Source organism: Kribbella swartbergensis (assembly GCF_054784135.1).
In genome coordinates, this window is record NZ_BAAGPM010000027.1 from 337307 (window position 1) to 448526 (window position 111220).

Annotated in this window: 114 protein-coding genes, 1 tRNA gene and 1 pseudogene (2 of these 116 cut by a window edge); 56 read left to right on the forward strand and 60 right to left on the reverse strand. The window is 68.8% G+C overall.

Translation table 11 applies throughout. The features are described 5' to 3' along the window. The 5 genes from ACYVOK_RS27750 to ACYVOK_RS27770 all read left to right on the forward strand — a co-directional run. Window positions 1-385, forward strand: partial view of a hypothetical protein gene (locus ACYVOK_RS27750; RefSeq protein ID WP_460665489.1) — the 3' portion only. Its footprint begins 365 nt before the window's first position; the window shows 385 of its 750 coding nt (coding positions 366-750); the start codon falls outside the window, past its left edge; its stop codon occupies window positions 383-385. Between the two features lie 19 nt (window positions 386-404). Beyond that, entirely contained in the window at window positions 405-2282 is a 1878-nt protein-coding gene (locus ACYVOK_RS27755; protein ID WP_460665490.1) for a fumarate reductase/succinate dehydrogenase flavoprotein subunit, read from the forward strand. Next, complete coding sequence (locus tag ACYVOK_RS27760; RefSeq protein WP_460665491.1) at window positions 2279-3031, forward strand: succinate dehydrogenase/fumarate reductase iron-sulfur subunit; 753 nt, start codon at window positions 2279-2281, stop codon at window positions 3029-3031. Before ACYVOK_RS27755 ends, ACYVOK_RS27760 begins: the two co-directional genes overlap by 4 nt. A gap of 214 nt (window positions 3032-3245) precedes the next feature. Further along, the gene (locus ACYVOK_RS27765; protein WP_460665492.1) at window positions 3246-5222 is read left to right on the forward strand and encodes an ABC1 kinase family protein; all 1977 of its coding nucleotides are present in this window, start codon (window positions 3246-3248) and stop codon (window positions 5220-5222) included. 34 nt (window positions 5223-5256) lie between these two features. After that, a complete protein-coding gene (locus ACYVOK_RS27770; RefSeq protein ID WP_460665493.1) occupies window positions 5257-6660 on the forward strand; it encodes an MFS transporter in 1404 nt (467 codons plus the stop codon). Window positions 6661-6667: 7 nt separating this feature from the next. On the opposite strand, the gene ACYVOK_RS27775 is transcribed toward ACYVOK_RS27770, so the two are convergent. Then, window positions 6668-7165, reverse strand: coding sequence for a methyltransferase family protein (locus tag ACYVOK_RS27775; RefSeq protein ID WP_460665494.1), 498 nt, complete (start codon window positions 7163-7165; stop codon window positions 6668-6670). A 196-nt stretch (window positions 7166-7361) separates the two neighbouring features. On the opposite strand from ACYVOK_RS27775, the gene ACYVOK_RS27780 reads away from it, so the two are divergent. The 3 genes from ACYVOK_RS27780 to ACYVOK_RS27790 all read left to right on the forward strand — a co-directional run bounded on the left by ACYVOK_RS27780 (window position 7362) and on the right by ACYVOK_RS27790 (window position 9297). Then, window positions 7362-7649, forward strand: a complete 288-nt coding sequence (locus ACYVOK_RS27780) for a 4a-hydroxytetrahydrobiopterin dehydratase (protein ID WP_460665495.1) — start codon at window positions 7362-7364, stop codon at window positions 7647-7649. Window positions 7650-7742: 93 nt separating this feature from the next. After that, window positions 7743-8567, forward strand: a complete 825-nt coding sequence (locus ACYVOK_RS27785; RefSeq protein ID WP_460665496.1) for an acyltransferase domain-containing protein — start codon at window positions 7743-7745, stop codon at window positions 8565-8567. 34 nt (window positions 8568-8601) lie between these two features. Beyond that, window positions 8602-9297 (forward strand): SDR family oxidoreductase, encoded by a 696-nt coding sequence (locus tag ACYVOK_RS27790; protein WP_460665497.1) that lies wholly within the window; start codon window positions 8602-8604, stop codon window positions 9295-9297. Window positions 9298-9343: 46 nt separating this feature from the next. Here ACYVOK_RS27790 and ACYVOK_RS27795 read toward each other — a convergent pair whose 3' ends face one another. Further along, window positions 9344-9982: a DedA family protein gene (locus tag ACYVOK_RS27795; RefSeq protein ID WP_460665498.1), complete on the reverse strand. Its 639-nt coding sequence runs from the start codon at window positions 9980-9982 to the stop codon at window positions 9344-9346. A 53-nt stretch (window positions 9983-10035) separates the two neighbouring features. After that, window positions 10036-12774 carry a helix-turn-helix transcriptional regulator gene (locus tag ACYVOK_RS27800; RefSeq protein WP_460665499.1) on the reverse strand — a complete coding sequence of 913 codons (2739 nt, stop codon included), beginning with the start codon at window positions 12772-12774 and terminating at the stop codon, window positions 10036-10038. Window positions 12775-12864: 90 nt separating this feature from the next. On the opposite strand from ACYVOK_RS27800, the gene ACYVOK_RS27805 reads away from it, so the two are divergent. The 3 genes from ACYVOK_RS27805 to ACYVOK_RS27815 are packed head-to-tail and all read left to right on the forward strand — an operon-like array spanning window position 12865 to window position 14707. Next, window positions 12865-13929: a class I SAM-dependent methyltransferase gene (locus ACYVOK_RS27805; protein ID WP_460665500.1), complete on the forward strand. Its 1065-nt coding sequence runs from the start codon at window positions 12865-12867 to the stop codon at window positions 13927-13929. Window positions 13930-13971: 42 nt separating this feature from the next. Further along, window positions 13972-14289 carry an ArsR/SmtB family transcription factor gene (locus ACYVOK_RS27810; protein ID WP_460665501.1) on the forward strand — a complete coding sequence of 106 codons (318 nt, stop codon included), beginning with the start codon at window positions 13972-13974 and terminating at the stop codon, window positions 14287-14289. Next, a complete protein-coding gene (locus ACYVOK_RS27815) occupies window positions 14279-14707 on the forward strand; it encodes an SRPBCC family protein (protein ID WP_460665502.1) in 429 nt (142 codons plus the stop codon). The genes ACYVOK_RS27810 and ACYVOK_RS27815 overlap by 11 nt, the downstream gene beginning before the upstream one ends. A 67-nt stretch (window positions 14708-14774) precedes the next feature. Here the strand turns inward: ACYVOK_RS27815 and ACYVOK_RS27820 are convergent, their stop codons facing one another. The 3 genes from ACYVOK_RS27820 to ACYVOK_RS27830 form a co-directional block, all read right to left on the reverse strand. Next, window positions 14775-14951 carry a DUF5302 domain-containing protein gene (locus ACYVOK_RS27820; protein ID WP_460665503.1) on the reverse strand — a complete coding sequence of 59 codons (177 nt, stop codon included), beginning with the start codon at window positions 14949-14951 and terminating at the stop codon, window positions 14775-14777. A gap of 90 nt (window positions 14952-15041) precedes the next feature. Next, window positions 15042-15809 (reverse strand): MFS transporter, encoded by a 768-nt coding sequence (locus ACYVOK_RS27825; RefSeq protein ID WP_460665504.1) that lies wholly within the window; start codon window positions 15807-15809, stop codon window positions 15042-15044. Beyond that, window positions 15728-16267 carry an MFS transporter gene (locus ACYVOK_RS27830; RefSeq protein ID WP_460665505.1) on the reverse strand — a complete coding sequence of 180 codons (540 nt, stop codon included), beginning with the start codon at window positions 16265-16267 and terminating at the stop codon, window positions 15728-15730. Before ACYVOK_RS27830 ends, ACYVOK_RS27825 begins: the two co-directional genes overlap by 82 nt. Before the next feature lie 152 nt (window positions 16268-16419). Between ACYVOK_RS27830 and ACYVOK_RS27835 the strand changes: the two genes are divergently transcribed. Both ACYVOK_RS27835 and ACYVOK_RS27840 read left to right on the forward strand, forming a co-directional pair. After that, entirely contained in the window at window positions 16420-17070 is a 651-nt protein-coding gene (locus tag ACYVOK_RS27835; protein ID WP_460665506.1) for a LysE family translocator, read from the forward strand. Window positions 17071-17098: 28 nt separating this feature from the next. Continuing rightward, window positions 17099-17986, forward strand: coding sequence for an aminoglycoside phosphotransferase family protein (locus ACYVOK_RS27840; RefSeq protein ID WP_460665746.1), 888 nt, complete (start codon window positions 17099-17101; stop codon window positions 17984-17986). Here ACYVOK_RS27840 and ACYVOK_RS27845 read toward each other — a convergent pair. The 4 genes from ACYVOK_RS27845 to ACYVOK_RS27860 form a co-directional block, all read right to left on the reverse strand. Continuing rightward, entirely contained in the window at window positions 17973-18698 is a 726-nt protein-coding gene (locus tag ACYVOK_RS27845) for a class I SAM-dependent methyltransferase (protein ID WP_460665507.1), read from the reverse strand. The two genes, ACYVOK_RS27840 and ACYVOK_RS27845, sit on opposite strands and share 14 nt — an antisense overlap. 41 nt (window positions 18699-18739) lie before the next feature. Continuing rightward, on the reverse strand, window positions 18740-19903 hold the full coding sequence (locus ACYVOK_RS27850; RefSeq protein ID WP_460665508.1) for a phosphotransferase: 1164 nt from the start codon (window positions 19901-19903) through the stop codon (window positions 18740-18742). A 143-nt stretch (window positions 19904-20046) separates the two neighbouring features. Continuing rightward, a complete protein-coding gene (ychF, locus tag ACYVOK_RS27855) occupies window positions 20047-21123 on the reverse strand; it encodes a redox-regulated ATPase YchF (protein WP_460665509.1) in 1077 nt (358 codons plus the stop codon). A 123-nt stretch (window positions 21124-21246) separates the two neighbouring features. Then, on the reverse strand, window positions 21247-21777 hold the full coding sequence (locus ACYVOK_RS27860) for a GNAT family N-acetyltransferase (protein ID WP_460665510.1): 531 nt from the start codon (window positions 21775-21777) through the stop codon (window positions 21247-21249). Window positions 21778-21892: 115 nt separating this feature from the next. Between ACYVOK_RS27860 and ACYVOK_RS27865 the strand changes: the two genes are divergently transcribed. From ACYVOK_RS27865 to ACYVOK_RS27890, 6 genes are all read left to right on the forward strand, one after another. Continuing rightward, the gene (locus ACYVOK_RS27865; protein ID WP_460665511.1) at window positions 21893-22747 is read left to right on the forward strand and encodes a DUF817 domain-containing protein; all 855 of its coding nucleotides are present in this window, start codon (window positions 21893-21895) and stop codon (window positions 22745-22747) included. 106 nt (window positions 22748-22853) lie between these two features. After that, window positions 22854-23621, forward strand: a complete 768-nt coding sequence (locus ACYVOK_RS27870; RefSeq protein ID WP_460665512.1) for a polysaccharide deacetylase family protein — start codon at window positions 22854-22856, stop codon at window positions 23619-23621. Between the two features lie 122 nt (window positions 23622-23743). After that, window positions 23744-24913 (forward strand): DNA recombination protein RmuC, encoded by a 1170-nt coding sequence (locus ACYVOK_RS27875; RefSeq protein ID WP_460665513.1) that lies wholly within the window; start codon window positions 23744-23746, stop codon window positions 24911-24913. 214 nt (window positions 24914-25127) lie between these two features. Further along, a complete protein-coding gene (locus tag ACYVOK_RS27880; protein ID WP_460665514.1) occupies window positions 25128-26318 on the forward strand; it encodes a glycoside hydrolase family 64 protein in 1191 nt (396 codons plus the stop codon). Between the two features lie 126 nt (window positions 26319-26444). Beyond that, a complete protein-coding gene (locus ACYVOK_RS27885) occupies window positions 26445-26813 on the forward strand; it encodes an ArsR/SmtB family transcription factor (RefSeq protein WP_460665515.1) in 369 nt (122 codons plus the stop codon). Then, on the forward strand, window positions 26810-27262 hold the full coding sequence (locus ACYVOK_RS27890; protein WP_460665516.1) for an SRPBCC domain-containing protein: 453 nt from the start codon (window positions 26810-26812) through the stop codon (window positions 27260-27262). Before ACYVOK_RS27885 ends, ACYVOK_RS27890 begins: the two co-directional genes overlap by 4 nt. Before the next feature lie 47 nt (window positions 27263-27309). Here ACYVOK_RS27890 and ACYVOK_RS27895 read toward each other — a convergent pair whose 3' ends face one another. The 3 genes and pseudogenes from ACYVOK_RS27895 to ACYVOK_RS27905 form a co-directional block, all read right to left on the reverse strand. Further along, window positions 27310-28341 carry a 4-hydroxy-3-methylbut-2-enyl diphosphate reductase gene (locus ACYVOK_RS27895; RefSeq protein WP_460665517.1) on the reverse strand — a complete coding sequence of 344 codons (1032 nt, stop codon included), beginning with the start codon at window positions 28339-28341 and terminating at the stop codon, window positions 27310-27312. 100 nt (window positions 28342-28441) lie between these two features. Then, a tRNA-Met gene (locus tag ACYVOK_RS27900) sits at window positions 28442-28515 on the reverse strand. 166 nt (window positions 28516-28681) lie between these two features. Beyond that, window positions 28682-29143 (reverse strand): annotated as a pseudogene (locus ACYVOK_RS27905) (HAD domain-containing protein); the annotation flags it as partial. Between the two features lie 107 nt (window positions 29144-29250). Here ACYVOK_RS27905 and xseA point away from each other — a divergent pair. Then, a complete protein-coding gene (gene xseA / locus ACYVOK_RS27910) occupies window positions 29251-30471 on the forward strand; it encodes an exodeoxyribonuclease VII large subunit (protein WP_460665518.1) in 1221 nt (406 codons plus the stop codon). A gap of 17 nt (window positions 30472-30488) precedes the next feature. Then, on the forward strand, window positions 30489-30683 hold the full coding sequence (locus tag ACYVOK_RS27915) for an exodeoxyribonuclease VII small subunit (RefSeq protein WP_460665747.1): 195 nt from the start codon (window positions 30489-30491) through the stop codon (window positions 30681-30683). A 12-nt stretch (window positions 30684-30695) separates the two neighbouring features. Here ACYVOK_RS27915 and ACYVOK_RS27920 read toward each other — a convergent pair whose 3' ends face one another. Genes ACYVOK_RS27920 through ACYVOK_RS27940 form a run of 5 tightly spaced genes read right to left on the reverse strand, consistent with a single transcriptional unit; the run spans window position 30696 to window position 35683 of the window. Continuing rightward, complete coding sequence (locus ACYVOK_RS27920; RefSeq protein WP_460665519.1) at window positions 30696-31574, reverse strand: carbohydrate ABC transporter permease; 879 nt, start codon at window positions 31572-31574, stop codon at window positions 30696-30698. Further along, complete coding sequence (locus ACYVOK_RS27925) at window positions 31571-32509, reverse strand: carbohydrate ABC transporter permease (protein WP_460665520.1); 939 nt, start codon at window positions 32507-32509, stop codon at window positions 31571-31573. Before ACYVOK_RS27925 ends, ACYVOK_RS27920 begins: the two co-directional genes overlap by 4 nt. Further along, window positions 32506-33579, reverse strand: a complete 1074-nt coding sequence (locus ACYVOK_RS27930) for an ABC transporter ATP-binding protein (RefSeq protein ID WP_460665521.1) — start codon at window positions 33577-33579, stop codon at window positions 32506-32508. Before ACYVOK_RS27930 ends, ACYVOK_RS27925 begins: the two co-directional genes overlap by 4 nt. Window positions 33580-33589: 10 nt before the next feature. After that, a complete protein-coding gene (locus ACYVOK_RS27935) occupies window positions 33590-34990 on the reverse strand; it encodes an ABC transporter substrate-binding protein (protein WP_460665522.1) in 1401 nt (466 codons plus the stop codon). Between the two features lie 57 nt (window positions 34991-35047). Beyond that, window positions 35048-35683 carry a TetR/AcrR family transcriptional regulator gene (locus ACYVOK_RS27940; protein ID WP_460665523.1) on the reverse strand — a complete coding sequence of 212 codons (636 nt, stop codon included), beginning with the start codon at window positions 35681-35683 and terminating at the stop codon, window positions 35048-35050. Window positions 35684-35721: 38 nt separating this feature from the next. Here ACYVOK_RS27940 and ACYVOK_RS27945 point away from each other — a divergent pair, with 38 nt between their 5' ends. After that, complete coding sequence (locus ACYVOK_RS27945) at window positions 35722-36321, forward strand: flavodoxin family protein (protein ID WP_460665524.1); 600 nt, start codon at window positions 35722-35724, stop codon at window positions 36319-36321. A gap of 62 nt (window positions 36322-36383) precedes the next feature. Here ACYVOK_RS27945 and ACYVOK_RS27950 read toward each other — a convergent pair whose 3' ends face one another. Further along, the gene (locus ACYVOK_RS27950; RefSeq protein ID WP_460665525.1) at window positions 36384-37067 is read right to left on the reverse strand and encodes a nucleotidyltransferase family protein; all 684 of its coding nucleotides are present in this window, start codon (window positions 37065-37067) and stop codon (window positions 36384-36386) included. A gap of 151 nt (window positions 37068-37218) precedes the next feature. Next, window positions 37219-37854 (reverse strand): DUF4245 domain-containing protein, encoded by a 636-nt coding sequence (locus ACYVOK_RS27955; protein WP_460665526.1) that lies wholly within the window; start codon window positions 37852-37854, stop codon window positions 37219-37221. 60 nt (window positions 37855-37914) lie between these two features. On the opposite strand from ACYVOK_RS27955, the gene glpX reads away from it, so the two are divergent. The 3 genes from glpX to ACYVOK_RS27970 all read left to right on the forward strand — a co-directional run bounded on the left by glpX (window position 37915) and on the right by ACYVOK_RS27970 (window position 40608). Further along, the gene (glpX, locus tag ACYVOK_RS27960; RefSeq protein ID WP_460665527.1) at window positions 37915-38949 is read left to right on the forward strand and encodes a class II fructose-bisphosphatase; all 1035 of its coding nucleotides are present in this window, start codon (window positions 37915-37917) and stop codon (window positions 38947-38949) included. A 238-nt stretch (window positions 38950-39187) separates the two neighbouring features. Next, window positions 39188-40138 carry a carbohydrate kinase family protein gene (locus tag ACYVOK_RS27965; protein ID WP_460665528.1) on the forward strand — a complete coding sequence of 317 codons (951 nt, stop codon included), beginning with the start codon at window positions 39188-39190 and terminating at the stop codon, window positions 40136-40138. Beyond that, on the forward strand, window positions 40138-40608 hold the full coding sequence (locus tag ACYVOK_RS27970; protein ID WP_460665529.1) for a hypothetical protein: 471 nt from the start codon (window positions 40138-40140) through the stop codon (window positions 40606-40608). The genes ACYVOK_RS27965 and ACYVOK_RS27970 overlap by 1 nt, the downstream gene beginning before the upstream one ends. On the opposite strand, the gene ACYVOK_RS27975 is transcribed toward ACYVOK_RS27970, so the two are convergent. After that, window positions 40605-41273, reverse strand: a complete 669-nt coding sequence (locus ACYVOK_RS27975; protein ID WP_460665530.1) for a FadR/GntR family transcriptional regulator — start codon at window positions 41271-41273, stop codon at window positions 40605-40607. The genes ACYVOK_RS27970 and ACYVOK_RS27975 overlap by 4 nt on opposite strands. Before the next feature lie 187 nt (window positions 41274-41460). Between ACYVOK_RS27975 and ACYVOK_RS27980 the strand changes: the two genes are divergently transcribed. The 4 genes from ACYVOK_RS27980 (at window position 41461) to ACYVOK_RS27995 (ending at window position 44796) form a co-directional block, all read left to right on the forward strand. Then, window positions 41461-42801, forward strand: a complete 1341-nt coding sequence (locus tag ACYVOK_RS27980) for a 2-isopropylmalate synthase (protein ID WP_460665531.1) — start codon at window positions 41461-41463, stop codon at window positions 42799-42801. Continuing rightward, entirely contained in the window at window positions 42789-43577 is a 789-nt protein-coding gene (locus tag ACYVOK_RS27985; protein ID WP_460665532.1) for an ABC transporter ATP-binding protein, read from the forward strand. Before ACYVOK_RS27980 ends, ACYVOK_RS27985 begins: the two co-directional genes overlap by 13 nt. Before the next feature lie 55 nt (window positions 43578-43632). After that, window positions 43633-44145 carry a hypothetical protein gene (locus ACYVOK_RS27990; RefSeq protein WP_460665533.1) on the forward strand — a complete coding sequence of 171 codons (513 nt, stop codon included), beginning with the start codon at window positions 43633-43635 and terminating at the stop codon, window positions 44143-44145. Between the two features lie 126 nt (window positions 44146-44271). Beyond that, entirely contained in the window at window positions 44272-44796 is a 525-nt protein-coding gene (locus ACYVOK_RS27995; protein WP_460665534.1) for a hypothetical protein, read from the forward strand. A gap of 4 nt (window positions 44797-44800) precedes the next feature. On the opposite strand, the gene ACYVOK_RS28000 is transcribed toward ACYVOK_RS27995, so the two are convergent. Continuing rightward, on the reverse strand, window positions 44801-45499 hold the full coding sequence (locus ACYVOK_RS28000; protein WP_460665535.1) for a DUF1707 SHOCT-like domain-containing protein: 699 nt from the start codon (window positions 45497-45499) through the stop codon (window positions 44801-44803). Between the two features lie 98 nt (window positions 45500-45597). Here ACYVOK_RS28000 and ACYVOK_RS28005 point away from each other — a divergent pair, with 98 nt between their 5' ends. Continuing rightward, a complete protein-coding gene (locus tag ACYVOK_RS28005) occupies window positions 45598-45903 on the forward strand; it encodes a hypothetical protein (protein WP_460665536.1) in 306 nt (101 codons plus the stop codon). A gap of 109 nt (window positions 45904-46012) precedes the next feature. Then, a complete protein-coding gene (locus ACYVOK_RS28010) occupies window positions 46013-47677 on the forward strand; it encodes a fumarate hydratase (RefSeq protein ID WP_460665537.1) in 1665 nt (554 codons plus the stop codon). 407 nt (window positions 47678-48084) lie between these two features. On the opposite strand, the gene ACYVOK_RS28015 is transcribed toward ACYVOK_RS28010, so the two are convergent. From ACYVOK_RS28015 to ACYVOK_RS28025, 3 genes are all read right to left on the reverse strand, one after another. Beyond that, window positions 48085-48243, reverse strand: coding sequence for a hypothetical protein (locus ACYVOK_RS28015; protein ID WP_460665538.1), 159 nt, complete (start codon window positions 48241-48243; stop codon window positions 48085-48087). Window positions 48244-48427: 184 nt separating this feature from the next. Further along, entirely contained in the window at window positions 48428-49066 is a 639-nt protein-coding gene (locus ACYVOK_RS28020) for a ribonuclease FAU-1 family protein (protein WP_460665539.1), read from the reverse strand. A 44-nt stretch (window positions 49067-49110) separates the two neighbouring features. Next, complete coding sequence (locus ACYVOK_RS28025; protein WP_460665540.1) at window positions 49111-50514, reverse strand: class II fumarate hydratase; 1404 nt, start codon at window positions 50512-50514, stop codon at window positions 49111-49113. A 98-nt stretch (window positions 50515-50612) separates the two neighbouring features. Here ACYVOK_RS28025 and ACYVOK_RS28030 point away from each other — a divergent pair, with 98 nt between their 5' ends. Next, window positions 50613-50990, forward strand: a complete 378-nt coding sequence (locus ACYVOK_RS28030; RefSeq protein ID WP_460665541.1) for a DUF3224 domain-containing protein — start codon at window positions 50613-50615, stop codon at window positions 50988-50990. Here ACYVOK_RS28030 and ACYVOK_RS28035 read toward each other — a convergent pair. From ACYVOK_RS28035 to ACYVOK_RS28050, 4 genes are all read right to left on the reverse strand, one after another. Then, window positions 50975-51622 (reverse strand): spermine/spermidine synthase domain-containing protein, encoded by a 648-nt coding sequence (locus ACYVOK_RS28035; RefSeq protein WP_460665542.1) that lies wholly within the window; start codon window positions 51620-51622, stop codon window positions 50975-50977. The genes ACYVOK_RS28030 and ACYVOK_RS28035 overlap by 16 nt on opposite strands. A 20-nt stretch (window positions 51623-51642) precedes the next feature. Then, window positions 51643-52347 carry an aggregation-promoting factor C-terminal-like domain-containing protein gene (locus ACYVOK_RS28040; protein ID WP_460665543.1) on the reverse strand — a complete coding sequence of 235 codons (705 nt, stop codon included), beginning with the start codon at window positions 52345-52347 and terminating at the stop codon, window positions 51643-51645. 207 nt (window positions 52348-52554) lie between these two features. Continuing rightward, on the reverse strand, window positions 52555-53886 hold the full coding sequence (locus ACYVOK_RS28045; protein ID WP_460665544.1) for a PhoH family protein: 1332 nt from the start codon (window positions 53884-53886) through the stop codon (window positions 52555-52557). Window positions 53887-55313: 1427 nt separating this feature from the next. Continuing rightward, on the reverse strand, window positions 55314-56093 hold the full coding sequence (locus ACYVOK_RS28050; protein WP_460665545.1) for an isoprenyl transferase: 780 nt from the start codon (window positions 56091-56093) through the stop codon (window positions 55314-55316). Window positions 56094-56350: 257 nt separating this feature from the next. Here ACYVOK_RS28050 and trhA point away from each other — a divergent pair, with 257 nt between their 5' ends. The 3 genes from trhA (at window position 56351) to ACYVOK_RS28065 (ending at window position 58913) form a co-directional block, all read left to right on the forward strand. Further along, the gene (gene trhA / locus ACYVOK_RS28055; RefSeq protein WP_460665546.1) at window positions 56351-57046 is read left to right on the forward strand and encodes a PAQR family membrane homeostasis protein TrhA; all 696 of its coding nucleotides are present in this window, start codon (window positions 56351-56353) and stop codon (window positions 57044-57046) included. Between the two features lie 89 nt (window positions 57047-57135). After that, on the forward strand, window positions 57136-58323 hold the full coding sequence (locus ACYVOK_RS28060; protein ID WP_460665547.1) for a phosphotransferase: 1188 nt from the start codon (window positions 57136-57138) through the stop codon (window positions 58321-58323). A gap of 62 nt (window positions 58324-58385) precedes the next feature. Further along, entirely contained in the window at window positions 58386-58913 is a 528-nt protein-coding gene (locus ACYVOK_RS28065) for a hypothetical protein (protein ID WP_460665548.1), read from the forward strand. 4 nt (window positions 58914-58917) lie between these two features. Here ACYVOK_RS28065 and ACYVOK_RS28070 read toward each other — a convergent pair whose 3' ends face one another. From ACYVOK_RS28070 to mca, 6 genes are all read right to left on the reverse strand, one after another. Next, a complete protein-coding gene (locus ACYVOK_RS28070) occupies window positions 58918-60333 on the reverse strand; it encodes a M28 family metallopeptidase (RefSeq protein WP_460665549.1) in 1416 nt (471 codons plus the stop codon). Window positions 60334-60428: 95 nt separating this feature from the next. Further along, complete coding sequence (locus ACYVOK_RS28075) at window positions 60429-62477, reverse strand: M4 family metallopeptidase (protein ID WP_460665550.1); 2049 nt, start codon at window positions 62475-62477, stop codon at window positions 60429-60431. Window positions 62478-62728: 251 nt separating this feature from the next. Beyond that, on the reverse strand, window positions 62729-64705 hold the full coding sequence (locus ACYVOK_RS28080; RefSeq protein ID WP_460665551.1) for a thioredoxin domain-containing protein: 1977 nt from the start codon (window positions 64703-64705) through the stop codon (window positions 62729-62731). A 9-nt stretch (window positions 64706-64714) separates the two neighbouring features. Then, window positions 64715-65740, reverse strand: coding sequence for a CopD family protein (locus tag ACYVOK_RS28085; protein ID WP_460665552.1), 1026 nt, complete (start codon window positions 65738-65740; stop codon window positions 64715-64717). Between the two features lie 102 nt (window positions 65741-65842). Further along, window positions 65843-66178, reverse strand: a complete 336-nt coding sequence (locus ACYVOK_RS28090; RefSeq protein ID WP_460665553.1) for a hypothetical protein — start codon at window positions 66176-66178, stop codon at window positions 65843-65845. Window positions 66179-66218: 40 nt separating this feature from the next. Then, window positions 66219-67082, reverse strand: a complete 864-nt coding sequence (mca, locus tag ACYVOK_RS28095; RefSeq protein ID WP_460665554.1) for a mycothiol conjugate amidase Mca — start codon at window positions 67080-67082, stop codon at window positions 66219-66221. Window positions 67083-67140: 58 nt separating this feature from the next. Here mca and ACYVOK_RS28100 point away from each other — a divergent pair, with 58 nt between their 5' ends. Both ACYVOK_RS28100 and greA read left to right on the forward strand, forming a co-directional pair. After that, window positions 67141-67569 carry a DUF4307 domain-containing protein gene (locus ACYVOK_RS28100; protein ID WP_460665555.1) on the forward strand — a complete coding sequence of 143 codons (429 nt, stop codon included), beginning with the start codon at window positions 67141-67143 and terminating at the stop codon, window positions 67567-67569. 409 nt (window positions 67570-67978) lie between these two features. Next, entirely contained in the window at window positions 67979-68491 is a 513-nt protein-coding gene (gene greA, locus ACYVOK_RS28105; protein WP_460665556.1) for a transcription elongation factor GreA, read from the forward strand. Between the two features lie 64 nt (window positions 68492-68555). On the opposite strand, the gene ACYVOK_RS28110 is transcribed toward greA, so the two are convergent. The 4 genes from ACYVOK_RS28110 to ACYVOK_RS28125 form a co-directional block, all read right to left on the reverse strand. Next, window positions 68556-68990, reverse strand: a complete 435-nt coding sequence (locus tag ACYVOK_RS28110; protein ID WP_460665557.1) for a VOC family protein — start codon at window positions 68988-68990, stop codon at window positions 68556-68558. Continuing rightward, window positions 68987-69601 carry a TetR/AcrR family transcriptional regulator gene (locus tag ACYVOK_RS28115; RefSeq protein ID WP_460665558.1) on the reverse strand — a complete coding sequence of 205 codons (615 nt, stop codon included), beginning with the start codon at window positions 69599-69601 and terminating at the stop codon, window positions 68987-68989. The genes ACYVOK_RS28110 and ACYVOK_RS28115 overlap by 4 nt, the downstream gene beginning before the upstream one ends. A gap of 95 nt (window positions 69602-69696) precedes the next feature. Next, window positions 69697-70551, reverse strand: coding sequence for an ABC transporter permease (locus ACYVOK_RS28120; RefSeq protein WP_460665559.1), 855 nt, complete (start codon window positions 70549-70551; stop codon window positions 69697-69699). Between the two features lie 55 nt (window positions 70552-70606). Continuing rightward, a complete protein-coding gene (locus tag ACYVOK_RS28125) occupies window positions 70607-71584 on the reverse strand; it encodes an ATP-binding cassette domain-containing protein (RefSeq protein WP_460665560.1) in 978 nt (325 codons plus the stop codon). A 172-nt stretch (window positions 71585-71756) separates the two neighbouring features. On the opposite strand from ACYVOK_RS28125, the gene ACYVOK_RS28130 reads away from it, so the two are divergent. Then, window positions 71757-73037, forward strand: coding sequence for an MFS transporter (locus ACYVOK_RS28130; RefSeq protein WP_460665561.1), 1281 nt, complete (start codon window positions 71757-71759; stop codon window positions 73035-73037). Between the two features lie 10 nt (window positions 73038-73047). Here the strand turns inward: ACYVOK_RS28130 and ACYVOK_RS28135 are convergent, their stop codons facing one another. Together ACYVOK_RS28135 and ACYVOK_RS28140 are read right to left on the reverse strand one after the other, a co-directional pair. Next, a complete protein-coding gene (locus ACYVOK_RS28135; RefSeq protein ID WP_460665562.1) occupies window positions 73048-74157 on the reverse strand; it encodes a hypothetical protein in 1110 nt (369 codons plus the stop codon). Window positions 74158-74308: 151 nt separating this feature from the next. After that, a complete protein-coding gene (locus ACYVOK_RS28140; protein WP_460665563.1) occupies window positions 74309-75808 on the reverse strand; it encodes an MFS transporter in 1500 nt (499 codons plus the stop codon). A gap of 88 nt (window positions 75809-75896) precedes the next feature. On the opposite strand from ACYVOK_RS28140, the gene ACYVOK_RS28145 reads away from it, so the two are divergent. Then, window positions 75897-76340 carry a MarR family winged helix-turn-helix transcriptional regulator gene (locus tag ACYVOK_RS28145; RefSeq protein ID WP_460665564.1) on the forward strand — a complete coding sequence of 148 codons (444 nt, stop codon included), beginning with the start codon at window positions 75897-75899 and terminating at the stop codon, window positions 76338-76340. Then, entirely contained in the window at window positions 76333-77367 is a 1035-nt protein-coding gene (locus tag ACYVOK_RS28150; RefSeq protein WP_460665565.1) for an alpha/beta fold hydrolase, read from the forward strand. Before ACYVOK_RS28145 ends, ACYVOK_RS28150 begins: the two co-directional genes overlap by 8 nt. Here the strand turns inward: ACYVOK_RS28150 and ACYVOK_RS28155 are convergent, their stop codons facing one another. The 9 genes from ACYVOK_RS28155 to ACYVOK_RS28195 form a co-directional block, all read right to left on the reverse strand. After that, complete coding sequence (locus ACYVOK_RS28155; protein ID WP_460665566.1) at window positions 77368-78174, reverse strand: carbohydrate ABC transporter permease; 807 nt, start codon at window positions 78172-78174, stop codon at window positions 77368-77370. After that, on the reverse strand, window positions 78171-79010 hold the full coding sequence (locus tag ACYVOK_RS28160; protein WP_460665567.1) for a carbohydrate ABC transporter permease: 840 nt from the start codon (window positions 79008-79010) through the stop codon (window positions 78171-78173). The genes ACYVOK_RS28155 and ACYVOK_RS28160 overlap by 4 nt, the downstream gene beginning before the upstream one ends. Window positions 79011-79045: 35 nt before the next feature. Next, window positions 79046-80389, reverse strand: coding sequence for an extracellular solute-binding protein (locus ACYVOK_RS28165; RefSeq protein ID WP_460665568.1), 1344 nt, complete (start codon window positions 80387-80389; stop codon window positions 79046-79048). A gap of 10 nt (window positions 80390-80399) precedes the next feature. Beyond that, a complete protein-coding gene (gene ilvA / locus ACYVOK_RS28170; protein ID WP_460665569.1) occupies window positions 80400-81602 on the reverse strand; it encodes a threonine ammonia-lyase in 1203 nt (400 codons plus the stop codon). Between the two features lie 36 nt (window positions 81603-81638). After that, window positions 81639-82391, reverse strand: coding sequence for a hypothetical protein (locus tag ACYVOK_RS28175; protein ID WP_460665570.1), 753 nt, complete (start codon window positions 82389-82391; stop codon window positions 81639-81641). A gap of 65 nt (window positions 82392-82456) precedes the next feature. After that, on the reverse strand, window positions 82457-83260 hold the full coding sequence (locus tag ACYVOK_RS28180) for an ABC transporter permease (RefSeq protein ID WP_460665571.1): 804 nt from the start codon (window positions 83258-83260) through the stop codon (window positions 82457-82459). Further along, on the reverse strand, window positions 83260-84042 hold the full coding sequence (locus ACYVOK_RS28185) for an ABC transporter permease (RefSeq protein ID WP_460665572.1): 783 nt from the start codon (window positions 84040-84042) through the stop codon (window positions 83260-83262). Before ACYVOK_RS28185 ends, ACYVOK_RS28180 begins: the two co-directional genes overlap by 1 nt. Then, the gene (locus tag ACYVOK_RS28190; RefSeq protein ID WP_460665573.1) at window positions 84042-84989 is read right to left on the reverse strand and encodes an ABC transporter ATP-binding protein; all 948 of its coding nucleotides are present in this window, start codon (window positions 84987-84989) and stop codon (window positions 84042-84044) included. Before ACYVOK_RS28190 ends, ACYVOK_RS28185 begins: the two co-directional genes overlap by 1 nt. A gap of 53 nt (window positions 84990-85042) precedes the next feature. Continuing rightward, on the reverse strand, window positions 85043-85822 hold the full coding sequence (locus ACYVOK_RS28195; RefSeq protein ID WP_460665574.1) for an SDR family oxidoreductase: 780 nt from the start codon (window positions 85820-85822) through the stop codon (window positions 85043-85045). A 153-nt stretch (window positions 85823-85975) separates the two neighbouring features. Here ACYVOK_RS28195 and ACYVOK_RS28200 point away from each other — a divergent pair, with 153 nt between their 5' ends. Together ACYVOK_RS28200 and ACYVOK_RS28205 are read left to right on the forward strand one after the other, a co-directional pair. After that, on the forward strand, window positions 85976-86584 hold the full coding sequence (locus tag ACYVOK_RS28200; protein ID WP_460665575.1) for a MarR family winged helix-turn-helix transcriptional regulator: 609 nt from the start codon (window positions 85976-85978) through the stop codon (window positions 86582-86584). After that, on the forward strand, window positions 86581-88191 hold the full coding sequence (locus ACYVOK_RS28205) for an MDR family MFS transporter (RefSeq protein ID WP_460665576.1): 1611 nt from the start codon (window positions 86581-86583) through the stop codon (window positions 88189-88191). The genes ACYVOK_RS28200 and ACYVOK_RS28205 overlap by 4 nt, the downstream gene beginning before the upstream one ends. Window positions 88192-88247: 56 nt before the next feature. Here the strand turns inward: ACYVOK_RS28205 and ACYVOK_RS28210 are convergent, their stop codons facing one another. The 3 genes from ACYVOK_RS28210 to ACYVOK_RS28220 form a co-directional block, all read right to left on the reverse strand. Then, the gene (locus ACYVOK_RS28210) at window positions 88248-89522 is read right to left on the reverse strand and encodes an AI-2E family transporter (RefSeq protein ID WP_460665577.1); all 1275 of its coding nucleotides are present in this window, start codon (window positions 89520-89522) and stop codon (window positions 88248-88250) included. A gap of 30 nt (window positions 89523-89552) precedes the next feature. Further along, window positions 89553-90923: a glutamate mutase L gene (locus ACYVOK_RS28215; protein ID WP_460665578.1), complete on the reverse strand. Its 1371-nt coding sequence runs from the start codon at window positions 90921-90923 to the stop codon at window positions 89553-89555. A gap of 88 nt (window positions 90924-91011) precedes the next feature. Further along, complete coding sequence (locus ACYVOK_RS28220) at window positions 91012-92166, reverse strand: cystathionine gamma-synthase (RefSeq protein WP_460665579.1); 1155 nt, start codon at window positions 92164-92166, stop codon at window positions 91012-91014. Between the two features lie 243 nt (window positions 92167-92409). On the opposite strand from ACYVOK_RS28220, the gene ACYVOK_RS28225 reads away from it, so the two are divergent. The 7 genes from ACYVOK_RS28225 to ACYVOK_RS28255 all read left to right on the forward strand — a co-directional run bounded on the left by ACYVOK_RS28225 (window position 92410) and on the right by ACYVOK_RS28255 (window position 98038). After that, complete coding sequence (locus ACYVOK_RS28225; protein ID WP_460665580.1) at window positions 92410-92991, forward strand: hypothetical protein; 582 nt, start codon at window positions 92410-92412, stop codon at window positions 92989-92991. Window positions 92992-93001: 10 nt separating this feature from the next. Beyond that, on the forward strand, window positions 93002-94417 hold the full coding sequence (locus ACYVOK_RS28230; RefSeq protein WP_460665581.1) for a hypothetical protein: 1416 nt from the start codon (window positions 93002-93004) through the stop codon (window positions 94415-94417). 132 nt (window positions 94418-94549) lie between these two features. Beyond that, window positions 94550-95131, forward strand: coding sequence for a hypothetical protein (locus ACYVOK_RS28235; protein ID WP_460665582.1), 582 nt, complete (start codon window positions 94550-94552; stop codon window positions 95129-95131). 11 nt (window positions 95132-95142) lie between these two features. After that, window positions 95143-96234: a hypothetical protein gene (locus ACYVOK_RS28240; RefSeq protein WP_460665583.1), complete on the forward strand. Its 1092-nt coding sequence runs from the start codon at window positions 95143-95145 to the stop codon at window positions 96232-96234. 326 nt (window positions 96235-96560) lie between these two features. Next, window positions 96561-96992 carry an SRPBCC domain-containing protein gene (locus ACYVOK_RS28245; RefSeq protein WP_460665584.1) on the forward strand — a complete coding sequence of 144 codons (432 nt, stop codon included), beginning with the start codon at window positions 96561-96563 and terminating at the stop codon, window positions 96990-96992. Further along, window positions 96982-97377 (forward strand): ArsR/SmtB family transcription factor, encoded by a 396-nt coding sequence (locus ACYVOK_RS28250; protein WP_460665585.1) that lies wholly within the window; start codon window positions 96982-96984, stop codon window positions 97375-97377. Before ACYVOK_RS28245 ends, ACYVOK_RS28250 begins: the two co-directional genes overlap by 11 nt. Window positions 97378-97555: 178 nt before the next feature. Next, a complete protein-coding gene (locus ACYVOK_RS28255; RefSeq protein WP_460665586.1) occupies window positions 97556-98038 on the forward strand; it encodes an SRPBCC family protein in 483 nt (160 codons plus the stop codon). A gap of 43 nt (window positions 98039-98081) precedes the next feature. On the opposite strand, the gene ACYVOK_RS28260 is transcribed toward ACYVOK_RS28255, so the two are convergent. The 3 genes from ACYVOK_RS28260 to ACYVOK_RS28270 form a co-directional block, all read right to left on the reverse strand. Beyond that, window positions 98082-99299, reverse strand: a complete 1218-nt coding sequence (locus ACYVOK_RS28260) for an endonuclease/exonuclease/phosphatase family protein (RefSeq protein WP_460665587.1) — start codon at window positions 99297-99299, stop codon at window positions 98082-98084. Between the two features lie 96 nt (window positions 99300-99395). After that, complete coding sequence (locus tag ACYVOK_RS28265) at window positions 99396-99692, reverse strand: DUF1905 domain-containing protein (protein WP_460665588.1); 297 nt, start codon at window positions 99690-99692, stop codon at window positions 99396-99398. A gap of 32 nt (window positions 99693-99724) precedes the next feature. Further along, window positions 99725-100315 (reverse strand): TetR/AcrR family transcriptional regulator, encoded by a 591-nt coding sequence (locus tag ACYVOK_RS28270; RefSeq protein ID WP_460665589.1) that lies wholly within the window; start codon window positions 100313-100315, stop codon window positions 99725-99727. Window positions 100316-100403: 88 nt separating this feature from the next. Here ACYVOK_RS28270 and ACYVOK_RS28275 point away from each other — a divergent pair, with 88 nt between their 5' ends. Next, window positions 100404-102563 (forward strand): MMPL family transporter, encoded by a 2160-nt coding sequence (locus ACYVOK_RS28275; RefSeq protein WP_460665590.1) that lies wholly within the window; start codon window positions 100404-100406, stop codon window positions 102561-102563. A 66-nt stretch (window positions 102564-102629) separates the two neighbouring features. Here ACYVOK_RS28275 and yczE read toward each other — a convergent pair whose 3' ends face one another. Continuing rightward, on the reverse strand, window positions 102630-103289 hold the full coding sequence (gene yczE / locus ACYVOK_RS28280; RefSeq protein ID WP_460665591.1) for a membrane protein YczE: 660 nt from the start codon (window positions 103287-103289) through the stop codon (window positions 102630-102632). 62 nt (window positions 103290-103351) lie between these two features. Here yczE and yczR point away from each other — a divergent pair, with 62 nt between their 5' ends. Then, window positions 103352-104791: a MocR-like transcription factor YczR gene (gene yczR / locus ACYVOK_RS28285; RefSeq protein ID WP_460665592.1), complete on the forward strand. Its 1440-nt coding sequence runs from the start codon at window positions 103352-103354 to the stop codon at window positions 104789-104791. 87 nt (window positions 104792-104878) lie between these two features. Beyond that, entirely contained in the window at window positions 104879-105523 is a 645-nt protein-coding gene (gene msrA / locus ACYVOK_RS28290) for a peptide-methionine (S)-S-oxide reductase MsrA (protein WP_460665593.1), read from the forward strand. A 74-nt stretch (window positions 105524-105597) separates the two neighbouring features. Here msrA and ACYVOK_RS28295 read toward each other — a convergent pair whose 3' ends face one another. Continuing rightward, entirely contained in the window at window positions 105598-106377 is a 780-nt protein-coding gene (locus ACYVOK_RS28295) for a class I SAM-dependent methyltransferase (protein WP_460665594.1), read from the reverse strand. 185 nt (window positions 106378-106562) lie between these two features. Here ACYVOK_RS28295 and ACYVOK_RS28300 point away from each other — a divergent pair, with 185 nt between their 5' ends. After that, window positions 106563-107519 carry a cyclase family protein gene (locus ACYVOK_RS28300; protein ID WP_460665595.1) on the forward strand — a complete coding sequence of 319 codons (957 nt, stop codon included), beginning with the start codon at window positions 106563-106565 and terminating at the stop codon, window positions 107517-107519. A 141-nt stretch (window positions 107520-107660) separates the two neighbouring features. Beyond that, entirely contained in the window at window positions 107661-108248 is a 588-nt protein-coding gene (locus tag ACYVOK_RS28305) for a hypothetical protein (RefSeq protein ID WP_460665596.1), read from the forward strand. Window positions 108249-108281: 33 nt separating this feature from the next. Here the strand turns inward: ACYVOK_RS28305 and ACYVOK_RS28310 are convergent, their stop codons facing one another. Next, complete coding sequence (locus ACYVOK_RS28310) at window positions 108282-108830, reverse strand: hypothetical protein (protein ID WP_460665597.1); 549 nt, start codon at window positions 108828-108830, stop codon at window positions 108282-108284. Between the two features lie 210 nt (window positions 108831-109040). Between ACYVOK_RS28310 and ACYVOK_RS28315 the strand changes: the two genes are divergently transcribed. After that, complete coding sequence (locus tag ACYVOK_RS28315; protein WP_460665598.1) at window positions 109041-110027, forward strand: hypothetical protein; 987 nt, start codon at window positions 109041-109043, stop codon at window positions 110025-110027. A 101-nt stretch (window positions 110028-110128) separates the two neighbouring features. Here the strand turns inward: ACYVOK_RS28315 and ACYVOK_RS28320 are convergent, their stop codons facing one another. Continuing rightward, window positions 110129-110662: a DinB family protein gene (locus ACYVOK_RS28320; RefSeq protein WP_460665599.1), complete on the reverse strand. Its 534-nt coding sequence runs from the start codon at window positions 110660-110662 to the stop codon at window positions 110129-110131. Window positions 110663-110869: 207 nt separating this feature from the next. Here ACYVOK_RS28320 and ACYVOK_RS28325 point away from each other — a divergent pair, with 207 nt between their 5' ends. Further along, window positions 110870-111220, forward strand: partial view of a S1 family peptidase gene (locus tag ACYVOK_RS28325; RefSeq protein ID WP_460665600.1) — the 5' portion only. It continues 600 nt past the right edge of the window; only the first 351 of its 951 coding nucleotides appear in the window; the start codon lies at window positions 110870-110872; its stop codon lies beyond the right edge, outside the window.

Below are 111220 nucleotides of genomic sequence, written 5' to 3' on the forward strand. Positions count from 1 at the left end.
CCCCCTGGTGGCACTGAACCTGCACCGCTACTTCTTCTACGGCGCGCTGGTCTTCGGTGTGCTCAACGTGTACGACGGCATCCTCGCCTTCCACGGCAAGGACGGCGGCTTCGGCATCGGCCTGGGCACCGTGATCATGTGGGTCAACCTGGTGATGCTCTGGCTGTACACGTTGTCGTGCCACGCCTGCCGGCACATCGTCGGCGGCCGGCTGAAGAACTTCTCCAAGCACCCGCTGCGCTACCGGTACTGGACCTTCGTGTCCAAGCTGAACCCCAAGCACGGCACGTTCGCGATGACGTCGCTGTTCACCGTGATCCTGACCGACGCCTACATCATGGCGCTCTCGGCCGGCTGGTTCTCCGACCTGCGCTTCTTCAACTGACACAGGACTCTTCTTAGACATGACTGAGCTCGAACGACACACCTACGACGTCGTCGTGATCGGGGCCGGCGGGGCCGGCCTGCGCGCGGCGATCGAGGCCCGCGAACAGGGCAAGCGCACGGCGATCGTGTGCAAGTCGCTGTTCGGCAAGGCCCACACCGTGATGGCCGAGGGCGGCTGCGCGGCCGCGATGGGCAACGCGAACTCGAACGACAACTGGCAGGTCCACTTCCGCGACACGATGCGCGGCGGCAAGTTCCTGAACAACTGGCGGATGGCCGAGCTGCACGCGCAGGAGGCGCCGGACCGGGTCTGGGAGCTGGAGACGTACGGCGCGCTGTTCGACCGGACCGAGGACGGCCGGATCAGCCAGCGCAACTTCGGCGGTCACACCTACCCGCGGCTCGCGCACGTCGGCGACCGGACCGGGCTGGAGCTGATCCGCACCCTGCAGCAGAAGATCGTCTCGCTGCAGCAGGAGGACTTCCGCGAGACCGGTGACTACGAGGCGAACCTCAAGGTGTTCGCGGAGTGCACGGTCACCGAGTTGCTGAAGGACGGGGACGCGATCTCCGGCGCCTTCGGGTACTGGCGCGAGTCCGGCCGGTTCATCCTGTTCGACGCGCCGGCCGTCGTACTCGCCACCGGCGGGGTGGGCAAGTCCTTCAAGGTCACCTCGAACTCCTGGGAGTACACCGGTGACGGGCACGCGCTGGCGATGCGGGCCGGCGCGACGCTGATCAACATGGAGTTCATCCAGTTCCACCCGACCGGCATGGTCTGGCCGCCGTCGGTGAAGGGCATCCTGGTCACCGAGTCGGTGCGCGGTGACGGCGGCGTCCTGAAGAACTCCGAGGGCAAGCGGTTCATGTTCGAGTACGTGCCGGACGTGTTCCGGGCGCAGTACGCGGAGACCGAGGAGGAGGCGGACCGCTGGTACAAGGACCCGGACAACAACCGGCGGCCACCGGAGCTGCTGCCGCGGGACGAGGTGGCCCGGGCGATCAACTCCGAGGTGAAGGCCGGCCGGGGTACGCCGCACGGCGGTGTCTTCCTGGACGTGTCGTCCCGGCTCCCGGCCGAGGAGATCACCCGGCGGCTGCCGTCGATGCACCACCAGTTCAAGGAACTGGCCGACGTCGACATCACCGCCGAGCCGATGGAGGTCGGCCCGACCTGTCACTACGTGATGGGCGGCGTCGAGGTCGACCCGGACACCGCGCAGTCCGTCGTACCGGGCCTGTTCGCGGCCGGTGAGGTCGCCGGCGGGATGCACGGGTCGAACCGGCTGGGCGGCAACTCGCTGTCCGACCTGCTGGTGTTCGGCCGGCGCGCCGGCATGGGTGCCGCGATGTACGTCGACTCGCTCGAGGGCCGGCCGAAGATCGACGAGGCCGACATCGACGCCGCCGCGGCCGAGGCGCTGGCGCCGTTCGAGCTCGAGGGCGGTGAGAACCCGTACTCCATCCACCAGGAACTGCAGCAGTCGATGAACGACCTGGTCGGCATCATCCGCAAGGAAGAGGAGATGGAGCAGGCGCTGGTCAAGCTCGCCGAGTTCCGCGGCCGGATCGCGAAGATGACGGTGGAGGGTCACCGGCAGTTCAACCCCGGCTGGCACCTCGCGCTCGACCTGCGGAACATGCTGACCGTGTCGGAGTGTGTGGCGAAGGCGGCGCTGCGGCGGCAGGAGTCGCGCGGCGGTCACACCCGCGACGACTACCCGGCGATGTCGGCCGAGTGGCGGCGCAGGCTGCTGGTCTGCGCCCTCGACGCGGACGGCGGCGTGACGGTGACCGAGAAGGAGCAGACCCCGATGCGGGACGACCTGCTCGAGCTGTTCGAACTCGACGAGCTGAAGAAGTACCTGACAGATGAGGAGCTGCCGGTTTCATGACCTACAAGGGCAAATTCCGCGTCTGGCGGGGCGACTCCGAGGGCGGTGAGCTCAAGGACTACGAGGTCGAGGTGAACGAGGGCGAGGTCGTGCTCGACGTCATCCACCGGCTGCAGGCGACGCAGGCGCCGGATCTCGCGGTCCGGTGGAACTGCAAGGCCGGCAAGTGCGGCTCGTGCAGCGCCGAGATCAACGGCATGCCGAAGCTGATGTGCATGTGCCGGATGAACACGTTCGCCGAGGACGAGGTCGTCACGGTGACGCCGATGCGCACGTTCCCGGTGATGCGGGATCTGGTCACCGACGTCTCGTACAACTACACGAAGGCGCGTGAGGTGCCGGCGTTCAGCCCGCCGGCGGACCTGAAGCCGGGCGAGTACCGGATGAAGCAGGTCGATGTCGAGCGCTCGCAGGAGTTCCGCAAGTGCATCGAGTGCTTCCTGTGCCAGAACACCTGCCACGTGATCCGGGACCACGAGGAGAACAAGGAGAACTTCTCCGGTCCCCGGTTCCTGATGCGGATCGCCGAGCTCGACATGCACCCGCTCGACGCCGCCGACCGGCAGCACGAGGCCCAGGAGCAGCACGGCCTGGGGTACTGCAACATCACCAAGTGCTGCACCGAGGTGTGCCCGGAGCACATCAAGATCACCGACAACGCACTCATCCCGATGAAGGAACGCGTCGTCGACCGCAAGTACGACCCCCTGGTCTGGCTGGGCAACAAAATCCGCCGCCGCCCGTCCTGATCCGGGCCAACGGGCCCCTGTCGCACCCCACCGCGGCAGGGGCCCGCTCCATGTGAGGGGTCAACCCCTCAGCTTATGGGTTGGCACCCTGCATGCACCGGCCAAACCCACCACCTGAGGGGCCGACCCCTGAGGCGGGCGTCCCCAAGGGTGGGGGTGGGTTCACCCGTGCGGGTGAGCCGGATGGGGGTGGGCGGCATCTAGGGTTCCGCGTATGGACGTGCTGCTGATCGGGCTGATCAACCTGGCCATCTTCATGCTGATCTTCGTACCGGTCTCCCAGCGGCTGCTCGGCGTACGGTTCGGCCTGGCCCGGCTGGCCCTCGGCGCGCTCCTCACGCTGGCGGTCTTCAGCCCGCTGATGCAGACCCTGACCGGCCCCGCACCGTGGACCGGTTCGACCGGCGCCGCGATCGCGTTCCTGGCGCTGACCGCGGTCTGCTCGATGCTGTCCGGCCTGATCTTCCTGGTGCTGTCCGAGGCCCTCGTCCCGACCGGTTCGTTGCCGCGGGCCCGCGATCTGCGCCGCGACCTGACCGGCCGGATCGCCCGCACCCGGAGGTACCTGCAGATCCTCCGGATCGCGATCCGGCACGGTCTCGGCCCGTACCTGCGCGGCCGTCGCCGGCCCGGCCGGGAGAACGCCGCCGGCCAGGCCGAGCTCGCCCGGTCCCTCCGCCTCGCGCTCGACGAGGCCGGTGTCACCTTCGTGAAACTCGGCCAGGTGCTGTCCACCCGCAGCGACGTCATCCCCGTCTCGGTGGCGAACGAACTGAGCCGCCTGCAGGACCAGGTCTCTCCCGCGCCCTGGCCCGGGATCGAGGCCGTCCTCACCGAGGAACTCGGCGCACCACCCCACCAGGTGTACGCCGCCTTCGACACCGAGCCACTCGCCGCCGCTTCGGTCGCCCAGGTCTACACCGCCCGGCTGCCGGAGGGCACGGACGTCGTGGTCAAGGTCCAGCGGCCCGGCATCGCGGCGGTCGTCGAGCGGGATCTCGACATCGTCCGGCGCCTCGCCCGGTTGCTGGAGCGGAACACCGACTGGGGCCGGTCGATGGGCGTCCGGGCGCTGGCCGACGGGTTCGCCGACGCGATGCGCGAGGAGCTCGACTTCACGGTCGAAGCCGGAAACATGACCACCGTCGCGGCCGGCCGGTCCGTTGCCTTGAACAACGACATGGTCGTACCCGAGCTGCACCCGCGGCTCTCCACCGCCCGGGTGCTGACGATGCAGCGGCTGGACGGCATCGGCCTCGGCAACGCCGCGCCGGCCATCGCCGAGCGTGGCCTGGACGGGACCCGGCTCGGTCGCGTGCTGTTCGAGTGCCTGCTCGGCCAGGTGGCGATCGACGGTGTCTTCCACGCCGACCCGCACCCTGGCAACTTCCTGCTGCTGGCGGACAGCCGGATCGGCATGCTCGACCTCGGTTCGGTCGGCCGGCTCGACCCGGCCACCCGCGAGGCCCTGCAGCGGTTCCTGCTCGCGGTCGACCACGGCGATCCGGTCGCCGCCACCGACGCGCTGCTGGAGATCGTCTACCGCCCCGACGTCATCGACGAGCGCGGTCTGGAGCGCGCGGTCGGCCAGTTCATGACCCGCCACCTGTCGGCCGGCGCCGCGCTGGGTCCGGCGATGTTCAACGACCTGTTCAAGATCATCACCTCGCACGATCTCGGCGTACCGCCGGAGGTGGCCGCGGTGTTCCGCGCCCTGGCCACGATCGAGGGCACGATCTCGCGCATCTCTCCCGGCTTCGACCTGGTCGCCGCGTCGCGCCGGTTCGCGTCGGCGCATGTCACCGACCGGCTCGCCCCGGAGGCGTTGCTCCGTACGGCGACCGAGGAACTCGCGACGTTGTTGCCGATGTTGCGGCGGCTGCCGCGCCGGATCGACCGGATCGCCGCCGCGGCCGAGAGCGGGCGGCTGGGTCTGAACGTCCGGCTGCTCGCCGACGACCGGGATCGCCGGCACATCACGTCCCTGCTGCATCAGGTCCTGCTCGCCGTCCTCGGTGCCACCGCAGGACTGATGGCGGTGCTGCTGCTCGGTACGCCGGGCGGCCCGCAGGTCACCGAGACGATGAGCCTGTTCCAGCTGTTCGGCTACAACCTACTGGTGATCTGCGCGGTCCTGGTCCTCCGCGTCCTGGTCCTGGTGTTCCGGCTGCCCGACAGCAGCCGCACTTGACTTGAAGCCGACTTGAACTTCGAGGATGTCCGGCATGTCCTCGACCACCGCACCTGTCGGCCCACCACCACGCCTGTTCAGCGGGCGGCACCTACCGCTCGTGCTGGGCGTGATCGGCCTCGTCACGCTCGGCGCGTTCGAGAACCGAGCGGTCGGTACGGCGTTGCCGACGATGGTGCGGGAGTTCGACGCCCTCGGCAGCTTCGGACTGGCCAACGCGGCGCCGAACGCGAGCTACCTGATCTCGCTGGCGATCGCCGGCCTCTGGTCGGACCGTCGTGGCCCGATCCCCACGCTGCGGGCCGGCGCGATCGCGTTCACCCTGGCCCAGTTGCTGGTCGGTACGGCGACCGCGATGCCGATGGTGATCGCCGGGCGGCTGCTCAGCGGGTTCGCGGAAGGGCTGCTCGACGTCTCGCTGATGGTGCTGGTCGCCCGCGCGCTGCCCGCCGTACTGCGGCCGAAGATGTTCTCGCTGTTCGCCGCGATGTGGATCCTGCCGTCGGTGGTCGGTCCGGTGCTGACCGGTCTGGTCACCGAGCAGTTCGGCTGGCGCTGGGTCTTCCTGGGTGCGGTGCTGCTGATCGTGCCGAGCTGGATGCTGCTCGGTCCGGCGATGCGGCAGTCGGCGAACGCCCCGGCACCCGAGCGCAGCGCCGAGGACGCGGCCGAACTGGAGGCCTGGCGGGCCGCGCTTCCCTGGGCGCTCGCCGCCTCGGTCGCGCTGTTCTCGATGACGCTGGCCGGTGATCACCTGGAGGCGCATCCGCTGATCGCCGGCCTCGCGATCCCGGTGTCGCTGGTGGTGCTGGGGCTGGCCGCCGTACGGGTGATGCCGAAGGGAACCTTCGTGGCGCAGCGCGGGTTCCCGGCGGTTGTTGCGGTTCGCGGGCTGGGTGGGGCCGCGTTCGCCGGGGCCGGCGCCTACCTGCCGCTGTTGCTCACGCTTCAGCATCAGTTCAGCCCGTCGCGGGCAGGGGTGACGCTGTCGATCACCGGCGTGAGCTGGGCGTTCGGGTCTTGGCTGCAAGGCCGGAACCACGGCATCGCGCGGGTCAACGTACTGCGTTCCGGTCTCGCGCTGATGAGCGGTGGTCTTGCGATCACGTCGTTGCTGGCTTGGACGGATGCGACGACCTGGTTCGGCCTGATCGGCTGGGCGTTCGCCGGGGTCGGGATGGGTCTCAGCTCGTCGAGCCTGTCCGTCCTCACGCTGGACCTGTCCGACGCCTCCAACTCCGGCCGCAACAGCAGCGCCGCCCAGATGGCCGGAACCATGAGCATCGCCACCGCGATGGCCGCCTCGGGCACGCTGCTCGCGCTCAACTCCTCCAACCCGCAGCCGTGGGTCTTCGGCACCATCATCACCGCCAGCGCCGCCCTGGCCTTCCTGGGCACCCTCACGGCCGGCCGCGTACGACGCCCGGCGGCGATCTGATGTGATCTCAGGTGGTCCAGGGGCGGAGACGCGGCCACCAGGCCGGGACCGCTCGGCGGTAGGCCTCGTACTCCGGGCCGAACTGGCCTGCCAGCGTCGGCTCCTCGTACCAGTGCACGAACGTCGCCGTCACGGCCCAGATGACCGCGGCATACAGCAGCAGGCTCAGCTGTCCGAACAACAGCGCCTGCCCGAGAATGACGAGCAGCAGGCCGACGTACATGGGATTGCGGACGTAGCGGTTGAAGCCGCTCACCACCAGCCGCTCAGGCGGCGCGGTCGGCGCAGGCGTCCCGCCCGCCTTGGCGAACTCGGCGAACGCGTGCACCGCGGGGATCAGTCCGGCGCCGATCAGAACCACGCCGAGCACTTGGGCGACGACCCAGGCGGGCAGCGGCTCTCGGAACTCCCACCGCGTGATGAGCCACGGGATCAGGCCGACCACCGTGCCCGGCGCAACCACGAAGAAGACCGCACTCCCGACCGCTGCCCGTGACCTCTGCATGACCTGCCACCTCCGCCGCGTCATGAATTCATCAGATGATGAATCTATTCCTCAGCGTAGCCAGTTGCCCGGAGGCTGTCGAGTCTGCTTGCGTTCCGGCGTGGAACTGGTTGCCTGCAGCAACTGCGTCCCGTTGACTACGCCGAGGAGCACCGGCCGGCTTTCTGGGAGCCAGTCGGGGTCTAGAGTGTGGACCATGGCTGAGCTGCTGACGGACGACCAGATCGACGCGGCGATCCGCGACCACCTGCCGGAGTGGAAGTTCGCGGACAACGCGCTGGTCCGCAGCGTGAAGCGGGAGAGTTTCATGGACGGCATCCGCCTGGTCGCGACGGTCGCCCAGCTGGCCGAGTCGATGAACCACCACCCGGACATCGACATCCGCTACACCACGATCACCTTCCGGGTGAGCAGCCACGAAGCCGGCGGCATCACCAACGACGACCTCGTCCTGGCCCGCCACATCGACACCGCGGCCGGCTGACCTCTCCACGCACGGGGTTCTCGGCATCTTGTACCTCGGTCCGGCCGCGGAGCGGTAAGTCTCTGCCTGGTCTTGATCGGATACCGTTGGCGAGTGACGACTGCCGAGGAGTACCGCCTGCTGGGGTTCAGCGACGAGGACCGTGAAGCGACCGAGGCCTTCGAGGCCGACCCGGCCGTCGTCAAGGACCTGGCCGACCAGCTGCGGGCTGCGATCGGCAAGCTCGGCAGCGAGCCGCAGCTGCGGATGCCGGTGGACCCACGCAACTCGGTCCAGGCGTTCCTGGACACCCTGCCGGACATCCGGCGGTACCACGCCGAGCGCGGGATCCCGGACGACATCAGCTGGGCGACCCTCGCCGACCTCGGGCAGCAGCTGAAGGTGCACCGCCGGACGTTCGGCGACTACGGCCTCCACACGCACTGGTGGATGACGGTCCACTGGACCGGCCAGATCTACGCCCTCGGCCGGTTGCAGTTCCTGCTCCACCAGGTGCCGGCCGACAAGCCCGTGCCGGGGACCGAGCCGGGCGAGTGGGTGATCGGCGTCCACATCCCGGAGACCGGGCCGTTGACGCCCGAGGCGGTCGACGACAGCTTCGATCGGGCGCGGGAGTTCTTCCCGCGGTACTTCCCGGAGTACCCGGTGAAGACCGCCACGCTGTGGTCGTGGCTGATCGATCCGTACCTGCTCGACAACCTGCCGCCGGAGTCGAACATGGTCCGGTTCGGCCGCCGCTTCACGCCGTACGGCGAACCGAACGACAGCCAGGACAGCGCGGTCTTCTTCACCTTCCGGACGCACGATCTCGACCGGCTGGACGAGTTGCCGCAGGACACCACGCTGCAGCGGCTGGTGGTCGGCCGGATCAAGGCCGGCGGCACCTGGCAGAGCGCGTACGGCTACCTGCGCCTTTGACCTAGAGCCTGGTCGAGGACCTAGCGTCGGTCGTATGACCGTCACGCTGATCACCGGAGGGTCGAGCGGCATCGGCGCCGCCGCGGCCCGGCAACTGCTCGAACTCGGCCATCAGGTCACCGTGACCGGCCGGGACAAGAACCGGCTCGACGCTTTCGCGGCAAGTGCCGGAAGCCCGTCGGACCTGCTCACCGTCCCCGGGGACGCGGCCGAACCCGCGGCGGCGGAGGACGCTGTCAAGCGGACCGTCGAGGCGTTCGGGCAGCTGGACAACATCGTCGCGAACGCCGGGTACGCAACCCACGACTCGATCGGCGACGGTGATCCCGAGGGCTGGCGGCACATGATCCTGACGAACGTGCTCGGTCCGGCCGCCCTGATCCACTACAGCCTGCCGGCCCTCCGCAAGACCCGCGGACGGATCGTGCTGGTCGGCAGTCTGGCCGGGCACGTGAACACACCGGGCAACATCTACGGCGCGACGAAGTTCGCCGTCACCGGGCTCGCCGAGAACGTCCGCCAACTCGTCACCGGCGACGGCATCGGGGTCACGCTCGTCTCGCCGGGCGCGGTCGAGACCGCGTTCTCGGATCCGGTCGGCGGGCTGGAGCCGGGCCGGCCGCGGATCAGCGCGAACCAGCTCGCGGCGACGATCGTGTTCGCGCTGACCCAACCGGCCGAGGTCGACCTGAGCACGCTCGTCGTCCGCCCGATCGGCTCCGCTCGCTAGGTACGCCGTACTTCGTGAGCGAACTGCCGAACCGGATCGGTGATCGTCAGCCGGCCGAAGCCTTCGCGGCGCGGCGCTTGACCACGATCCGGCGGGAGGTCTCGAGGACCAGGCCGATGACGAACGCCAGGCTGAGGCTGAAGCCGAGGGCCTTCAGCGAGTCGTGCGCGAACGCGTCCCCGCCGAGGTAGCCGAGCAGAGCGACGTACGTGTAGGCGACCGTCACGCCGGCGAAGGTGAAGAGGAAGAACTTCTTGAACGAGTACCGGGTCGCGCCGGCGGTCAGCGTGGCGACCATCCGCGCGCCGGGAACGTAGCGGACCGTCATCAGGATCAGCCCGCCGCGGGAATGCAGGGCGGCCGACACCTTCTCGTAGATCGCCTGTCTGCGCTCGCGGCGCTTCATCCAGCGGTGCAACGCCGGCCCGGAACCGCGGCCCATGAGATAGCAGACGGACTCGCCGATGACGGAGCCGAGCATCGCCAGCACGATCACCAGCAACAGATTCTGGTGTCCCGCGGCGGCGGCCATCCCGGCCGTGACGACGAGGCCTTCGCTCGGGATCACCGGGAACACGGCGTCGATCGCGGCGGCGAGGAACAGGACGAGGAGCAACCAGTGGGAGGCCATCGCCACACTGAGCAACTGTCGCGCGGCCTCGGCCAACTCCGTCAATTCCGTCACCCGGAAAAGCATGCCATCCGCTGTCAAACGGCCGGCAATCCCAGCGCTGTGATTCAGCGGGGTTTCACCGGATGTTCAGCGCCGCTCGGCTGCGTGTGCCGCGACGGCGGCGCCACGTGCTGGGCGAGCTCGGTTCGCGAGTGGATGCCGAGCTTCGCGTACACCTTCCGGAGGTGGTACTCGACGGTCTTCGGGCTCAGAAACAGCCTGGCCGCGGCCTCACGGATGCTCTGCCCGTCGGCGAGCAGCAGAGCGATCTGCCGCTCCTGAGGGGTCAAGTCGTCCGCCGTACTCGGCACTCTGCGCCGTGCGGTCTCTCCCGTCGCCTTCAGCTCTGTCGCAGCCTGGTCAGCCCAGCCCGCGGCTCCCAGCTCGTCAAACGCCGCAACCGCCAGTCGTAGCTGTGCGCGCGCGTCCACCCGCCTCCGGGCTCGTCTCAGCCAGGCGCCGTACGCCAACCGCGTCCGAGCCTGCTCGAACACGTCCAGGGTCTGCGCGTGCCACCCGAGGGCCCGCTCGAACTCCTCCTCGCTCTCGTCCACGACCGCCATCACCCGAGCCGCCCGCGCCAGCGACCACGGCTGCCCCTTGGCGTTTGCCAGTACGACGTACTCGCGTCCCATCGCCTGAGCATCGGCGGACCGGCCCAACCGCAGGTACGCCTCCACGAGCTCCGGCACCGGCGACAGGTCTGGGTCCTTGAGCCCGTTCGAAGCCAGTACGTCGACCAACCGCTCGTACTGCGGCAGCGCTGCCGCCGGATCACCCCGGCCCAACTCGTAGTCGCCGAGCGCGAACAACGACCACACAGTGCCCAGGTGGATCGTCCGCTCGGTGCAGATCCGTAGAGCCTCGGCTGCAAGCTCCTGACACTCGGCACGGCCTTGGTGCGCTGCCAGCCAGGCATGACCGGCCAGATTCATCGCCAGCTCGGTCGTCTGACCGGTTTCCCGCGCTAGCCGGATGCCCTCGTCGTACGACGTGGCAGCGTCGGCCCACCGGTCAGTGGTGGCGTCGTCACGGGCCAGCACGAACAGCAAGCCGGGCAGTGTGCCCAGGGCGACCTGCTCACGTCGCTCGAGCATTGCCTGCTGCAGGAGGGCCCTCCCAGTGCTGCTCTCGCGCAGGAAGAGTGGTGCGATCACCATCCACACCTGCCGCCGGCGATCATGTTCGAGCTCTTCCGACGGGGCCAGAGCAACTGCCTGGCGGATCTGGTCGGTCCCGCCTTGCCCGGCGAGGATCTTCGCCACTCCGCTGGCCATCATGCCGATGATGCGTGGGCCTGGACGCTGGACGGCCGGTAGCAGCCGGTCGATGCCTTCCGCAGCTTGGAGTGCTGACGTGGTGTCACACAGGCGAAAGCACGCGTTGACCGTGTCGGCGAGCAGTCCGGTCGCCACGGCTGCGTCGTCGCACTCCGCGGCCGCTGAGATCAGGATGTCGCGCGCCTCGGTCGGTGAGCCGCATTTCACGGCCAGATCGCCGCGTACCTCCTGTGCTCGGATCTTGGTGGTCAGTGGCGGCCGCAGCGCCAATGCCTCGTTCATCAGGGCGTCTGCCCAGTCCGCCAGTCCGGCTGACCAGGCTGCCTCTCCTGCCGCGACCAGTCTGAGTGCCCGGTCCCTCGGTGCTTCGGTCAGTCGAGCAGCGCGTTCGTACGCAGTCGCCGCGACGGCGTGCGCTCCCCGACCGGCTGCATGCCTCGCCGTGACATCCAGCCCGGCCGCCATTTCGTCGTCGCAGCCGAGCACTGTCTCGGACAGATGCCACGCACGCCTGTCCTCGTCCTGCGTGGCCCCGGCCACCGCTTGGTGAACGGTACGACGCTCGGCCGCATGAGCACTCGTGTACACCGCCGAGCGGATCAACGGATGGCGGAACTCGACTCGACCATCGCGAAGGGCCACCAGACCAGCCGTCTCCGCCTCGGACAGGGCTCGGACGTCGACGCCCAGCTCCTTGCACGCTCTGGCCACCACACTCAGCTCACCGTCGTCCACAGCCGCAACGAGCAACGCGGTGTGTGCAGCTGAGCTGAGCCGGTTTGCCCTTGCAGTAAAGGCTTCCGCGAGCAGTGCGGGCACTGGCACCGGTGCACCAGGCGCAAGCCGGTGGAGCTGGTCAGGTTCGCCGGCCAACTCCAGCAGCGCCAACGGGTTCCCGGCGACCGTCCGGTGTAGCCGGGCAACCAGATCAGCCGGTAGCCCAGGAACGAGCTGCTGTGCTGCCTCGAACGGCACGCCCGCGAGTTCCAGGGACGGCAGGTCTGCCTCGGCGAGCGGATGAGACTCGTGCTGCCGGGCAGCGATCAGCAGCATGATCGGGTCGGCGAGGAACCGCCGAGCGGCGAACAGCAACGCTTCCGCCGACGGGCGGTCGAGCAGGTGCGCGTCATCGACGATCACCCCGACCGGCGCCTCCTCGGCGTACCGGCAGATCAGGCTGAGGGTGGCGGCCCCGACGGCAAACCTGTTGGCCGTGCTCTCGTCCGGGCTGAGTGCCAATGCGGCGGCAAGGGCCGCCTGTTGCGGCTTCGGTATGCGATCGAGCTCGGCCAACGCAGGGCGGAGAAGCTGGTGGAGAGCACCGAAGGGCACGTCTCGTTCGGCTTCCGTGCCACGTGCTCGAAGCAGCCGCAGACCGGTGGCCAGGCCGGCCACTTCGTCGAGCAGAGCGGTCTTGCCGATGCCGGGCTCGCCGGTCACCAGCAGCACGCCCGCCACCCCCACCCGAGCCCCCGCGACCAGCTGCTCGATCGCCCGGCGTTCGGCCTCCCGCCCGATCAGCATGTCTCGCAGTGTGCACCAGGTGGGGCACCTGATGCGACGGCCGAGCTGCATTACCTACGTTCGCCGTACCGATCCAACAAGGGGGATGACATGACAGTCGCGATCAACGGCGACAAGCTGATGGGGCTGGTGTACCAGGCTGTGGACGAGGTGGGGGCGACGCTGAACGCGGCCCTGGTCGTGATGGGTGACCGACTCGGCTACTACCAGGCACTCGCGGACGATGGGCCTGCCACGCCGGGTGAGCTGGCCGAGCGGACCAGCACCAGCGAGCACTACACGCGTGAGTGGCTGAACGCTCAGGCGGCAGGCGGGTACGTCGAGTACGACCCGAGTACCGGTCTCTACACTCTGCCGCCGGAGCAGGCCGTGGCGCTGACCGACCCGAGCAGTCCGGCGTACCTGCCGGGCTTCTTCCAGCTCGCGCTCGGGACAGTGCAGCACACCACGCAGACGATCGAGGCGGCGCGCAGCGGCGCTGGGATCGGCTGGCACGAGCACACGTCCGACGTCCACGTCGGATGCGAGCGGTTCTTCCGGCCGTCGTACAACGCGAACCTGCTCTCCAGTTGGCTGCCCGCGCTCGAAGGAGTGGTGGAGAAGCTGGAGCGCGGTGCGACGGTGGCAGACATCGGGTGCGGGCACGGCGCCTCCACGATCCTGATGGCGCAAGCCTTCCCGCGGTCGGAGTTCGTCGGTTCGGACTACCACCAGGAGTCCATCGAGACCGCCCAACAGCGCGCGGCCGAGGCGGGACTTGATGACCGCATCCGCTTCGAGGTCGCGCCGGCGACCGGCTACAGCGGGTTGGGGTTCGATCTAGTGACGACGTTCGACGCCCTGCACGACATGGGCGACCCGGTCGGCGCCGCCCGCCACGTCCGTGAGTCGCTGGCGCCGAACGGCACCTGGATGCTGGTGGAGCCCATGGCCGGCGATCGCGTCGAGGACAACCTGAACCCGGTGGGCCGCGCTTACTACGGCTTCTCCACCCTGCTCTGTACGCCGGCTTCCCTCTCCCAGCCGGTCGGGCTGGCACTGGGGACACAGGCCGGGCCGGCACGCATCCGGGACGTCACCACGGCAGCCGGCTTCACCAGGTTCCGGACAGTCGCGCAGACGCCGTTCAACCTGGTCTTCGAGGTCCGGCCCTGACGAGCTCTTGACAGACATTTAACCAGCTGGTGAAGTGTTTGCGTGCTGACGACGACCTTCGGGGCGCTGGCGGACCCGACCCGGCTGGCGATCGTGACCAGGCTGAGCCGGGGCGACGCGACCATGGGTGAGCTCGCCGCGCCGCACCGGATCACGTTGCCGGCGATGACGAAACATGTCGGCGTCCTGGTCGAGGCCGGGCTGGTGAGCCGCCGCAAGGTCGGCCGGACCGTGGTGTGCACGATCCGGCCGGAGGCGTTCACCGAGGTCCAGGAGTGGCTCGGCGACCTCACGACGTACTGGAACAGCACGGTCGACCGACTGGAAGAGCTGCTACGAGGAGGCGGGGATGGGACCTGACATCCGGATCGAAAGGGTGCTACCGGCAACCATTGGACAGGTGTACGACGCCTGGACCCGGGTGGAGCTGCTGACCCGGTGGTACTGCCCCAACCCCGACCTCGACCTGAAGGTCGCCGCCGACGTCCGCGTCGGCGGCGACTACGTGGTCGAGATGGGGCCCCACGTCGTCCGCGGCACCTACCTCGAGGTCGACCCGCCGCACCGGCTCGCCTTCAGCTGGCACTGGGACGGCACCCCCGACCGGCCCACCCGGGTCGACGTCCACCTCACCGAGGTCCCCGACGGCACCCGGATGCTCCTCACCCACACCGGCTTCGAGACCGAGGAAGACGCCACCAACCACCACCAGGGCTGGATCCCCGAACTCGACCGCCTGGCCGCCCTCCTCACCACCTCCCAGCCCACGACTCCCTGACCCCGACATGAGTCGAGCCCCGGGCGGTGACCCGGGGCTCAGGCGGATGGATGGACAGTTGGCGGAATCAGCTGCCGGACTTGCGCCGGAACTGGCGCTTCTGCTTGTCGTTGTGCGCTTCGCCGACACCCTCACGCCGCAGCCCGGATCCGGGGTGCGCGTTGTGATGTGCGTTCTTCTTCTCGAGCGCTTCACGGAACTTCTTCTGCAGATCGTCCGCCGGCTTGCTGGACTTGTCGCTCATACCGTCTCCTTCACAAACCGTCAGGCGTACACCCCCACGCTAACCAATCCCCACCCGGCCCGCGACCGCATTACGTCATCCGGACCTCGATCACGCGGCCCCGCGGGTCGGCTCCAGCCCGGTCTGCTCATCGGTTCGCCCACTCACCGGTGACCTCAGGCGGCTGGTGGCCACAGCGACCGGTACGGCGATCGCCGCGATGACCAGGCCGGTGACCAGCGCGGCCGAGGTGGAGTAGCGGCCGACCGCGACCCCACCGGCGAAGGAACCGGCCGCGATCCCGACGTTCGCCGCGGACGCCGGCAGCGACTGCGCCAGCGCGCCGCCGGGACCGGCCAGGCTCACCACGCGGTACTGGAGCGAGGGCAGCATGCCCATACCGAACAGTCCCAGGGCCATCAGCGCCGGCGCCACGAGGACCGCGATCGCGCCGGCGAGGTAGAGCGCCAGCAGGGAGATCGCGACGCCGACGGTCGCCACGATCAGGGTCCGCGCAGCGTTGCGGTCGGCGAACCGGCCGCCGTTGAACGATCCCACGGCCGTGGCCACGCCGTACGCCAACAGGAACACGCTGATCATCGAGCCGGAGATCCCGGTCACGCTCTCGAGGAACGGCACGAGGTACGTCAGTCCGGCGAACAGCGACGCGAACAGCAGGAACGTCAGAAACAGAACGGCGAGCACCCGCGGCGCGAACGCGTATCTGGCCTGGTTGCCCGCGGCGCCACCTGTACTGGGCACGGACGGGACAAGCACCAGTGTGGCGATCAGCGCGATCACACTGAGCACCACGATCGCGGCGAACGAACCGCGCCAACTGAGCGTCTGGCCGGCCAGTGTTCCCAGCGGGACCCCCAACGCGGCCGAGACGCGACCCCGGAGATCACCACCGAGATCGCCCGGCCCATTCGCTCCGGCGGGACGACGGAAACGGCGACCGCGAGTGCGGTGGCGATGAACAGGCCCTGGAGCGCTCCGGTGAGGACACGCACCGCGAGGAACAGGCCGTAGCTGACGGTCAGCACCGCAAGCAGGTTGCCGAGGACGAAGAGGACAAGGGTGCCGATCAGGACGATCCGCTTGTTCAGTCTGATCGTCAGAGCGGCCAGCAGCGGACCACCGAGGGCGAGGCCGAGCGCGTAGGCGGTCACCAGTGAGCCGGCTGCGGGAATGGACACCCGGAGGTCGGCGGCGATCAGGTTCAGTACGCCGACGACCAGCAGTTCGGCACTGCCCAGCACGAACATGCCCAGAAACAGCGTGGCCAGCGCGAGGTTCGTCCGCGCCGGCCTCGGCACCCTTTGCCCGATACTCATCTGCACCCGTCCTCGTGTTCGCGGTCTCGACTGTGCAGACCACCTGACGGGCCCGAACTCATCGCCGCGCCGTCGTCTCAGCCAGGGAAAACCTCGGCGCGGGCAGCGTTCGCACTGTTAGGTTCGAGGCGAATCGAGGGAAGGGGACGCGGGTGCTGGTGAGTGGTGAGGCGTTGCTGGGGATCGCCCTGGTCGAACTCGGCCTGGTGATCGTGCCGGGACCCAACATGATCTATCTGGTCTCCCGATCCGTCGCGCAGGGCCGGCGCGCCGGGCTGATCTCGTTGGCGGGCGTCGGCATCGGGTTCCTCGTGTACTTGCTCGCGGCAAGCGCCGGTCTCGCGACGTTGTTCGCGCTCGTGCCGGAGATCTACGTCACGCTGAAGCTGGCCGGCGCGGCGTACCTGCTCTGGCTCGCCTGGAACGCGTTCCGCCCCGGCGGCAACTCCGTCTTCGCCACCCAGGAACTCGAGCCCGACCGTCCGCGCAAGCTGTTCGGCATGGGCCTGCTCACCTGCCTGCTGAACCCGAAGATCGCCATCCTCTACATCTCCCTGCTGCCCCAGTTCCTCGACCCGTCACGCGGCCACCTCGGCACCCAGAGCCTGATCCTCGGCCTGGTCCAACTCGCCGTCGGCGTCGCCGTGAACGCGGTCTTCGTCATCACCGCCGGCTCCGTCGCCGTCTTCCTCGCCCGCCGCCCGACCTGGATGCGCATCCACCGCTACCTGACCGGCACCGCCCTGGCCGTCTTCGCCATCCGCCTGGCGACCGACCGCGCCAGGCCGTTGGCCACTCATTAGCCCGCTCCGGATACTGCTGGACGTGCCGATGCATCCTGGACAACTGGACGTGACGACGGACCTCGTGACCCGGCTGGTCCGATCACAGTTCCCGGCGTGGAGCGGCCTCGCCATCCGCCCCGTCACCTCGTACGGCACCGTGAACGCGTTGTTCCGGATCGGAGACGACCTGGTCGCTCGGTTCCCCATCCAGCCCGGTGACCCGATCACCGTCCGCAAGGACCTCGAAGAGGAGGCCGACGCTGCCCTTCGGCTCCACCGCATCTCGCCGTACCCGACGCCTGAACCCGTCGACATCGGCGAGCCCGGTGACGGCTACCTGCTCCCCTGGGCCGTCTACACCTGGCTGCCGGGCACCATCGCGTACGACGCCGACGTCGCGCGTTCGATCGATTTCGCTGGGGACTTGGCGACGTTCGTCCGCGCACTCCGCGCCGTGCCGACCGAAGGCCGGGTGTTCACCGGCTCGTGGCGCGGCGGCGTACTCGCAACGCACGACGACTACGTCGCCGACAGCCTTGAACGCAGCCGCGGCATGATCGACGTCGACGCCCTCGCCCGGCTCTGGGCGGACCTGCGGACGACGCCGCGGACCGAACCGGACGTCTGGGCCCACCGCGACCTCATGCCCGGCAACCTGCTCGCCGGCAACGGCCGCCTCGTCGGCGTGATCGACGTCGGCACCTTCACCGTCGCCGATCCCGCCATCGATCTCGCACCCGCCTGGAACCTGCTCCACGCCGACGCCCGCGCCGCCTTCCGGACCGCCGTCGGCAGCAACGACGACGAATGGCGCCGAGGCATGGGCTGGTCCTTCGCCCAAGCCATCGGCTGCCTCTGGTACTACGCGGAAACCAACCCCGTGATGTCCCGGACCGCCCACCACACTCTGACGGCCCTTCTCACCGCCGCATAGTCACGAAGACGAACTCCTTTCCGGGCCGATCCGGGGCCTCGCGTACGTCGTCGACCGTGAAACCGGCCGCAGTCAGCGACTCCTCGACCTCGTTGCGCTCCCGGAACCGCAACGTCGAGTCCGACGTGAGTACGGCGCCGTCGGACGCGAAGACGTACGTGCCCCGGAACGAGACGAAGGGCAGCTCGACAGCAAGCAGATCGGACCAACTCTCCACCGTGTCGCCGCCCGCCACCCGCTTCACCTGATGCGTGTGCTCACGGGTCCACTCCTCCCAGGCCCGCCGCGCTGGATCCCGGGTCTCGAACACGAACCGCCCACCGGGTTTCAGGGCTTGGCGTACGCCGGTCAGCGTCGCCGCCCACTCCTCGTCGGTGAGGAACACCTGGGCCACGTTCCCGGTCATCACCGCGAGGTCGACCTCGAGCGGCGGCAACGTGGTCGCATCGCCGTGGATCCACCGCACCCGATCGGCGAACTCCTTGCCCTTGGCAACCTCCAGCGACGCCTCCGCCGGATCCACGCCGACGACCTCGACCCCGAGCCTTGCCAGCCAGGTCGCCAACTCGCCCGTCCCACAGCCGACGTCCAGCACCCGCCGCGCGCCGAACTCCTCCACCATCGCGACGTAGTGCTCCAGATCGCCCCGATCCGCGTCCAGCTCGTCATAGATCGCCGCCAACCGACGTACTCCGAACAACGCATCAACCATGCCGCCGACCCTAGGCCGCCTCGGTCAGGCCGACCAGGCAATTACGGGCCGGTGGCCGCGAGCAGCTGGTGGAGAGAGACGCGAGTCATCGGATGGTTGAGGAGATCGGCGGACTCGCGTTCGGCGAAGTCGGCTCGGTCGGGATCGGACGGGCTGATGGCCTCGCAGATCGCGTTGTAGGTCCAGTTCAGCCAGCCCGTGACCGCTGTGGCGAAGGACGACAACGTCAGCTCGGGCCATCGGCCGGCCGTGTCGACGTACCCATCGCGGAGCGCTGCGATCGCGATCGGGTTGATGGCCGGCCGCAGCGTCCAATGGGTGAGAGCCCAGGAGATCTCGAGCTCCGGGGTTTGCGAACCGGCGAAATCCCATTCGGTGACCACGAGCTCGTCGTTGTGGCCGAGGCGGGTGTTCTCGGGGTTGAGCACCTGGTTGCAGAGGATGAACTCCGCTCCGTCGAAGTCGGCGTCGATCGCGTTCAGGTCGAGGATCGCCGGGAGGGTGTCCGCGAGTTGCCCGGCCCACGGCTTGCCGGCCGCGCGGGCCCGGTCCAGGAGTTTCTCCCATTCGGACTCCGGCCGCCGGTAGGTGACGTACGGGTTCATGGGCACGTCGCTGGGAATCGCCAGCGAGTGCAACGTTCCGAGGATCTCGCCGACCCGGCGCGCCACGGCGGCCGGCGTCGGTGTCACCGGCGACGGCCCGACCTCGATCCATTCGTGGACTCGCCAGTTGTCTCCCTGCACGCGTTCGACCAGCCCGCCTTCGGGGCTGCGCACCGGAGTCGGCGCCGTGACCCCGGCGGCAACCGCCGCGTCGCGAAGCCGGGCGCCGACCTCGGCCTGGTCCGCGGTGATCCACGGATAGACCGACACGGCCAGCCAGCGCCCGCGGTCCGTCGTGATCGACCAGGATCGCCCCATCAAGCTGAACGCAACCGGCGACGCACTCCCGACGACACGACCGAGCCCGAACGCGGACGCCAGCGCCTCGGCCAGCCCATCAGGTACGACGGGTGCCTGAGCGGCCCGCCGTTCCACTTCGGACTTCAGCGCGGCCCAGTCGCGGACGCCGTACTCGACGGCCAGCATCCGTTGCGCCGAGGCCAGCGAAGCACCCGGATCGGACTCCCGCAACGCCACCAACAGATCCTTGGCCTGCTTCCGCAGGAACCCAAGGCTCGGACTGTCAGGCAGATGTCTCACGACGCGTCCTCTCGGGCCCGGACTCGCACAGGCCACAAGGGGAACGCCTCATCCACAGGGGTGGCTTCCAGCCTTCCGGCGAGTCTCGACGCAGCCCCAACCACGCACCCCCGACCCTACCGGACCACCCAAGCTTCTCCAGCTCAGACGTTGAAGCGGAATTCGACGACGTCGCCGTCTTGCATGATGTAGTCCTTGCCTTCCATGCGGACCTTGCCGGCGGCGCGGGCGGCGGCCATGGAGCCGGCCTCGATCAGGTCGTCGTAGGAGACGATCTCGGCCTTGATGAACCCGCGCTGGAAGTCGGTGTGGATGACGCCGGCCGCCTCGGGGGCGGTGGCGCCGCGCTTGATGGTCCAGGCGCGGGCCTCCTTCGGCCCGGCCGTCAGATACGTCTGCAGGCCGAGCGTGTCGAACCCGACCCTCGCCAGCACGTCCAGGCCGGGCTCGTCGATGCCCATCTCGGCGAGCATCTCGCGGGCCTCGTCCTCGTCGCCCAGCTCGACCAGTTCCGCCTCGAACTTCGCGTCCAGGAAGATCGCCTCGGCCGGCGCGACCAGGTCACGCATCTGCTGCTTCAGCGCCTCGTCGGCGAGCTCGTCCGCGTCGCAGTTGAAGACGTACAGGTACGGCTTGGCCGTCATCAGCATCAGCTCGCGGATCGCGTCCCGGTCCACGTCCGTGGCGATGATCGGCGTCCCGGCCTCGAGGTGCTTCTGCGCGGTCCGGACCGCCTCGAGCACGACGCCGCGCTCCTTCTTCAGCCGCGCCTCCTTCTCCAGCCGCGGGATCGCCTTCTCGACGGTCTGCAGGTCGGCCAGGATCAGCTCGGTCTGAATGGTGGAGATGTCATCGGCCGGCGAGACCTTGCCGTCGACGTGCGTGACGTCGTCGTCGCGGAAGACCCGGGTGACCTGGCAGATCGCGTCCGACTCGCGGATGTGGCTGAGGAACTTGTTGCCCAGGCCCTCACCCTCCGACGCGCCGCGGACGATGCCGGCGATGTCGACGAACTGCACCGTGGCGGGGATCACCTTGGCGGAGTCGAACAGCTCGGCCAGCTTGCCCAGCCGCGCGTCCGGTACGCCGACCACGCCGACGTTGGGCTCGATGGTCGCGAACGGGTAGTTCGCCGCGAGCACGTTGTTCTTGGTCAGCGCGTTGAACAGGGTGGACTTGCCCGCGTTGGGGAGCCCGACGATTCCGATGGTGAGTGCCACGGGCGTCAAGGGTACGCGGCCTACCCCGCCGTACCCCAATCCGCGGTACGCCGGGCACCCCGCCGTACGGCGCGGAACGGCACGGCGACGCGCGGTGGGACCCGGCTGAGCGTCGTACCGGGATCAGATCAGGAAGGCCTCCAGCTCCGTGCCGTACCAGCGGTTGGTCCGCCCCAGCGGGCGCAGCCCGAGCCGTTGGCAGACGGCCAGCGACGCGGCGTTGTCGGGCCGGACCACCGCGTAGATCTCGGTCAGACCACCGGTGAATCCGTGCGCGATCGCGCCGCGGGCCGCCTCCGTCGCCAGGCCGCGGCCCCAGGCGTCGGGGTGGAAATGCCAGCCCACCTCGACCTCGCCCTTGCTCCCGGTCCCGTCGGACGGATCGGGCAACGGCACGAGGAGGACGGTGCCCGCGACCGTGGCCGTCGACCGCTCCTCCACCGCCCAGACGCCGTACAGCGGGTCCCGATTGCGCTCCTGCCAGCGCTTGATCGTGCGAGCCGCGGCGGCGCGGGCCGTCATCACCCGGGGCTCGGCGCCGAGCCAGCGCGACACCTCCCACCGCCGGTAGATGTCGAACACGCGGTCCTCGTCGGTGTCCACCCAGTCGCGCACCACGAGCCGTTCCGTCTCGTAGACCACCTTCGGATCCATGCCGGCACCTCCCCATCGCTTGCCGTTCATGTATCCGCCCGAACCAGCCGAGAGCAAGCGACGTCTCAAGTCTGTGACCAGTTGGAGAGTGCGCGCACCCCTTCGGACACGTTTGGTGACCGGTTGCCTGCAGTTCCTGCGGTTCGGGTGGCTCGAGGCGGTCTCCTGTCTCTTCCCGGTCTGCTTGTTCGCCGGCCTCGCCGTCTCCAAGTACGTCGACCTGCCACTCCCCCGGTACGACGCCCTGCTCGTGTACTGCCTGGGCCTGACCCTGCTGTTCTGGGTGATCGGCCTGGAGACGTGGCGCGAGGTCGCGGTGATCTTCGGGTTCCACCTGGTCGGGCTCGGCCTGGAGTTGTTCAAGGTGCGGGTCGGGTCGTGGCACTACCCGGGTGAGGCGTACACCAAGGTCGGCGGGGTGCCGCTGTTCGCCGGGTTCATGTACGCCGCGGTCGGCAGCTACATCTGCCAGGCTTGGCGGCGGCTCGACCTGCGGGTGAGCGGCTACAGGCCGGTGCTCACGACCGTGCTCGCGGTGCTGATCTACGCGAACTTCTTCACTCATCATTGGATCGTCGACCTCCGGATCCCGATCGCGATCGGGCTGCTCGTCGTACTGCGTCGCACCTGGGTCTTCTACTCGGTGGGCGAACGGCGGTACCGGATGCCGCTCGCGGTGTCTTTCGGACTGATCGGGTTCTTCCTGTGGGTCGCGGAGAACTTCGGCACCTTCCTGGACGCCTGGAACTACCCGGACCAGGTGGACGTCTGGCGGCTCGTGCATCCGGCGAAGTTCGGCGCGTGGGCGTTGCTGGTGAGCATGAGCTTCGTCCTCGTCGCGAGTGTGAAGTCGCTGGAGGGCAGGCTCTACCACCGCGGCGCACCGGCCAGCGTCGCGACGCCGCGGGCCACCGACGTCACGGCGGTCGAGATCTCACCGCAACACGAGAACGCCAACCAGACCAGGTGACGGCGCGTCTCCTCTGGTGTCCGGCACAGCAACTCGACGGCTGAGCTGCGAGGGGCTCCTGAGGGGGAGCGACCGGGTACATCCGCCTGATCTGCAAGGGAGCATCATGTCCCGTAGGTTCGCCGCGTTCGTCGCGACCGGGACGGCGCTGGCCGTTCTCGTCATCGGTTCACTGATCGCCATCGCGCTGGGGAAGGCGCAGCCACCCAAGCCCACGGTGGCGTCGACATCCACGTCGGCGACGCCGTCGGTGACACCGACGAGGACGCCGACCGTCAACGCTCCCGCGTCGCCGCACCGACCCGTGCCGAACCCCACCGCCGCGCTTGCCGCAGGCAACAAGAAGGTCCTGTTCCTCAGCTTCGACGACGGTCCGGATCCGGTCTGGACGCCGAAGATCCTGCAGGTGCTGGCCAGGCACGGAGCGCACGCGACCTTCTTCGAGCTCGGCAGCATGCAGGCTGCCCACCCAGGTCTGCGTGAACAAGTGCTTGCCGCTGGCAACACCATCGGCAGCCATTCGATCACCCATGCGCAGCTGACCGCGGTGTCCGCCGCCAGGCGGCACCGCGAGATCTTCGACGGACCCCGGTCGACCTGCTTCCGGCCGCCGTACGGCGCCACGAACGCGAAGGTCCGCGCCGACATCACGGCCGCCGGCATGGTGCAGGTCCTCTGGGACGTCGATCCACGCGACTGGGCCCGGCCCGGCACGCAGGCGATCGTTCAGAACATCCTGACCCACGCCCACCGGCGCAACATCATCCTGCTGCACGACGGCGGCGGGGATCGCTCGCAGACGGTCGCCGCTCTGGACAAGGTGCTCCCCCTTCTCAAGGCGCAGGGCTACTCGTTCCCCGCGATGGCCTGCTGACGTCAAGCCTTCCTCGCCACCGCGGAACAGACCCGGAACTCGTCACGCATTCTTCCGGCAAACTTCCGGCACTCTGCCGGATTCACCAGAAACTGTCGGCGGCCTTCGGCACTATCAGTCACATGACCGGTACGACGGTGTTGTTGCTGCTGCTGTTTCTCGTGGTGGGGGTGGTCCTCGGGGTTGTGTTCGGGGTGCTCTGGGTGCGGGGAAGGGATGGTGCGGAGCTTGCGCGGGTGACGGCTGAGCGGGACGCGGCCGAGGATCGGGTCGTCGAGCTCACCCGGGAGCGGACTGCTGTCGGGCAGCAGATGTCGGGCCAGGCCGTGGTGAAGGAGGCGCTGGATCGCCTGCATGCGCAGCTGAATCAGCTGGAGCAGGGACGTGCGGCGTGGCAGAGCCAGCTTCATCAACAGGTCAACGAAGTACGGATGAGCGGTGAGGCGCTGCGGCGGGAGACGGCTTCCTTGTCGACCGCTCTGCGGAAGCCACAGGTGCGCGGACGCTGGGGTGAGCTGCACCTGCGCCGGACCGTCGAGCTTGCCGGCATGGTCGCCCACTGCGACTTCACCGAGCAGACGACGACCGTCGGCGAGGACGGCTTGTTGCGACCGGACCTCGTGGTGCGTCTTGCCGAGGGCAAGAATCTGGTCGTCGACTCGAAGGTTCCGCTGGCCGCCTTCCTGGAGGCGGCCGAGTCGGACGACCCCGCCTTCCGTGAGGAGCGGTTGCGCGCGCATGCCCGGCATCTGCGAACACATGTGGATCAGTTGGCGTCGAAGGCGTACTGGACGCGGCTGTCCCCGTCACCGGAGTTCGTCATCCTGTTCGTGCCGGGCGAGTCCTTCCTGTCGGCGGCGCTCGACGTGGAGCCGAGCCTGCTGGAGTACGCCGCTGAGCGCCGGGTGATCCTGGCGACTCCGACGACACTCATCGCCACCTTGCGCGCGGCGGCGTACGCGTGGAACCAGTCCGCCCTGACCGAGTCCGCGCAGCAGGTCTTCGAGCTCGGTCGCGAACTCTACGACCGGCTCAGCACCATGGGCGACCATCTGAGTCGGGTCGGCCGCTCGCTCACCTCTGCCGTCGAGGCGTACAACGGCACGGTCGGGTCGTTCGAGCGGCGGGTGTTCATCACCGCCCGGAAGCTCAGGGACCTGCACGTCACGGAGGCGGAGTTGACCGCGATGGAGTCGATCGAGGCGTCCGTCCGCCCGCTCACGGCTCCGGAGTTCCTCGCGGTGGAGGATCCCGACCCGACCCGCAAATGGCCTCCGCCCCAAGCCGGCTGACGGCAGGCGTGTCGGAAACCCGACAGGGGTGGGGCATTGACAGGGATGAGCGGGTCGCCAACGATGAGAGCGCTCTCACCTGGTCGTCCGGCGATCCACCGTCCCTCGTCGTTCTGACCTGAGCGCCGGTCGCTGGGCTGGTGTGCCCTGGTAACGCAGCGGCTCGGCCGGCCGGCGCCTCGCCTTCTCGTACGGGACAACGTGAGGAGGAACAGTGCGCGTCAAACATCACCTGCTGGCGATCGCCGTGGCCGCGGCGAGCATCGCCGGCGTACTCACGGCGACCAACGACAGCCCGGCGGCCGCCGTACCCGCGACCATTCCACTGAAGATCACCAACAACTCCGGCCGCTCCGATCCGGTGTACATCTACAACCTCGGGACCAACCTGGCCACCGGCCGGCAGGGCTGGGCCGATGCCGCGGGCAACTTCCACCCCTGGCCGGCCGGCGGCAACCCGCCGACACCCGCGCCGGACGCGTCGATCGCAGGCCCGGCCAACGGGCAGTCGCTGACGATCCGGATGCCGAAGTTCTCCGGCCGGGTCTACTTCTCGTACGGCCAGAAGCTCGTCTTCAAGCTCACCACAGGCGGTCTGGTGCAACCCGCCGTACAGAACCCGAGCGATCCGAACCGGAACATCCTGTTCAACTGGTCCGAGTACACGCTGAACGACTCGGGGCTGTGGATCAACAGCTCCCAGGTCGACATGTTCTCCGCGCCGTACGCCGTCGGGGTGCAACTCGCCAACGGGACCAGCAAGTCCACCGGTCGCCTCAAGCCCGGCGGCTACAACGGGTTCTACAGCGCGCTCCGCGGCCAGCCCGGCGGCTGGGCGAACCTGATCCAGACGGCACCGAACGGGAGCGTGTTGCGAGCGCTGTCACCCCTGTACGGCGTCGAGATCGGTGCGCTGCCCGCCAACGCGATGGACGACTACGTGAACCGGGTGTGGTCGAAGTACAGCTCGCAGACGCTCACGATCACGCCGTTCGCGGACCAGCCGAGCATCAAGTACTACGGTCGCGTCTCCGGCAACGTCATGAACTTCACCAACAGCTCGGGCGCGATCGTCACGTCGTTCCAGAAGCCGGACTCGGCCAGCATCTTCGGCTGCTTCAAGTTGCTCGACGCACCGAACGACCAGGTCCGCGGGCCGATCTCGCGCACCCTGTGCGCCGGCTACAACCGCTCCACCCTGCTGGTGAACCCGAACCAGCCGGACCCGAACAACGCGAACTTCTACCTCGACAACGTCACCAACCACTACGCCCGCAAGATCCACGCCCAGATGGCCGACGGCAAGGCCTACGCGTTCGCCTTCGACGACGTCGGCCACCACGAGTCCCTCGTCCACGACGGCAACCCGCAGCAGGCCTACCTGACCCTCGACCCCTTCAACTGACCCGGTCTCCGCCCCGGCCCACCGCACCCACAGCCCAGCTGTGGGTGCGGTGGACTGTGCCGGCAACCGGATGTGCGCGGCACTGAGGACTTGACGTGGGAATCGGTTAGTGGCAGCTTACCGTTCGTGGGGACTTACGGATTGCCGGGGGCGGCGGGCCCGGTGCTGGATGCGCTGGGAGATCCGACGCGGCGGGCGATTCTCGAGACGTTGCGGCGGGGCGGGCCGAGTTCGGTCGCCGCGCTGGCCGAGCGGATTCCGGTGAGCCGGCCGGCGATCTCACAGCACCTGAAGGTGCTCGGGGCGGTGGGTCTGGTGGATCACGAGTCGCGCGGCACGCGGAACATCTACCGCGTCGACCGCACCGGCCTCGACGAACTCCGGGCCTGGCTGGACCGTTTCTGGGACGACGCCCTCGAGGCGTACGCCGACCACATCCGCCGCACCGAGGATCGCCGGACGACCGAACGACGTACTGAGGAGGAGCGGGGATGAGTGTGGATCAGGGGTTGGCGGCGCTGGTCAAGCGGGTTGTGGTGCCAGTCGGTCCGGAGCGGGCGTTCGAGGCGTTCACGGCGGAGATGTCGGCGTGGTGGCCGTTGAGGACGCACTCCGTGACTGAGGAGAACGCGCGGGAGGTGCGGCTCGACGGCGCCGTGGGTGGGCGGATCGTCGAGTACGACGACGGTGGTGAGGTCGGGTCGTGGGGGACGGTTTCGACGTGGGATCCGCCGACGTCGGTCAGCTTCAGCTGGCATCCCGGCACCGATCCGGAGCAGGCAGGACAGGTGACGGTCACCTTCACGGCGGTGGAGGGCGGCACGGAGGTCCAGTTGGTGCACACCGGGTGGGAGCGGCGTCCGGACGGTCTCCGGGCCCGGGTCAACTACGACACCGGCTGGGAGTTGGTACTCGGCACCTACGCCACAGCCCTCAGCGACTGATCCACCACCCGACCGCAGCCTCTGGAAGCTGACGGCCGCGGGACGGGTCAGACGGTCCAGGCGTGGTCCGACGTACCGGTCGTCGGCAGGCCGGCCGCTTTGAGGTCCGTGCGGAGCTCCCGCGGCAGCGCGAAGGTGAGGCTCTCCTCGGCCGTGGTGACCTCCTGGACCTCGCCGTAGCCACGCTCAGCGAGCCAGCGCAGTACGTCGCGAACCAGCACCTCGGGCACACTCGCGCCGCTGCTGACGCCGACCGAGTCGACACCGTCCAGCCAGGCCTCGTCGATCTCGTCGGCGTAGTCGACCAGGTAGCCGGCCTTGGCGCCGTGCTCGAGGGCGACCTCGACCAGGCGGACCGAGTTCGAGGAGTTGCGGGAGCCGACCACGATCATCAGGTCGGCCTCGGGGGCGAGTTTCTTGACCGCGGCCTGGCGGTTCTGGGTCGCGTAGCAGATGTCGTCACTCGGCGGGTCCTGCAACTTCGGGAACCGCTCGCGCAGCCGCCGTACCGTCTCCATCGTCTCGTCGACGGACAGCGTGGTCTGGGACAGCCAGACGACCTTCTCGGGGTCGCGGACCGTCACGTTCGGCACGTCGCCCGGACCGTCGACGAGGTGGACGTGGTCGGGCGCCTCGCCGCTGGTCCCGATGACCTCCTCGTGGCCCTCGTGACCGATCAGCAGGATGTCGTAGTCGCTGGCGGCGAACCGCTTCGCCTCGTGGTGCACCTTGGTCACCAGCGGGCAGGTCGCGTCGATCGTCTTGAGTTGCCGCGCGGCCGCCTCCTCGTGCACCACCGGGGCGACACCGTGTGCGGAGAAAATCACCGTCTGACCCTCGGGCACCTCGTCGGTCTCGTCGACGAAGATCGCGCCGCGCGCCTGCAGCGTCTGGACGACGTGCTTGTTGTGCACGATCTCCTTGCGCACGTAGACCGGCGGGCCGTACAGGTCGAGCGCCTTCTCCACCGCCACGACCGCCCGGTCCACGCCGGCGCAGTACCCGCGTGGCGCAGCGAGCAGCACCCGCTTGGTCCTCACCGCGGTCGTCGTGGGCGTGTTCTCAGGCTGGGCAGTCACGCCCCCATGGTACGGGCCGGGTTCAGGCCTACCCGAGCCGCGCCGGACCCGGAACAGCGGGGCCTGTGAGCAGCATCACGTCGTACGCACGAAGCAGGAGTACCAGGGGCCGGACTCGAACCGGCGGCCTCACCCTTATGAGGGGCGCGCGCTCACAAACTGCGCCACCCTGGCCAGACGTTGCACAGGGCAACCGATCGCACGTCGAGGAGCCGCCCGCCCTGTCCGGACGGCTCCCCCGGGAGGTGTTTCCAGTCCCTCCATCATCCCGCCGAAACGCCTTACCCGCAAAGGAATTACGGTCCGCCCAGGCCTGGATCGCCACGAAGTCAGCCGCGGTCAGTCCGCGGCTCGCCTCGACCCGGTGCAGCAGGTGCGACGAGTGGAGCTTGGAGAGGAAGAACCGGTCGTGCCGATTCACCTCGTCGTCCACCCAGACGAACGGTCGGTCGCCCACCCATTCCGCGACGTACGGCGTCTTCCACGATCCCCGCCGTACTCGTGCCACCGACTCTCTCGGCGGCCAAGAGATCACCGGCAACTCGGGCAGGCCGAGAAGAGGTGCCAGCAGGCGGTTGGCGCCGTGTTCCCAGCTGGTCGCCCAGACGAGGTCGAAGGTCTCCGCGAGCAGGTTGAGCCTCACCCCGTGCTGCTGGTTGAGCAGCACAATCCAGGTCTTGTCACCCTCGACGATCTCGTGCCGCTGGTAGCCCGGGGGTATCACCTTTGCCCGATAGGGGTTGAGCGGCCCGTCGATGTCGAGGAGCAGGAAAGGGCGATCCGAGGCGTCGTACGGGGGCATGATCACCTCTTCTGTACTCAGGGTAGCTGGGGCAGCACGGTAGCGAGACTCGCGCGAATTGAGGAGCCGTGCGGGGGTTTGTCGGCGGGGGGTCGTAGGGTCTGGGCGTGGCTTTGGAGACCTCGCCGGATGCGCCTGCAGCCGTTCGCACGATCGCGAACGGCATTGCGAGCTGGATCAATCAGCTCGGCGCGGTGTGGGTCGAGGGGCAACTCACGGACGTGTCGATCAACCGCGGTACGACGACCGTCTTCGGCACCCTGCGCGACACCGACGCGGACATCTCACTGCGGTTCACCTGCAACCGCCGGGTGTTCGAGGCGGTCGACCCGCCGGTGACGGACGGCTCGCGCGTGGTGGTGAACGCCAAGCCCAACTTCTTCGCCCGGCGCGGCACGCTGGCGCTCGCGGTCAGCGAGATCCGGCACGTCGGGATCGGTGAACTTCTCGCCCGGATCGAGCGGCTGAAACAACTCCTCGCGGCCGAGGGCCTGTTCGCGTCGTACCGGAAGAAACCGTTGCCGTTCCTGCCGCACACGATCGGCTTGATCTGCGGGCGGGATTCGGCAGCGGAGCGCGACGTACTCGAGAACGCGAAGCGGCGGTGGCCGGCGGTGGCGTTCCGGATCGAGTACGCGTCGGTGCAGGGGCCGGCGGCGGCCGGTGAGGTGATGACCGCGCTGCGGAAGCTCGACGCCGACGAGTCGGTCGAGGTGATCGTGATCGCCCGCGGCGGTGGGTCGCTGGAGGACCTGCTGCCGTTCTCCGACGAGGGTCTGATCCGGGCGGTGTCTCAGGCGCGTACGCCGGTGGTCAGCGCGATCGGGCACGAGCCGGACTCCCCCTTGCTGGACCTGGTGGCCGACCTGCGCGCGTCGACGCCGACGGACGCCGCGAAGCGGATCGTGCCGGATGTTCGCGAGGAGCTGGACGGCGTACGGCTGCTGCGGGAGCGCGGTCTGCGCGCGATCACCGGCTGGCTGGACCGGGAGATGCACGCGCTGGCGGCGATCCGGAGCCGGCCGTCGCTCGCCGCGCCGGTGACCGATCTGCAGCGGCGGTCCGACGAGGTCGCCGCGCTGGTCGAGCGCAGCCGGCGGACGCTGACGCATCGGCTGGACCGGGCGAGTGACGACATCGCGCACCGGCTGGCGAGCGTACGGGCGTTGTCCCCGAAGGCGACGCTGGAGCGCGGGTACTCGGTGCTCCAGTTGCCCGACGGCACCGCCGTCCGGGAAGTGGCGCAGGTGGCGCCCGGCGATCTGCTGCAGGCGCGGGTGAGCGACGGCCGATTCGCCGTCGAAGTCAAGTCCGAGGAGAACACGTGAGCGGCGACCGTCCGGAGATGTCCTACGAGCAGGCCCGGGAGGAACTGGTCGAGGTGGTCCGCAAACTCGAAGCCGGCGGCACCACTCTCGAGGAGTCCCTGGCCCTGTGGGAACGCGGCGAGGAACTCGCCGCCACCTGCCAACGCTGGCTCGACGGCGCCCGCGAACGCCTGGCCAAGGCCCAGGCCACCCACCAGGAAAAGCCCAACTGATCCGACTCGGCGTCAGCCCTTGACGGCGCCGAGGGTGAAGCCGGTGATGAAGCGTTCGAGGAAGAGGTTGAAGATCAGGGCGATGGGGACGGCGACCAGGATCGTGGCGGCTTGCAGGGACTGCCAGAAGAAGACGTCGCCGCGGACCAGGGCGGTCGGTACGCCGGTGCTGATCGGCTTCTCGCCGGACGGTGAGACGAAGGCCAGGGCGTAGATGAACTCGCTCGCGGTCAGGGTGAACGCGAAGACGACGACCGCCACCACACCGGGGAAGACCAGTGGTACGACGGTCCGGACGAAGGCGCCGAGCCGGCTGTAGCCGTCGACCATCGCCTGTTCCTCGATGTCCTTCGGGATCGTGCGCAGGAACCCCATCAGCAGCCAGATCGAGACCGGGATCGTGATGGTCGGGTACACGAGGACGAGCGACCAGGTGCGGTCCTGCAGGCCGGCGGCCACGACCATCCGGGACAGCGACAGGAACAGCAGAGTCGGCGGCACCAGGTAGACGAAGAAGATCGCGATCGCCATCGGGCCCGACCACGGACGGTCGAGCCGGGCCAGGCTGTACGCCGCGGGCAGCCCGAGGCCGAGCGTGATCGCGGTGACCAGCAGGCCCACCCACAAGGTGTTCCACACGAACGTCGGGAACTCCGTGCTGTTGAACAGGTAGTCGATGTGCTCGGTGGTGGGCGTCAGGTTGAACAGGAACGGGTTGTTGCTGCGCCGGTACAGGTCCCGGTTCTCCTTGAAGGCGGTGATCCCGGCCCAGATGAACGGCCCGGCCGCACCGAGCGCCGCCAGGATCGCCAGCAGGTACACCGTGACGCGGGACGCCAGGTGATGCCGCCGCGCACGCCGGCGCAACTGCTCGATGTCGGCGGTCGTCATGACACGTCCATTCGCCGTACCGCCCGGAGGATGGCGATCGCCGCGGCCAGCAGCAACGGGAACAGGAACAACGCGATCGCCGCGCCCTGGCCAACGTCCCCGCCCTCGATGCCGCGGAAGAACGCCCAACTGGCCAGCACCTGGGTGGAGTTCGTCGGCCCGCCGCGGGTCAGCACGTAGACGACCGCCATGTCGGTGAAGGTCAGGATCGCCCCGAACAGCGCCGCCACCGCGATGATCGGCATCGTCAGCGGGATGGTGATCTCGAACATCCGCCGCCAGAACCCGGCACCGTCGACCGAGGCCGCCTCCTGGACGTCCTTGGGGATGGCCACCAGCCCGGCCATCATGATCACCGCTGCGAGCGGGACCAGCCGCCACACGTGCACCACGATGACGGAGCCGATCGCGAGGTCCGGCTTGCCGAGCCAGTACATGTTCGCGTCGATCGCGCCCAGTTCCCGCAGGACCCAGTCGATCGGCGAGAACACCGAGTCGAGCAGCCACAGCCAGGCGATCGTCGACAGCGCCACCGGAGTGGTCCAGGGCAGCAGGACCAGGAAGCGGACCAGCCACTTGCCCCGGAAGTCGGCGACCAGGATGTTCGCGAGCACCTTGCCCAGTACGACGATCAGCGCCATCGAGACGACCGTGAACACGACGGTGTTGCGCAGTGACCGCCAGAACACCGGGTCTTCGAAGACGTTCTGGTAGTTGCGCAGCCCGGCCCAGTCGAAACTCGCGTCCCCGGCGGTGACGTCGCTGAAACTGAACGCGATCGCCAGGAAGAACGGGATGGCGACCAGCGCGACGATGTACCCGACGGACGGCAGCAGGAACACCCAGGCCAGCAGGTCGTCGCGGTCGGCGAAGCGCCGCCGTACCGTCAGATCGACCGGTTCGGTGACCCGTGACGGCTCGGCGACCTTCGTCATGATCCGGTCCGCACCGAGACCGGCTCGGTGCGCTCCCCGCTGTCCGCGTCGAAGAACCGCAGTCGTTCCGCGTGCACCGCGAACTCGTGCTCCTGACCCGGCTCGACCGCCGACGTCACCGTCGCCGGAAGCCTGGCGATGACCCGGGTCTCGGCCCCCAGACCGCGCACCGTTCCGTACAGGTGGCGATCACCGGACAGATACTCGACGCGGTCGACCTGGAAGGGCACCACCAGCCGATCGTCACCGTGGACCATCGTCTCCGGCAGCAGATGCTCGGGCCGGAAGCCGACCAGTACGCCGTCGCGCGGCACGAGGTTCATCGGCGGCGACCCGAGGAAGGTCGCGACGAACGTGTCCGCCGGGTCGTCGTACACCTCGACCGGTGGGCCGACCTGGCGGATCCGGCCGGCGTACATGACCGCGATCCGGTCACCCAGCCCCATCGCCTCGACCTGGTCGTGGGTGACGTAGATCGTCGTGGTCCGGACCCGGCGCTGGAACCGCTTGAGTTCGTCCCGCGCACTCGCCCGCAGCTTCGCGTCGAGGTTGGACAGCGGCTCGTCGAGCAGGAACACGCTGGGTTCGCGGACGAGAGCCCGGGCCAGCGCGACCCGTTGCCGCTCGCCGCCGGACAGCTGACGCGGCCGACGGTCGAGCAGCGAACCGATGCCGAGCAGGTCGGCGGCCCACTCGGTCTTCTCCGCCCATTCCGCCTTGTCGATCCCCTGGGCCTTGAGCGGGAAGACGATGTTGGCCCGCACGGTCTTGTGCGGGTACAGCGCGTAGCTCTGGAACACCATCGCGACGCGGCGCGCCCGCGGCGGCAGTTCGTTCACCACGTGCCCGCCGATCCGGACCTCACCGTCGGTCGGTTGCTCGAGGCCCGCGATCGTCCGCAACAGGGTGGTCTTCCCGCAACCCGATGGCCCGAGCAGGACGAGGTACTCGCCCTCGGTGGTGGCCAGGTCCACGCCGTCGACCGCGTTCACCCGGCCATGTGCGCGCCGACGGCGGGCCCGCCCGCCCTCGAACACCTTGCGTAGCCCACGGACCTCGACGACAGCCACGCGACCTCACCTACACTCCGCCGACCAGACCGCGCTGCCGCCACTTGTCGAAGATGGGTTTGATCTGCCGCTCGGCGTCGGCGACCGCCTGCTCGGGGCTCAGCTCCCCGCGCGCCGCCTTGGCGAACATGTTCGGGATGACGAACGTCGCGAACACCTCGCCGATGGCCGTGTTCGCGGGCCCCGGGTGGCCGATGTTCGTGCTCCACTCGATCGCGTTCTTGAGTACACCGAGCTTGTTCTCCGGCTTCGCGCCGAACGGGTCCCGGTCGAGCCAGCCGTTGAGCTGCGGCACCAGCCTCGGGAACGCCGGCAGGTCGTAGAGTTTCGAGTGGTACGTCGCCGACGGCCAGTTGGCGGTGTAGTGCAGCAGGAACTCCTTGGCCGCGTCGACGTTGCGGGCGTGGTTCGGGACGATCCAGTTGTACATCACGTGCTGGGCGGCGAGTGCGGTCTCGGGGCCCTTCAGCGCCCGGGTGAAGTAGATGTCGTCGGCAACTTCCGGGTTGGCCTCCTGGGCGGTCCGCCACGCCGAGATCGAGTTCAGGATGTACGACATCTGGCCGGCGATCAGGCCCTGGTTGTTGGACGCCGGGTTCCAGGAGAAGACCTCGTTCGTCATCGTCTCCTTGAACAGGCGCTGCATGAACTCCACCGCGGCGACCGTCTCGGGCGAGTTGATCACCACCTCCTCGTCCTCGTTCTGGATCGAGGCGCCGTACGACCACATCAGGGCCCGGCCGGCCATGTTGGAGTCGATCTCCTGGGACATTCCCAGGCCCATCTGGATGTTCTTGGTCTTCTTGATCTCCGCACCGCCGCGGAGCAGGTCGTCCCAGGTGGCCGGACCGTCGGGCAGCCCGACCGACTCCCACAGGCTCTTGCGGTAGTCACCGGGGTCGGGGACCCAGCCCGGTGCGTACGCGTAGTGCTTGCCGGTGGCCGGGTTCTGGCTCGACTTGACGCACAGCTTCAGCTGCTCGCCGAACCGGTTGGTCGCTTCCTCGGCGACGTCCTTCAGGTCGACCACACTCGGCTCGAACTGCGAGAGCGGCGCGATGTACTGGATCAGGTCATGGCCCTGCCGCGCCTGGATCTCGGCCGCGGTCCGGGCCACGATCTCGGTGTTGTTGATGTGGTCGACGGTGACGTTGACGCCGACCTCCTTGCCCCAGTTCTTCGCGAACGGGTCGAACCACTGGTCGTGGCTCGGCACGAAGTGGCTCCAGAGCAGGATCCTCAGGTCGCCCGACAACTTCGACGCCGGCGAGGACATGGTCGGGCTCGGCGCCGGAACGGTCGCCTGCGGCGGCCCGGCGTCGTCTCCGGCGTCACCGCAGGCCGCGGCGGTGGTGGCCACGGCGGTCAGCCACAACAGGCTCCGGCGGGAAATACGAGTCTGCTCGTCCATCGCGCACCTCCAGCGCGAGACTCTTCTCCCCAGCCTGTTCTCGGAAAACCTGACTAGTCAACTTTTTGAAAGTCCCAAGAGGGTCTCGGCGGCCGTGCGCAGGCCGGTCTTCAGCCGATCCAGGGCGAAACCCTGCTCGCGGAGGGCGTGGTGGAGGTCGGCCGCGAGCGGAGCCAGGAGCAGGTGGGCGGTGTAGTCGGCATCCAGGTCGGGACGGTCTTCCTCGACGAGGAGGGCCAGGTGGCGGTGCCAGAGGCGGTAGGAGCCGATGCGGTAGCGGGCGCCGTCGGAGGCGTTCTCGCTGTCCATGAACAGTTCGACGTGCCGGTCGAGCAGTTCCAGGTACGCGTCCAGGAACGCCGTGACCCGGTCGGCCGCGGGGGCACCAGGTCCCAGCGGCGGCGGTCCGCTGAGGATTTTCGCCTGGAGTTCCTGTTCACGCTCGTCCAGTAAGGCCACCGCCAGGCCGGCGCGATCGCCGAAGCGGCGAAAGACGGTGCCCTTGCCGACGCCGGCCGCCGCGGCGATCGCATCCAGTGACACGTTCTTCACGCCGTGCTCGGTGAACAGGCGGTCGGCCGCCTCCAGCACCCTGAGCCGGTTGCGGCGGGCATCGGCGCGTTCCGGGCGCGGCTGCCCGACGACCGGAAGATCCCGTTGTGAAGCGGACTGCGGTCCGGTACTGTCGTTCATAAGACGGACTGTAGTCCGCTAAAGACTCTGGAGGAAGCATGAGCAACACCCCCGCCCGGATCGCTGTCGCGTATCACTCCGGGTACGGCCACACCGCCAAGCAGGCCGAAGCCGTCGCGGCCGGCGCCTCGTCGGTGCCAGGCGCCGTGGCCGAACTGGTCCCGCTGGACGAGCTGACCGAGGACGTCTGGGACCGGCTCGCCGCCGCGGACGCGATCGTCTTCGGCGCCCCGACGTACATGGGCAGCCCGAGCGCGGTGTTCAAGAAGTTCGCCGAGGAGAGTGTGCGGGCCTGGGCCGACAACCTGGCCTGGCGGGACAAGATCGCCGCCGGGTTCACCAACTCCAAGGCGATGTCCGGTGACAAGCTGAACAGCCTGGTCGACCTGGCCGTGCTCGCCGCGCAGCACGGGATGATCTGGGTCGGCTTGGACCTCTACCCCGGCTGGGCCGAGAGCACCGCGAGTATCGAGGACCTCAACCGGCTCGGCAGCTGGCTCGGCGCGATGGCACAGTCCGACGCCGACCTGTCGGCGGAGAAGGCGCCGCCGGCCACGGACCTGCGGACCGCGGAGGCGCTCGGCGTCCGGGTCGCGACCGTCACACTGCGGCACCTCAGGGGAGCGCTGGCAGCCTGATGGCGTGGTTCATTCTGCTCGCCGCGGGAGTCGTCGGACTCCGGCTGGTCGGCGCCGAGTAGTCACGGGGCCGTGCGGTGGCGGCGGTGCGGGCCGCGGGTGGGCAGCGGCGCGGGGTGGGGCGAGTCGTCGAACGCGCCCGGAGTGAAAGCGCCGCGGGCCGCGCTGTAGCCGGCCACCAGGTTGCGGTAGTCGTCCCAGGTCTCGACCCGGAGCGGAACGTTGCCTATGGCATCGACCACGGTGACCGGGTGGTGGCCGAGCTCGATCAGCTCCCACAGGTCGGCGTCGCTGCGCAGCTGCCGCAGTTCGCCGAACAGCTCCCGGCCGAACCAGCACGGGTTCCCGCGACCGTCGTCGTACCGGCTGACTCCGATCGGTGTCGCCGGTCCGGCGACCTCGGCGACCAGCGACCACACCGTGGCCGACGTCACGCCCGGCTGGTCGCCGAGCAGCACCACGATCCCGTCGGTACGGCGGTCGACCGCGTCCATCGCGGGCACGATCGACGAGCTGCCGGTGTCCGCGTGCGGCGACTCGACCACGCGGACGCCGCCGAAGTCGATCCGGTCCCGGATCGGCCCGGACGCGGCGCCGAGTGTCACGATCAGCTGGTCGAACCCGCACTGCCGGGCGGTGTCGAGCGTCGCACCGAGCAGCGTCCCGCCGTGGTAGGACAACAGTTGCTTCGGTACGCCGAGGTGCGGAGAACTTTCCGCGGCGAGCAGCAGCCCCGTGACGAACATGCTCGCATCAACCCCTGATCCGGGTCGCCGGAAATCTCACCGCAGGCTCCCTCTGCCGATTTCCCCGAGCGCATCGTCAAGCCGAAGAATCGATGGAACCGCGCCGCTACCGGACGTGTCAACGACCGTCCGGAACGTGGTCGGGAAATGTTCAGCGCAGGACCGAGGCAAGCGTTTCCAGGGCCGGATAGCCGGCGTCTCCGACCACGATCGTGGTGACCCCGGAACCCACCAGCACCAAGGCGTTCTCGCCCTCCCGGTCGAGCAGCACCTTGCGCTGCCAGGTGACGCCCTCGACGGTCGCCGTACCGTCGTCGGCGGTGCGGCCGAGTTCGTCGGACTGGAATTTGTTCCCGGACACGTTGGACTGTTCCAGGCCGACGTACTTCTTCTCGTTCGTGACGATGCCCAGGTGCCAGGTCATCGGGCTCTGTTCAGGGGTGCGGAATTCCACGCTGGTGGCCGTCCAGCCGGCCGGCATCGGGGCCGGGCCGCGGACCCAGGGCGCGACCTTCTTCGCGTCCTCCAGTTGCGCGGTGTACTCGACTGCGCGGATCTTCTCCTCCTTCGGCCGCCAGGTGACGAGCACCAGGAAGGCGACCACGACGAAACAGGCCAGCAGCGCCCAAACCATGTTGGTCAGCGTGCGCGCGTTGGCCCGGTCCCTGCGGTTCTGCTCCCGGTAAGCGATCGCCTCGGCGCGCGCCCGGGCCTTCTCCCGTGCCTCGGCGGCCGCCCGCGGGTCCTCCGTCACCGCGTTCGCACCGTCGTCACCTGTCGAACTCATGCCACGAGTGTCGCATCTCGGCTGAACGGCCCACGAGGGCGTTGGCTACGATCCGGTGGCATGAGCGATCCCAGCACGCCACCTGCCCATCTCGAGGTCGAGGCGGATGCGCCGGACCGGAACCTCGCCCTGGAACTGGTCCGGGTCACCGAGGCGGCGGCGATGGCGGCGGGCCGCTGGGTCGGCCGCGGCGACAAGAACGGCGCCGACGGCGCGGCGGTGAACGCGATGCGCACGCTGATCGGCACCGTCGGGATGAACGGCACCGTGGTGATCGGCGAGGGCGAGAAGGACAACGCCCCGATGCTCTACAACGGCGAGCAGGTCGGGTCCGGCGACGGTCCGGAGTGTGACGTCGCGGTCGACCCGGTCGACGGTACGACGCTGGTCGCGAAGGGCATGAACAACGGCATCGCGGTGATGGCGGTGTCGCCGCGGAACTCGATGTACGACCCGTCCGCGGTCTTCTACATGGAGAAACTGGTGGTCGGCCCGGAGGCGGCCGACGTGGTCGACATCCGGCTCCCGGTCGCGGAGAACATCCGCCGGGTGGCGAAGGCGAAGGGCTCCACGGTCGACGACGTCACCGTCGTCCTGCTGGACCGGCCGCGGCACGAGGACCTCGCGACCCAGATCCGGGCCACCGGGGCGCGGATCAAGTTCATCAGCGACGGCGACGTGGCCGGCGCGGTGGAGGCGGCCCGGCCGGACACCGGTCTGGACATGCTGCTCGGCATCGGCGGTACGCCGGAGGGCATCATCGCGGCCTGTGCGATGAAGTGCCTGGGCGGACTGATCCAGGGCCGGCTCTGGCCGCGTGACGACGAGGAGCGGCAGAAGGCGATCGACGCCGGTCACGACCTCGACAAGGTGCTCAGCACCGACGACCTGGTCAGCGGTGACGACTGCTTCTTCGTCGCCACCGGCATCACCGAGGGCGAGTTGCTGCGTGGCGTCCGGTACGGCCGGTCCACCGCGCGCACCCACTCGCTGGTGATGCGGTCGCGCAGCGGCACGATCCGCAGCATCGAGAGCGTGCACCAACTGTCCAAACTGCGCGCCTACTCCACCATCGACTTCGAGCACGCCCGATGACAGTGCTTTTGGCCGGGCCTTCGGCGCCGGCGTGGTCATGGGGCTCGAACTCCCGGCCTTCCCTCGTCGCTCCAGTCGCTGTGCTGAATGCCGCGCCTCCGGCGCGGCGGGTCATGGGGCTGTTGCTCCCGGCCTTCCCTCGTCGCTCCAGTCGCTTCGCTCCCTCCGCTCCTCAGTCCAGGCCGGAAGGCCCCATGACCGGGCTCCCTCCGCTCCTCAGTCCAGGCCGGGAGGCCCCATGACCGTGCCCGTCCTCGTTGTCGGTGAGGCTTTGGTGGACATTGTCGGCACCGGGGCCCGTTCCACCAGCAGGAACGGCAACGGGAAGGCGAAGGTGACTCCCGGGGGCTCGCCGGCCAACGTGGCGGTCGGGCTCGCGCGGCTCGGCGTACCGACCGAGCTCGTCACCCGGTTCGGGACGGATCCGTACGGCGACCAGCTCGGCGCTCACCTGTTCGGCAACGGTGTCCAGCTCGCGCCCGGCTCGGTCGACCCGGGTTTCCGGACCAGTACGGCGACCGCGACGCTCGACGCCGCCGGGGTCGCGTCGTACCAGTTCGACATCACCTGGGAGCCGCCGGCTTTGTCGCTGTCGCGCGGCTGCCCGGCGATCCACACCGGGTCGATCGCGACCGTGCTGGAGCCCGGCGCGAAGGCGATCCACGCGTTCCTGAAGTCGATGGCCGACCAGCCGGTGACGGTGACGCTCGACCCGAACGCCCGGCCGACGATCACGCCGGATCCGGTGTCGACGTGGGCCGCCGTCCGTGAACTGGCCGCGTTGTCCGACCTGGTGAAGCTGAGCGACGAGGACTGCGAGTTCCTCCGGCCGGGGATGTCGGCCGACGAGATCGCGGCGGAGTTGCTGGGCGTCGAGCGGACGCGGTGCGTGGTGATCACGCGCGGCGGCGACGGTGCGATCGGGATCAGCCGGGACGCACGCGTCGAGGTGACGGCGCCCGCGATCGAGGTCGTCGACACCGTCGGAGCGGGCGATTCGTTCATGTCCGCGCTGATCGCCGGCCTGCACGCACGCGGGCTGCTCGGCGAGACCAGGCTGAGCGGACTGACCGAGTCGCAGCTGCGTGACGTGGTGGACTATGCGGTGAAGGCGGCCGCGATCACCTGCACGCGGGACGGCGCCGACCCGCCGACGGCCGCGGAGCATCTTGCCACCTGGGGTGCTTGATGTCGGCCGATGCCTGGAGCGCCGAGCTCGAAAGCAAGGGCAGCGTCGTCTTCCCGCCGCGGCGCGGGCGGCTGGCGGTCCGGCTGGCCGGCTTCGCACTGCTGATGCTGATGTCGGCGTGGACCAATCTCGACCATCTGCGCAACGACGACATCTCCGGCACCCTCGGCGTACTGCGGCTGACCGCCCTGGCCGCGTTCGTCTACGGGACCGGCCTCACCCTGTGGCAGCTGATCACCAATCGGCCGGTCGTCACGGTCGATGCCGAGGGCATCAGCCGCGGCCGCAGCCTGCGATGGTCCGGCATCGCCGGCATCGACGATCCGGCCGGCTTTCCGCTGAGCCGCACCGTCCAGATCCACCCGGCCGACCGCCGTACCCGGCCGATCCGTATTCCCCAGGACAACGTCGAGGACCTCGACGCCCTCACCCTCTGGCTGCGGTCACTGCACGCCCGGCACCGCGGCTAGTTCACCGCGCTGCGGACGGCGCTGAGGTGTTCACGTGCCCGGGTCGCGGCGAGGTCGGGGTCGCGATCGCGGATGGCCTCGGCGATCGCCTCGTGCGCGGCCTGGTCGTGACGGTGCCGGTGCGTGTGGTCGAGCTTGAGCATGTCGAGCATCGCGCGGCGGATCCGCGGCACGAAGGTGTCGAACAGTTCGGTCAGTACGGCGTTGTGCGCGGCGGTGACCACGGCCCGGTGGAAGGCCAGGTCCGCCTCGACGTACCAGTCGTCGGGTGACTTCTCAGACGCCTTCTGGCGATCCGCGAGCGTGTAACGGAAGGTCCTCAGGTCGGCCGGCGTACGACGTGTCGCGGCCAGCCGGGCCGCCTCGGTCTCGATCGCCAGCCGGCCTTCCAGCACGTCGGTGATGTCGGCCTTGCGGAGAACCTTGTCCCAGTCCTCCGCCGCCTGCTGCGCGATCACGAACACCCCGGCACCCTGACGGCTCTCCAGGACGCGGCGGCCGGCCAGCTCACGAACCGCCTCACGGATCGTCGACCGGCCGACTCCCAGTTGCGCGGCCAGCGTCGTCTCGCCGGGGAGCTTCTGGCCGAGCTGCCACTCGCCGCTGCCGATCCGGCGGAGCAGCTCCTCGGCCGCCTGCTCGGCGAGGGGGTGTCGGCGGATCATGCGGCTCAGTCTAGGGCGTCCGAAGTTCTCAGCTTGTCTGAGGAGTTGGTTTCGGGTTAGCGTGATCGGCATGTCCTGGGGCCTCCTCCTTCTCGGCAGCCACGGCGGGAGCTGAATCGATCGGCGTCCCCACCGTGGAGTGCTGTCGCCTGCCGGTCGCCCGCCGCTTCGAGCCGAAGGACGCACCATGGACTGGAACCGCCAGCAGCCCTCCCCCATGCCCAGCCACCGCTACCGCGACATCTTCGCGAAGGTCCCGGTCGCACCCGTCGAGCGCGAGTGGCCGGACCGCCGGATCACCACCGCCCCGCTGTGGGTGCCGGTCGACCTCCGCGACGGCAACCAGGCACTGGCCGAGCCGATGGACCCACAGCGCAAGCGCCGGTTCTTTGAGTTGATGGTTGCCATGGGCTACAAGGAGATCGAGGTCGGGTACCCGTCCGCCTCGCAGACCGACTTCGACTTCGTCCGGCTGCTGGCCACATCCGATCTGGTGCCCCCGGATGTCACGATCGTGGTCTTCACCCCGGCCCGACCCGAGTTGATCGAGCGGACGATCGAGTCCGTGGCCGGCCTGCGTACGCCGGTCGTCGTCCACATGTACGCCGCCACGGCACCGGTCTGGCGCAACGTCGTACTGCGTCGTACGCGCGACGAACTGGCGTCGCTGATCTACGCCGGGGCGGAACAGATCCTGCGACTGGCCGGGGACTCGGTGCGGTTCCAGTTCTCGCCCGAGGTGTTCAACCTGACCGAGCCGGACTTCGTGCTGGAGTTGAGCGATCAGCTCACCAAACGCTGGGACGCGACACCGGAACGGCCCGTCATCCTCAACCTCCCGGCGACCGTGGAGGTGGCGACGCCGAACGTGTACGCCGACCAGATCGAGTACATGCACAAGAACCTGCCCCGCCGCGACGGCGTGATCCTGTCGGTCCACCCGCACAACGACCGCGGCACCGGGATCGCCTGCGCGGAACTCGCCGTACTCGCCGGTGCGCAGCGGGTCGAGGGCTGCATCTTCGGCAACGGCGAACGCACCGGCAATGTCGACATCGCCACCCTTGCGCTCAACCTGCACGCCCAGGGTGTCGACCCGATGATCGACTTCTCCGACATCGACCGGATCCGGGAGACGGTCGAGTACTGCACCCGGATGCCGATCCACCCGCGGCACCCGTACGTCGGGGACCTCGTCTACACCGCGTTCTCCGGGACGCACCAGGACGCGATCCGGAAGGGGTTCGCCCGGCAGTCGGCCGACGACGAGTTCTGGGATGTGCCCTACCTGCCGATCGATCCGGCCGATGTGGGTCGCGGGTACGAGGCCGTCGTACGCGTGAACAGCCAGTCCGGGAAGGGCGGGATCGCGCATGTGCTGGCGGCGTCGTACGGCGTGCGGATGACGCCGGCGCAGGAGAAGGAGTTCGCTCAGCACGTCCAGCGGCGTACCGACGAGACCGGCCGTGAGGCGACTGCGGCCGAGCTGAAGGAACTGTACGAGGAGGTCTTCGGGTGCTCGAACTGAAGGACGTCGACCTGGTCCGGGACGGCAAACTGCTGCTCGCCGGGGTCACGCTGATGATCGGCGAGGGTGAGCGCTGGGCACTGCTCGGGCCTAACGGTGCCGGAAAGAGCACGCTGCTCGGGTTGTGCGGCGCGATCACCCACCCGACCCGCGGAACCGTCGAGATCCTCGGCCGTCGCCTCGGCACCGTCGACATCCGCACGTTGCGCGAGTCGATCGGCCACGTCAATCCCCGGCATCCGCTGCGCTCGCCGCTTCGCGTGCTCGACGTCGTACTCACCGGTCTGACCGGCACGATCGAACTCATGCCTCGCTGGGAGCCCACTGCCGGTCAACGGGCGCGGGCTTCGGAGTTGATCGAGTTGCTCGGCATCGGTCCACAGGCCGGCGATCCGTGGACCACGCTGTCCCAGGGCGAGCGCGGGCGCGCGCTGATCGCACGGGCGCTGATCTGCGAGCCTCGCCTGCTGTTGCTGGACGAACCCTCCACCGGCTTGGACGTCGCCGCGCGCGAGCAGCTCCTCGAAACCCTTGACCACGTTCACCTGTCACGCCCTCACCTGGGGTCCGTCCTCGTCACCCACCATCTGGAGGAACTCCCCAGCTCCACCACCCACGCCCTTCTCCTCCGCGAAGGGACCGTCGTGGCGGCCGGCCCGGCAGACGACGTACTGACCACTCCCCTGGTCTCCGCGGCCTTCGACCACCCCATCCAGATCACCCGCATCCAAGGCCGCTGGACGGCTCAAGCCACCGCGCGCTCCCGCGTGGGGTAGTTGCCCAGCTAGAGTTGGCGCACTCCGGGGGCGGATACGAGGGCTGGGGGATCGTGTGGCGGTGATGGGGGAACAGCCCGCTGAAGTCTGGGTCGACGAGCTGCGCCGGCGTGGTCGGGTGGTCTTTCCGCTACGGCGGCGTCGGCTGATGGTCATGCCTGGGATCATCGTGCTGCTGTTCGCGTCGAAGTCGGCCGCCTCGTTCGTGAACTCGCACGACGAGGGGGGATGGGGGCCCATCATCGAAGGACTCGCCCTCGCCGGCTGGCTCACCGTCGCGGGGGCCCTCACCTGGATGCTCATCACTCAACGCCCGCAGCTGATCGTCGACCACGAGGGCATCCGCCACGGCCGCAAACGCTTCCTCCCCTGGACCGAAATCGGCACCATCGGCCTACCCCACGGCCCGAGGTTCCACCTGACCCTCCCCATCATCCCGACCAACGTCTGGGCCAAACACCTCACCCTCGGCCAAGAAAACGTCCGCGACCTCCAAGCCTTCGCCCACTGGCTGGAAGACGTCCTGAAGCAACACCGCACCGCCCAGTCAGGTAACCAAGCCCACTGACCAGACTGAGGCCGGCGCAGATACCGGCAAACGTCGGCCCGAATATGGCGTCCGACCTCGCGGGTCGCATTACAGTGCTGGTTCGGGTCGCCGGAGGTGTGAGGACGGGGGGACGAGATGGCGGTCATGGGTGAGCGGCTGCCCGAGGCGTGGATGGTGGAGCTGCATCGGAACGGGCGGGTGGAGTTTCCGCTGCGGAGATGGACGGCTATGCGGTGGCTGCCGTGGCTGCCACTGGTGTACTTGCCGGGCCCGACGCTGGCGTTGCTCGACGGCGAGTGGCGCTTCGTCGGTCATCTGATGATCGTGGTGTCCGTCGGTGTCGTGGTCGCGATGGTTTGGCAGCTCGTCACCCAGCGGCCGGTCGTCATCGTCGACCGCAGGGGGATCCACCGCGGACGCCGGCGGTTCATGGCGTGGAGCGATGTCGGCTCGTTGGGGCCGGTGTCCGGGCCGAAGCTGGCGCGGCAGTTTCCGGTGATGCCCAGGGACGTGCGGGCGAAGAATCTCGTCCTCGGCCAGGAGCACGTGAACGACGTGGCGGCTTTCCGGAGTTGGCTCGACGAGGTGCTGGACGAGCATCGGCGGGCGGCGCAGGACCGGTCGGCCGACGGCGACCGGTCTGACGGCGGGGTGGGCTCACCGCCGTGAGGTGTCAGCTCAGGCCGAGGCGTTTGGTGAGGCGGGGGCCTCGTTTGATTTTGATTTCGCCGAGGATGGCGGTGCCGCGGATGTGGAAGGTTTTGGGGCGGCCGGGGGTGGGGTCGGCGGCGGTGGGGCCGGACTGTTGCTCGGAGACGGAGCCGAGGATCGGGTTGCTGTCGAGGTGGACGATCGCGTTCTGCGGGACGCGGATCTTGACGTCGGCCAGGATCGACTTCACCTCGACATACACCTCGTCGTACGGGAGTTGCGCCTCGGTGTAGTCCAGGGTGACGTCGCCGAGGACGGCGTTGACCTCCTGGTGCTGCGGTGCGAGCCAGTTGCCGGTGCGCTTGGTCTCCGACATGAACGCGTTGATCACCGGACCCGCCTGCACCGTGACGCCGGCGTACTGCTGGTGGCTGACGGCCGGCACACCCGGTGCTCTCGGGCCGTTCGGCAGGTCGGCGGTGAGCTCGACGAGTTCGCCGTACGTCTTGGAGGCGTACAAGGTCTCGAGTCGCTCCTCGAGTTCGGCGTACGACAGCCGCCCCTCGCCCGCGGCCTCCCGCAGTACGTCGGCGACCTCTTCCCGCTCCAGATCCGACACCCGCCGCCGCATCGCCAGCTCGTCCTGAGTCAACGGTGCCGGCGGCTGCGCGGGCACGCCATCCTGCGGTCGGTTGTCCTGGGGAACCTCTTCCTGAGCCACGACAAAACCTTACGCGCGCACCGGGCCCGCGGCAGTCAGGTTTCTTCCCCGAATCAACCCTGAGCACATCCCTGATCCTGGGGCTCATACTGTCCACCATGAACTGGGACGGGTTACCCAACGGAAGGCTCCTGGCGGGCCTGTATCTGCTGGCGTTCGTGAGCATGTACGCCGGAGTCGCCTGGGTCCTGGTCGCCCAATCGACCGGCGAGCCGACGATCGTCGGCGGCATCATGTTCTTCGCGGGCCTGTTCGGCATCATCGGCCTGGCCTGGGGGCTGCGCAATCGGGTCACGGCTGAGCCGGGGAGGTTCATGGGGAAGGCGAGCGGACATCAGCGGGCGTACCAGCGGCTGGCGCTCGGCGTCGAGCTGCCGCGGGCTTGGCAGGCGTTGACGGGCTGAGGACCAGGTCACCAGCGGATGAGACGCAGGTCGCGTGGGGTTGGGCGCCGGGCCGGTTGAGATCGAATTAGGCTTGGGGGGCTCAAACCACATGTGATGGAGGTACGCGGTGTCCGCCGACTTCAGTTACTCCGACTTGCTGCCGCTCGGTGCCGACGAGACGGAGTACCGGCTGCTGACGACCGAGGGCGTGAGCACGTTCACCGTCGGCGACCGGACCTTCCTGCAGGTGCAGCCGGAGGTGCTGCAGGCGCTGACCGCGGAGGCGATGCACGACATCTCGCACTACCTCCGTACGGCGCACCTCGCGCAACTGCGCCGCATCATCGACGACTCTGAGGCGTCCGGCAACGACCGGTTCGTCGCGCTCGACCTGCTGAAGAACGCGAACATCTCGGCCGGCGGCGTGCTGCCGATGTGCCAGGACACCGGTACGGCGATCGTGATGGGCAAGAAGTCCGAGGGCGTCCTCACCGGCGTGGTCGACGAGGAGTGGATCAGCCGCGGTGTGTACGACGCCTACACCAAGCTGAACCTGCGGTACTCGCAGATGGCGCCGCTGACCATGTGGGACGAGAAGAACACCGGCTCGAACCTGCCGGCGCAGATCGAGCTGTACTCGACCCCGGGGACCGGCGATCCGTCGTACAAGTTCCTCTTCATGGCCAAGGGCGGCGGCTCGGCGAACAAGTCGTTCCTGTTCCAGGAGACCAAGGCGGTGCTCAACCCGAGCCGGATGATGGAGTTCCTGGACGAGAAGATCCGATCCCTGGGTACGGCGGCCTGCCCGCCGTACCACCTGGCGGTCGTGGTGGGCGGGACCTCGGCGGAGTACGCGCTGAAGACCGCGAAGTACGCGTCCGCGCACTACCTCGACTCGCTGCCGACGTCGGGTTCGCCGCTGGGGCACGGGTTCCGGGACGTGGAGCTGGAAGAGGAGGTCTTCAAACTCACGCAGCAGTTCGGGATCGGTGCGCAGTTCGGCGGGAAGTACTTCTGCCACGACGTCCGGGTGATCCGGCTGCCGCGGCACGGCGCGTCGTGCCCGGTCGCGATCGCGGTGTCCTGCTCGGCCGACCGGCAGGCGCTGGCGAAGATCACGCCGGAGGGTGTGTTCCTGGAGCAGCTCGAGCGCGACCCGGCCCGGTTCCTGCCGGACACGACCGACGAGCACCTCGCCGATGACGCCGAGGTGGTCCGGATCGACCTCAACCGGCCGATGAGCGAGATCCGCGCCGAGCTGAGCAAGCTGCCGGTGAAGACGCGGCTCTCGTTGAGCGGTCCGCTCGTGGTGGCGCGCGACATCGCGCACGCGAAGATCAAGGAGCGGCTGGACGCGGGTGAGCCGATGCCGCAGTACCTGCGGGACCACGCGGTGTACTACGCCGGCCCGGCGAAGACGCCCGAGGGGTACGCGTCCGGGTCCTTCGGACCGACCACGGCCGGGCGGATGGACGCGTACGTCGACCAGTTCCAGGCGGCGGGTGGATCGTACGTGATGCTTGCGAAGGGCAACCGGTCGGCGAAGGTGACGCAGGCGTGCAAGCAGCACGGCGGGTTCTACCTGGGCTCGATCGGCGGCCCGGCGGCGCGGCTGGCGCAGGACTGCATCAAGTCGGTCGACGTGATCGAGTACCCGGAGCTCGGCATGGAAGCCGTCTGGAAGATCGAGGTCGAGGACTTCCCCGCCTTCATCGTGGTCGACGACAAAGGCAACGACTTCTTCACCGACACCGCGAAACCAGTCCCCCTCACAGTCCGCCCCCGCAGCTGAACCCCCGGGGGCAAGGCGAGCCACCACCCAACCAGTCCCCTCACCCTCCGCCCCCGCAGCTCAACCCCCAGGGGTAAGGCGAGCCACCACCCAACCAGTCCCCTCACCCTCCGCCCCCGCAGCTCAACCCCCGGGGGCAAGCGGCACACCAGTCCCCTCACCTTCCGCCCCGGAGCGGGGGGTGACGGGTGGGTGGGGTGGCAGGAGGCTCGGGGGGGTGGGGCGGTGGAGACGGCAGGCGTGCAGATCCGCGCGAAGCAGTTCATCATGCGTCCGCGTTGGTTGACCGGCCGGGAGCGTCAGGTCGTGTGGGCCGACCTCAGCCTGGCCGGGGATCCGCGCCTCGGGCGCTTGGGACGAAAGTCAAACGCACCTTCCCGGTGGCCGTTCTGGAAACCCGTGGAGAGCTAGCCGGCCTTGGCGTCGACCGGCTCGGGCAGCTTGAGGAGAAGCGTCTTGGCGGCCTTGACGACGTCGGCCTCGTTGTGGCCGAACGCCTGCAGGTACGACCCGAGCGCGGATCGCAGTAGTCGCAGCTCCTCAGGTTGCAGTTCGATCGTGTACATGTTTCCACGGTACGACCGAACCCGGCAGTAAGAACCCGTCCGTGACCCACCCGTTGTCTCACCCTGTCCAGTGGGTGGCCGCCTCAGCCAACGCCGCCTGGAGATCCCACCGCAGGTGGACGCGGAGGAACGGTCGTTTTGCCGACGCCGCCGCCACCGCTCAGTAGGAGGGCTCGGGGCATCGTCAGCTGTGGAGTTCGTCGGCGATGAGGGTGGGCTGGTGGGTGGTGGGAGCCGTCGGGAGGCGCCAGTTGACCGGCGGGGTCCACGACTCCCAGCCGTCCGAGAACGGCGGCCCCCAGGCCTCGATCTCCTGGACCGCGGCATGGGCGTCGGCGACGATCCGCTCGGCCTCGGCGGACGTGAAACGACCCGCGGTCACCGCCCCTTCGAGCTCGTCCTCGTCCTTCCATTCGATCACCCGGTCCGGCCGGATCCACAGATCGAGAACGTGGTCGACCGTGCTGGTACGACGACCCGCAACGTCCCGCTCGTGGGGCGCCTCGAGGTTCACGTACCACCCGCGGAACGTGCCGTCCTCGGCCCAGAAGTGCCACACCGACCACGGCCGGCCCGGCGGCAGCACCTTCAGGATCCCGGTCCCGCGCCAGACGTCGAGTTTCAGCACCCGGTCCTCGGTGAACATCGCGACCGGACCGGCGTACCGGGTCTCCCGGCCGTCGGTGAGCACCGGCTTGATCAACGGCGTGCCGGGCGCGAGCCAGGCGACCAGCCCGTCCTCGTCGTCCCGCACGACCGTCATCGGCCGGACATTCGGTTTGTCCTCGTGCCGCCCGGTCCCCTCGTACACCCATTCGATCACCGTGCCCGGCTCCCAGAAGCGCCCCGGTTCGGACGCCGCCGCCGTCACGATCCCGCCGGCCGGGTCATCGAGAGGACGTCCAGCGCCGCGTCCAGTTGCTCCTCGGTGAGATCTCCCTTCTCGACATGACCGTTCTCGATCACGACCTCGCGGATCGTCTTGCCCTGCTTGAGCGCGCTCTTCGCCACCGCGGCGGCGTTCTCGTAGCCGATGTAGCGGTTCAGCGGCGTCACGATCGACGGTGAGGACTCGGCCAACAGGCGGGCGTGCTCGACGTTGGCGGTGATGCCGTCGACGCAACGCTCGGCCAGCAGGCGGGAGCTGTTCGCCAGCAGGGTGATCGACTCGAGCAGGTTGCGCGCGATCACCGGCAGCATCACGTTCAGCTCGAAGTTGCCCCCGGCCCCGGCCACGGTGATCGTCGTGTCGTTACCCATCACCTGGGCGGCGACCATCAGCGTGGCCTCGCAGATCACCGGGTTCACCTTGCCCGGCATGATGCTCGACCCCGGTTGCAGGTCGGGCAGCTGGATCTCGCCCAGGCCGGCCCGCGGCCCGGACCCCATCCAGCGCAGGTCGTTGCAGATCTTCGTCAGGCTGACCGCGATCGTCTTGAGCTGCCCGGACAGCTCGACCAGCCCGTCCCGCGCCCCCTGCGCCTCGAAGTGGTCCGCCGCCTCACTCAGCTCCAAGCCGGTACGACGGTTCAGCTCCTCGATCACCTTCGCCGCGAACCCGGGCGGCGTGTTGATGCCGGTCCCGACCGCCGTACCGCCCAGCGGCAGCTCGGTCACCCGCGGCAGCGTCGCCCGGACCCGGTCCGCGCCGCGGCGGATCTGCATCGCGTATCCGTCGAACTCCTGCCCGAGCGTCACCGGGGTCGCGTCCATCAGGTGCGTGCGCCCGGACTTCACCACGTCGGCGAACTCCGATCCCTTGTCCGACAGGGACTGCGCCAACTGCTCGAGCGCCGGCAGCAGGTCCCGTACGACGCCTGCCGTGGCGGCGACGTGGATCGCGGACGGGAAGGTGTCGTTGCTGGACTGGGACGCGTTGACGTGGTCGTTCGGGTGCACGTCGGCGCCGAGCTCGCGGGTGGCGAGCGTGGCGAGCACCTCGTTGACGTTCATGTTCGTCGACGTACCCGACCCGGTCTGGAAGACGTCGATCGGGAACTCCGCGTCGTACTCCCCCGCGGCCACCTTGTCCGCGGCGGCCACGATCGCGTCGGCCCGCGCGCGGTCCAGGACGCCGAGCTCGGCGTTCACCAGCGCCGCCGAGGCCTTGATCTGGGCGAGCGCGTGCACGAGCGCGGGCTCCAGCGGCCGGCCGGAGATCGGGAAGTTCTCCACGGCACGCTGGGTCTGCGCCCGCCACAACGCGTCCCGAGGCACCTTGACCTCGCCCATCGTGTCGTGCTCGATCCTGAATTCGACGTTGTCACCCATACCAGCAGAGTACGTCGCTCAGCGCTGTCGGCCCGCCCTGATAGACCTACCTGTGGACAATGCCATGACCATCGCACCGCAGTCGCGCAGGAGGACGGATGCAGTTCACCCAGGCTTTCGAGATCACCCAGTGGGACCAGGCGCAGTACGACGAGAGCGGCAAGATCCAGCTGGGCCGGGCCACCGTGGGCAAGACGTTCACCGGCGGTGATCTCGAGGGCACCAGCTCGGCCGAGTTGCTGATGGTCGGCACCTCGGACGGACCGGCGGCGTACACCGCCGTCGAGCGGTTCACCGGCACCCTGGCGGGCCGGGACGGCTCGTTCGTGATGGTGCACGGGGCAACGGCCGATCACACTTCCTCGCCCGGGAAGATCGTGGCCGCGGACGGAGACCTGGCCGGCCTCACCGGCACCGTCGTCTACGAGCACGACGAGACGGGTCCGCGGATCACGGTGGACTACGCGCTGCCCTGATAGACGTAGTAGGTCTCGGCCCGTCCCTGGAGGTCGACCGGGACGGGCGTCACGTCGCACGCGCCGAAGACCGAGGCGACAGCTTTCTCCAGGTCCGACGACGCGGAGGAGGACCACACGGTCAGCACGCCACCGGGCCGCAGCCGCGCCTTGCACACCGCCAGGAACGACGCCGCGTAGATCGCCGAATTCTCGTCGTACACAAGGAAGTCCGGCCCGTTGTCGACGTCCAACAGGATCGCGTCGAGCGAAGCGTCGTCCTGAGCCACGACCACGTCGCGTACGTCGCCCACCACCACGGCCACCCGTGGATCGTCCAGCACGGACGGCACCAGGCCGGAGCGCATCCACGACACCAGCTCCGGCTCGATCTCGGCCACCACCACCGACTCCAGTCGCGGGTCGGCCAACAACGCTCGCACGGTGTAGCCGAGACCCAGACCGCCCACGAGCACGCGGCCGGGACGTCGTACCGAGGAAAGAGCTGCCGAGGCGAGCAGTTCCTCGCTGGAGGTCTCCACGTCGTCCATCACGAAGACGCCGTTCACCCGAAGCTCGAGCGCTCCGTCGTCGTCGCGCCGCCGCAGGACCAGTTCGCCACGCTCACTGACCGCCCGCGCCACCTCGCCCACGCGGACAACCCTAGGAGAGGTCAGTACCAGCCCTTCGACTGGGAGTGGGCCCAGGCGGAGCAGGGTGAGCCGTAGCGGTTCTCGATGTAGTCGAGTCCCCACTTGATCTGGGTGACGGGGTTGGTGCGCCAGTCGGAGCCGTACGCCGCCATCCGGCTGCCGGGGAGGGCCTGCGGGATGCCGTACGCGGAGGACGTCGGGTTGTCGGCGTCGACGCGCCAGCGGGACTCCTTGTTCCACAACTTCTCCAGGCAGCTGAACTGCCCTTCGCCCCAGCCGTGGTCGGGCAGGAGGTTCTTCGCGACCTCCTTGGGTGTGCCCTCGAGCTTTTTCCGCTCGGCGTCGCGGCTGGCGCGCACCTCGCGAGAGTTCTCGTCGGTCTTCTTCAGTGCCTCGTACCGCTTCAGCGCCGCGTTCTTCGCGGCTTGCTTGATCTCGGCCTGGTCCTGCGCCAGTTTGCGGGCCTGCTCGACGGCCTCGAGCTGGTTGCGCAGGCGGGCGGCCTCCAGGGCCTGCTCCTCGGCGGTGAGCGGCTTGGGCGTCGGGGTCGTGATCTTGGTGGCGCGGGCCCGTTCGCTGTTCAGGACCGCCATCTCGGCACGTCCGGACACCTGCTCCGAAGCAACGCTCCGACCGGGGGAGCTGAAGAGGTCGACACCGGCGACAACGGAGACGACGGCGATCCCAATCACTGAGAGAGCCGCGACGGAGCGCTTCGCTTTCATCTGTCCTTCCGAGAGAACCCGACCCCCGTCGGCTGCAACAGGAACATACTTTGGCCTAAACGGTCCGTGATCACAAGCAGGTCACAGAGTACGGTGCGGCCGCCGGAGTGGCGGCCGCACCGGGTCGAGCGGAAGTCTTACGAGAGCTTTACAGACTCCTATTACCTAAGAGTAGGAACGCTCCTTACCGATACACCACTGCCTCGGTCACAGCTGCAGGTCGTCGAGCATCTCGGTGACCAGGGCGGCGATCGGGGACCGCTCCGAGCGGGTCAGAGTGACGTGGGCGAACAGCGGGTGACCCTTGAGCTGCTCGACCACCGCGACCACGCCGTCGTGCCGGCCGACGCGCAGGTTGTCCCGCTGGGCGACGTCGTGGGTGAGCACGACCCGCGAGTTCGCGCCGACTCGGGACAGCACGGTGAGCAGCACGTTGCGCTCCAGGGACTGGGCCTCGTCCACGATCACGAACGCGTCGTGCAGCGATCGGCCGCGGATGTGGGTCAGCGGCAGCACCTCGAGCATGCCGCGGTCCATCACCTCGTCGATCACGTCACCGCTGGTGAGCGCGCCCAGCGTGTCGAACACGGCCTGGGCCCACGGCTGCATCTTCTCGGACTCGGTACCGGGCAGGTAGCCGAGCTCCTGACCGCCGACCGCGAACAGCGGCCGGAACACCACCACCTTCTTGTGCTGGCGCCGTTCCATTACCGATTCGAGGCCGGCGCACAGCGCGAGGGCGGACTTGCCCGTCCCGGCGCGCCCGCCGAGCGAGATGATCCCGACGTCCGGGTCGAGCAGGAGGTCGAGGGCGACCCGCTGCTCCGCCGAGCGGCCGCGGATCCCGAACGCCTCCCGGTCGCCGCGGACCAGCCGGACCCGCTTGTCCGGCATCACCCGGCCGAGTGCGCTGCCCCGCTCGGACAGCATCACCAGCCCGGTGTGGGTCGGGAACTCACCGGCCTGCGGCATCTCCAGGACGCCGTTCTCGTACAGGTCGTCGACCTCCTGCGTGCCGACCTCGAGCTCGCTCATGCCGGTCCAGCCGGACTCCATGGTCAGCTCGGCGCGGTACTCCTCGGCCATCAGGCCGCAGGCCGACGCCTTGACCCGCAGCGGCAGGTCCTTCGAGACCAGCGTGACGTCCTTGCCCTCGGCCTTGAAGTTGCAGGCCACGGCCAGGATGCGGCTGTCGTTGTCGCCGAGCCGGAAGCCGGCCGGCAAGGTCTCGGGGTCGGTGTGGTTCAGCTCGACCCGGAGGGTTCCACCCTTCTCCCCCACTGGCAGGGGCGCGTCCAGACGTCCGTGCAGGATCCGGAGCTCGTCGAGCAGCCGCAGCGCGGTGCGGGCGAAGTAACCGAGTTCCGGGTGATGCCGTTTGCCCTCCAATTCGGTGACGACGACCACCGGGACGACCACCTCGTGCTCGTCGAACCGCATCAGCGCGTGCGGGTCGGACAGCAGCACGGAGGTGTCCAGCACGAAGGTGCGCTGGGCCGGTGCGGAGGTACTTGACGCCTTGGCGTGGGTGGCAGCCATGTCGCACGTCCTCTCGGGCCGCGACGTGCACCACGCCCGGCCCACCAGTGTTAGGTGATGGACCGGGAGCCGGCCCGGGGATCAGGTGCAGATCCCCTCCGGACCGCCGCACGAGCGGATCCGGGAACCAGTGAGATCGAGACCAGGGGTCTCGGGCACTCCGTTCTGCCCCTCATGGGGCAACCGGCTGGCGAACGACTCTCAAGCTGATCGGGCCTCCCGGACAGCCGGCTTCCCCTCCGACCGTCACTTAGGAGCGTAGATCCGCCGTCCAAACCGCGCAGCCCGACACGCCCGTCCTCGGGGTTAACGGCTCGTTACACCTTGTCCACCTCACGGGGGATCCTGCTCACCCTCCGGAGTGATCCGGTACGGCGCCCGCCCGCGACACGCTGACGCCATGCGAAAACACTGGCCTGAACTGACTGGGTACGCGACGGCCGTCTGGTCCTTCGCGTACGGCGTACTGGGCGTCTACTGGTCGCTGGGCGGAGCCGCTTACCCCTTCGCGAAGGTGCCCGACGACCGGGCGAGCGGATCGATCCTGGAAGGGGCCCCGGTCGGCGTGGTGGCGCCCGTCATGGCCGCGCTCGGCCTCGGCGGCGCCGTCCTCGCGCTCGTGATGACCAGGCGTCGGGCCCGCGGATGGGTCCTGCAGACGATCGCCGGGATCATGGCGGTCGGCCTGGCCCTGGTGATCCCGGACTACACACTGGTCGGGCTCGTGGCGCTGTCTCCCGCCTTGATCGTGTTCGCGTTCACCGGCGTACCGGGGTCACAGGATCTCGGTGACATCCTGTACTGGCACCGCGTGAACCTGGTCATCGTCTTCGTCGGCGGCCTGCTATGGGCCGCGACGGCGATCGCGTACCACCGCCGCAGCCGCGACGCATGCGTCTCGTGCGGCCGCGGCGAACACGGTGAGCGGCCCTGGACGACGCCGGGGTCGGCCCTGCGCTGGGGCCGCTGGGGGGTCGCCGTCTCCGTGGTGGCGAACCTGCCCTACGAGTTCACCCGGGTGGCCTGGTACTTCGGCTGGCCGGTCGGCATCACCGACGAGTTCCACCAGATGATGGTCGACACCCCGGGAATGCTGGAGATGGGTCTGGGCCTGGCCGCGATGGGTGTCGCCGGCGGCATCCTCACCCACGGCCTGGTGCGGCCCTGGGGCGAGGTCTATCCACGCTGGATCTGGTTCAAAGCGGGTCAACGCGTCCCACCGCTGCTCGCGATCGTCCCCGCGTCGCTGGTGGCCGTCGTACTGATCCCTGCGGGGTTGATGAACACCCAACTCCCGACCTCCGCGGACAACTGGGCGGTGAACCTGCCGGGCGTCCTCTGGGTCCTCTGGGGAGCGGCTCTCGGTACGGCGACCTACGCCTACTACCTGCGGCGTCGTACGGCGTGCCGCCGGTGTGGACGCGGTGTCACGTCCCGAACCGGCGCTCCCGCTGTGCGTAGCTCCGAATCGCCCGCAGGAAGTCGACGTGCCGGAAGTCCGGCCAGAGCGCCTCGCAGAAGTAGAACTCGCTCAGCGCGCTCTGCCACAGCAGGAACCCGCCGAGCCGCTGCTCACCCGACGTACGAATGACCAGGTCGGGGTCCGGCTGGCCCTTGGTGTACAGGTGCCGGGCGATGTGCTCGACGTCGACGCGCTCGGCGAGCTCCTCGATCGAGATGCCCTTCGCCGCCTCCTCGAGGAGCAGCGAGCGGACCGCGTCGGCCAGTTCACGGCGGCCGCCGTACCCGACCGCGACGTTGACCAACATGCCCTCGACGCCCTGGGTGGCCGTCTCGGCGGCCTTCAGCGTCTCGGCGGTGGCGGCCGGCAGCAGGTCGAGCGCGCCGACCGGGTGGATCCGCCAGCGGCCGATCGTGGTGAGCTCCTCGACCGTCTGCTCGATGATCCGCAGCAGTGGCTCCAGCTCGTCGGCCGGGCGGCTGAGGTTGTCGGTGGAGAGCATCCAGACGGTGACAACCTTGACGCCGACGTCGTCGCACCACTCGAGGAACTCGGAGATCTTGTTCGCCCCGGCCTCGTGACCGCGCGACACCGGGTCGCCGACCGCGCGGGCCCAGCGCCGGTTGCCGTCGATGATGACGCCGATGTGCCGCGGGATCCGGTCCGGCGACAGGGACCGGCGCACTCGGCGCTCGTACAGGCCGTACACCGCGTCGCGCAGCTTCTGCTTGCCAGGTGTCCGCATGGGCAGGTTGCTCTCCTCGAAGACTCTCGGCAACGAGGCTAGCCCAGAATCACCCGTGGCGAGAGGGCTCCGGCGGGCCCAGAATCGGCTCGGAGGAAGATCGAACTTTCGCCGGTGTTCGCGCGTCGGACACGCGAGGGAAGGTGTGCCGCCGGGCGATCTCGCCTACATTTCATCCTTATGGACCTTGAACCTACGCTTCCGTAGGTTACGGTTGAGTAGGTGAGACCACCGCCCGGTACCTCGAAAGGACGGCGATGACCGCTAGCAGTACCCAGCCACAGGAACTCGGTCACCGGCTCTCCGGACGGCTCGGCCCCCTCAAACCCAAACTCCGCGGCTGGCTGCACGCCGGCACGTTCCCGTTGGCCACCGCCGCCGGCATCGTGCTGATCTGCCTGGCCCCGAGCTCGAGCGCCCGCTGGGCGGCGGCGGTCTACACCCTGGGCGCGATGCTGTTGTTCGGCATCTCCGCGCTGTACCACCGGTTCTACTGGGGCCCGACCGGCGAGGCGATCCTGCGCCGGCTCGACCACAGCAACATCTTCCTGCTGATCGCCGGCACCTACACCCCGCTCGGCATGGTGCTGCTGCACGGCAAGGACCGGGCCGTGATGCTCGGCCTGGTCTGGGGCGGTGCGCTGGCCGGCATCCTGTTCCGGATCTTCTGGGTGAGCGCGCCGCGCTGGCTGTACACCCCGATCTACCTGGCCCTGGGCTGGGTGGCGATCTTCTGGATGGGCGACATCTACCACTACGGCGGCGCCGCGGTGGTCACACTGATCGCCGTCGGCGGCGCGCTGTACTCGATCGGTGCGGTCGTCTACGGCACCAAGCGGCCGAACCCGTCGCCGCGGTGGTTCGGTTTCCACGAGATCTTCCACGCGTTCACCGTCGCCGCGTTCATCTGCCACTACATCGCCGTCAGCATCGCGACGTACCGGGCAGGATGATTTCTCCGGCGCATCCGTGCCAGCCCTGAAGACTGGCTGAAGGTCCTCCCGCACGATGGGCGGTAGACATCGTTTGGGGGGACACAGCCATGATCACCGCCTTGGAACTGCTCGGCCGCGACGCGCTGACCGGGGACGATCTCACCGCCCTGGTCCGAACCATCACCGGGCACCCGGAAGCCGATCCCGGTGCGGTCCGGGTCGAGCCGGTCGACTACCCGATCGGTACGCCGAGCACCGCGGCGCTGCTGCGCGTCTTCGGTACGGCGACCCTGCCGACCGGCAGCCCGGAGACGTACACGGTCGACTGGTCCTGCTTCGTCAAGCAACTGCAGTCGGTGCGGCATTGGCCGCACATCACGATGGTGCCCGAGCCGTTCCGGGAGGCCTTCATCCAGAACATGCCGTGGCAGCTGGACATCGCCGTCCATCAGAGCGGTCTCGGCGACCTGCTCCCCGACGGCATGCGGCTGCCCACGGCGTACCGGATCGACCTGTACGACGACGATCGCGGCACGCTGTGGATGGAGAACGTCACCCAGGAGCCGGGCCCGTGGCCGATGGAGCGGTTCGAACGGGCGGCGTACCTGCTCGGACGGCTGTCCGCGCGCCGCCAGCCGCACCTCGTCGAGCCGCTGCTCCCCCGCGGCGGTGACTGCCACCAGCCCGGATACGCCTTGCGCTACTACACGCACGGGCGGGTGCTGATGAGCGCGGTGCCGGCCCTCGCGGATCCGGAGACCTGGCGTCATCCGTTGCTCGCGACCGCCGTGTACAACGTCGGGGACCACCGGCTGCGGGAAGACCTGCTCGCGCTGGCCGAGCGGGTGCCCGCCGTACTGGATGCTCTCGACGCGCTGCCGCAGTGTTACCAGCATGGGGACGCCAGTCCGCAGAACCTGCTGGTCCCGAAGGGGAAACCGGACGAGTTCGTGGTGATCGACTGGGGGTTCGACTGCCCGCAGGCGGTCGGGTTCGACCTCGGTCAACTGCTCGTCGGGCTCGCCCACGCCGGGGAACTGTCGCCCGACGCGCTGCCGCTCGTACACAAGACGATCCTCAGGGCATTCCTCACCGGACTCGCCGAGGAGGGGATGCAGGTGACCGAGGAGCAGGTGCTCTACGGCTACCTCGGCTCGCTGCTCGCCCGCGCGACCTTCACCGCGCTGCCGCTGGAACAGATCAGCCAGCCCGGTGCCACGGCCACGCTCGAGCTGTTCGAGCACCGGGTGCTGCTCACGCGTGTGCTGGTGGATCTGGTCTCCACAGTGGTCTGACGTGTAGATCTCAGTCGTGTCACAGCTGCAACGAACGCGGCGTCCACGGGTATCCATGGTGCGTGAGGAACCTCAGCAGCTACGCAGCGGTGGCCGCCGCGGTGGGACTCGTCCTGACCGGCTGCGGCAACGAGTCCGAGGGCGGCGCGGGCGGCACCCCGTCCAGCCCGTCCAGCCCGTCCAGCACCCCCACGCCGTCGATGCCGACCGTGACCCAGTCGACACCGGCCGGTTCCGGCCTCCCACTCGTCGTCACCCGGACCGGAGGGATCGCCGGGTTCGACGACAGGGTGGTGATCGACACCGACGGGGTCGCCACGGTGAGCTCGCGCGGCAAGGAAACGGTCCGCTGCAAGCTGGACCGGTCCCTGCTGGCATCACTCACCGCGGCCGCCCGGCAGGTCGACTGGGACGCTCTGCCGGTGACGAAGCCGAGCACCCGGCACCCCGACGACATGATCGTCGCGGTCACCGCGAACGGTAAGACCGCCCGGCTCGAGGAACCGAAGGTGAAGCCGATGACGGCCCCGGTGAGCACCCTGCTCACCGAAGCCGCCATCCCACCGGGCAAGCGGTGCAAGCCGCTCTAGACGGTCAGTTCGTGGTCACCGCGACGTCGTCGATCACGAAGCTGGTCTGCAGCGACGAGTCCTCCTGACCGAGGAACCGGACCGTGACCGTCTTGCCCTTGTAGGCAAGGACGTTCAGGGTCTTCTGGACGTACGACGAGCTCCTGTTCAGATTCGAGTACGTCGCCAGCGTGGTGGTCGTGGCGCCGTCGACGATCTGCACCTTGACCGTGTCGTACACCGTCGAACCGGTCGTCTCGGCGGTGTCGATCCGGATCCACAGCGACAGGGACGCGGCCGTCGCGGTGGCGGGGATCGTCACCGACTGGCCGAGGTTCTCGCTGGTGGTCCGGCCGTTGCCCTGCAGCCACGCCTTCCAGCTGCCGCCGTGCGCCGGCCGGGACGTGCTGTTGGTGATCACGCCGGTGGTCCCGGTCCAGTTCACCGCGCCGGACTCGAAGCCCGGGTTCTGGATCAGATTGCCGCCGGCCGGCGGCGGGCCGGCGTCGTAGTCCTTCTGGGCGTAGGTCCAGATCATGTGGCCGATGGCATCGATCTGCCGGTCCAGCGAGGTGAGGTCGAGGTTGTTGATGTTGTCGCAGGAGCGGTGGTAACACGGGTCGAACGCCTGACCCGCCGTACCGCCCCACTTGGCCGCCTGGGCGGACGTCTTCGTCCCCTCGGCGCCGGAGAACGTCCCCGCGGTCGGGATGCCGAGCGACCGGAAGGCGGCGTGGTCGGAGCGGCCCTGTACGTCGATGAACTCGGTCTGCACGTTCTTGCCGGTGAAGTACGCGACCAGGTCGTCGCGGGCGCCGTTGCCCGCGGGGTTGTCGTTGTACACGAAGTAGCCGGGGTTCGGCGACGCGATCATGTCGAAGTTCAGGTACAGCTCGATCTTGTCGCGCTCGGCGGCCGGCAGGTTGTTGACGTAGTACTTGGAGCCGAGCAGCCCGAGTTCCTCGGCGCCCCAGAAGCCGAACCTCAACCGGTTCCTGGGAGTCTGGCCGCCGGCAGCGTAGGCGAGGGCGGTTTCGAGTACGCCGGCGCTGCCTGAGCCGTTGTCGTTGATCCCCGGACCGGAGCTGACCGAGTCCAGGTGGGCACCGGCCATCACGACGTGGTTCGGGTCGCCGTGCGGCCATTCGGCGATGACGTTGTACGACGTACCGACCGAGGTGGAGAAGGACTGCAGGGTGGTGGTGTAACCGGCCGCGTCGAGTTTGGCCTTCACCCAGTCGGCCGACGCCTTGTAGCCGGGGCGGCCGGTGTAGCGGTTGCCGCCGTTGTTCGTGGCGATCGCCTGGAACTGGTCGAGGTGCGCCTTGGTGTTGGTGACGGAGATGTCCGGTGACTCGACCGCGCCGGCGACGTTGCCTGGGGCAAACAGTGCGCCGGCTACGAGAGCGATGCCGAGACCGGAGTAGACGGACTTGCGCATGGGCGGATCTCCTTTGGCCTCAATCAAAGAAGAATCCGGGGCGCGCGGGCCTGGGCGGAGGCCGCGCGCCCCGGACGGGTGTCACCGCGAGCGGGTCAGCTCACGGCCAGTGAGGTGTCGTCGACCACGAAGCTGGTCTGCAGCGACGAGTCCTCGTTCATCAGGAACCTCACCGAGATCGTCTTGCCCTTGTAGGCCGTCACGTTGAAGGTCTTCTGCGTGTAGGTGGTGTTCTTGTTCAGGTTCGAGTACGTCGCCAGCGTCGTCGTGGTCGCACCGTCGACGATCTGGATCCTGGTCCGGTCGTACACGGTCGAGGTGGTCGTCTCGGCGGTGTCGATGCGGATCCAGAACGACAGCGTCGCACTGGTCGCGGTCGCCGGGATGGTGACCTGCTGGGAGATGGTCTCGGTCGAGGTGGTGCCGTTGCCGCCGAGCCACAGCTTCCAGGTGCCGGTCCGGGCCGGGCGGCCGGTGTCGTTGGTGATCGGGCCGGAGGTGCCGGTCCAGTTCACCGCACCGGACTCGAAGCCCGGGTTCAGCAGTAGGTTGCCACCGGTGGGCGGCGGTTCGGTGCTGCCACCACAGGTCGCCGCGCCGGCCGGGACGGAGATGCCGTTGAACGCGGCCTCGATGCCCTTGCACTGGGTCGAGTCGGCGCCGTACAGCTCCTTGGCCGAGTTGATCGCGCCTTCGCGGGCGTCCTTGTAGGTGCTGCCCGAGGAGAGCTTCGTGCTCAGCGTCCGGTACCAGACCTTGGCGGCCACGTCGCGGCCGACCGGCGTGATGGTGGCGCCGTTGCAGGCGGTGCTGCTGTGCGTCACGCCGCCGATGACCTTACTGCCGGTGCCCTCCGAGGCCAGGTAGAACCAGTGGTTCAGCGGGCCGGACGAGTAGTGCGGGTCCATCCCGCCGGTGCTGGTCGACCAGCAGTCCACGCTGCGTCCGTCCTTCGACGGCTTGTCCATGTAACGCAGCGGCGTGCCGTTCCCGTTGATGTTGATCTTCTCGCCGATCAGGTAGTCACCCGGGTCGGCGGAGTTGTTGGCGGAGAACTCCACGGCCGTACCGAAGATGTCCGAGCTGGCCTCGTTCAGGCCGCCCGCGTCGCCGAAGTAGTTCAGGTTCGCGGTCGCCTCGGTGACGCCGTGGGTCATCTCGTGGGCGGCGACGTCGATCGAGGTCAGCGGCCGCTGGTTGTTGGCGCCGTCGCCGTACGTCATCTGGGTGCCGTCCCAGAACGCGTTGACGTACGCGTTGCCGTAGTGCACCCGGGACCGGGCGCCCTGGCCGTTGTTCCAGATGCCGTTGCGGGAGTGGACGTTCTTGTAGTAGTCCCAGGTCAGCTGGGCACCGAAGTGCGCGTCCACACCGGCGGTCTGCCGGTTCGAGGTGGTGCCGTTGCCCCAGGTGTCGTCCGGGTCGGTGAACGTGGTGCCGGTCCCGGAGGTCGCTCCGTTGAGGTCCGTGGTGTAGTTGCCGCCACGGCTCGGGTCGCTCATCGTGTAACTGCCCGACGTACCGATGCTGACGGTGCCGGAGTACATCGAATTGCCGGTGCCGGTCTTGATCTCGTCGCTCTGGGCCAGCACCGCGCCGGTCTTGGCGTCGATGTAGGAGTGCAGGACGGACGGGGTCTGGTCCGCCTTCACGCCGGTGGTGACGACGTCGTACGCGAGGACGGGCCTGGCCTCGGTGACGAACACGACCAGAGAGCCCTTGTTGCCGGTGGCCTTGAACTTGGCGCTCTTGGCGGCGGTGGCCAACGCGGCCGACTGGGACAGAGTCGGCTTGGTCGGGACACCGACGGACTTTGCGCCGCGGTTGTAGGTGACCTGGTTGATCTTCTCGCCCTTGCGCTTGAGGATCAGGTCGCCGCCGACCACGGGCAGGCCGTTGTAGGTCCGGTCGTAGCGAACGTACTCGGTACCGTCCGGATCCCGCACGACGTCGCGAACCTTGAGCACCTCACCACTCGCGAGTCCGAGAACTGCGGCCGTCCGCGCGGTCAGCGCCTGTTCGGCCTGGACCGCGGCCGGCTGGTTGAAGCCGGATGCCGGGAACGGAGCCGCACGATCAGCGGCTCCCGCGGGCGAGCCGGCGAGCGACGCCCCGGCAAGTCCTGCTGCCGCGACGATGGCCACCGCCCCTGCTGATGTCAGTCGTTTCAAGACAACATCTCCTCACGGTGTGGTCGCTGTTTGGGCGCAGCGACCAATTCAATTTGGGGACGCCGGATGTCTGGCCCAGCAGTGCCACTGCCTCTGTTGTGACACTGTGTGTCAGGACATGCGAGATCTGTTACATCCGACTGAGGGAGGACTCTCGTCCGCGCAGGGGCCGCAGTCAAGAGATTCGCGCGAAACGGCAGGGAAAACCCGCACCGCCGCCGTTGTCAGTTCGCCGCCGTCAACTCCCGGCGAAGGTCTTCCGGCAACACGACCGGCAGCCGGCAGGTGAACTTCTGACAGACGTACGCCGCCGGCTTGTCCCCGACCAGCCCACGGCCTTCCATCAGCGGTACGGCGAGACCCGGCTCCCCCTGGACGATCGCCGTACCCCACGGAGCCTCGGTCATCGCCGTCCTCAGCAGGTCGGGCGACGCGCCGGCGATCGCGATCTCGAGCGGGCCGGAGGCAACGGTCTCGGCCACGGCCAGGGCCCGGCCGGCGAACCGGGGAGCCCGGGCCGCGACGGTCGCGGACGCCTTGAGCGCCTGCTCGGCCGCGGTCTCGTACCGGACCGATCCGGTCAGGCTGGCCAGGGTGGTGAAGGCCTCGGCGGCAAGGCTCACGCCCGACGGGCTGGCGTTGTCGGTCGGATCCTGCGGTCGCCAGACCAGCGCCTCGGCATCGGCGGCCGTGTCGAAGTACGAGCCGTCGGCAACGAACTGGTCGAGGGTCCGATCGAGCAGTTGCCGCGCGGTGTCGTACCACTCGATGTTGCCGGTGACACCCAGCAGGGTCAGACAGGCCTGCGCGTACGCCGTGTAGTCCTCGAGCACACCGTGAGCGGTCCCCTGGACTCCGTCCCGAGAGGTCCGATGCAGCCGCCCGGTGTCGTCGATGTGGACGTCCCGGACCAATCCGGCCGCGGCTTCGGCGGCTTCGACGTACTCGGGCCTGGACAGAATCACGCCGGCCCGGGCGAGGGCGGTGATGGCCAGACCGTTCCAGGCGGCAACAACCTTGTCGTCGCGGCCGGGATAGGTGCGGTGGCTCCTTGCCTCGCGGAGCGTTGCCCGCAGACGCTGCCACCGCTCGGGGTCGTCGGGGTCCTGGCGGAGTTGGAGCACCGAGGCGCCGTGCTCGAAGGTGCCGGTGACGTTGCAGAGTTCGATGACCCACCGGGCGTCGTCCTCGCCCAGCGCTTCGTGGAGCTGCTCCGGCGTCCAGACGTAGTACTTGCCCTCCTCTCCCTCGGTGTCGGCGTCGAGAGCGGAGGCGAAACCGCCTTCCGGGGTGCGGAGCTCGGCGATCAGGAAATCGGCGGTCTCCTCGGCGATCCGGCGAGCCAGCGGGTTCGCGCTGACCGTCCACCAGTGCGTGTAGACGTCGAGCAGCAGGGCGTTGTCGTACAGCATCTTCTCGAAGTGCGGAACGACCCACTGGGCGTCGACCGAGTACCGCGCGAAGCCGCCGGCCAGCTGGTCGTACATTCCACCGCGCGCCATCCGCTCGCACGTCGCCTCGACCATCGCGAGCGCGTCCCCGGACCCGGTACGGCGGCGATGGCGCAGCAGGAAGTCGAGCACCATCGACGGCGGGAACTTCGGTGCGGCGCCGAAACCGGCGTCCACCGGGTCGAAGTCGACCTTCAGCAGCGCGGCCGCCCGGTCGAGATCGATCGTGTCGCCCGGCTGGACCTGCTGGGCACCCAGCTGCTCGACCACCCGCCGGCCGATGCCGTCGATCTGGTCACGCTTGGTGCGCCAGGCGTCGACCAGCGACTCGAGCACCTGCCGGAAGGACGCCATACCGCTGCGCTGCTCGGCCGGGAAGTACGTGCCACAGAAGAACGGTTCGCCGCCCGGGGTGAGGAACACCGACATCGGCCAGCCGCCGTGCCCGGTCATCGCCACCGTCGCCGACATGTAGATCGCGTCCACGTCCGGACGCTCCTCGCGATCCACCTTGACGCAGACGAAGTGCTCGTTCAGGTACGCCGCCGTCGCCTCGTCCTCGAACGACTCGTGCGCCATCACATGACACCAGTGACACGCCGAGTACCCGATCGACAGGAACACCGGCACGTCCCGCTCCCGAGCCTCCTGGAACGCGGCGTCCGACCACTCCCGCCACGCCACCGGATTCTCCGCGTGCTGCCGCAGGTAGGGACTCGTACTCCGGCCTAGCTCGTTGACGGACGTCATACCTCCACGTTAGGGGGTCTGCGAAAGAGCGACCGAGAGGCCCAGGGTCAGGGCCATCGTGACGAGTTCGAAGCCGACGATCTGCCAGAAGCCCCGGCCGTCCGCGATCAGGTCGCCGGTGGCTCTGCGGCGGTGCAGCCAGGTGCCGACGACCAGAAGCACGAAGGCGGCGATCTTGGCCAGCAACAGAGCGCCGTACGAGCCCGCCGTCAACGCGTCCGGGACCGCGTCCCAGCCGCCGCCCTTCGCGGCCAGCCGGCCGGCCGCGCTGATCAGGCCGCTCAGCAGTACGGCGACCGACGAGATCAGCGCGACCTGGTTGAACCGTTCGAGCACGATCGGAAGGCCGCTCCGGCTGGCCCGCCCGTACCGGACCAGGCCCGCGAGGCCGCCGATCCAACTGGTCGCCGCGATGACGTGGAAGACCAGGGCCGTCCCGGCCAGGACGACGTACGACTCGTTGCGCGGGTACGCCGTGACGGCCGTCGGAATGAGCGCGGTGATCGCGACGATCACCCCGAGCCCGGCCGCCGACGACGTCTGGACCCGGCGGATGCCGATCCCCAGGGCGGCCACGAGGATGCCGGTGATCAGCAGCGCCTTCACCTCGGGTACGCCGAGCGCGTCGTCCAGCCGGAGCCGGAGCAGGTCGACCGGAGTGTCGAGCAGAATCGCGGCGGTGACCACGGCGCCGGCGAACGAGCAGACCGCCCAGATGATCGCGGAGTTGCTGGCGTCCCGGACCGCCCGCCGGCCCTGGACGCCGAGCGGTCCGCCCTCGATCCGCAGCAGTACGACGGCCGCCAGCAGAGCGCCCGCGCAGCCGACGGTCGCCAGCACGGCGATCAGCCGGAAGAACGGCAGCAGCCAGCCGACGAACAGGCTGGGTCCGCCGATCACACCGATGTCGCGAGGCTCACTACCCGCTGCGAACAGCGCGATCACCAGCCCCACCGAGGCGACCACCACCGCGCTCGCGCCACCCGCCACCAGCCGTCCGGGCATGCGGTGCCGGGCAGCGCGGGTCGCGGTCACTGAGGGGCCCCGCCCTCGGCACGATTCGACACGCGGCTCACTATAGGGTCAGCCGGAGGTGGGCTGCCCAGTCGACACCAACTCGTGATGAGGGTGTCGCACTCAGTGCTTCGAATGCGCCTTCGGGTCGGTGCCCGACGAGGTGGCTGGCGACGTCGTGGCCGGCCTCGTGGCCGACGAGTCAGTCGCAGTCGGGGTGGCCGTCGCCTTCGGCCCGGCATCGCCAGCCGGGTCCGCTGAGCTGTCCTCGCTCGCTGGGCCGCCGGACGGTGCTCGGCCGTCCGCACCATCGCCGTCGAAGTCGATCCGCTTCAACTGCTTGCCCATGTTGCGCATGAGCAGCGCCGTGGCGACACCGAGCGCCAGCACGATCAGCAGCGCGACCCAGCCGGGGCGCACCGAGTTCGGGTCGATCTCGGTCGTCACAAGGGTGGTCATCGCTGTCACGCCACCAGTCTCTCACTGTCCGGGCCCGCCGTCAGCGCAGCCCCGCGAACAGGTCGTCCTCGGGAAGTGCTGTGTCCACCAGACTCCGGGCCAGTTCGTAGTCCTCGGTCGGCCACGCCTCCTGGTGCACCTCCAGCGGCACGGCGAACCACGCACCGTCCGGGTCGATCTGAGTGGCGTGTGCCAACAGCGCCTTGTCCCGGACCGAGAAGTACTGCGCGCATTCGACCCGGGTGGTGATCCGGCGCTCGTTCTCCGGGTCCGGCTTCCAGTCCTGCAGGCGTTCGGCGTACGGCGACTCGAGGCCGCGGGCCACCATCGCGTCGTGCAGCGCCTTCATCCGCTCGCGGTGGAACGTGTGGTGGTAGTACAGCTTCAGCGGCTGCCACGGCTCGCCGAGACCCGGGTAGGCGTCCTTGTCACCGGCCGCCTCGAACGCGGCCACGGTGATCTGGTGGCACATCACGTGGTCGGGGTGCGGGTAGCCGCCGTTCTCGTCGTACGTCGTCACGACCTGCGGACGGAACTCGCGGATCAGCTTCACCAGCGGCGCGGCGGCGTCCTCGACCTTGAGCGACGCGAAGCAGCCCTCGGGCAGCGGCGGCAGCGGGTCACCCTCCGGGAACCCCGAGTCGACCCAGCCCAGCCACTCCTGCCGGATGCCGAGGATCTCCCGGGCCGCGTCCATCTCCCGCCGGCGGATCTCGCTGATGTTCTCGAGCACCTCCGGCCGGTCCATCTTCGGATTCAGGATCGATCCGCGTTCCCCACCGGTACACGTGGCCACCATGACCTCGACGCCCTCGGCGACGTACCGGGCCGTCGACGCGGCCCCCTTGCTCGACTCGTCATCAGGGTGCGCATGCACATGCAGCAACCGAAGATCTCCACTCACAAGACACAATGGTCCTCCAACCCCGCCCCACCCCCACGACCGACCCCCTGGACTCCCGTTGACTGAGCCGTCACCCACTCCCCCGACAACAGACCTCGACGCACGGTACGGGCGAGGGGGACGGTCGCGGCGGCCGGTGGTAATCGGGGTGGTGGCTGTTGTGGTCGCGGTGGGGTTGGCGTGGTTGCTGTGGGCCGCGTTCGTACAGTCGACCCCACCGGTCACGTCACGGCTGATCGGCTTCGAGATCACCTCACCGCGGACCGCGAAGGCGACCATCCAGGTCGACCGGTCCGAGCCGACCGAGGCCAGCTGCCGGCTGCAGGCGAAGGCCGCCGACTTCTCCATCGTCGGCGAACTCACCATCACGATCCCCGCCGACTCCCCCCGCCACCAGACCCTCCCGGCCACCCTCACCACCCAACGCGCCGCCACCTCAGTCGTCCTCATCGGCTGCACCACCCCCGACAACCCCCGCCCCCACTGACCCCGCGGCGCACACACCCCACACCAGTCACCCGTCCACCTCCGCGCCACCGTCCCACACGCACCACCACCACCGCCCCACCAGCCCACCCGCACCACCACCACCGCCACCGCCCCACCCGCACCAGCACCACGCCACCGCCCCGCCCGCCCCAACCACCTCGCATACCGACGCCCCCCAGTCCCGGCGCCGTACCGATTGAGGCTGTGCGGGTGGCGTGGGCAACCGATTGCCGGATTGGTGGGGCGGGATGTGGGAAAAACCACCGGGCAAGCGGTTTCCCCGGCGTTGAGGCGGGAAAGAACAGTGGGGTTCCGGCCTGTAACTTGCTACGCTCAGTGGATTGGTCGCCGTCGACGACGGCGGCCAGAAGCTTTTCTGCCCATCCCACCGACACAAGGAGCAGCCCGTGACGCAGAAGATCGACGAGGACAGCGTTGTCTGGCTGACGCAGGATGGTTACGACCAGCTGAAGTCCGAGCTCGAGCACCTCAAGGGCCCCGCCCGTGCCGAGATCACGCAGCGCATCAGCGAGGCCAGGGACGAGGGCGACCTCAAGGAGAACGGCGGGTACCACGCCGCCAAGGACGAGCAGGGCAAGATCGAGGCCCGGATCCGGCAGCTGGAGGACATGCTGCGTCGCGCCCGGGTCGGCGAGACCCCGAAGGCCGGCGGCAAGATCGAGCCCGGGATGAAGGTCTCGATCAAGTTCGCCGGAGACGACGACGTCGAGACGTTCCTGCTCGGCTCCCGCGAACTGCTGGCCCTGGACGCGTCGGTCGACATCGACGTGTACTCGCCGCAGTCCCCGCTGGGTTCCGCGATCCTCGGCAAGAAGAAGGGCGACAAGGCGACCTACGAGGCGCCGAACGGCAAGGACGTGACGGTCGAGATCGTCGCCGCCGAACCCTTCACCGGCTGACCCCACCCAGCTCCAGCGCCCCGGTGGAATCCCCCGGGGCGCTTCTCATTTCCCGCCGTACGGCTTACTGGTGGGCCGGGGCGAAGAGTTCTAGTTGGATGTTGTCTTGGTCTCGGAAGACGAGGACCGAGGCGTAGGGCTCGTCGCTGATGGGGGACTGGGTGAGGGGTTTGTCGGCGGTGTCGGCGCGGACTACGCCGTGGGCCTCGAGGTGGTCCTGCCATTGTTCGAGGTCCGCTCGGCTGGGGACGGCGAAGCCGGCATGGTCGAGGCCGGTGACGGTTTCCTTGCACAGGGCGCCGTCGTTGGTGTCGTGGTGGTGCAGCGCGATCATCAGCCGGCGGTCCGCGTCGGCGAGGATGCGCCCGACGCCGCCCTGATGCGGTACGTCGAGGACGGGTTGCACACCGAACACATCGCCGTACCACTGGACGCTGGCATCCAGGTCCGTCACGGTCAGTGCGAGGTGGTGCAGGCTGGGCCGGGTCACGGTGGTCATGGTTTCCCCCTTGCTGCGCCGGCGTCCCCGCTCGCGAACTGGGCGAGGAACATCCGGGTGACGTCCTCGGCGAGACGGGTCCACCGGTCGCCGCCAGGCTCGTTGGAGACCTGCTGGTCGACGAGGCCGGTCATCACTGCCGTCCAGATGTCGAGGTGCCGCGGATCGTGCACGCCGTTGCGTGCGAGGAGTTCGCGGGTGAGGTCGAGCGCCTTCACCGCGAGCCCGTAGGACTCCTCCGACGGCGTGAACCCGGGCACCGCGTGCTGGAACAGCAGTTGGTACCGCGGTACGTCGGACACGCAGAAGTCGATGAACGTGCGTACGTCGGCGAGCAGATCCTGCTGTGGATCGTCGGTCTCCGGCAGGGACGCCTTCAGGTCGAGGAACGCCTGTGCCGCCTGCCGAAACATCGCGTCCAGGATGGCGTTCTTGGACGCGAAGTACGCGTACACCGTCGGCGTGGTGATACCGGCCCGCCGTGCCAGCTCACGCAGCGACAACGCGGCCAGCCCGTCCGCGCGCACCAACTCCCAGGCGGCCGTCAGCACTGCGGCCCGGGCGTTCGCCCGCCGCGCCTCCCGCCAGTTCGCCGCCGGTTCCTTTAACACAGTTCGAAGTATTTGTACGCCGTACAAGTCTTGTCAACGGCTCGGGACGTACGACGGCGACCGGACACGGATGCCCGGCCGCCGCGGTGACTGGATCAGTGACTGGTCGCGCTGCGGTACTTCCGGACGGCGAGCGGCGCGAAGATCGCGATGATCACCGTGCACCAGATCAGCGACAGCAGCACCGGGTGCTGCGCCGGGAAGCCGTCGCTGGCGAACGGGGACGGGTTGCCGAACAGGTGACGGCAGGCGGCGACGATCGAGGAGATCGGGTTCCACTCGGCCACCGGCTGCAGCGCGCCCGGCAGGTTCGGCGTGGGGACGAAGGCGTTGGACAGGAACGTCAGCGGGAACAGCCAGATCAGGCCCGCCGACGCCGCCACCTCGGGACCGCCGACCGACAGGCCGATCAGCGCGCCCACCCACAGCATCGCGAACGCGAACAGCAGCAGGATCCCGAACGCCGCCAGCGCCTGGCCGAACCCGTTGTGCCAGCGCCAGCCGACGATGAACCCGCAGATCACCATCACCAGCATCACGAACGCGTTGAACACCAGGTCGCCGATCACCCGGCCGGCGATCACCCCGGACCGTGCCATCGGCAACGACCGGAACCGGTCGATCAGCCCCTTCGACATGTCGTCGGCCAGCCCGACGCTCGCGGACGCGACCGCGAACGCCATGGTCTGGGCGAAGATCCCGGACATCAGGAACTCCCGGTAGGCCTTGGCCCCCGGCGCCCCGGGAATCGGGATCGCGTCACCGAACACGTAGGCGAACAGCAGCACGAACATGATCGGCTGGATGGTCGCGTAGATCAGCATGTCCGGTGTCCGCGGGATCCGCTTCAGGCTCCGCCAGGCCAGCACACCCGCGTCCGACACCGCCCGGCCGATCGGGTTCACCCGCGCCGGGCCGTCAACCGGCGTACGGTCAACCGACGTGCTCATCGGCGTCCTCGCTTCGCTCCGGGCGCCGACGAGACACAAGCCGCGCTCCGCTCGTTCACACCGTCTCCTTCTCTTCCGCCTCGTGCCCGGTCAGGGTGAGGAACACGTCGTCGAGCGTCGGCCGGCGCAGGCCGATGTCGGCGATCCGGATGCCGGCCCCGTCGAGGGTGCGGATCACGTCGACCAGCGAGCTCGACCCACCCGGCGCCGGCACGGTGATGCGCCGGCTGTGCCTGTCCATCGAGGTCGCGTCGGGGTCGGTGACGCCGAGCGCGGCGGTGAGCAACTCGAGCGCGCGGGAGGTCTCGTCGGGGTCGTGGACGACGACCTCGATCCGCTCACCGCCCACCTTCGCCTTGAGCTCGTCCGCCGTACCGCGGGCGATCACCGACCCGTGGTCGACCACCGCGATGCTGTCGGCCAGCTCGTCGGCTTCTTCCAGGTACTGCGTGGTCAGCAGGATCGTCACACCTTCGCTGACCCGGTCCCGGATGATCTGCCACAGGTCGAGCCGGCTGCGTGGATCGAGCCCGGTCGTGGGCTCGTCCAGGAACAGGACCTTGGGTTGCGCGATCAGCGAGCCGGCCAGGTCCAGCCGGCGCCGCATGCCACCCGAGTACGTCTTCAGGATCCGGTCCGCGGCGTCGGTCAGATCGAAGATCTCCAGCAACTCGTCGGCCCGCTGTTTCGCCTGCTCGCTGCTCAGCCGGTACAGCCGGCCGAACATCCACAGGTTCTCCCGGCCGGTGAGCAGTTCGTCGACAGCGGCGTACTGACCGGACAGGCCGACCAGCGAGCGGACCAGGTCGGCGTCCTTCACCACGTCGTACCCGAGCACCCGCGCCGAACCTTCGTCCGGTGCCATCAGCGTGGTGAGGATCCGGACCGTGGTGGTCTTGCCCGCGCCGTTCGGCCCGAGCAGGCCGAGCACACTCCCCTCCGGCACCTCGAGGTCGATCCCGTCGAGTGCCTTCACCGTGTTCTTCCGTGACTTGAACGTCTTCACGAGGCCGATCGCCTCGATTGCAGCCATGCCGCACGTCCCCCTTCTGGATGTGACGCAGGTCATCATCCTGGCGGAGGCCGCCGACAGTTTCGACACCTTTTGACCCTGAGCCAACCCTGAGTCGAAACTTGAGTCTTAGAGACTCAACTTTGTTGATAGTTGAGTCGACACGACTCAACTATGCACTTACGGTCCCGGTATGACGTCCAGCCGGAGCATCCTCAGCCACCCCGATTTCCGCCGTCTCTGGGCCGCGGACCTGCTCAGTCAGCTCGGCACCCGGTTGAGCATGATCGCGATCCCGCTGCTCGCCGTACTCACCCTGGATGCGACCACCTTCCAGGTCTCATTGCTCCGCACGTGCGAGACGGCCGCCTGGCTCCTGCTGGGCCTGTTCGCCGGTGCGTGGGTCGACCGTGTCCGGTGCCTGCCGGTACTCGTGTTCGCCGACCTGGGCCGGGCAGTGCTCTTCGGCTCGATCCCCATCGCGGCCCTGTTCGGCGTACTGAGTCTCACGCAGCTGTACGTCGTACTGGTGCTGGCCGGGATACTCACGGTGCTGTTCGACGTGGCACACAGTTCCTACCCGCCTCGACTGCTGGAGCCGGACCAGCTGCTCCCGGGGAACGCCAAACTGGCAGCCAACCACTCCGTCGCCGCAGTGCTCGGTGCCGGTGCGGGCGGTGTACTGGTTCAGTGGCTCAGCGCCGCGGTGACGATCGGCTTGGACGCTCTGAGCTTCCTGTGGTCCGCGCTCTGGCTCCGCTCCATCCGTACGCCGGAGCCACGTCCGGCCAAACCGGAGAAGCCGAACCTGCGGCGGGAGATCGCGGAGGGCCTGCGGTACGTGTTCCGCCACCCTCTGCTGCGGCCGATCGCGCTCAACACGGCGACGACAATGCTGTTCCAGGCCGCGGGCTCTGCGGTGATGATCGTGTTCCTGGTCCGCGAGATCCACTTGCAGCCGAGCACCATCGGCGTACTGAGCATGATCGGCTTGGGCGGCGCGATCGTCGCGTCAGCGGTCACCGAGAAGATCAGCAACAGGTACGGCGACGCCCGCGCGCTGCTGCTGTCGTCGACAGGGATCGGCGTGGCCTTCACGCTTCAGGCGCTGACCGGACCGGGCTGGCAGGCGAGCTGGTTCGTCGCCGCGACACTGCTGGCCGGGTTCTGCATCATCGTCAGCTACATCCTGCAGGTCAGCACCCGACAACGCGTGTGCCCGCCGGAGTTGCAGGGCCGGGTCAGCGCGACGATGAGCTTCGTCGGCTGGGGCGCGGCACCCCTGGGCAGCCTCCTGGGCGGCGGACTGGGTACTGCGTTCGGTCTGCGAGCCACCCTCTGGATCTCGGGTTTGGCAACCCTCGCCGGCACGGCGTTCCTGGTGTTCTCGCCGTTCCGCACCCTCCGCACGGTCCCCGCGACAGAGCAGCGCCAGGCAGACCCGCAGGATCTGCCTGGCACCCGAAACGACTGAGCCGAAACGACTAGTCGGAAGCGATCTGAGCCGTGCCGACCAGGACCTCGACGTCGAGCGCTGCCCGGCCCCGGCCGATCTCCACGTCCTTGGACTGACCGCTGACGGCGCCGGTCCAGGAGACGCGGCCGAGCTGGGACTCGGTGTGGACGTGGACATCGGAGCCACGGCGCAGGTTCACGTTGGCGGCGCCGGACTCGACGCGGACCCGGGACCGGCCCTTGGTGATCTGGGCGTCCAGAGTGGCCGTGCCGGCCTGGACGAGCAGGTCGATCGGCCCGGACACGTCGACCACCTTCGCCGTACCCGCGGTGACGCGGACCCGGGTCAGACCGGGCAGACGCTCGGCGGCGACACTGCCGCCGGTCACCTCGACCTCGACCTCCAGGCTGGGGTTGACCCGGATGGACAGCTCCCTGGCCAGGCCGTTGACGTGCGACTTCAGGTCGGTCGGGTTGCGTAACATGCTGAACCCGTCGATCGAGACGCCCATGTCGCCCTCGCTGCTGATCGCAAGGGTGTCACCGTCCCGCTTGATCACGTGCGGCCCGTCCACCGCAACGCCGTTGACCGCGGGCTCACCGATCAGCCGCACCCGGCGTCCGATCGCCCGTACCGTCACCCGCTGCACCCCGGCCGGCATCGGCACGTTGCTGTGCTCTTCCACGTCGTCGGCCTCGGCCTCTTCGGCTTCGGCCGGCGCCTCGTCGACCACGCTCTCCTGCACACCCGCGCCCTGGCCGGCAGCCGGGGCCGCGGGGGTCTCGGCGTCCTTCGGAGCGGCCTTGCCCACGGGCACATCGACAGCGTCCGGAGAGTCGACCACGTCCGCCCACACGGACGGCGACGGCAGATCGTCCGCAGACGGCCAGTCGGTCTTGCCTGCGGCCGAGGAGTCGGCAACCGGCTCCTGTGCGACCGGACCGTCCGCCTCACCCGGCACGGCCGTCGCACCAGCGGATGCGTCGGCCGGAGTACCGCCTTCTGATGCCGCGCCCGCGGAAGGTGCAGGCTTGATGGCGGCGATCAGGGTGGCGCCTTCCTCGGTGGACAAGTGGCCCTTGGCGACCCGGTCGAGGATGTCCCTGACCCGCCGGTCGTAGTCGCTCTGGTTGCTCATGTGCCCAGTCCAGCACTCGGCGGGGCCGAAACCAATCGGGGATCGCCCTTAACCGCTCCCATCCGGCCCCCGAGACACAGCAGTGCGGGCCACAACCGTGACCCGCACTGCTCTTCATATCTGCAACAGCCCCGGGAGGAGCTGGTTGTTGTCACGCGGCCGGGGTCATCTCCTCCTCGGCCAGCTCCCTCTGTACTGCGGCCAGCTCGGCGGCCTCGACCGCCTCGGCCTCCCGCCGGGCGCGGAGCCCACGCAGACCGGTCAGCGCGATGACCAGCCCGAGCGCGGCGATCCCGGTCACCACGGCCAGACCCGGCTTGTACGCCGACAGCATCCCGGCCGGCGTGGTGACGCCGACGGACTGGCTGCTGATGACCGCGGTCACGATCGCCAGGACCACCGCGCCGCCGACCTGGTTGGAGGTGTTGAACAGCCCGGAGGCCAGACCCTGCTCGTGGTCCGGGACACCGGACACCGCCTGGATGTTCAGCGCCGGGAACCCGATCGCGAACCCGAGGCCGAGCAGCATGATGGTCGGGAACACGGTCGCGAAGTACGCCGACTCCGGGCCGATCCGCAGCGACAGGGCGTACCCGGCGACGAAGAACGCCATCGCGGTGATGATCATCGTCTCGGTCCCGAACCGGTCGGCCAGCTTGCCGGCGTTCGGCGACAGCGTGGCGACCAGCAGGCCGGCCGGCAGGAAGGCGAGCGCGGTCTCGAACGACGACCAGCCGAGCAGGTTCTGCAGGTACAGCGTGCCGATCAACTGGAAGGCGACGTACGAGCCGAACACGGTCAGGATGGCCAGGTTCGCCCGGCGCAGCGACGCGTTGCGCAGGATGCCGAGCCGGACCAGCGGGTGCTTCGACCGCAGTTCGATCGCGACGAAGGCGGCCAGCAGTGCGGCCGACAGCGCGAAGGTGCCGATGGTCTGCACCGAGGCCCAGCCGGCGTGCTCCGCGCCGACGACGGCGTAGACCAGGGACAGCATGCCGGCGGTGACCGTGATCGCGCCGGGGATGTCGTAACCGCCGACGGCGTTGTCCCGCGGGCTGTTCGGGATCAGCTTGATCGCGAACAGCAGCACGATCAGGGCGACCGGGCCGGGCATCAGGAAGGTCCAGCGCCAGCCGACCTCGGTCAGCGCCCCACCGAGGATCAGGCCCATCGAGAACCCGCTGGCGGCGCAGGTGGTGAAGATGCTGAGGGCGCGGTTGCGGTCCGGGCCCTCGTGGAAGGTCGTGGTGATGATGGACAGCGCGGCCGGCGCGGTGAACGCGGCGGCGACGCCCTTGACGAACCGCGCGGCGATGAGCAGTTCAGGGTTGGTGGCCAGCGAGCTCAGCATCGAGACCACGGCGAAGACAGCCAGCGCGATCAGGAACACGCGGCGGCGCCCGAGCAGGTCGGCGGCTCGCCCGCCGAGCAGCAGCAGGCCGCCGTACCCGAGCACGTAGCCGGTCACGACCCACTGCAGGGACGAAAGGGGAACGTCCAGGTCGGCGCCGATGGACGGCAGGGACATGCCGACCATGGACACGTCCAGGCCGTCGAGGAAGATCACGCCGCAGACCACCAGAAGAGCGCCCCAGAGGCGCGCGTCCCAGGTCATGCGGGCCGGTGATGTGGTGTGCGTTGTCTGTGTCACGAGGAGAGACTATTGCATGCATGTGCATCTATTGTCCAGGCATTAAATGCAGTTGCATAGATTGCGCCTGCATGATAATGTCGCCTCCATGACCGCCACGAAGGTCAGCGCCGGTCCTGGTGAGACCAGTGCTGATGTCCGCGAGTGGCGCGAGCTGCTGGCCCGCCACGCGGACCTGACCTGCGCCCTCGACCGGGCCCTGCAGGCTGGTCATTCGCTGGGCATGAGTGAGTACGAGGTGCTCGAGCGTCTCGCCGAGCTGCCGGAGCACTCCGCGAAGGTGGCGACGATCGCGAAGTCGGTGCACCTCAGCCAGAGCGCGCTCTCCCGGGTGATCGGCCGGCTGGAGACCGCCGGCCTGGTCGAGCGGCACATGTGCCCCGAGGACCGCCGCGCCGTCACCGTCCGGCTCACCGACGAAGGTCTGCGCCGCCAGACCGAGGCCCGGCCCACTCAGCGCCGGGTGCTCGCCGAGCGGCTGCACGCTCCGCTGGCCAAGACCTGTCAGCCCCTACCATCGGTGGATGGCTGAGGAACCGCTGCTGTCCGGCGATGACGCCCGCGAGATCATCGCGGACCTGCAGCGCATCGTCGCCCCGACCGGTGTCCAGGAGACCTACCACCTGACGGCCGGAGGCATCGACCACTGGGTGTACGCCCGCGGCCAGGACCGGTCCAACCCGGTCATCCTCTTCGTCCACGGCGGCCCGGCATCGCCGCTGTCGCCGGTGTGGTGGCAGTTCCAGCGGCCGATCGAGGAGTACTTCACCGTCGTCACCTACGACCAGCGCGGCGCCGGCCGGACCTTCCGCACCACCGACCCCGACACGATCGCGGACAGCCTGCGGATCTCGCAGTACGTCGATGACGCGATCGAACTCGCCCAGCAGATCCGGGACCGGTACGGCGTCGCCAAGGTGATCCTGATCGGCCACAGCTGGGGCACTGTGATCGGCATGTCCGCCGCCCTCGCCCGGCCCGACCTGTTCCACGCGTACGTCGGCATCGGCCAAGTGATCAATTCCCGGGCGAACGAGACGCTCTGCTTCGAGTACGCCGTCGAGCAGGCCCGTCGGCACGGCCATACCGAGGCTCTCGAGCAACTCGCGTCGATCGCGCCGTACCCGGGCGACGAGCCGCTGACCCGGGAGCGGATCATCATCGCCCGGCAGTGGGCGCAGTACCGGGGTGGGCTGAGCGCCTACCGGGACGACTCCCTCTACTTCTTCCAGGCGCCGCTGCTCTCCCCCGAGTACACGCTCGACGAGGCCGAGACCATCGGCGACGGCAACCAGTTCACCTTGGGCCGGATCCTGGACGAGTTGCTCGAGGTGGACTTCACCGGGGTCACCGAGTTCCCGATCCCGGTGCTGATGTTCATGGGCCGGCACGACTACACGACACCGTCGGAGCCGCCCGCGACCTGGATCGCCAAGGTCCAGGCGCCGTACAAGCAGGCCGTCTGGTTCGAGAACTCGGCGCACCTGGCGCCCTGGGAGGAGCCGGGCAAGACCCTCGTCAGTCTGCTGACCTACGTGCGGCCGTTGGCCGAGGACTGATCACTCCCGGACGGCGCCTTCCAGCATGCCGGCGATGAAGTGGCGCTGGAGGAAGGCGTAGACGAGGACGACCGGCGTACCCACGATCACCGCGCCGGCGGCCAGCAGGGTGAAGCCGGACGTGTACTGCCCGGAGAAGAACGCCAGCCCCAGCGGCGCGGTGCGCAGCGACTCGCTCGTCACCATCACCAGCGGGATGAGGAACTCGTTCCACGTCCACATGAACACCAGTACGATCAGCGTCACCAGCGCGGGCCGGGCCGGCGGCACCAGCACCTGCCACAGGGTCCTCCAATGACCGGCGCCGTCCAGCCGGGCGGCTTCCACCATCGAACGTGAGGCCGACCGGAAGTAGGCCCGCATCCAGAAGGTGCCGAAGGCAACGGACTGGGCGACCTGCGGGAGCGCGACCGACCAGAACGTGTCGGTCAGGCCGAGGGTGCGCAGGTCGAAGTACAGCGGTACGACGATCGCCTCGGTCGGCATCATGATCCCGATCAGGAACAGGTAGAACAGCACGCCGGCACCGCGGAACCGCATGGTGCCGAATGCGTACCCGCTCAGGATCGACAGCAGCACGCTGACGACCACGACGGTCACCGACACCGCCACACTCATCCGCAGGTACGTGCCGAAGTGTCCGATCTCCCACGCCTCGCCGAAGTTCCCGAACCCACTCGAGCCGCTTCCCGCGTCGTCCCGGCCGAGCGCGGCGGCGAGGATCGTCACGATCGGGCCGAGCGCGAACAGGCCGAAGACGGTCAGGAGCGCGTAGTTGCCGATCCGCTCGGCGAACGATGCCCTCACGCGGCACCCCGATCGGCCAACCGGTTGACGCCGAGCGTGATCACGAAGATCAGCACGGTCAGGCAGACCCCGACGGCGGCCGCCGAGCCGACCTGGCCGAGTTCAAAGGCCCGGTGATAGACCTCGTACGCCGGAACGCTGGTCGACGTACCAGGGCCGCCGCTCGTGGTGATGTAGACCAGGTCGAAGGTTCGCAACGCCGCGATCACCGTCAATGTCACTGCGACCGCGATCTCACCGCGGACCGCGGGCAGCACCACCGCGAAGAACTCCGACAGCGGTCCGGCGCCGTCGAGCCGCGCGGCCTCGTAACGCTCCCGCGGAATCCGCGACATCCCCGCCAGCAGCAGCACCGTCACCAACCCGGTCTCGAACCACGTCCCGATCACACCGACCGCCGGCAGGGCGAACGTGTAGTCCCCCAGCCAGCCGCGCGCGACACCATCCAGCCCGACAGCCCGCAGTACGTCGTTCAGCGGGCCGTCGGGAGCGTAGATGTGACGCCACGCGACGGCCACCACGACCATCGCCACCACCTGCGGCAGGAAGACGACGGTCCGGAAGAACCCGAGGCCGCGAACCCTGGCCCGCTGCAGCACCGACGCCAGCGCCAGCCCGATCAGCACCGGAAGGACCGCGTAGAAGACGATCAGCACCAGCGCGTGCCCGAACGCGGCCCGCAGTCCGGCGTCCCGGACCACGTCCACGTAGTTGCTCAGTCCAACGAACCGGCCGAGCGTGATCCCGTCCCACTCGTACAGCGACAGGTGCACCGCGCGCACCAACGGATACAGCAGGAACGCGCCGTACACGAGCAGCGCCGGCAACAGGTACAAGTACCCAATCCGGCGCGGCTCTCCTGGCGGTGCGCTCACTTCCCAGCGAACTTGCTGTAGTCGGTCTCGAGTTTGGTCAGGAACTGCTGGGGTGCTGCCTTCTTCGCGAGGAGGTCCTGTAGCGCCGCTCCGATCGTGTCGTACATCGTCGGGGTCGCGTAGTCCAGGTACGGCACCAGGGCTTCCTTGCTCACCGCCGTACCGAAGCTGCTGAAGATGTCACTGGCCAGGCCGGGCGGGGCCTGCTGGGCCGAGGTGTCGGCGATCGGCAGGTTGCCGGTGCTGGTGAGGATCTTCATCGCGTCCGGGCTGGTGATGAAGTTGATGTACGCCGCGGCGGCGTCCGGGTTCTTCGCCTTGTTGGTGATCGCGAACGGCAAACCGGTACCACCCGTCACCACCGGCTTTGCATCGGCGGACTCACCCGGCGGCAGCATGAAGCCGACCTTGTCGCCGAGGGCCTTCTGCAGGTCGGCCTGCAACCAGGTGCCGGCGATCAGGAACACGCCCTTGCCCTTGCCGAAGTCCTGCCAGGCCGGGTCGTACCCCTGCCCGTTGAATCCCTGGTTGAAGTAGCCCTTGTCGACCCACGACACCAGCGTTTCGGCCGCCTTGGTGTTCTCCGGGGTGTTCCAGGAGGCACCCGGCCGGCCGAAGGCGAGCTTGGTGATCTGGTCGGCCGGGACGAACCGGTCCTGGACCGTGCCGAACACGTGGATGGCCGGCCACTTGTCCAGGTTGCCGAACTGCATCGGCACCTCACCGGCCGCCTTCGCCTTGGCGAGCGCATCCTCGAACTCGGCCCACGTCTTCGGCGGCTGTACGCCGAGCTTGGTCAGCTTCTCCTTGTTGTAGTAGAGCCCGACCACCTCGCCGACCTGCGGCAAGCCGTACAGGTTGCCCTCGCCGAAGGTCTTGCCGTCCGCCGAGTAGCGCGAGTACTGCAGCACGGACCCCGGGTACCGGCTGCCCCAGTTGTAGGCCTTCGCCCACTCGTCCAGCGGCACCAGCTGACCGGCCTTCACGAACTCGCCCATGTCGGAGCGGCCGTTGTTCGCCTGGACGACGTCCGGGGCGTTGTTCCCGGACAGCGCCAGCCGCAAGGTCGTCTTCAGGTCGTCGAACGAGCGCGAGACCCGGGTGACCTTGATGTTGGGGTACTTCGCCTGGAACTGCTTGACCAACTCCGCCATCTGGGCCGCCTGGCCGCCGCGGACCTCCTGGTCCCAGACGGTCAGCTGGACGTCGCCGAGCGAGGCGGCATCCGTCTTCACGGTGCTCGGCGCGCTGGTGCCGCCGCCCGGGTTGTCGGATCCCGGCGCACAGGCTGCTGCCGTGAGCAACAAAGCCGCCGAGGCGGCGATGAGCGTCTTCTTCACAACGAACTCCTCAGTTCAGCGTGTACGTGTACCCGTTGCCGGTCAGACTGGCCAATACCCGCTCGCGGTGCTCTTCACCCCGCAGTTCGAGCTGCAGTGCGACCTCGACCTCGTCCAGATTCAGCGTCTCCGAGATGCGCTCGTGCAGCACCTCGATGATGTTCGCGTCCAGGCCGGCGAGCTGGGTCAGCAGGGTCGCCAGACCACCGGGCGTGTCCGGGATCCGCACCCGCAACGACAGGTAGCGGCCTGCCGCCGCCATACCGTGCCGGATGACGCGCATCAGCAGCAGCGGGTCGATGTTGCCACCAGACAGCACCACCACGACCGGTGGTTTGAACCTCTCCGGCTCGTCCAGTACGGCGGCCACCGCGGCGGCGCCGGCCGGTTCGACCACGAGCTTCGCCCGTTCCAGCAGCAGCAAGAGGGCCTTGGACAACGAATCCTCGCCGACCGTGCGCATCTCCCCGACGTACCGCTGGATCGTCTCGAACGGCACAGCGCCCGGCAGACCGACCGCGATCCCGTCCGCCATCGTCGACATGCCGTCCAGTTGCACCGGCTCACCGGCGGCGAGCGACGCCGGGTACGCCGCGGCACCGGCAGCTTGGACTCCGACCACCTCGATCGGTAACCCATCGCGCTGCATCGCCGACGCGATCCCCGCGATCAGGCCACCGCCTCCGGTCGGTACGACGACGGTCCGCACCTGCGGACACTGCTCGACGATCTCCAGCCCGGTCGTCGCCTGCCCGGCCACGATGTCCGGGTGGTCGAACGGGTGGATCAGCACGGCACCGGTCTCCGCCTCGAATGCGCGTGCCGCCCGCAGGCAGTCGTCGATCGACGTTCCGACGAAACGGATCTCGGCGCCGTACGCCCGGGTCGCCTTCTCCTTCGGGATCGGTGCGCCGTGCGGCATGAACACGGTCGCCTTGATCCCGAGCAACTGCGCCGCCAGCGCCACCCCCTGCGCATGGTTGCCGGCGCTTGCCGCGACCACACCGCGAGCCCGCTCCCGCTTCGACAGCCGGGCCATCCGGACGTACGCCCCGCGCAGCTTGAACGAACCGGTCCGCTGCAGGTTCTCGCACTTGAGGAACACGTCGCCACCGACCAGGTCACTCAACCAGCGCGAGTACTCCAGCGGCGTCGGCGCCACCACGTCGTGCAGCAGATCCGCGGCGCGAACAATGTCCTTGGCATCGATCACGCCCTCACATTACGGCGGCAACCGGCTGCGTGCCGGTCATTTGGCGAGGCCGTGTGTGAGCACCGCCATGTGGTTGCGCATCACCCGCCGTACCGGCGGATCCAGGAACCGGTCCCACTCCGGTCTGCGCTCGCCGCGGAGCAGGGCGTAGTACGCGAGCGCCTCGGACAGCGCCACCTCACGCAGGTAGCCGCGGGCCAGCGGCTGCTTGCCCCGGCCGTTCGGACGCGGACGACGTTCGTACGCCGCGTTGGCGGTGAAGATCCCGAGTCCGTAGAACACCGTGAGCAGGTCGGTCAGCGGCTCGTGGTCGGGCCGGTGCGCGAACGAGATCCGGCGACCACCGAGCAGCAACTCGTGACCGGCCTCGGGGGCGAAGATCGCGACCAGGGCAACCGGGTCGCCGGCCAGCGCCGGCGCCAGGTGGATCTCGTTGCGCTCGATCCCCCGCACCCATCGACCGGACTGCTCCTTCACCACTCCCCGGTACGCCGGACGTCGTACGCCGTCCGCGACCAGCCCGAAGCTGAGGGAGCACCGGCCCGACGGCAGATCCATCCGCTCCGCGACCCGAGCACACAACTCCTCGGCCGCCGCGAGCCCACCGTCGTACCCCGCCGGAATCAGTTCGCCGGGCAGCACGATCGGCCGCATCAGCACGTCACGCCCGAACTCGTCGATCAGCCAGTTCATCGACGACCGGATCCACCGCCGCCGCCCACCCGGCAACCGCTCCCGCGGCGCCTTCAACTCGACCCGCCGCCGCCACACCCCCACCGGATTCCTCACCTGCCCGATCATGCCAATCCGACGCCGACACAAACCCAGGGGTTCCGAACCATCACGGTGCGTGACTACTTGAGCAGGATCTTGCCGAGGCGGCGGGAGGCGACGTACATGCCGAGGGTGCCCATTGCGGCGAGGTAGAGGGCGTTGACGAGGAGGGACCAGCTGACGGTGCCGGTGGTGAAGGCGCGCTCGAGGACGACACCTTGGTACAGCGGGGTGATCTCGACCAGCCAGCGGATCGCGGCCGGGTAGGTCTCGACCGGGTAGAAGGTGGCCGAGAACAGGAACATCGGGATGATCGCCAACTGCACGAACTCGAAGTCCTGCCAGCTGCGCATGAAGGTGGTCAGCGCCATCCCCGCGCCGGCGAACGCGAACCCGATCAGCACCGAGGCGGGCAACGCGAGCAGCGCCCACCAGGACGACACCAGCCCCATGATCAGCATCACCACGACGAACATCGCCGAGTAGCAGGCCCCGCGCAGCAGCGCCCAGGTGACCTCGCCGGTCGCCACGTCCCACGGCCGCAACGGGGTCGCCAGGATCGAGTCGTACAGCTTCGCGTACTTCATCCGGAAGAAGATGTTGTACGTCGAGTCGAAGATCGCACCGTTCATCGCCGAACTGGCCAGCATGGCCGGCGCGACGAAGGCGGCGTACCCGATCCGGGTACCGTCGGACAGTGTGAACTCGCCGACCAACTGGGCCACCCCGACGCCGATCGACAGCAGGTAGAACACCGGCTCGAAGAAGCCGGACAGGAACACCACCCACGACCGGCGGTAGAGGAGGAAGTTGCGCTCCACCATGTACCGCCCACCGCCGAGCCGGATCGGCACCGGCACCACACGAGCAGTCAGCGTCGCCATCAGCCGATCAGCTTCCTCGTGAAGCCGCGCACGGCCAGCCAGGTGCCGATCCCGAACCAGGCGGACAGGTAACCGACGTTGAGCAACGCCATCCACGGATCGACCGTGGCCAGGCTGAGGTCGCGGGACAGCTCGACCCCGTGCCACAACGGGCTGACGTACGCGAGCCACTCGATCCAGTCCGGCAACTGGGAGACCGGGAAGAACGCACCGGAGAACAGGAACGCCGGAACCACGCCGAACCGGAAGATCATCGCGAAACCCGAGTCGTTCTCCAGCGTGGTCGCGTACGCGGCGACCGGACTGGCCACGGCCATCCCGACCAGCAGGGCGACCGGCAACCCCAGCAGACCCAGCGGCGACCTCAACCCGCCGAACGCGGTGATCACGATCAAGAACACCAGACATGTGCTGGTCACCCGGAACGCGATGAACCCGAGCTGCCCATAGACCACATCCGCCGCCCGCAACGGTGTCACGATCATCGAGTAGTAGTACTTCTGCCACTTGAACCCGCTCATCACCGGGTACGTCGCCTCACCCACAGCGATCTGCAGTCCGGTCGCGGCGAGCAACCCGGGCGCGATGTACTGCAGATAGCTCACACCGCCCAGCGCGCCGGTCCCCTCGCTGTCCACGAAGGATCCGAGCCCGATCCCCATCGCGGCCAGATAGAGCAGCGGCAGCAGGAAGCTGCTGACCAACGTGCCCTTCCAGGTCCGCTTGTAGACGGTCAGCCAGTAGTCGAACTGGCGACGGCCGTTCTCCAACGCGAGCGCCATCAGTCCACCAACGTCCGGCCGGTGAGCCGCAGGAACACGTCCTCCAGCGTGGAGCGCCGTACCAGAACCGCGGCCGGCTCCAGACCGCGCTCGTGGACGGCCACGGCCGCGCGCTCACCGTCGTCGGTGTAGAGCAGCAGGCGGTCCGGCAGGACCTCGATGCGCTGGGCCAGGTCCTCGACCTTCCCGGCGAGAGAGTCGTGGTCCGACAGCATCACGTCGGGACCGAACCGCAGCTCGGTCACTTCACGGGTCGAGTAGTCGCGGATCAGCTCGGCCGGCGAACCCTCCGCCGCGATCAGGCCGCCGTCCATCACGACCAGCCGGTCGCACAGCTGCTCGGCCTCGTCCATGTAGTGCGTGGTGATGATCAGCGTCACGCCGGCCTGCTTCAGCCGGAACAGCTTGTCCCACAGCAGGTGTCGGGCCTGCGGGTCCAGGCCGGTCGTCGGCTCGTCGAGCAGCAGCAGATCCGGCTTGCTCACCAGCGACCGGGCGATCGTCAGCCGCCGCTTCATCCCGCCGGACAGTTCGTCGACCTTCACGTTCGCCTTGTCGGTCAACGCGACGAACTCGAGCAACTCGTCGGCCCGCAGCCGGCACTCGGCCCGACTCAACCCGAAGTACCGCCCGTAGATGGTCAGGTTGTCCCGGACGGTCAGTTCGGTGTCCAGGGTGTCGTCCTGCGGGCACACCCCGAGCCGGGCCCGGATCGCCGGCCCGTCGGTCGCCGGGTCCATGCCGAGGATCCGCAGCGTGCCACCGCTGAGCGGGGAGACCGCGCCGATCATCCGCATCGTCGACGACTTGCCCGCGCCGTTCGGCCCGAGGAACCCGAACGCCTCACCGCGCCACACGTCCAGGTCGATCCCGCGCACCGCCTCGAAGTCGCCGTACGACTTCCGCAACCCGCGGGCGTGGACCAGGGACTCGCGCTGCTCACTCACGCCCCCGACCCTAGACCGACCTCCGGACAGTTTTCTTGTCCTTTTGGGTGCGATCAGCCCCGGCCGGCGTACGGCATCCCGGCGGCCATGACGGTCAGCGAGGGTACGGCGACCGACGTCGGCAACTGGGCGATCCGCACCACGAAGTCGGCCACGATCCCCGGGTCGAACGTCGGCTCGACCGCGATCGACCCGTCCGGCTGCAGCACGCCCTGCTCCATCCGCTCGGTCATCGCGGTCGCCGCGTTCCCGATGTCGATCTGGCAGGCGGTGATGCCGTGCGCGCGACCTTCCAACTCGAGCCCCTTGGTCAGCCCGGTGATCGCGTGTTTGCTGGCGGTGTACGCGATTCCGTGCGGCCGCGGTACGTGCGCCGAGATCGACCCGTTGTTGATGATCCGCCCGCCCTTCGGATCCTGCCGCAACATCAACGCGAACGCGGCCTGCGCACACAGGAACGCCCCGGTCAGATTGGTGTCGACCACCCGCCGCCAGTCCTCTTCCAAGACATCCTGCACAGCCGCCGCGGGCGCCCCCATCCCCGCGTTGTTCACCAGTACGTCGACCCGCTCCAGCCCCCCGAAAAACCTCCGCACCGCACCCCCGTCCACAACATCCAGCACCGCGTACTCCACCCGCCCAGCCCCTCCGGCTACCCGCCCCTCCCCAGTTGCCGCCGCCGCAAGCGCGTCAGCGGCTGCGGCGGCGGTTTCACGCAGCGTCCGTTCGGTCCGCCCCGTGACGATCACCTCGAACCCGGCCGCCGCCAGCGCCAGAGCCATCTCCCGCCCGAGGCCCGAACCACCCCCGGTCACCACCGCTGTTCGCGTCACAGAACGCACCCTTCCGACGTCAACAGAATGGCCGAATTCTCCTGCACTGCGAGCAGTGAGCCATCGATGACGCGGAGTAAATGAGTGGCGACTCAACGGATCGCTCTAGAAAATCAATTGCGTGTATCACGCAAGCATGTATATGCTTGCAGCATGCAAGTAAACGACGCGTACTCTGCGCAGACCCCCGTCGAGGGTGTTCTGCACGCGTTCACCCGGATCGGCCGCCGCCTCAAGGGCAAGCAGCCCGGCGACACGCTCGACCACAGCGCCCACGTGGTCCTGTTCGTGCTGCGCTGCAGCGGCGCGCTGCGGCTGTCCGACCTGGCGAGCCGGCTCGAACTGGACGCCTCCACCGCCAGCCGGCACGTCCGGGCGCTGGAGCAGCTGGGCCTGGTCCGCCGCTCCCCCGACCCCGACGACGGCCGCGCCTTCCGGGTCGAGCTGACCGAGCAGGGCGTCGAGCAGTGGGAAGCCGGCGCCCGGCGCCGGATGGAGCTGCTCAGCGCCGCCATGGACGGCTGGTCCGAGGACGACATCCTGACCTTCGAGCGGCTGATGACCCGGTTCGCCGACGGCGTCGCGAACCTGACCGACACCGGCGGCTCCGACAGCCGCGCCTGGGCCGACAAGGGGTGGGCCGCCGTCGCTCCGCGCATCCGGCCGGCCGCGGCAGGGCGCCGTACCGAAGAAGACTTCGCGCCCGGCGGCGACCCCGCCGCCCGCGAGCACACCGACGAGAACCTGGAGAGCACCAGATGAGCACGACCGAGCCCGCCACCGCCGGCGGCGCTGCGCCTGAACCCGAGTCCGACACTCCGCAGTACCTGTCCCACAAGCAGATCATGGTCGTCCTCGGCGGTCTGATGGCCGGCATGTTCCTGGCCGCGCTCGACCAGAGCATCGTCGGGACCGCGCTGCCGCAGATCGTCAGCGAGTTCAACAGCCTGGACAAGCTGTCCTGGGTGGTCACCGCGTACCTGCTGACCTCGACCGCCTCGACGCCGCTGTGGGGCAAGATCTCCGACCTGTACGGCCGCCGCCCGCTGTTCATCGCGGCGATCGTCACCTTCCTGGCCGGCTCGGTGCTGTCGGCGCTGGCGCAGAACATCGAGATGCTGATCGGCTTCCGGGCCGTCCAGGGGCTGGGCGCCGGCGGTCTGATGTCGCTGGCCTTCGCCACCATCGGCGACGTCATCCCGCCGCGCGAGCGCGGCAAGTACATGGGCTACTTCGGTGCCGTCTTCGGCCTGTCCTCGGTGGCCGGACCGCTGCTCGGCGGCCTGCTCACCGACGGTCCGGGCTGGCGCTGGATCTTCTGGATCAACCTGCCGATCGGCCTGGTCGCACTGGGCGTCGTCGCCGCCGTACTGAAGCTGCCGCACGTGAGGCGGTCGCACAAGATCGACTACCTCGGCGCCGCCGTGGTCACCGCGGCCGTCACCTCGCTGCTGCTGGCGGTCTCCTGGAGCGGTCCGGAGAACGGCTGGGGCAACGGGACCACGATCGCCCTGCTGGTCGCGGCCGTCGTGCTGTCCGTCGCGTTCGTCTTCGTCGAGCTGAAGGTGGCCGAGCCGATCATCCCGATGGACCTGTTCAAGGGCCGGATCTTCTCCGGGTACGCCGGGTACGCGTTCCTGCTCGGGTTCGCGATGTTCGGTGCGCTGATCTTCCTGCCGCTGTACCTGCAGGCGGTGAAGGACATGTCGCCGACCCGGTCCGGCCTGGCGCTGCTGCCGATGATCGTCGGCATCTTCTCCGCCTCGATCCCGAGCGGCCAGCTGATGAGCAAGAACGGCCGGTACAAGGCGTTCCCGATCATCTCCGCGGTGCTGGTCGGCGGCGCGATGGTGCTGCTGTCCACGATCAGCATGACCACGCCGTACTGGCAGCTGGCGATCTACATGTTCGTGATGGGTGCCGGCCTGGGCCTGTCGATGCAGATCACCGTCACCGCCGCGCAGAACAGCGTGCCCCGGCGGCACATGGGCAGCGCGACCTCGACGATGACGTTCTTCCGCTCGATGGGTGGCGCGATCGGTACGGCGGTGTACGGCGCCGTCCTGACCAGCCGCCTGAAGGAGCACCTGACCGAGATCGTCCCGCACGCGACCCAGTCCATGGTCGACGGACTGGCCAAGGCGGCCAACAGCGTCGACGCGCTGCACGCCCTGCAGCAGCCGATGAAGGGCTGGGCCCTGCAGGGTCTGGTGGACGCGATGGGCGACGTGTTCCTGGTCTCCCTCCCGTTCCTGGTGATCGCCTTCGTCATCGCGGTCATCACCCCGGAGCAGCGCCTGGCCGGCCGCGCCGACAACGACAAGCCGGACGACCCAGTCGACACCTCCACAGCCGCCGCCATGCACTGACGGCACCCGAATCCGAACGAAGGCCTCACCGGGCAACACCCGGTGAGGCCCTTCAGTCAGCCGTCGACGACTTCGGGTGAGGGGGTTGGCTGTCTGCGTCTGGGGAGCGGTCGGCGGGGTGGTTCGGGGTCGACGTCGTTGCCGGCCAGGTGGTTGACGATGGTGTTCAGTACAGCGGCGATCGGTACGGCGACCAGGGCGCCGACGATGCCGGCGATGACCACGCCGGTGGCGATCGCCAGGATGATCGCCAGCGGGTGCACGGCGACCGCGCGGCCGAGCAGGAACGGCTGCAGCACGTGCGCCTCGAGCTGCTGGACGCCGATCACCACGGCCAGCATGATGATCGCGACGAGCGGGCCCTTGGCAACGAGCGCGACCAGGACGGCGACACCGCCGCTGACCAGCGCACCGACGACGGGGATGAACGCGCCGACGAAGACCAGGATCCCGATCGCACTGACCAACGGCAGGCCGAGGATCGCGGCACCCAGCGAGATACCGGCCGCGTCCACCGCGGCGACGACGATGGTGGCCCGGACGAACGCGGTCAGCGAGACCCACGCCTTCCGGCCGGACGAGTCGGCCCGCTCCCGGGCCTGCCGCGGGAACAGCCGGACCACCCAGGACCAGATCTGCTCACCCTGATAGAGGAAGAAGAACAGGCAGAACAACGCGATGAACAACCCGGCGACGACGTGTGTCGCGGTGGTCCCGACCTCGGCCGCCCGCTGACCGAGCGCCCCGCCGGACGTGATCTCGTCGCGCAGCGAGTTGAAGGCGTTGGTGATGTCCTGGTCGTCGACGCCCAAGTTGATCCGGGCCAGGTCGCGCAACTGCTGCACACCTGCGCCGACCTGGTTGGACAGAGTCTCGAACTGGCTGGCGATCTGCGTACCGACCAGTGTGAGCAGACCGGCCACCAGCACGACGGTGGTGAACACAGTGATCCCGGCCGCGGCTCCGCGCGGGATCCGCAACCGCTGCAGCCCGTTGGTGACCGGCACCAGCAGGGCGGTGAGCAGGACGCCGACCGTCACCGGGACGACCACCTCGGACAGGTAGCGCATGCCGTACCCGATGACGAGCACCGCGGCCACGATCACCAGGAACCGCCACGCCCAGGCGCTGGCGATCTGCATCGCCGGCGTCACACCGGTGTCCACCGGGCCCCGGCTCGACGCCACCACCACATGATCCCCGGGAGCAGTACTCCGCTCCTCGATGACATCGTTGTCCGCCAGCGGGCTGCGGGTGTCGCCTCCCGCGTCGGGAACATCTGTCCCAGCCTCGGATACGTCGGCCTCGTCGGCCCGCCGCGTCTCGCTCATCGCACCTCCGCAGCTTGCTTGGTGCTGAGACTAGTGCCCGGCGCGGACCGTTCCATGAATCCGCGCAGCGAGACCCTCCGCTGCAATCGGGTCGAGGTCGGCGAGCAGGCCGACGCCGGCCAGCACGTAGTCCTTGTCGACGCCGATCGCGGCACGCTCCGGGACCAGCCAGCCCTCCTCCCGCGCGTTCGCCGCCACGGAGCCGAGGATGCGCTCCGCCACCTCCGGGCCGTTGTGCCGCAGCACTCCCCCGGATCCGACCAGCAGGTCCACCTCGCGCAGATCCTTTCCGGACCGTTCGACCACCCGGCCGCCCGGCCCGAACACGATCCGCTGCCGGCCCGCGTGCCTCCGGAGGGCGACCGTCGCCGCGATCCTCGCCAGCGTCTCGTCGTACGAAGTCTCGATCGCACTGTCCGGCAGGTACGACGGATCGTTGTGCCGCCGGGACGCCGCCTGACGCAGTGAGTCGTCATCCGGGATCAGGCCGGCCTCGACACCGGCGGCGGCCACCGGTACGGCGCTCCACCGCATCCCGAGGTCACCCTCGACGGTGCGGGTGACCGGGTGCGTCGCGACCACCTCGCGCCCGAGGTTCGCGTCCTCCGGATCGAGTTCGATCACCGAGTGCACGTCCGTGGTCGCGCCGCCGATGTCCACGACCGCCACGTCACCGTGCAACCCGGCCAGCACTTCGACGCCCCGCAGTACGACGTCCGGCGTCGCCGCCCGCACCATCCGCGCGAAGGCGGGATCCCGGGACAGGTTCTTCCCGCCGATCACGTGGGCGAGGAACATCTCCCGGATCGCGGCCCGCGCACCGTCCGGCGCGAACACCCCGATCTCGGGTACGACGTTGTCCGTGAGCACATGCGGCACGCCCGCGGCCGCGAGGATCTCGCCGATCTCGGCCCGGGCGTCGACGTTGCCCGCGACAACGACAGCACGTCGCCACCGGTACTTGGCCAGCGTCGATGCGGCCTTGAGCAGGACGGCGGAGTTGCCGCCGTCGGTGCCGCCCAGCAGCAGCACGACGTCCGGCCGGTCCTTGCGGAGTTCCTTCAGCGACGTCGCGGTCAACCCACCGTTGACCACGGCAACCACACGCCCGCCGCTGGACAACGCGACCCGGCGCCCGGCCTCCGCGGTGACCAGCTCTTCGTTGCCGACGACACCGATCCGCAGCCCGCCGCCCGCACTCGAACAGGCGAGCACTTCCGCCTGGGCGATCCCGCGATCGGCTCCTTCGAGCGTTGCCCGGCACGCATGCCACCCGTCCATCACATCGGTGCCGATCGTCGTCCGATGCTCAGCCCGCGCCACCAGGTCCCCCGACCCGGAATCCACCGCAACCGCCTTAGTAAACGTCGACCCGAAGTCAACAGCCACCAGCAGGCCCATCAACCCTCTTCCCCGCAGACGACACACTCTCCCGGCGACAACACCTGTCGGCCGGTGCAGGACGCCGTACCCACCTGCCTCGGTTGGGCTACGACATGGCGCGGTCGAGGTCCTGCAGGAGGTCGTCGATGGTTTCGATGCCGACGCTCAGGCGGATCAGGTCGGACGGCACCTCCAGCGGCGTACCGGCGACCGAGGCGTGCGTCATCTTGCCCGGGTGCTCGATCAGCGACTCGACACCGCCGAGCGACTCGCCCAGGGTGAAGACCTCCGCCTTGTTGCAGATCTCGATCGCCTGCTGCTCTCCCCCGGCGACCCGGAACGAGACGATGCCGCCGAACCGCTTCATCTGCTTCGCGGCGGTCTCGTGACCGGGGTGTCCGTCGATACCCGGGTACAGCACCTGGGTGACGGATTTGTGCCGCTGCAGGAACTCGACCACCCGCTCGGCGTTGTCGCTGTGCCGATCCATCCGGACCCCGAGGGTCTTGATGCCGCGCAGTACCAGCCAGGAGTCGAACGGGCCGGCGACCGCGCCGATCGCGTTCTGGTGGAAGGCGATCTTGTCGGCCAGTTCGGCGTCGCGGACGATCAGCGCACCACCGACGACGTCGGAGTGACCGCCCACGTACTTCGTGGTCGAGTGGACGACCACGTCCGCGCCGAGTTCCAGCGGCTGCTGAAGGTACGGCGAGGCGAATGTGTTGTCCACGACCAGCAGCGCACCGGCGTCGTGCGCGATCTGCGCGACGAGGGCGATGTCGGCGACGTTGAGCAGCGGGTTGGTCGGCGTCTCCAGCCAGACCACCTTGGTCGAGCCCGGCCGGATCGCGGCCCGGATCGCCGCCGGATGCGTGACCGCGGCCGGGGTCATCTCGACACCCCAGTTGCCGAGCACCTTGGCGAACAGCCGGAACGTGCCGCCGTACGCGTCGTCGGGGAAGACCACGTGGTCACCCGGCGCGCACAGCGAGCGGATCAGGGTGTCCTCGGCGGCGAGACCGCTGGCGAACGCGAACCCGCGGTTCCCCGCTTCGATCGCGGCGAGACACTCCTCGAGCGCGGTCCGGGTCGGGTTCGCCGACCGGGAGTACTCGTAACCGTTGCGCAGCCCGCCGACGCCGTCCTGCTTGTAGGTGCTGGTCGCGTAGATCGGCGGGACCACCGAACCGGTGGTCGGGTCGGGCTCGTTTCCGGCGTGGATGGCGAGCGTCTCGAAGCCGTAGTGGTGTTCCTTGTTCACCGAACCAGCGTACGTCGTGGTCTGCTCGGCCCGACGGCCGCCGTCCATAGGTCAGACGAACCGCTGGGTCAGAGATGGATCCAGGTTGTCCACAGACGCGTCGAACCCCCTGGTATCTGACCCTGGCCGCGCCATAACGTTGCGGTCGGTGACTGCCGACGTCGACACAGGGTGCTTGCCCGGCCCCGACGAGTAGTTGCCCTGGTCAACGCACGACTGGAGAAGGAAGGACGACGGCGCCGGATGAAGACACAAGCCAGGCCGCTGGACCAGGACGACCTGGCGATGGCGGACCTTGCCGAAGTTCGGGACTGGACCGCAATCGCCGGTCCGGACAACGACGACTCCGGCCCTCAGGTCGTCCGTGCGCTCGTCAACCGGGTGATGTCGCAAACCCCGTGGAGGCCGTGGCCGCTCGAGCCCGGTGAGGTGATCGGCGCCGACATGGTGTCCTGGGGATTCACCACTCCCCGCGGTACGACGATGATCGTCTTCGACGGCCTGGTCTTCTCCGACTGCCCGGACAGCGGCTGGTCGGCGTACGACATCGGGCCGGACGACATCGCCGCCGCCGAGGCCGGCCTGGACGCGCACTGGCCGGAGCACCTCGCGCTGGCCACCAAGCACTGGGGGCAGCCTGACTACGTCGGCGACGACAGCAGCCCCACCTTCGCCGACGAGTGGGACTCCGGCGCCGGGACGGGCCGACGGCATCTCGCCGTCTGGCTGCGACCGGGCGCGCAGTTCCACCTGTACAGCAACAAGCCCAGCAAGGACCCGCTGACGACGTCTGTCGGGGTCAACTACGCCGTGTACATCGACTAGGAGACCCCGAATGAGCGAGCCCTCCCAGGAACCGGGCCGGATCCGCCGGATGTCCAACAGCGTGTCCCGCTGGCGGGCCACCCGGCGCGGCACCAAGACGCTCAAGGCCGCCTACGCGCAGGCCGCGCGCGACGCCAAGCGGATGGACCCGGTGGTCCGCGAGCGGATCGGCCGCGCCAACCTGACCAAGGCCGACCTGCAGATGCTGGCCGAGAACCAGATCGCCGGCCAGTTCGGCGGGCGGCAGTACCGCGACCTCTCCCAGACGCTCGAACAGGCAGCCGCCGATCGCGTCCCGTCCACAGGTCGGAGCAACCGGTTCTCCCGGTGGCGGGCCACCCGGCGCGGGACGAAGGCGCTGAAAGCGGCGTACGCCCAGGCAGCCAAGGACGTGAAGCGGATGGATCCCGCTGTCCGTGAAGCGATCGGGCGGAACCGGATAACGCGCTCGGATCTCCAGGCACTGTCGCAGGGCCGGATGGAGCAGGTGTTCAGACCGGAGGGCCGGATGGGCGCGGTGCCGGGGCAGCAACAACCTCAACCGGCGCAGGAGCCGCTCGCCGACCAACTGCGTACGGCGCAACTCCAGTTGCAGGCCACCATGCTGCAGAACGAGCAGTTCCAACTGCAGCTGCAGTCCATCCAGCTCCAGTTGCTCCAGGCCCAGCAGCAAACCCAGCAACAACTCCAGGCCCTCCAACAGCAACTGCAGACCTCACAACAAACCCAGGCCACGCAGCAACAACAACCGGCCCACCAACAGCCCGCCCAGCAGTCGGTGCAGGGGGCTGGGCAGCAGCAGACTGCGGAGCCTGCGCTGCAGAACCCTGACCACGTCGGTGTCCACCAAGTGGGCCCCGAGTCGCAGGCCCCGGCACAGCAACAGGCCGACCAGACATCAGCCTGGGTAGCCGCTGGGACCGGCCAGGGAACACAGCAGCCAGCCCCGCAACAACCCGCGACTCAACAACCGGCGGCCCAGCAACCTGCCGCCCAACAGCCCGCGGCCCAACAGCCAGCCGCTCAACAGCCCGCGGCACAGCAGGCGGCGGCGCAGCAGCCGGTCGGTCAGCAGGTGCCGGCCGGTCAGCAGGTGCCGGCCGCGCAGCAGCCTGGGGAGCAGCAGGCGACGCAGACCGGGCAGCAGCCCGCGCAGGTGGGGCAGCAGGCGGCTTCGATGCAGGCGGCTGCTGCGCACAACGAGCAGGTGACGCGCAACCAGGTGGAGGGTTCCGGCCAGTCGGCGCAGAACCAGGCTGACTTGAAGGGCGACCTGAGCAAGCAGTTCGACGCGGCGTTCACGGGCCGGGCGCAGCCCAATGTCGCCAAGGACGGCCAGTCCCGCCCGGCAGGCGAACGACCGACCGGCAGCGAACATCACCGCTCATCCGGACAGTCCGCCGGCAAACCCCACCACGAACGCTGACAGACGGCGCTGACGATGCTGGAGACCGGCGATGCCACCCCACGATCCGGCACCCCGTAGCCCTGGACGTGAACCGGACGGCACCTACCGTTGCCACGGCTTGAGTCACCGAAGGAAGGAACAAGCCCCGAGATGAAGACTCAGGAAAGGCCCCTCGACGAGGACGACCTGGCCATGGCCGACCTCGCCGAAATCAAGGACTGGACCCCGATCGCCGGCCCGGACAGCGACGCGTCCGGTCCGGCCGTCGTACGGGCGCTGGTCCAGCGGGTGATGGGTGCCACCGACTGGCAGCCGTGGCCGCTCGAGGCCGGTGAGCAGATCGATCCGGACCTGGCGTCCTGGGGATTCCTCACCCGGCGCGGCAGCACGATCATCGTGTTCGACGGGCTCGTCTTCGCCGACTGCCGGAACAGCGGCTGGTCGGCGTACCAGATCGGGCCGGACGACATCCCCGCCGCGGAGGCCGGCCTGGACCAGCACTGGCCGGAGCACCTCGCGCTGGCCCGCAAGCATTTCGGCGAGCCCGACTACGTGGGTGACGAGAGCAGCCCCACCTTCCTCGACGAGTGGGCCCCGGGCGCGGGAGCGGACCGGCGGCACCTCGCCGTCTGGGTCCGGCCGGGTGCGCAGATCCACCTCTTCAGCGACAAGCCGACCAGGGACCCGCTGACCGTCTCGGTGGGTGTCAACTACGCGGTCTACATCGACTAGGAGATCGACAGATGACCACACCGCACCAGGGCGCCGGGCTGTGGGAGCAGGGCAACATGGGTCAGGCCCTCGGCTGGCTCGCCGACCGCAGCCCCGAGGAGCAGCTGGCTCTGAAGAAGCTGATCGACAAGCAATTGGCACCTCCCGGCCGGATCATGAGCGTGGTCCTGCGCGTCCAGCAGATCTACCGGCAGACCTCTGAGCGGCTGAGTGAGCGGGCCCAGCAGCTGGCCAGCCAGGCGCGCCAGTTCGGCCAGAGCACAGCGGCGCGGGCGGGCCAGGTCGTGCAGAACACGACGAACCGGGTGAACGAACTCGGCCAGCAGGCCGTCGGCGCCTACCAAACCGGTCGGGACGCGACGGTGGAAGCCGCCGCGGCCGCTTACCAGCGTGGCCGGGAGACGGCTGCCGACCTCGCCCAGCGGGGTGCCGTTGCCGCTGACCTGGCGGCCCAGGTCGCCGCCGAGCGCGTCCAGGCCGCCGGCCGAGCCGTGGCGGAGGGTGCTCAGACCGCGGGGCGAGCCGTTGTCGACGGTGCGCAGACCGCCGGCCGGGCCGTCGCGGAAGGAGCCCAGAACACCGGCCGGGCCGTCGTCGCGGGTGCGCAGACCGCCGGCCGGGCCGTTGCCGAGGGCACCCAGAACGCCGGTCACGCAGTTGCGGAGGCCGGACGCCAGGCGTACACCCGGGCGTCTCGCTGGTTCCAGCAGAAGGTCAGCAACGGAGCCGCCCGCGCCAACGCGGCCCGCGCCGCCTACGCGCAGTTCCGGCAGGACCCGACGCTCAACCAGAGCAGCATCACCCCGAAGGACATCGCCGCGTTGAGCGCCCGGGCGCACGCCATCGCGACCGAGCAGGACCCGCAGGCCCGCCTGGCAGCCCTCGCCGAGTACCAGAAGCTCGCTGAACGCTACGAGCCCATCAACACGAGCACCAGCGACAAACGCAACGAGAACCTGGCCGCCTGGATCAACCAAGGCCAAACCCCCGCCACCGGCGCCGTCTCCCTCCAGAAACCCCAACAGCAGAACCAAGGCCAGTCCCCCCAAACCGGCCCCCAATCCCCCACCCGAGCCCCCAAACCCCCAGAAAAAGGCCTCTAACCCCGAACGCCGCCGGCACCCCCGGCGGCGTTCCCATTCCACCCACCTCCAGCTCTCCTCACCACCCGCCCCGCCACACTCCACCCCGCCCTCGACCGGTACGCCGTACCACCGCCCCAACAGGTAACTGCCCCGGCAGGCAGGCAGGCAGGCAGGCAGGCAGGCAGGCAGTACGGCGGAGCAGCCCGGCGGTCTCGCGGTGCCGCGCAGCTGATTCAACCTCGCCGTACTTGCCTCCCCTCGCGTTCCGGCGCGAGCCTTGACGCAACTGGGGGGTTGCAATAGATTTAGTGGCAACTGGTTGGTTGCTACTTGTGGAGGTTGTGATGGGGTTTCCGGATCGGATTGAGCGGACTGTGGAGATCGGGCATCCGCCGGCGAAGGTGTGGGCGGCGTTGACTACGGCCGAGGGGCTGGGGACGTGGTTCGGGCACCAGGCGACGGTCGACCTGCGGCCGGGTGGGTCAGCGCAGATGACGTGGAACAGCGGTGACCAGGCCGAGATGCGGATCGAACGGGTCGAGGAGCCGACCACGTTCGGGTTCACCTGGCACATCTACGGTCTGCCTGCGGACGACCCGCGCCGTACGTATGTCGAGTTCACGCTCGAGCCGATCGACGCCGGGACCCGGCTGACTGTGGTCGAGACCGGGTTCGCCCAACTGCCGGAGGACGAGTACCGCAAGGCGTTCGAGGCCAACACAGAGGGCTGGGCCTCCGAGATCGACGAACTGGTCGAATACCTCGATGCCGCCTGACACCCAGCAGCCCGAGCCGACCCCACCGGCCGGCGGGAGTCCGGTGGGGGGCTCGAGCCGCGCGGAGATGGAGGCGGTGGCGGAGCAGGTGTTCGTCGCGCTGGCCGATCCGAGTCGGCGCAGCATTCTTGCCACGCTGGCGTCGGGCGGTCCGGCGACCGCCACGGACCTGGCGAACCGCCTGCCGATCACCCGGCAGGCGATCGCCAAGCATCTGACACTGCTCTCCGACGCCGGTCTTGTGACGGCGGAACACGGTGAACGCCGCCGCGTGCGGTTCCGCCTGCGGTCCGCGCCGATGCAGGTGGCCCAGCAGTTCCTGGCCGCGCTGGCCCGTGACTGGGACTCCCGCCTCGACGCCCTCAAAGACCACCTAGACCGCTGACTGCTGACTGCTGACTGCTGACTGCTGACTGCTGACTGCTGACTGCTGACTGCGGCATCAAACCTCGACCGCTCGAAGCTCAAAGACCTCGACCGCTCAAACCCTCGATTGCGCGAACCCTCGAACGCCCCGACCCTCAAATGCCGACTTCGCCGCAAGGCCCCGAACGGAGAACACCATGGACGACCAGAGCTTCACCACCACCTTCACGGTGGACCGCACCCCGCAGGACGTCTTCGCCGCCGTCACCGACCCGCGCGCCTGGTGGTCGGAAGAGATCGACGGCCCCACGAGCGACGTCGGCGACGAGTTCGACTACCACTTCGAGGACGTTCACCGCGCCAAACTGCGCGTCACCGAAGTGATTCCGCAGCAGAAGGTCTCCTGGCTGGTCCTCGAAAATCACTTCAACTTCACCGAGGACGACACCGAGTGGACCGGCACGACGATCACCTTCGAGATCGTCCGCCGCGGTGACCGGACCCAGCTCGCCTTCACCCACCACGGCCTCGTCCCCGAGTACGAGTGCTTCGAACTCTGCCGCAAGGGCTGGGACTTCTACATCAACACCAGCCTGCAGAACCTCCTCACCACCGGGCAGGGCCGGCCCAACGCCACCAGCCGCCCGCAACTCGCCCACGAGGCGGAGCTGTCCCGCTAGTCACACTGCAATGCCCGGGGACCAGGTCCCCGGGCTCAGACCCTCAGTGCCGGCCAGGCACGCGTACGTCGACCCAGACCAGCCGATGGTCGCTGGTCGGGAACGGGAAGACCCCGGTCAGCCGGGACAGCGGATCCGCCTGCACCGGCCAGAACACGCCCGCCCCCAACGGCTTCAACTGCCGCGACGGCAGCACGTAGTCGGCCCGCAGGTTCCCCGGAGCCGGGTTGTCCGCGAAGTCCGCGGTGTCGTACTTCGGATCACCCTCGTGCGACGCGTTCGCCCCACCCTGCAGTACGGCGGCCTCGACGGCACCGGCCGACGTCGGCAAGGGGTCGATGATCCGCGGGTGCTCGATCAACTGCTGGATCGAACCCGGCACAGAGTCGCCGTCGACGGGGTCGCTGTTCTGGTCGCCGGCGATGACGAACGGGGCACCTGGCCGCAGACCGCCGTACCGGCCGTTGTCGTCATAGATGTACGACGAGCGCTTGCCCGGCTGCACGTAGTCGGCCCAGAACCGGATCTCGTCGTGGTTCCGCCGCCCGTTGCGGTCCTCGGCGCCGTCGAAGGTCGGCGGGGTCGGGTGCGACACGAGGAAATGCACGGTGCGCTTGCCGAGCTTGATCGGCACGTCCCAGTGCGACTTGCTGGACAGCCGGAACACCTCGAGTTCGGCCGGCGAGTACCAGTCGGCGGGCGCGGGTGTCGCCGGGTTGTCCGGCAGCAGCGCGCCGGGCATGTCCTTCCACTTGAAGAGCTGGAACGTCCGCACGTTCTGGGTGTCGATCGGATAGCGCGAGTAGACGACCATGCCGAACTGTCCCTCGAACGCCCCGAACCCGAAGGCGTCGTCACCGCCGGCGATCCGCCCGTCGTTGTTGAGGTCGAAGCCGCTCGGGATCCCGGTGTTGGACGGCGCGACGTACACGTACGGGTAGTTGATCGGCGCCGCGCCACCCTGCCCGACCGCGAGGTAGTTGGTCCGGAACAGGTTCGCGGCCTGCTGGTTCGGCACGTAGTCGAACTCGTTGATCAGCAGCACATCGGGCCGCGTCCGCTGGATCACCTCGGCGACCGCCCTGGCCTGCGCGTTGGCCCCGGTACTCAGGTCCGCCACCAACTGGCCGGCCGCACCCCGGTTCAAGCTCGCGTTGTACGTCGCCACCCGCAGCGGCTCCTGCCCGCCCGCATCCGCCGGCAGCGCTCCCGCCGTACCGGCGCCGGCCATCATCACCAGCGCGATCAGCAACCTTCGCATGACACCCCTCCACTCGACCGGAATGCGCCAAACGCTAACCACCGCAACGTCTGCCTCACCTGAACGCCAAGTGAACTCTCCGCAGCCCCCTGCCCGCTACAGGTCAGCCAACTCCAACCGGGTTTCCACCTCGACGCCCGCGGTCAGCTGCTCGGCCGTACGCACGGGTTTCTTGACCGGAAGCAGGTAGGTGCCCGACTTGCTGTCCGGGAAGACCGAGGTCTGCCAGGTGGTGTTGCCGATGGTCACGGTGACCCGGGCCGAGCCGAAACCGTGCCGGGTGGCGGCGGTGAGATGCGCGATGTCGTCGCTGATCTCGGGCGGCACCGAGATGAAGTGCCAGCCACTCTCGCCCGGGTACTGCCACAGCGGTGCCGAGAACTGAAAGCTCACGGGGCGACCCTAATCCTGGGCACCGACAGTCTTCAGGAGGCCGGGGTGCCGCGGCGGGCGAGGATGGCGGTGGCGGCGTCGAGGAGTACGGCGCGGATCTCGGCGTCGGTCACGCCGAGGTCGAGCTCCGTGGACATCGCGGCCCCGACGGTTTCGACCGCGGCGGCGGCGCGGAGACGGTCGGCGGGTGACGGGTCGGGGCCGGCCAGCCAGAGCTGGAAGCGCCGGCTCTGCGCGATCAGCTTGTCCAGGTCGTCCCCGAACGCGGCCAGTACGGCGGCGACGTCGCGCAGCAGCGTGGGACCGGTCGACCGGTGCGCGATCACGACGTCGACGTACGCCCCGAGCAGTTCGCGCTCGGTCTCCGGCGACCAGGGCAGCTCGTCGACCAGGCTGAGCACTCGCGAGATGTCGTCCATGAAGGTGCCGATGATCGCGCGGAGCAGCTCCTGCTTGGACGAGTAGTGGTAGTACAGCGAGGCCTTGGTGATGCCGACCCGCTCGGCGATCTCGCGCAGGCTCGTCTTCTCGTAGCCCTGGGTCGAGAACAGCTCGACGGCGGCGCGGTGGATCTCCGCCTTGGTGTCTCTGATCCGGTCACGGGGGTTCGTCGTGTGCTGCACGCCACCACCCTCTCATTTCACCTACCTACCGACCGGCAGGTAGTCTATCAACCGACCGGCAGGTAGACAGACCCTCAGGAGGGCTCGGGTGTTCACCAAACTCGGACGATTCGTCGTCCACAACCCGTGGAAGGTGATCGCCGCCTGGGTGATCGCGGCGGTGGCCGTGGTCGCGTTCGCGCCGACGCTCGCCGACGTGACGAACAAGGACCAGGCGGCCTTCCTGCCCGACAAGTACGAGTCGGTGCAGGCCCAGAAGCTGGCAGCGGACGCGTTCGGGCAGACCAACGACGCCACTGCCAGCATCGTGGTCAAGCGCGGCTCCGGCGGCGAGCTGACCGCGGCCGACCAGGCCAAGGTGACCGAACTGGCAACCAAGATCACCGCGGCGAAGATCGACCGGGTCACCGGCGCGATCACCGGACCGCAGGCGGTCTCGCCGAACAAGCAGGTCCAGATCGTCAGCGTCGGCCTCAAGGGCCTGCCCGACGACCAGGCCGTGCTGGACGCGGTCCAGAAGATCCGCGACCTGACCGGCCCGACGCTGAGCGGCAGTGGTCTCGAGTACGGCGTGACCGGCGACGCCGCGTTGTTCCTCGACAACCAGGACGCCTTCGAGAACGCGTTCGTGGTGGTCGGCATCGCGACCGTCGTACTGATCATCGGCCTGCTGCTGGTCATCTACCGCAGCCCGGTCGCGGCGCTGCTGCCTATCCTCACGATCGGCCTGGTGTCCGCGATCGCTCCCGGTCTGATCGCGCTGGCCGCGAAGGCCTTCGACCTGCAGGTGACCCAGGATCTGCAGACCATCCTGACCGTCGTGCTGTACGGCGTCGGGACCGACTACATCCTGTTCCTGCTGTTCCGCTACCGCGAGCGCCTCCGCGCCGGCGAGCAGCCGAAGGAAGCCCTGGTCCACGCGACCAGCCGGGTCGCCGAGGTGATCGTCTCGGCCGCGGGCGCGATCATCGTCGCCTTCAGCGCCCTCCTGCTGGCTGTCTTCGGCGGGTTCAAGAGCCTCGGTCCGGGCCTGGCGATCGCAGTGGCGGTGATGGCGTTCGCAGCGATCACGCTGATCCCGGCGGTGGTCTCGCTGCTCGGCCCGAAGGTGTTCTGGCCGTCGAAGTCGTGGCAGAAGGCGCCGAAGGGCGCGATGTTCAAGCGGTTCGGCCGGTTCACCGCCCGTCGCCCCGCCGTGGTGGCCGCGGTGTCCGGCGGCCTGATGGTCGCGCTCGCCCTCGGCACGCTGGGAATGAAGGTGGACTACGACGCGTTCAGCCAGCTCCCGGACGGCACCGAGTCCGCCCGCGCGATCAAGGACCTGCAGGCCGGCTTCCCGGCCGGCGCGCTGAACCCGACCAACGTCTACGTCCGCAGCACCGACGGCACACCGCTCGACCCGGCCGAACTCACCACGTACGCCGGAAAGCTGGCCCAGGTGGAAGGTGTCGGTGCCGTGCTCCCGGCCGGCCCGGACGGCAGCCTGGCCCTGCTCAACCAGGACAAGACCGTTGCCCAGATCAACGTCGTACTGAGTGGCGCGCCGTACGCGACCGCGTCGCTGGACCTGGTCGACGGCAAGCTCCGGGACGTCGCGCACGCCGAGGCACCGGACGGCACGACCACACTGCTCGGCGGCGTCACCGCGAGCTACACCGACATCCGGGACGCGAACAGCCGGGACCTCTCGGTCATCTTCCCGGTCGCGGGCGGCCTGATCGCGATCATCCTGGCGTTGCTGCTCCGGTCGCTGCTGGCGCCGCTGGTGCTGATGGTCGCGGTGGTGCTGAGCTTCTTCAGCTCGATCGGCGCGACCGTGCTGGTGTTCCAGGGCGCCGCGGGGCACGCCGGGGTGACGTTCTCGCTGCCGATCATGCTGTACCTGTTCGTCGTTGCCATCGGCACCGACTACAACATCCTGATGATCGCCCGGCTGCGCGAGGAGGCCGAGGCCGGTACCGCGCCGCGGGAGGCGGCCGACCTGGCGATCGAGCACGGCGGTCCGTCGGTGGCGGCGGCCGGACTGATCCTGGCCGGCACCTTCTCGTCGCTGATGCTGGCCGGGATGGCGCTGCTCACCGAGATGGGCTTCTCGGTCGCGGCCGGCATCGTGATCTCCGCGTTCCTGATGTCGATCTTCCTGGTCCCGAGTGTCACCGCACTGCTCGGGCCCCGGGCCTGGTGGCCGCGCCGGATCAGGCCCTCGGCGAGAACGCCGGAAGAACGCCAACTGGAGACGGTGGGCTGATTTCCTCAGACCGCAGGCAGAGGGGTCCTGCGAGAACGGGTCCCGGCTGGTCCGGGACCCGTTCAGCTATTGAGCTTTCAGCCGGACCGTGAAGATCGGCAGCAGGATGTGGACGAGCGGGCCGATGGCCAGGGCATAGACGACAGTGCCGACACCGATCACGCCGCCGAGGAGGATGCCGGCTGCGAGCACGGTCAGCTCGATCGTGGTCCGGACCAGGCGGACGCTGAGGCCGGTACGCCGTACCAGGCCCGTCATCAGCCCGTCGCGCGGACCCGGGCCGAACTGCGCGCCGATGTAGAGGGCACCGGCGAGCGCGTTGACCACGACACCGGCGAGCATGAAGACGATCTGCAGCCAGAGTTCGTCCGGCCGGTCCACGGTGGCCAGCGTCAGGTCGGTGACCAGGCCGATCACGATGGCATTGCTGATCGTGCCGAGACCGGGCCACTGCCGCAGCGGGATCCACGCCAGCAGCACCACGAAACTCATCGCGATCACCACCGTGCCGAAGCTCAGCGGCAGGTGCTTGGTGATACCCGAGTGCAGCACGTCCCACGGGTCCAGGCCGAGGTTGCCCTGGATCATCAGGCCCATCGAGGCGCCGTACAGGGTCAGGCCGACGTACAGCTGGACCAGGCGCCGGGGAAGGTGGCCTGCTTTCAACTGCTGGATCGGGTTCAGTGCGGCGAGTTGGCGGGGTGGGGCTTCGGAAGTGGCGGTCACGTCCTCAAGTCTGAGAGCAAGTGGCCTGGCGTTCGATAGCCAATTGCGCGATAGTGGACTGCATGAAGGGGCAATATCTCCCGGCCAGCACTCTCTCCGGCCTGCTCGCGACCTGGTCCGACGGGGCCGGGCCGGCGTACAAACTGCTCGCCGAGCGGCTCCGGTTGCTGATCGCGGACGGGCGGATCATGCCCGGGTCGCGGCTGCCGAGTGAGCGCGAACTGACCGACGCTCTCGGTGTCAGCCGTACGACGGTCGCCTCGGCGTACCGGGAACTCCGCGACAGCGGCTACCTGCTGTCGCGCCGCGGCTCCGGAAGCGTGACCGCTCTCCCGTCGAGGATCGAGCCCGAACTCGGCCGGCACCACGCTCCGGGGATCGACACCGACGGTCTGTACGACTTCACGTGCGCCGCGCCCAGCGCCGTACCCGGGATCGCTTCTGCGGTCGCGGAGGCGACGGCGGATCTGCCGGTGCACCTCGCGACGCCCGGGTATCACCCGCAGGGTCTGCCGGTACTGCGGGAGGAGATCGCGGCCGCGTACGAGGAACGCGGGCTGCCCACGTCGCCGGACCAGATCATCGTCACCTCGGGCGCGCTGGCGGCGACGTCGATCGCGGTCCGGGCGATCACCCAGATCGGCGACCGGGTACTGACCGAGAGCCCGACCCACCCGAACTCGGTGGACTCGATCCGGCGCAGCGGTTGCCGCGTGGTCGCCGTACCGACGAGTCCTGGTGGCTGGGACCTGCCCTTGTTGGAGGCGACGATCAGGCAGTCGTCGCCGCGGGCGGCCTGGCTGGTGGTCGACTTCCAGAACCCGACCGGATGGCTGATGTCCGCCGCCGACCGGCAGCGACTGGCGATCGCGTTCGCGCGCGCCCGGGCCACGGCGATCGTGGACGAGACGCTGTTCGAGCTGTCGCTGGACGGGCAGCAGATGCCGCCGCCGTTCGCGTCGTACGACCCGGCCGGGGTGATCACGGTCGGTTCGGTCAGCAAGTCGTTCTGGGGCGGGCTGCGGATCGGGTGGATGCGGGTGCCGGAGCCGTTGATCGCGCGCGTCCTCGACGCGAAGGCGTCGATGGATCTGGGTGCGCCGGTGCTGGATCAACTGGTGGTCGCCGGGCTGCTGCAGCGGCGGTCGACGATCCTGCCGGAACGGCGGCTCGACCTCGCTCGCCGGCGGGACGCGTTGGTGGCGGCGCTGACCGAGTTCCTGCCGTCGTGGCGGTTCCAGTTGCCAGGTGGTGGGCTCTCGCTGTGGTGCGAGCTGCCGGAGCCGGTGGGCTCGTCGCTGGTCGGCGTGGCGCAGCGGAACGGCGTACTGCTCGTCGCTGGCTCCCGTTTCTCCCCCGACGGCGGCCTCGAGTCCTTCATCCGCCTGCCCTTCACCCTCGACCCGGATGCTTTGCGCGACGGCGTACGCCGCCTGGCCGACTCCTACGCCGCTCTGACGACCGGGTCCCCACCACGCCGCCCAGCCGCCATGATCGCCTGACGTTCGCGTCCCGTAATGGGCTGGGGGAAGGTTCGCCCGGGTGGGGGCGTTGGGAGACTATGAGAGTCACACTGCGAGAGGCGTGAGATGTCGTTCTTCAAGCGCAACACAGCCCTGGTCGAGCCCGCGGCCGCCCTGCCCGGCCGGCCGGAGCCTGCGTTCTCCGTCCCGGCGGAGAACATCGTTCTCGGTACGCCGCAGACCGCCGCCGCCCCGGAGGGGTTCGAGGAGGTCTGGTTCGGCACCGGGTGTTTCTGGGGCACCGAGGAGATCTTCTGGCAGCAGCCCGGGGTCTACACGACCGCGGTCGGGTACGCCGGCGGGTACACGCCCAACCCGACGTACGAGGAAGTCTGCACCGGCGGCACCGGCCACACCGAGGCGGTCCGGATCGTCTACGACCCGGAGAAGACCACCTTCACCGACCTGCTGAAGGTCTTCTGGGAGACCCACGACCCGACGCAGGGCATGCGCCAGGGCAACGACCTCGGCTCCCAGTACCGCTCCGCCGTCTACTACTCCACCGACGCCCAGCGCGCCGAGGCCGAGCGCACCCGGGACCTCTACGCCCCCGTCATCGCCGACCGCGGCTACGGCCCCATCACCACCGAAATAGCCCCGGCCACCACCTTCTACTACGCCGAGCCCTACCACCAGCAGTACCTCCACAAGAACCCCAACGGCTACCGCTGCCACAGCAACACCGGCGTTCCGTTCCCGGCTGACGCCTGAGCCTTTCCACAGACCGAGGGCTCCACCATCGGTGGGGCCCTCGCCTTGTGTGGTGCGTTCTTCGGACTATCAGGTCAAGATCGATCGTGGTGGCGGCGGGCGAGGTGGACATGGATCTCGGCGTTGAGTTCCACGGTGTCGGGGAGGACCTGGAGGATTCGGCGGAAGACCTGTTCTCGGTCGGCGGGCGGGAGCATCACGTACGCCGAGACCGTCGAGAGTTGTCCGATGTAGTCGTGGGCGGTCACCGTCACGCGCCGTTCGATCACCGACTGCCGGACATCGGTGAACCACTCGGACTGCTGGAGCTCCGTGCCGGGCCATTGCATCGGGCGATCCGCAGGTGTGCCGTCGGGCGACGGGACCCCGTCGTCCTCCAGGTACGGCGCACGTGCCGCGCGCACGGCCGCCTTGAGGGCCGGGTCGGCCAGCTGGACCGGTACACCGAACGAGGCGAACACACCACCCGGTTGGACGAGCGCGGCCATGCGGGCCCACCGGCCTTCAGGGTTGGTCCAATGGAGCGCGGCAGCCGAATACACCAGCTCGTACGACGAATCCAGCGGCAGGTCCTCGAATGCGGCTTGCACGGTGGTGACGTTTGCCGGCAGGTGTTTGCGCAGCTCCGCAAGCATGGCCGGGTCAGGGTCTGTCGCCGTGACCGCGATCCCTCCCTGCGCGAACAGCCGCGTTGCCTTGCCTGTCCCGGCGCCGAACTCGAGGGCGGTCCGGATCGGCCCACCGGCGTACGCCATCACCAGATCGAGGAGCTCCACTGGATACCCAGGCCGGAACCGTTCGTACGCCTCCGCCACCGTCCCGAAGCTCAGCGCGCGCGCAACCATGCCCGGCATCCTGGCACCTTCCACGCCCCAACGCTCGTAATTTCCCCGTCGAACCGATCCCCGCGCGCCTGCCGCTGTGCGCAAGATGTCCGCATGTTGATGCACGACCCGGAGCACTGCAGCGACTGGCCGGGGACAGGGGCAGGTTGCTATAGCGTGCCTCGAACCGCGTGACCGGAGGAGTTGATGTTGGGATGACAGCGGGGCGACCGATACCCACGGGGGACGACGTGCTCGGGTACTTCGACACGCTCTCGAACTGGGGACGGTGGGGCGACGACGACGAACTCGGCACGTTGAACTTCATCACCGACGACGTTCGGCTGGCGGCGGCGCGGGCCGTGCGCCACGGCAGGAGCGTGTCGTGCGCATGGGAGGTCGCCGTACCGGAAGAGATGGAGCGATCGACGACGACGTGCCCGTGCGCCGCCGACATGCCGGGCGCCGAGAACATGCCGGTGCCCGGATTCCGCAACGACCGGCACTGGGGCTTTTCGAACGAGCGGCTCGGCATCATGTTCCACGGCAACACGATCACCCACGTCGACTCGCCGTGCCACATCTTCTGGGACGGCACGATGTACAACGGCCGGTCACACTCGCTGGTCGACGCCGCAACGGGATCGGGGTGGGCGGCCGTCACCGCGGCGGCGAACGGGATCGTCACGCGTGGTGTCCTGCTGGACATTGCGAGGGTCCGCGGCGTGCCGTGGCTGGAACCGGGCGAGGGTGTGTTTCCCGACGACCTCGAGGAGGCCGAGCGTCGCCAGGGTGTGCGGGTGCGGTCCGGCGATGCGGTGCTCCTGCGGACCGGCTACGGCCGCGTCCGGCACGAGGCCGGTGCGACGCACGGCTTCACGCAGGCCGGCTGGCACGCGTCCTGTCTGCCGTGGCTGCACGAACGGGAGGTCGCGCTGATCGCCGCCGACACCCCCCAGGACGTTCAGCCGTCGGGGTACGAAGGCGTGTTGATGCCGATTCACGCCGTGAGCCTCGTCGCGATGGGTCTCTGGCTGCTCGACAACTGCGACCTGGAGGTGTGCGCGACAACGGCTGCCGCGCTCGACCAGTGGGACTTCCACCTCACAGTCGCCCCCCTCCGCTTCGCCGGAACATCCGGCAGCCCGGTCAACCCAATCGCCACATTCTGACCCACGGATCCCGACGGAGTGCGATGCGAGGACCGACCCGGCGGATCCAGGTGCCACTCCTTCTCGGGCTTGAAGGGTCAGCGCCGTAGGTTGCCGGCGGCCAAAACGAGCGCATCAGGGTTGCGCCATAAGGTTGGGGCGGTGAGCATCTTTCGCCGCCCGGCCGACCCTACCGAAGACGTACTTCGACGCCTGTCCAAGAGCCTGCGGTGGTTCCGGCCGTCCCTCGCCGACGCTCCCACGCCGTACTTGCAACTCGGGCACCTTGCCCAGCATCGGCTGTGTCCAGCGATTGACCAGGGTGACGCGGCTCCCGTGGTGACCTCCCTCGCCATCGCCGAAGATGCCCTGGCGGGTGCGAATCTCGACCACGAGCCCGGCGCCAAGCTCGACCACGCGCTCACGCTCGGCCTGATCGAAGTGGTGAGTAACTGGTGCTCTTGGCCGGAGACGCCACCAGAGGTGGTTGAGACGATCGAGGCAGGCATCGGGCCGATGACCCGCGCGCGGTGGAACGCGGTCCGGGACCAGGGCACCGCCGTGGCCGACTGGATCCGTAACGGAGGTGCGGCCGACCGCACCGGCGAAACGGCTCCGGCGTACCGGGAGATCAAGAACGCCGATCTCCGATTCCTTACCCGATCAACCCGGCAGTACGTCGACGAGACGATCGCCGTGGGCACTGCCGACCGCGTGCGGTTCGAGAAGTCCACCGGTCAAGGCGTGTAGCCGCGCGCATGAGGGTGGCGCTGTCCTCGCATGCTAGAGAGCTGTGTCGTCGGTCGCCTCGGAGAGCAACGTGATGCGGCGGCGAAGTTGCCGTGGGTAGTACCACTGGGTGTACAGGATGAAGACGGGGACCACCGCACCGAGCAATGTCCACGGGGACTCGGTTATGGCGCCAACGACAGAGCCGGCCAGCAACAGCACCATCAGGACGATGGACGGTCTGCGCATCTTTCCGGTGTAGCCAGCCAAGTGCTGAGAGGCGATGCGGAGCGCTGCCGACCGGACCTCCTCATCGTCGGGTACGGGCCCACCCGCCGCGGCACGGTGAGCCAGCTCGACCTTGTCGGCCGGGAGATCACCCTCGGCCTCCTTCATCGAACGTTGCCACTTCGTGCTCCACCAACCCGTCGCCAGACCGAACGGAATCCCAGTAACAAGCGCCCCCACTCCGGCCGCCACCCAGCTCGATCCGTCGAGCTTCATAAAGGTCCCCATGCCGACCCCGAACACGACGCCAGCTATGACAGTCGAAACCCACCGGGGGACTTCCGAACGGTGGGCGCGCACCTGAGAATCATCCACCAGAGGTAGCGCTTCTGTCCTGCGCCGAGGTCAGATGCGCAGCTCGGCCGTAACGGCGTACGGAAATTTGTTTCTTAGGTGGGCTGTTGGGTTGTAGGATTTCGTCAAGGCTTCTGGGGGAGCCGTCATCTCGGGGGGTCGAGTGGGGGGCCGGGTCTGGCGACCTGGGGTCACTCGTTCCTCCGGCCAGGTTTGTGGAGGGGGAGCTTTGTGAAAGTACGGTCCTTGCTGTGTGGGTTGGGTTTGCTGGCCGCCGGACTGGTCGCCGCGCCGACAGCGAGCGCGGATTCGCCGACGCGGATCCTCAACACTGTCACCTCGGTCTCGTGTGTGTTCGAGACAGCAGAAGGTGACTACGTCTTCTTCGGCGCCTCGGCGAACACCCTCGACGGCGCCTCGGGGTCGTTCATGTTCGTGGAGACTCCGGACTACAGCATGGTCTCGGAGGGCGACGGCGGTACTGCGGTATTCGCCGGCGACGGCTCGTTCGAAGCTGAAGTCATGCTCTACGACTTCAACACGCGTGAGCCGCTCGGCCTTGCGTCGGTCGAGGCAATCCGGACTCCGTTGGCGGCACCGGTAACGGAGGAGCTCAAGGAGCGAAGCGGTAACAGCTGGACGACCGGAACGGTCACCACGACCGACTACCGCGTCGACGTCGGCCCGGTGACCGTACCTGGGTACACCGTTCTGGCGAACGACGACGACTGCACCTCGGAGGTGATCACGTTCGACGTGATGACCACCAATCCCAGTGCCGCGATCTCCGCGGACTCCGATTTCGAGTCGGCGATCTGCGACCTGGAAGGGCTTCCGAACGGTCAAGTGGCGCTCAGCAACGATCGACCGGACGTGCGGTACGACGTCGTGATCGACGACGGCGTGAACCCACAAGAGGCAGAGGGTTTCCTGAACCTGCCCGGCCACAAAGCCGGCGCCACGTCGCCACTCGTCGATCTCGTCAGCGGGCAGCAGATCGGCGAGCTCACGATCAACGTCGAACTGCACCGCATCGGCAGCCGCATCCAGGAGTCGGACACCTTCGACGGCATCACCGAGCGGGGCGTCGTGGTTCCCTACCTCGCCACCATCACCGTCAGCACCTCGGACGGCCGCTCCGGCGTGGCGCACTGCTATGCCGAGGACCACACGAACAAACTCATCATCCGCCCGGCCGCCAACGACGGCGGGCACTGACAACCCATCCAGAGCCGGCACACCGAAAGCCCGGCGTACTGAATCAGTGATCGAGGGCGTCACCCGACCGGGTGGCGCCCTCGTCGTGCACTGGCGGCTGGTCAGCCCATGGTTTTCCGGCCGTCGATGGATTCGCGGATGATGTCGGCGTGGCCGGCGTGCTGGGCGGTTTCGGCGGCGATGTGGAAGAAGACGCGGCGAACCGACCAGAAGACGCCCGGTGGTTGCCACGGGGCGGCCGGGAGTTCGTAGGTCTTGTCGAGATCGAGAGTGCGGACGAGTTCGTCGGTGGCGGCCGCGACCTTCTCGTGCTCCGCCAGTACGCCGGCCAGCGTCTCCCCCTCGGCGAGACGGAACTGCCTCTCCCACTCGGCGATCAACTCCGGGGTGAGTTCGTTGTCCTCGGGCGTCTCCTCGCCGGCACCGGACTCCGCGAACTCGGCCCACCGCCGCTCGACCGCGGTGACGTGCTTGATCAAACCACCCACCGTCAGCGCGCTGACGGTACTCCGGGTGTTCGCCTGCTCGTCGGACAGCCCCTCCGCCGTGTACCGCAGGAAGTACCGATGCTTCCCGAGAAAGTCCAAGATGTCGGCCCGTTCACCCGTCACCCGCTGCTGCTCGCTCACTGTCATACCCCGACCCTACGAGCCATACCGGCCAGCCCCTGTCCTCTACTTGTCGACGTTCGGGTGGTTGCTGTGAGTGTTCTGTTCACAGCTGATCGCAACCGGTAGGTGGTGGCCTGGAATGCCTTGTGTTGCTGGGAGTTCATGGTCTGGTACGGCGTTACTTGTCGGCGTACCGTGCTGGGACAGTCCACTCGAGGGAGCGTGCGACTCATGAGGAACTTGTTGCGTAGTTGCGCCGTTCTGGCCGCGTTTGCCTTGCTGGTCACGTCGACCGCGCCTGCCGGCGCCATTGTCGGCGGTGAGCCCGACAACGGTGAGCACCCGTATGTCGGGCAGTTGCTGTTCTACGTCCCGACCGCGGTCGACCCGCGCTTCGAGGACCCCGGGGCCTGGTTCAACTGCACCGGCACCCTCATCGACGAGGACACGGTCGTGACGGCCGGGCACTGCACGTACGCCGTCGGCGTGGAGGGTGTCGCACCGGCCAACCCGCTGTTCGGCGGGACGGACGTCTGGTTCTCGGTCTCCGAGGCGCCCGACTACTCGATCCTCCCGCCGAGT

What these genes read in the sequence shown, in the direction of transcription:
- ACYVOK_RS27755 (WP_460665490.1), top strand. Translation starts at nt 405, where the DNA reads ATGACTGAGCTCGAACGACACACCTACGACGTCGTCGTGATCGGGGCC.
- ACYVOK_RS28300 (WP_460665595.1), top strand. Translation starts at nt 106,563, where the DNA reads ATGACAGCGGGGCGACCGATACCCACGGGGGACGACGTGCTCGGGTAC.
- ACYVOK_RS27800 (WP_460665499.1), bottom strand. Translation starts at nt 12,774, where the DNA reads ATGCTGATCGGGCGGGAGGCCGAACGCCGGGCGATCGAGCAGCTGGTC.
- ACYVOK_RS28235 (WP_460665582.1), top strand. Translation starts at nt 94,550, where the DNA reads ATGAAGACTCAGGAAAGGCCCCTCGACGAGGACGACCTGGCCATGGCC.
- ACYVOK_RS28320 (WP_460665599.1), bottom strand. Translation starts at nt 110,662, where the DNA reads ATGACAGTGAGCGAGCAGCAGCGGGTGACGGGTGAACGGGCCGACATC.
- ACYVOK_RS28245 (WP_460665584.1), top strand. Translation starts at nt 96,561, where the DNA reads ATGGGGTTTCCGGATCGGATTGAGCGGACTGTGGAGATCGGGCATCCG.
- ACYVOK_RS27875 (WP_460665513.1), top strand. Translation starts at nt 23,744, where the DNA reads ATGACCGGTACGACGGTGTTGTTGCTGCTGCTGTTTCTCGTGGTGGGG.
- ACYVOK_RS28225 (WP_460665580.1), top strand. Translation starts at nt 92,410, where the DNA reads ATGAAGACACAAGCCAGGCCGCTGGACCAGGACGACCTGGCGATGGCG.
- ACYVOK_RS28210 (WP_460665577.1), bottom strand. Translation starts at nt 89,522, where the DNA reads ATGAGCGAGACGCGGCGGGCCGACGAGGCCGACGTATCCGAGGCTGGG.
- ACYVOK_RS28125 (WP_460665560.1), bottom strand. Translation starts at nt 71,584, where the DNA reads ATGGCTGCAATCGAGGCGATCGGCCTCGTGAAGACGTTCAAGTCACGG.
- ACYVOK_RS28040 (WP_460665543.1), bottom strand. Translation starts at nt 52,347, where the DNA reads ATGAAAGCGAAGCGCTCCGTCGCGGCTCTCTCAGTGATTGGGATCGCC.
- ACYVOK_RS28145 (WP_460665564.1), top strand. Translation starts at nt 75,897, where the DNA reads ATGACCGCCACGAAGGTCAGCGCCGGTCCTGGTGAGACCAGTGCTGAT.
- ACYVOK_RS28005 (WP_460665536.1), top strand. Translation starts at nt 45,598, where the DNA reads ATGAACTGGGACGGGTTACCCAACGGAAGGCTCCTGGCGGGCCTGTAT.
- ACYVOK_RS28260 (WP_460665587.1), bottom strand. Translation starts at nt 99,299, where the DNA reads ATGCGAAGGTTGCTGATCGCGCTGGTGATGATGGCCGGCGCCGGTACG.
- ACYVOK_RS27870 (WP_460665512.1), top strand. Translation starts at nt 22,854, where the DNA reads ATGTCCCGTAGGTTCGCCGCGTTCGTCGCGACCGGGACGGCGCTGGCC.
- ACYVOK_RS28060 (WP_460665547.1), top strand. Translation starts at nt 57,136, where the DNA reads ATGATCACCGCCTTGGAACTGCTCGGCCGCGACGCGCTGACCGGGGAC.
- ACYVOK_RS27815 (WP_460665502.1), top strand. Translation starts at nt 14,279, where the DNA reads ATGGGACCTGACATCCGGATCGAAAGGGTGCTACCGGCAACCATTGGA.
- ACYVOK_RS27775 (WP_460665494.1), bottom strand. Translation starts at nt 7,165, where the DNA reads ATGCAGAGGTCACGGGCAGCGGTCGGGAGTGCGGTCTTCTTCGTGGTT.
- ACYVOK_RS28080 (WP_460665551.1), bottom strand. Translation starts at nt 64,705, where the DNA reads ATGACGTCCGTCAACGAGCTAGGCCGGAGTACGAGTCCCTACCTGCGG.
- ACYVOK_RS27945 (WP_460665524.1), top strand. Translation starts at nt 35,722, where the DNA reads ATGAGCAACACCCCCGCCCGGATCGCTGTCGCGTATCACTCCGGGTAC.
- ACYVOK_RS28215 (WP_460665578.1), bottom strand. Translation starts at nt 90,923, where the DNA reads ATGGGCCTGCTGGTGGCTGTTGACTTCGGGTCGACGTTTACTAAGGCG.
- ACYVOK_RS28230 (WP_460665581.1), top strand. Translation starts at nt 93,002, where the DNA reads ATGAGCGAGCCCTCCCAGGAACCGGGCCGGATCCGCCGGATGTCCAAC.
- msrA (WP_460665593.1), top strand. Translation starts at nt 104,879, where the DNA reads ATGTCGTTCTTCAAGCGCAACACAGCCCTGGTCGAGCCCGCGGCCGCC.
- ACYVOK_RS27975 (WP_460665530.1), bottom strand. Translation starts at nt 41,273, where the DNA reads ATGATCCGCCGACACCCCCTCGCCGAGCAGGCGGCCGAGGAGCTGCTC.
- ACYVOK_RS27820 (WP_460665503.1), bottom strand. Translation starts at nt 14,951, where the DNA reads ATGAGCGACAAGTCCAGCAAGCCGGCGGACGATCTGCAGAAGAAGTTC.
- ACYVOK_RS28025 (WP_460665540.1), bottom strand. Translation starts at nt 50,514, where the DNA reads ATGGGTGACAACGTCGAATTCAGGATCGAGCACGACACGATGGGCGAG.
- trhA (WP_460665546.1), top strand. Translation starts at nt 56,351, where the DNA reads ATGACCGCTAGCAGTACCCAGCCACAGGAACTCGGTCACCGGCTCTCC.
- ACYVOK_RS28070 (WP_460665549.1), bottom strand. Translation starts at nt 60,333, where the DNA reads ATGCGCAAGTCCGTCTACTCCGGTCTCGGCATCGCTCTCGTAGCCGGC.
- ACYVOK_RS28205 (WP_460665576.1), top strand. Translation starts at nt 86,581, where the DNA reads ATGAGCACGACCGAGCCCGCCACCGCCGGCGGCGCTGCGCCTGAACCC.
- ACYVOK_RS28120 (WP_460665559.1), bottom strand. Translation starts at nt 70,551, where the DNA reads ATGAGCACGTCGGTTGACCGTACGCCGGTTGACGGCCCGGCGCGGGTG.
- ACYVOK_RS27940 (WP_460665523.1), bottom strand. Translation starts at nt 35,683, where the DNA reads ATGAACGACAGTACCGGACCGCAGTCCGCTTCACAACGGGATCTTCCG.
- glpX (WP_460665527.1), top strand. Translation starts at nt 37,915, where the DNA reads ATGAGCGATCCCAGCACGCCACCTGCCCATCTCGAGGTCGAGGCGGAT.
- ACYVOK_RS28050 (WP_460665545.1), bottom strand. Translation starts at nt 56,093, where the DNA reads ATGCGGACACCTGGCAAGCAGAAGCTGCGCGACGCGGTGTACGGCCTG.
- ACYVOK_RS28015 (WP_460665538.1), bottom strand. Translation starts at nt 48,243, where the DNA reads ATGTACACGATCGAACTGCAACCTGAGGAGCTGCGACTACTGCGATCC.
- ACYVOK_RS28045 (WP_460665544.1), bottom strand. Translation starts at nt 53,886, where the DNA reads ATGGCTGCCACCCACGCCAAGGCGTCAAGTACCTCCGCACCGGCCCAG.
- ACYVOK_RS27995 (WP_460665534.1), top strand. Translation starts at nt 44,272, where the DNA reads ATGGGTGAGCGGCTGCCCGAGGCGTGGATGGTGGAGCTGCATCGGAAC.
- ACYVOK_RS27780 (WP_460665495.1), top strand. Translation starts at nt 7,362, where the DNA reads ATGGCTGAGCTGCTGACGGACGACCAGATCGACGCGGCGATCCGCGAC.
- ACYVOK_RS27955 (WP_460665526.1), bottom strand. Translation starts at nt 37,854, where the DNA reads ATGAGTTCGACAGGTGACGACGGTGCGAACGCGGTGACGGAGGACCCG.
- ACYVOK_RS27860 (WP_460665510.1), bottom strand. Translation starts at nt 21,777, where the DNA reads ATGGATCCGAAGGTGGTCTACGAGACGGAACGGCTCGTGGTGCGCGAC.
- ACYVOK_RS28250 (WP_460665585.1), top strand. Translation starts at nt 96,982, where the DNA reads ATGCCGCCTGACACCCAGCAGCCCGAGCCGACCCCACCGGCCGGCGGG.
- ACYVOK_RS28295 (WP_460665594.1), bottom strand. Translation starts at nt 106,377, where the DNA reads ATGCCGGGCATGGTTGCGCGCGCGCTGAGCTTCGGGACGGTGGCGGAG.
- ACYVOK_RS27830 (WP_460665505.1), bottom strand. Translation starts at nt 16,267, where the DNA reads ATGAGTATCGGGCAAAGGGTGCCGAGGCCGGCGCGGACGAACCTCGCG.
- ACYVOK_RS28185 (WP_460665572.1), bottom strand. Translation starts at nt 84,042, where the DNA reads ATGGCGCTCGCGTTGGAGAACGGCCGTCGCCAGTTCGACTACTGGCTG.
- ACYVOK_RS27980 (WP_460665531.1), top strand. Translation starts at nt 41,461, where the DNA reads ATGGACTGGAACCGCCAGCAGCCCTCCCCCATGCCCAGCCACCGCTAC.
- ACYVOK_RS27920 (WP_460665519.1), bottom strand. Translation starts at nt 31,574, where the DNA reads ATGACGACCGCCGACATCGAGCAGTTGCGCCGGCGTGCGCGGCGGCAT.
- ACYVOK_RS27805 (WP_460665500.1), top strand. Translation starts at nt 12,865, where the DNA reads ATGACAGTCGCGATCAACGGCGACAAGCTGATGGGGCTGGTGTACCAG.
- ACYVOK_RS27765 (WP_460665492.1), top strand. Translation starts at nt 3,246, where the DNA reads ATGGACGTGCTGCTGATCGGGCTGATCAACCTGGCCATCTTCATGCTG.
- ACYVOK_RS28135 (WP_460665562.1), bottom strand. Translation starts at nt 74,157, where the DNA reads ATGAGCAACCAGAGCGACTACGACCGGCGGGTCAGGGACATCCTCGAC.
- ACYVOK_RS27770 (WP_460665493.1), top strand. Translation starts at nt 5,257, where the DNA reads ATGTCCTCGACCACCGCACCTGTCGGCCCACCACCACGCCTGTTCAGC.
- ACYVOK_RS27790 (WP_460665497.1), top strand. Translation starts at nt 8,602, where the DNA reads ATGACCGTCACGCTGATCACCGGAGGGTCGAGCGGCATCGGCGCCGCC.
- ACYVOK_RS27950 (WP_460665525.1), bottom strand. Translation starts at nt 37,067, where the DNA reads ATGTTCGTCACGGGGCTGCTGCTCGCCGCGGAAAGTTCTCCGCACCTC.
- ACYVOK_RS27970 (WP_460665529.1), top strand. Translation starts at nt 40,138, where the DNA reads ATGTCGGCCGATGCCTGGAGCGCCGAGCTCGAAAGCAAGGGCAGCGTC.
- ACYVOK_RS27935 (WP_460665522.1), bottom strand. Translation starts at nt 34,990, where the DNA reads ATGGACGAGCAGACTCGTATTTCCCGCCGGAGCCTGTTGTGGCTGACC.
- ACYVOK_RS27890 (WP_460665516.1), top strand. Translation starts at nt 26,810, where the DNA reads ATGAGTGTGGATCAGGGGTTGGCGGCGCTGGTCAAGCGGGTTGTGGTG.
- ACYVOK_RS28150 (WP_460665565.1), top strand. Translation starts at nt 76,333, where the DNA reads ATGGCTGAGGAACCGCTGCTGTCCGGCGATGACGCCCGCGAGATCATC.
- ACYVOK_RS28130 (WP_460665561.1), top strand. Translation starts at nt 71,757, where the DNA reads ATGACGTCCAGCCGGAGCATCCTCAGCCACCCCGATTTCCGCCGTCTC.
- yczR (WP_460665592.1), top strand. Translation starts at nt 103,352, where the DNA reads ATGAAGGGGCAATATCTCCCGGCCAGCACTCTCTCCGGCCTGCTCGCG.
- ACYVOK_RS28200 (WP_460665575.1), top strand. Translation starts at nt 85,976, where the DNA reads ATGCAAGTAAACGACGCGTACTCTGCGCAGACCCCCGTCGAGGGTGTT.
- ACYVOK_RS27915 (WP_460665747.1), top strand. Translation starts at nt 30,489, where the DNA reads ATGTCCTACGAGCAGGCCCGGGAGGAACTGGTCGAGGTGGTCCGCAAA.
- ACYVOK_RS27760 (WP_460665491.1), top strand. Translation starts at nt 2,279, where the DNA reads ATGACCTACAAGGGCAAATTCCGCGTCTGGCGGGGCGACTCCGAGGGC.
- ACYVOK_RS27925 (WP_460665520.1), bottom strand. Translation starts at nt 32,509, where the DNA reads ATGACGAAGGTCGCCGAGCCGTCACGGGTCACCGAACCGGTCGATCTG.
- ACYVOK_RS27965 (WP_460665528.1), top strand. Translation starts at nt 39,188, where the DNA reads ATGACCGTGCCCGTCCTCGTTGTCGGTGAGGCTTTGGTGGACATTGTC.
- ACYVOK_RS28090 (WP_460665553.1), bottom strand. Translation starts at nt 66,178, where the DNA reads ATGACCACCCTTGTGACGACCGAGATCGACCCGAACTCGGTGCGCCCC.
- ACYVOK_RS28255 (WP_460665586.1), top strand. Translation starts at nt 97,556, where the DNA reads ATGGACGACCAGAGCTTCACCACCACCTTCACGGTGGACCGCACCCCG.
- ACYVOK_RS28240 (WP_460665583.1), top strand. Translation starts at nt 95,143, where the DNA reads ATGACCACACCGCACCAGGGCGCCGGGCTGTGGGAGCAGGGCAACATG.
- ACYVOK_RS28030 (WP_460665541.1), top strand. Translation starts at nt 50,613, where the DNA reads ATGCAGTTCACCCAGGCTTTCGAGATCACCCAGTGGGACCAGGCGCAG.
- ACYVOK_RS27845 (WP_460665507.1), bottom strand. Translation starts at nt 18,698, where the DNA reads ATGGTTGATGCGTTGTTCGGAGTACGTCGGTTGGCGGCGATCTATGAC.
- ACYVOK_RS27840 (WP_460665746.1), top strand. Translation starts at nt 17,099, where the DNA reads ATGCATCCTGGACAACTGGACGTGACGACGGACCTCGTGACCCGGCTG.
- ACYVOK_RS28110 (WP_460665557.1), bottom strand. Translation starts at nt 68,990, where the DNA reads ATGACCACCGTGACCCGGCCCAGCCTGCACCACCTCGCACTGACCGTG.
- ACYVOK_RS28180 (WP_460665571.1), bottom strand. Translation starts at nt 83,260, where the DNA reads ATGGCGACGCTGACTGCTCGTGTGGTGCCGGTGCCGATCCGGCTCGGC.